Below are 89498 nucleotides of genomic sequence, written 5' to 3'. Positions count from 1 at the left end.
CCGTTGCCACACGATCATGAATTGCGTCGACGTGTGCCCGAAGGGGCTCAACCCGACCAAGGCGATCGGCAAGATCAAGGAATTGATGGTGCGCCGCGCTGTCTGAGATGGGCTAAGAGATGGTCGACAATTCAAGCATTACTGCGGACGACGGTCCGCATCAGTCCGACCCCCTTCGTCGCGCGCGTCTTCGCTGGCGTGCGCGGCGCGGCCTGCTGGAAAACGATCTGATCTTCGAGCGTTTTTTCAGCCGATATGAGCATGACCTCAGTGACGCCGACGTGTTCGCGTTGACCCGTCTGCTGGAGCTGAGCGACAACGAACTGATGGATTTGTTGCTGGCGCGCACCGAGCCCGAAGGCGAGCTTGCGACGCCCGATGTAATTCGTCTGCTAGGCATGCTGCGTACCGTGTGATTTCAGCAGGAATCCACGGAGTTCTGCACAATAAGCCGAAATAAACGAATTAAGGCCGCAAGAGGCCCACAGTACAGTTTGTGCCGCGCAGCTTCCGTCGTGCAAATTATCGAGAACCTGTATCCATACTTCGATTGAGGATGTGCTATGACCCCGTCAGATGTTAAAGCCACGCTATCGTTCAGCGACAACTCGCCGAGCGTCGAAATGCCGATCTACAAGGGCTCCATGGGCCCGGACGTGATCGACATTCGCAAGTTGTACGGTCAGACCGGCAAGTTCACGTATGACCCGGGCTTCATGTCGACGGCAGCGTGCAATTCCGCGATTACGTATATCGACGGCGACAAGGGCGAACTGCTCTATCGCGGATATCCGATCGAAGAACTGGCGGTGAACGCCGACTTCCTCGAAACCTGCTATCTGCTGCTGAAGGGCGAACTGCCGACCGCCGCGCAGAACCAGGAATTCGTGGATACGGTCACGCGCCACACGATGGTGCATGAGCAAATGCACTTCTTCTTCCGCGGTTTTCGTCGCGACGCGCACCCCATGGCCGTCCTCGTCGCCGCAGTCGGCGCGCTGTCGGCGTTCTATCACGACTCGCTGAATATCAACGACCCGCGTCATCGCGAAGTGTCGGCCATCCGCATGATCGCCAAGCTGCCGACGCTGGTGGCCATGGCGTACAAATTCAGCATCGGTCAACCGTTCGTTTATCCGAAGAACGATCTGTCGTATAGCGCGAACTTCATGTACATGATGTTCTCGAACCCGTGCGAAGAGTACAAAGTCAACGACGTGCTGGTGCGCGCGCTCGACCGTATCCTCATCCTGCACGCGGACCACGAGCAAAACGCGTCGACCTCGACGGTGCGTCTCGCGGGTTCGTCGGGCGCCAATCCGTTTGCGTGTATTGCAGCGGGTATCGCGTGTCTGTGGGGCCCGGCGCACGGCGGCGCGAACGAAGCCGCGCTGAACATGCTGGAAGAAATCGGCTCGGTCGACAACATCGCCGAGTTCATCAAGCAGGTGAAGGACAAGAACTCGGGCGTGAAGCTGATGGGCTTCGGCCACCGCGTCTACAAGAATTACGATCCCCGCGCGAAGCTCATGCGCGAAACCTGCCACGAAGTGCTGAACGAGCTCGGTCTGCATGACGACCCGCTCTTCAAGCTTGCGATGGAACTGGAAAAGATCGCGCTGGAAGACGAATACTTCGTGTCGCGCAAGCTGTACCCGAACGTAGACTTTTACTCGGGTATCGTTCAGCGCGCGCTGGGCATTCCGACGTCCATGTTCACGTGTATCTTCGCAATGGCCCGTACGGTTGGCTGGATCGCGCAGTGGAACGAGATGATCGCCGATCCGGAACAAAAGATTGGCCGTCCGCGTCAGTTGTTCATTGGCCAAACGCCGCGTGATGCGAAGGCGCTGGACAAGCGTTAAGCGCATATAGGTAAGGTTGGACGAAAGCCCCGGCGAGTGATTGCCGGGGCTTTTTGCTTTTGGCTCCTCGTCCGTCTTCCTATCCGGGTATCGCTGATCCAGGTACCGAACCCACCACCCAACCCACTGTTTTTAATGGATTTTTCCGTAGCCTAGTACTATCCACGCGCTCCTTGAGAGTGGCATAATCGACTCACAAGTCGTCAAACTGAAAACCCCGCAGTCACACTCCAAAGCGCTCACATGGCACAGACTCTCTACGACAAACTGTGGAACACACACGTGATCCACACGGAAGAGGACGGCACGTCGATCCTCTATATCGACCGTCACCTGCTGCACGAAGTGACGAGCCCGCAGGCCTTCGAAGGCTTGAAGCTGGCCGAGCGCCCGGTGTGGCGCATCAGCGCGAACCTGGCCGTGTCCGACCACAACGTGCCGACCACCGACCGTTCCCACGGCATTGCTGATCCCGTGTCGAAGCTGCAAGTCGATACGCTCGACTCCAATTGCGATAGCTTCGGCATCACTCAGTTCAAGATGAACGATCTGCGTCAGGGCATCGTGCACATCATCGGGCCGGAACAGGGCGCGACGCTGCCGGGCATGACCATCGTCTGCGGCGACTCGCACACCTCCACGCACGGCGCGTTCGGCGCGCTCGCGCACGGCATCGGCACCTCGGAAGTGGAGCACGTGCTCGCCACGCAAACGCTCTTGCAGAAGAAGAGCAAGAACCTGCTCATCAAGGTCGAAGGCCAATTGCCGCGCGGCTGCACCGCGAAGGACATCGTGCTCGCGATCATCGGCAAGATCGGCACGGCGGGCGGCACCGGTTACGCCATGGAATTCGGCGGCTCGACCATCCGCGCGCTCACCATGGAAGGCCGCATGACGGTCTGCAACATGGCGATCGAAGCGGGCGCGCGGGCCGGCATGGTGGCCGTCGACGACACCACGATCAACTATCTCAAGGATCGTCCGTACTCGCCGCAGGGCGTCGAGTGGAATCAGGCGGTCGAGTACTGGCGTCAGTTCAAGTCGGACCCAGACGCGCAGTTCGACCGCGTGGTCGAACTCAATGCGGCCGAAATCGTGCCGCAAGTCACGTGGGGCACGTCGCCGGAAATGGTCACGTCGGTCGATGGCCGCGTGCCCGATCCCGAGCGCGAAAAAGATCCGGTCAAGCGCGACGCCATGGAACGCGCGCTGCACTACATGGCGCTGCAACCGAACACGCCAATCGAGGCCATCAAGCCGGACAAAATCTTCATCGGCTCGTGCACGAATGCGCGTATTGAAGACCTGCGCGCCGCCGCGTATGTGGTGAAGACGCTCGGCCGCCGCGTGGCATCGAACATTCGTCTGGCGATGGTCGTGCCGGGCTCCGGTCTCGTGAAAGCGCAGGCTGAGCGGGAAGGGCTCGACAAGATTTTCACGAACGCGGGCTTCGAATGGCGCGAGCCGGGATGCTCCATGTGCCTTGCCATGAACGCGGACCGGCTCGATCCGGGCGAGCGCTGCGCATCGACGTCGAACCGCAATTTCGAAGGCCGTCAAGGCGCGGGCGGACGCACGCATCTGGTGAGCCCGGCAATGGCGGCCGCCGCTGCAATCGAAGGTCACTTCGTCGACGTTCGCAAGCTCGCCTGACTCGGTGCGATGAAGCGAAATCTACTCTCGCTCGTGGTTGCCGCCGGTTGTCTGCTCACACTGACACTCGCGGGCTGCAACACGATGCACGGTTTCGGCGAAGATTTGCAGCATCTGGGCAATTCGATCAGTAACGCGGCTAAGTAGGCGAGCCGCATTCATCCGGCGACGCGGCCAAGCATTGCCGGATCTGCAACAGACAAAGGGCTCAAGCGTCATGGAAAAATTCATTGTGCATAGCGGCCTCGTGGCGCCGCTGGATCGCGAAAACGTCGACACGGACGCGATCATTCCGAAGCAGTTCCTGAAGTCGATCAAGCGCACTGGCTTCGGTCCCAACGCGTTCGACGAATGGCGTTATCTCGATGTCGGCCAGCCGGGTCAGGACAACAGCAAGCGCCCGCTGAACCCGGATTTCGTGCTGAATCAGCAGCGTTACCAGGGCGCGTCGATTCTGCTCACGCGCAAGAACTTCGGCTGCGGCAGCTCGCGGGAGCACGCGCCGTGGGCGCTGGATCAATACGGCTTTCGCGCGATCATCGCGCCGAGCTTCGCGGACATTTTCTATAACAACTGCTTCAAGAACGGGCTGCTGCCGGTGGCGCTGACGGAGCAGCAAGTGGACAAGCTGTTCAACGAGACCAACGCGTTCGTGGGTTATACGCTGACCGTCGATCTCGAAGCGCAAGTCGTGCGTACGGGCGACGGCACCGAGTATTCTTTCGAAGTCCCGGGCTTTCGCAAGTACTGTCTGCTGAACGGCTTCGACGATATCGCGCTGACTCTGCGCCACGCGGACAAGATTCGTCAGTACGAGACGGAACGGCTGACGAAACAGCCGTGGCTGAACAATCGGCTGGTTGGATAAGAGCCTGTATTCGGCCTGCGCTCAGATGCAGGCGCGCTTTTAGTGACGTTGTTCGTGTCCGAGAAACCCGACACGACGGCGCGAACCAAACCGGGAAGCTCCGCAAGCGCGGAGCGCGTCCTGTGAATAAGGAATCGAGACATGAAGATTGCAGTCCTCCCCGGCGACGGGATCGGTCCGGAAATCACCGCCGAGGCGGTCAAGGTGCTGAACGCGCTTGGTGAGAAGTTCGAACTCGAAGAAGCGCCCGTTGGCGGCGCGGGTTACGAGGCGAAGGGCCATCCCCTGCCGGATGCGACGCTGCAACTCGCCAAGGACGCCGACGCGATCCTTTTCGGCGCCGTCGGCGACTGGAAGTATGACAAGCTCGAACGCGCGTTGCGCCCGGAGCAAGCCATTCTCGGTCTGCGCAAGCATCTGCAACTGTTCGCGAACTTCCGTCCGGCCATTTGCTATCCGCAATTGACGGGTGCTTCGTCGCTGAAGGCCGAGATTGTGTCGGGGCTCGATATCCTGATCGTGCGTGAACTGAACGGTGACATCTACTTTGGTCAGCCACGCGGCGTGCGTGCTGCGCCGGACGGCTTGTTCGAAGGCGCGCAGGAAGGCTTCGACACCATGCGTTACGCGGAACCGGAAGTGCGGCGCATTGCGCATGTCGCGTTTCAGGCTGCGCAAAAGCGTCAGAAGAAGTTGACGAGCGTGGACAAGGCGAACGTGCTCGAAACATCGCAATTCTGGCGCGACATCATGATCGATGTGTCCAAGGAATATCCGGACGTCGAGCTGTCGCACATGTATGTCGATAACGCGGCGATGCAGCTGGTCAAGGCGCCCAAGGCTTTCGACGTGGTCGTGACGGGCAACATGTTCGGCGACATTCTCTCCGACGAAGCCGCGATGCTCACCGGTTCCATCGGCATGTTGCCTTCGGCGTCGCTCGACAAGAACAACAAGGGCTTGTACGAGCCGTCGCATGGTTCGGCGCCGGATATCGCGGGCAAGGGCGTGGCCAATCCGCTTGCGACCATTCTCTCGGCCGCGATGATGCTGCGCTACTCGCTCGGCAAGACGGAGCAAGCCGACCGTATCGAAAGCGCGGTGAAGAAGGTGCTGGAGCAGGGCTATCGCACCGGCGATATCGCGACGCCCGACGGCCAAGTCGTCGGCACGAAGGAAATGGGCGACGCGGTGCTCAAGGCGCTCTAAAAAACTCGCGATCGGCTGTTGCGACAAATGCAGCCGATCGTGACGTTTATCCTATTTTTATCCGTTTTACGGCACGATTCGCGGCGATTCGGTTCGAGATTCACGAAATAGCCCGGTTATCGTGTAGACTGTTTTGTTATGGCGAAGAACTCTCAATTCTCTTTGGAATCCATCGGACGCGGCTCAAAAGTCAGCGCGACGGGTCTCGCCATCAGCACGCGCGGTCACGCCATCGTTGGCGTCGCCAAAACGCGCATTACGAAAACCTCCATCAAAGCGATCACGATTCGCTGATCGTCCCTCGTGTCCGAGCGTCTTCCCCGCGCGGCCACGCCGGGTAAGGATGCGGGGAAGCTACCACTGGAAGGGTGAGTCATGAACGTAGGTCTCGTTGGTTGGCGCGGCATGGTCGGCAGCGTCCTGATGCAGCGCATGCAGCAGGAAGGCGACTTCGACCTGATCGAACCGGTGTTTTTCAGCACCAGCAATGCGGGCGGCAACGCGCCGTCGTTCGCCAAGAACGAGACTAAGCTCAAAGACGCGACGAGCATCGACGACCTGAAGAAGTGCGACGCCATCATCACGTGTCAGGGCGGCGACTACACCAACGAGGTGTATCCGAAGCTGCGCGCGGCGGGCTGGAAAGGTTACTGGATCGACGCGGCCTCGGCGCTGCGCATGAAGGACGACGCGGTCATCATTCTCGATCCGGTCAACCTGGACGTCATCAAGGACTCGCTCGTCAAGGGCGGGCGCGATTTCATCGGCGGCAATTGCACGGTCAGCCTCATGCTGATGGCGCTCGGCGGCCTGTTCCGCGAAAACCTCGTCGAATGGACGACGGCCATGACGTATCAGGCCGCATCCGGCGCGGGTGCGCAGAACATGCGCGAACTGCTGCAGCAAATGGGTGTGCTTTACGGCGCGGCCAAGGAAGACCTGGCCGACCCGTCTTCCGCCATCCTCGATATCGACCGTCGCGTGCTGGCTGCAATGAAGGGCGAACGCATGCCCGTCGATAATTTCGGCGTGCCGCTCGCAGGCTCGCTGATCCCGTGGATCGACAAGGATCTCGGCGACGGCATGTCGAAGGAAGAGTGGAAGGGCGGCGCGGAAACCAACAAGATTCTCGGCAAGCCCGCAATGGGTCAGCCGGGCTCGGTTCCCGTGGATGGGCTTTGCGTGCGGATCGGCGCCATGCGCTGCCATTCGCAAGCGCTGACCATCAAGCTCGCGAAGGACGTGCCGCTCGACGAAGTGCACGGCATCCTGGCATCGGCGAACGACTGGGTGAAGGTCGTGCCGAACGAGCGCGAAGCATCCATCCGCGATCTGTCGCCTGCAGTCGTTACGGGCACGCTTACGGTGCCGGTTGGCCGTCTGCGCAAGCTCGCCATGGGCGGTGAATATCTGTCCGCGTTCACGGTCGGCGACCAGCTCTTGTGGGGTGCTGCCGAGCCGCTGCGCCGCATGCTGCGCATTCTGTTGGACAAGTAAAGTAAACTACGCGCTTATGAGCGCGGCTTGACGAGAAGCGTCGCGTTTATCGCGGCGCTTTTTCGTTTGTGCAGCCGGTTTTGTCATGGAACGTGTCCGCGTGACCGTTCGACGAAAAATCCACCCGCGCGCGTTTGTCATGGCAGTGTTTCGATTCAACCTTCGCCGTTCCCTGGAGTTTCAATGATTCATCGACCTGGCCGGTCTTTCAACACGCCATCGCGCGCGGCGTTCGCTGCGGCTGGCATTGTCGCGTCCGCGGTGCTCGCCGCGCATCCGGGCGCGGCTTTCGCGCAGGCGAGCGAGGTTGCAGCAGGCGCTACGCAGCAGTACGCGGTGAAGCCCGGTCAGTCGCTGAGCGATATCGCCGGCGAACTCACCGGTTCCAAGGAACGGGCCGTCAAGGAAAAGATGGCGCGCGCCCTGTTCGAAGCCAATCCGAACGCGTTCGCCGGGCACGACATCAACCGGTTGAAGCTCGGTTCGGTGTTGAACGTGCCGGCATCGGATGCGGGCGGAGCGTCCGCGCCAGTCTCGGCGCCCGCATCGACGCCAGCGCCGGTCCCGCAGGAAAACGCGACGGCGAGCGCATCCGCGACTGGCGTTGCACCGGCGTCGGCGACTCAAGACGTCGCGAGCGAACCCGCGCCGCCCGAGGCAGCCTCGAATCCCGCGCTTGTTGCGAGCGCGCCGAATGCCGTTGCGCCGGCGTCCGAGGCAAGTACCACAATGGCGCCCGCGAAGCCCGAGGTCGCCACTTCCGCTGCGGCGCCCGCGACCGGGTCGCCGCTTTCGGACCCCAGGATTTTCCTTGGTGGGCTGGTTGGGCTGAGTGTCATATTCGGCCAGTGGTATATCAGAAGGCGTAATCGCGCCAAACTCGAAGCGGCGAGAGCGGCAGCGGACCCGCGCGCGCCGCGAACCTTTTCCTCGATGGAAGAAGCGGAAGCAGACGCCGCCGCGCGTAACGAAAAGCTGCGTCAGCAACGCGAGCGCGAGCGTTTGGCTGCTATCGCCGTGGCGAGCGTAGATGGCAAGGCGGTTCAGCGCGACGATCAGTCGGAACTGAACGCGGTGGCGGCGAGCATCGAGGATTACGACGCGGCGCAAGTCTTCCCCACACCGTCCGATGACGACGCGGTCGCGCGCATGACGCCGCCGGCCAGGAATCCGGCGTCGCAAGCCGAGCCGTTCGTTCCCGCGACGCCCGCCGCTTTGCACGCGGAATTCGTGCCATCCGCGCGCGAAGAATCATCGAACGACGCCGACGCGCACGAAACGCATGCCCGTGAAATCGCTGCACGCCAGGCCGCCGCGCTCGAAGCGCGCAAATGGGAAGAACAGGAGCGCGAAGCCGCCGCGCGTCAGGCTGCGCATCAGGAAGCCGAGGAACGGGAGACGCGCGCACGTGAGCTCGCGGCCCGCGAGGCGCTCGCCCGCGATCTGTCCGCCCGCGAGACGCAATTGCGCGAAGCCGAAGCGCGCGATGCCGCCGAGCACGCGGAACAGGCCCGCGAGGCGGCGGCGCGCGAGATCATCGCTCGCGAAGCCGAACTGCGCGAAGCTCAGGCGCGTGCGGCCGCCGAGGAAGCGGCCGAGCAGCGCGCGGCAGAACAGCGCGAGATCGAGCACGCAGCGCTCGACGTGCCGCCCGAGCCGGAACTCGACGACGATCCATCGCCCGGTCATCGTTTCCCGATGCCTAAGTTTCCAAAAGAAGCAATTCAGGCGCTCGACTCGCTCGAACTCGGTTTGCCGCCGCGTCTCGAACTGACGCTGAACGCGCCTCATGATTTGGCGAGTTCGCCGCCGCAGGCGCTTGAAGCCGCGCCCCGTGAGTCCGCTGACGCGGCGCCGTTGCCGTTCATCCCGCAGCCGGTGGCCCACGCGCAGACGGCTCACGAGGACTTGCCGCCCGTGCCGCGAGGGGATTCCGTCGTCGCTCAGATCGAAGCCGGCACTGCAGGCGCCGCGGCGGTGGCCGGCCTCGGAGCCACCCAGTACGGCCCGCTGAGCCTCGACTTCGACCTGAATCTGCCGGCGAGCCAGACTGCACCGTTGCCGGCGCTGACGCCTTCGCAACTGGCGACAATCGCGCGAAACAAGCTCGAACTAGCGACCGAATACATCGAACTGGGCGATTTGTCGGGCGCGCGCACGTTGCTTCAGGAAGTGCTCGCCTCGAACGATTCAGCCACGCGTCCGCAAGCCGCCGCGTTGCTTTCGACGCTCGCGCCGCATTCTTGAAATGCGCATTGCATTAGGCGTTCAGTACGACGGCTCGGCGTTTTCCGGCTGGCAATCTCAGCCGCATGGCAACACGGTGCAGGACGAACTCGAGCGCGCGCTCGGGGAGTTCGCGCAGACTCGTTTGCAGACGGTCGTCGCCGGACGGACAGATACCGGGGTTCACGGCCTGGGCCAAGTCGTGCACTTCGACACGGAACTCGACCGTACCGAGTTTTCCTGGGTGCGCGGCACGAATGCGTTTTTGCCGGAAACGATCGCGGTGCAATGGGCGAAGCCGATGCCCGACGACTTCCACGCCCGCTTCAGCGCATTCGAACGCACTTACTATTACGTGCTGTACATCAATGCGGTCCGTTCACCCATGCTCGCGAAACGCGCTGGCTGGGTGCACACGCCACTGGATGTCGGCGCGATGCGTGAATCGGTGGCGTGTCTTATCGGCGAGCACGACTTTTCGTCGTTCCGCGCGGCGGATTGCCAGTCGAAAACGCCGGTCAAGCATGTGTATCGGATCGATGTACGCGAGCAGGGCAACTTCGTGCACTTCCGGTTTCGCGCCAATGCGTTTTTGCATCATATGGTACGCAATCTAATGGGATGCTTCGTTGCCATTGGCCGGGGAAAACATCCGGTTTCGTGGATGACCGACGTACTCGCCGCGCGCGACCGTCGTATCGCCGCGCCGACCTTCATGCCGGACGGCCTATATCTGGCGGAAGTCGGTTATCCGGCGCAATTCGCGGTGCCGCCTGCGCATATCGAAAGCATGCCGTGGAGCGCCGTCTGGGCGAACGAGAAATGAGCGAACGGGATCTTCATCGAACGAGAATCAAGCTGTGCGGACTTTCCCGCGCCGAAGACGTGCGCCACGCCGTGGCGCTCGGCGCGGACGCCGTGGGCTTCGTTTTCTATCCACCGAGTCCGCGTTCGGTGAGCGTCGCGCAAGCGGTCGAACTGGCTCGGCATGTGCCGCCCCTCGTGTCGGCAGTCGGTTTGTTCGTCAACGCGACGCCGGAATGGGTGAGAGAAGTCACGTCGAACGTTCCTCTGTCCATTTTGCAGTTTCACGGCGACGAGACACCCGAACAATGCGCCGAGTTGGCCGCAATTGCGGGTTTGCCCTATTGGCGCGCATTGCGAATCGGGCCTGATGCTGCAACGAGCGATTTGATAGAATCGTCTCTTAAATTTGCAGATGCTGGCGGCATTCTTCTCGACGCACTCGTCGAGGGCTTTGGCGGCGGCGGGAAGATATTCGATTGGTCACTTATCCCAACAGATCTAGGGCATCGGGCCGTTTTGAGTGGTGGGTTGAACACGCAAAACGTCAGTGAAGCCATCCGGCGCGTGCGCCCGTTCGCGGTCGATGTCTCAAGCGGCATCGAAACGCCGGGCGCCAAGGGCGTGAAAGATCCCGCCCGGATGGCGGCATTCGTGCGCGCGGTGCGCGAAGCGGATGCCAGCTGAATAAAAATGTGAATTCGCCGTAATGGCACTTCACCACCGAAGAGTGACGTAATGTACAATTTACCAGACGAAAGAGGCCATTTCGGCCAATATGGCGGCATTTTCGTGTCTGAAACGCTCATCCACGCACTTGATGAATTGCGCGTCGCGTATGAAGCCGCTCAGCAAGATCCCGAGTTCCAGGCGGAGTATCACTACGAACTGAAGCATTATGTGGGTCGCCCTTCCCCGATTTATCACGCAAAGCGCTGGAGCGAAATGCTTGGCGGCGCGCAGCTTTATTTGAAGCGCGAGGACCTAAATCACACCGGCGCGCACAAGGTCAACAATGTGATCGGCCAGGCGCTGCTTGCGCGCCAGATGGGCAAGAAGCGTGTGATCGCCGAGACGGGCGCAGGTCAGCACGGTGTTGCAACCGCCACCATTGCCGCCCGCTTTGGCATGGAATGCGTGGTGTACATGGGCGTCGAGGACGTGCGGCGTCAGGCTGCGAACGTGTATCGGATGAAGCTGCTGGGCGCGACGGTCGTGCCGGTCGAATCGGGCTCGAAGACGCTGAAAGACGCGCTCAACGAAGCCATGCGCGACTGGGTGACGAACGTCGAGAGCACGTTCTACATTATTGGCACGGTGGCGGGCCCGCATCCTTATCCAATGATGGTGCGCGACTTCCAGCGTGTGATCGGCGACGAATGCAAGGTGCAAATGCCCGAAATGGCCGGTCGTCAGCCGGACGCGGTGATAGCGTGCGTAGGCGGTGGATCGAACGCGATGGGCATCTTTTATCCCTATATCGATGACCAGGGCGTGCGTCTGATTGGCGTCGAGGCAGCCGGCGACGGAATGGACACCGGCCGTCACGCAGCCTCGCTCATGGGCGGTAGTCCCGGCGTTTTGCACGGCAATCGCACCTATCTTCTGCAGGACGACAACGGCCAGATCATCGAGACGCATTCGGTTTCGGCGGGTCTCGACTATCCAGGCGTCGGTCCCGAGCACGCATGGCTGAAGGACGCGGGACGGGCCGAGTATGTCGGCATCACGGATGAGGAAGCGCTCAAGGCCTTCCACGACTGCTGCCGCATCGAAGGCATCATCCCGGCGCTCGAATCGAGTCACGCGCTGGCGTATGGCGCGAAGCTTGCGAAGACGCTGCCGCGCGACAAGGTGCTGCTCGTCAACCTGTCGGGCCGGGGCGACAAGGACATGCACACGGTCGCCGAGCGATCGGGCATTCAGTTCTGAGCGGCCGGATGCGCACTGTCATCGACGAACCGTTGTCCGTCGGCGCGCTCACGGGCGCCGACATCGATATCCGCAATCGCGATTTCCTGGCCGATGCCGCGACCATTCCCGACGCGTCGATCGACTTGATCGTCGCGGACCCGCCCTATGGTTTGGGCAAGGACTACGGGAACGACTCGGACATGCGGTCCGGAGAAGCCTTCCTTGAATGGACGTACGGCTGGCTTGAACTGGCCTTGCCAAAGCTCAAGCGAAGCGGTTCGATGTACATCTTCTGCACCTGGCAGTATTCGCCAGAGCTGTTCGTGTTTCTCAAGCGCCGCCTGATGATGGTCAATGAGATCGTCTGGGACCGGCGTGTACCGAGCATGGGCGGAACGACGCGAAAATTCTCGTCGGTGCATGACAACATCGGCTATTTCGCGGTATCGAAGGACTATTACTTTGATCTCGATCCAGTGCGCATTCCTTACGACGCAGTGACGAAGAAGGCGCGCTCGCGCAAGATTTTCGAAGGCAGCAAGTGGCTGGAGATGGGCTACAACCCGAAAGACGTGTGGTCGGTGTCGCGTTTGCACCGGCAGCATGCGGAACGGGTCGATCATCCGACACAAAAGCCGCTGGAGATCATCGAACGGATGGTGCTTGCCAGTTGCCCGCCGGGCGGCCGCGTGCTTGATCCATTCATGGGCAGCGGCACCACGGGCGTTGCCTGCGCGCGTCACGGACGGCTCTTCACCGGATACGAGATAAACGCGGACTACTGTGCGATCGCTGAACAGCGCACGGCGCAGGGACGCGAGGATCGATTGCAGGTTTTGCGCGCACCTAGCGTCATTCTCGTACCGGAAGCTGCCCGATAGCGCCATTTTCGTCGCTGAAACGCGTCAGATGCCGAGACAACGACGTCTGACGCCCACGAATACGACTGCGAGAATTTCTCATGTCACGCATCAAAACTACATTTGCGGCACTCGCCGCCGAAGGCAAGAAGGGGCTGATTCCGTTCATTACGGCGGGCGACCCGAACCCTGAACAGACCGTCGAGTTCATGCACGCGCTGGCGAAGGGCGGCGCGGACGTCATCGAACTGGGCGTGCCGTTTTCGGACCCGATGGCCGACGGTCCCGTCATTCAGCGCTCGTCGGAACGCGCACTGGCGCGCGGCGTGACGCTCAAGCGCGTGCTTGCCGATGTCGCGCGTTTTCGCCAGACCAACGACAAAACGCCGGTCGTCCTGATGGGCTACGCCAATCCGATCGAACGCATGGGCGCGGACACTTTCGCGGCGGCAGCGAACGAAGCGGGCGTCGACGGCGTGCTGGTGGTCGATTACCCGCCCGAGGAAGCCGAGGAATTCGGCACGAAGATGCGCGCGGCCGGCATCGATCCCATCTTCCTGCTGGCGCCGACTTCGACCGACGAACGTATCGCGGCGGTCGGGAAGATTGCGAGCGGCTATGTCTATTACGTCTCGCTGAAAGGCGTGACCGGCGCGGCAAATCTGGACGTTTCCAGCATCGCGAGTAAAATCCCGGCCATCAAGTCGCATGTGCCGCTGCCGGTGGGCGTGGGTTTCGGCATCCGCGACGCGCAAACTGCCCGCGCGGTGGCTGAGATCGCGGATGCCGTGGTCATCGGCAGCCGGCTCGTGCAGTTGCTCGAAGAGGCGCCGCCGGATACTGCCGCGGCGTCGCTTACGACATTCATCGCGGAAATCAGAGCGGCGCTCGACGCCGCCAAGTAAAAACGCAGTCGCGGCCGCGCCGGATTCCCTCGGTGCGGCGCCGCGACCGTCTGAACACTGAAGGAAATTCGATGAGCTGGCTCGACAAATTGTTGCCGCCCAAGATCAAACAGACCGATCCCAAAAGCCGCAAGGGCATTCCCGAAGGCCTGTGGGTGAAGTGTCCGGCGTGCGAGGCGGTGCTGTACCGCAACGACGTGGAGGCGAATCTGCATGTGTGCCCGAAGTGCAGCCACCACATGCGAATCGGCGCGCGCGAGCGGCTCGATCGTCTGCTCGATCCGGAAGGCCGCTATGAAATCGGCCAGGAAGTCTTGCCGGTCGACGCCCTCAAGTTCAAGGACAGCCGCAAGTATCCGGACCGCCTGAAAGAGGCGATGGAAGACACCGACGAAACCGACGCCATGGTCGTCATGGGCGGCGCAATCCACACCATACCGTGCGTCGTGGCGTGCTTCGAGTTCTCGTTCATGGGCGGCTCGATGGGTTCGGTGGTCGGCGAACGTTTCGTGCGCGGCGCGCGCAATGCGCTCGAACAGAACGTACCGTTCATCTGCTTTACAGCTTCGGGCGGCGCGCGCATGCAGGAAAGCCTGCTTTCGCTCATGCAAATGGCCAAAACCACTGCGCTCCTCACCAAGCTGGCCGAGGCAAAGCTGCCGTTCATCTCGGTGCTGACCGACCCGACCATGGGCGGCGTGTCCGCGAGCTTCGCGTTTCTGGGCGATGTGGTGATTGCCGAGCCGAAAGCGCTCATCGGCTTCGCGGGTCCGCGCGTGATCGAGCAGACGGTGCGTGAAAAGCTGCCGGAAGGCTTCCAGCGCGCCGAGTTCCTGATGACGAAGGGCGCCGTCGACATGATCGTGGATCGCCGCAAGATGCGCGAGGAAATTGCCCAGTTGATGGCATTGATGACCCGACAGCCCGCCGACGCCGTCGCCTGACGGCTTCGAATGCAGCGCCGCGCCGCGCGTGAACCCGCGAGGTTCCGCGCGGCGCTTTTGTTTCCCGATCTCGAAAATGAACACTTTCCCCACTCTCGACGCCTGGCTCGCTCATCTCGAAGCGGCGCATCCGGTCGGTATCGACATGGGTCTCGCGCGCATCGGTCGCGTGAAGGAAGCGCTCGGGCTTTCCTTCGCCTGCCCGGTCATCACCGTCGGCGGCACGAATGGCAAGGGCTCGACGTGCGCGATCATCGAAACCATTTTGCTGCGCGCGGGTTATCGCGTGGGCTGTCACACGTCGCCGCATCTGCTTTCGTTCAACGAGCGGGCGCGCGTCGATGGCGTCGAGGCAAGTGACGCCGAGTTGCTGCAGCATTTCGAGGCCGTGGAAAAAGCGCGCGCGAGTCTCGCCGAGCCGGTCTCGCTGACTTATTTCGAATTCACGACGCTCGCGATCCTGCATCTCTTCGCCTCGCGCACACTAGACGCCGTGGTGCTCGAAGTCGGGCTCGGCGGGCGGCTGGACGCGGTCAATATCGTCGATACGGACTGCGCGGTGATCACGAGTATCGACATCGATCACACGGACTATCTCGGCGATACGCGCGAGAAAATCGGCTTCGAGAAGGCGGGCATTTTCCGCTCGGGCAAGCCCGCGATTTGCGGCGACCCGACGCCGCCGCAAAGCCTGATCGATCATGCCGAGGCGATCGGCGCGGATCTGTGGCTTGTGGGCCGCGATTTTCGCTACGAGGCGCAGCCGGGCAACGAGCGCCAGCAGTGGAGCTACATCGGACGCGCACAACGGCGTTCCGCGCTGGCTTACCCGGCGTTGAGGGGCGCGAATCAGCTCATCAATACGTCGGCCGCGCTGGCGGCGCTCGAAGCGCTGCGCGACCGTCTGGCCGTGTCTGCGCAGGATATCCGGCTGGGCCTGGCGAACGTCGAGTTGCCGGGGCGGTTCCAGGTGCTGCCGGGCAAACCGCAGATCATTTTGGATGTCGCGCACAATCCGCACGCCGCCGCCGTGCTCGGTCAGAATCTCGGCAACATGGGCTACTTTCCGTACACCTACGCGGTGTTCGGCGCAATGGGCGACAAAGACATCGAAGGCATCGTCAATCAGCTCAAGGGCGAGGTCGATCACTGGAACGTGAGCGCGTTGCCTACTCCGCGCGCCGCGTCGACCGACCGCCTGGCCAAGGTTTTGCGCGATGCCGGTGTCAACGAAGGCCCCGACAGCAGCGTTTCACAATTCGACACACCGGCCGAAGCATTTCGAGATGCGTTAAGTCGTGCGTCCGAAAATGATAGAATTTTGGTTTTCGGCAGTTTCTACACGGTTGCCGGCGTCATGGCATACCGGAAATCGCAGCATCACTGAGACGGTCGGCGGTCAGCCGCAAGGCAAACCCCCGCACCAAGCTTCTCGCACCAAGCCATACATGGGACTTTTCTCGTTCGGCAAGAAAGACGACTCCGGTCGCGACACATATTCCGACTCACCGCGCGGCACGCGTCATACCGTCCGCACGGAACGCCGCACGCGCCGCCCCGAGCGCACCGACGCCGACGCGATGATGCTCGACCCCACGCTGCCCGAAAAGCAGCGTGCCCGGCGCAGGCTGGTCGGCGCAATCGCGCTCGTGCTGGCCGCGGTCATCGTTCTGCCCATGGTGCTGGACTCGCGCCCGAAGCCCGTCACCGACGATATCTCCATCGATATTCCAAGCCGCCCCGCGCCGGCCGTGAAGCAATCGCGCGAAGCCACCGATGCCGACACGCAAGCCGGCGTCGCGCATGACGGCCCCGCGGCGACATCGAACGGCGTGGCGGCGGGCGTAGCGCAGCCCGACGCGCAAGCGCCGGCGCCAGTTCAGCAACAGGCGCAGGCCAAGCCGGAAGCAAAGTCCCCGGCACCCGCGAGCCAACCCGCAAAAACCCAGGCGGCCAAGCCGCAGCCGGTCGCGCCCGCCGAAGAAGCCAATACCGCCGCCAATGCACCGAGCTCGCCTTCGTCGCCGGCCGGCAGCCGCTTCGTGCTGCAAATCGGCACCTTTGACGACGAAACCGCCGCGCAAAACTGGGTCAACAAGTTGAAAGCGGCCGGTGTGCCCGCATATCTCGAACATCGCAAGCAAACGGACGGCTCCACGCGCGCTCTATTGCGCGCAGGACCGTTTGCGGATCGCACGGCGGCATCGGCGGCGCTTCAGAAGGTGCGGCAAGCCGGACTTGCCGGTGGCAAGCGGCCAGCGAACTGAGGCGAACCAGAAGCTCGATGTTCACCAGTTTCGACTATGCCGTGCTCGCCGTGATCGGTCTGTCAGCCTTGCGCGGCATGTGGCGCGGCTTTTTGGCCGAAGCGTTCGGTCTCGTCGGCTGGGTGGCGGCTATCTTGATTGCAGGGCGCTTCGTCAGCGTCGTCGTGCCGTACATACCGTCCACGTGGCCGGGCGGTGCACTGACGCAATGGCTCGTGGCGTTCCTGCTGGTGGTGGCGGCCGTGCTGCTTCTGTCGAGCGTGCTGTCCGCGCTCCTGACGCGCATCACCGAAGTCACCGGCCTGCGCGGTGTCGACCGCTCGCTGGGTTTGCTGTTCGGCCTCGCCAGAGGGGCTATATTGGTAGTCATCCTGGTCGCCCTGGCGGGCTTGACCGAACTGCCGCAGAAAGATTTTTGGCGCAATGCGCTGCTCGCGCCCATGGCCGAGCAAGGCGTGCGTGAACTGAAACCGCTGCTCCCCGCTACGCTTGCCGCGTATGTGCGTGTCGCCCCGGCCCCCGATGCCGGCGACGCGGCGCGAAACGTCGCACAATAGACGAACGGCTGGCTACATGAGGGACGCGATACGGCGCCCGCCTGCGAACAGGCGGTGTGGACCGGCACCGCCTATCGACCCCGTCGACCCCGTTTCGACTCTTTGAAGGACCATGCCATGTGCGGCATCGTAGGTGTAGTTTCGCAAAGTCCCGTCAATCAGCTGATCTATGACAGCTTGCTGCTTCTGCAGCATCGCGGCCAGGACGCAGCGGGCATCGCCACGGCGAACGGCAACAACTTCCACATGCACAAAGCCAATGGCATGGTGCGCGACGTGTTCCGCACGCGCAACATGCGCAGCCTGCCGGGTACGGTCGGCATTGGGCAAGTGCGTTATCCGACGGCGGGTTCCGCATCGAGCGAGGAAGAAGCGCAACCGTTCTACGTGAACGCGCCGTTCGGGATCATCCTCGCGCACAACGGCAATCTGACCAACTGGACGCAGTTGAAGGACGAGATGTTCCGCATCGATCGCCGGCACATCAACACGGCGTCGGACACGGAAGTCCTTCTCAACGTCTTCGCGCATGAACTGCAGCTTGCAAGTTCGGGCTTGCAACTCGACGCCGCCGCGCTCTGGAAGGCGGTTGCGGGCGTGCATCGGCGGGTGAAGGGTTCTTACGCGATCGTCTCGCTGATCGCGGGTTACGGGCTCGTCGCGTTCCGCGATCCGTTCGGCATTCGTCCGCTCGTGCTCGGCAAGCTGGAAACCGCGACGGGCGTGGAATGGATGGTGGCGTCGGAATCGGTAGCGGTGGAAGGCGTGGGCTTCGAGTTCGTGCGCGATGTCGAGCCGGGCGAAGCCATCTTCATCGACGCGGAAGGCAACCTCCACAGTCATCAATGCGCCGAAAAACCGACGCTCAACCCCTGCATCTTCGAACTCGTGTATCTTGCGCGTCCGGATTCGTGCCTCGATGGCGTGCCCGTCTACAACGCGCGTCTGCGCATGGGCGACTATCTTGCCGAGAAGATCAAGCGCGTGCTGCCGGACGTGCCTATCGACGTGGTCATGCCCATTCCCGATTCCTCGCGTCCCGCCGCCATGCAAGTGGCCGCGAAGCTCGGCGTGGAGTACCGCGAAGGCTTCTTCAAGAATCGCTACGTGGGCCGCACCTTCATCATGCCGGGCCAGGCGGTGCGTAAGAAGTCGGTGCGCCAGAAACTCAATGCCATGGCCATCGAGTTCAAAGGCAAGAACGTGCTGATCGTCGACGACTCAATCGTGCGCGGCACGACCTCGCATGAAATCGTGCAGATGGCGCGTGACGCCGGCGCAAACAAGGTGATCTTCGCGTCCGCCGCGCCGCCGGTTAAATTCCCTAACGTGTATGGCATCGACATGCCCACGCGCGGTGAACTCGTGGCGCACGGCCGCAGCGACGAAGAAGTCGCACGCATGATCGGCGCGGATTATCTCGTTTATCAGGACGTGGCCGACCTTAAAAGCGCGATCCGTGACATCAACCCTGAGTTGCAGGAGTTCGAGGCTTCGTGCTTCGACGGCAACTACATCACCGGCGACATCACGACCGAGTATCTCGACCGGATCGAATCGGCGCGTCTTGCGCCGCAATCGCAGTCGGATCGCGACAATGCAAGCGACGTGCAAGAGGGCGACGTCGCGCGCTCGCAATTGCATCTGCAACTGTCGGTGGAATGATTCGTTAGCTGGTTGAGGCATGAAGAAAGCCCGCCTGGTCGATGACCGGCGGGCTTTTTTACGTCTTCAATGCTGACGCGGGTCAGGCGCTCTCAGGCCATTGCGCCAGAGACCAGGCGCTATGCCGAAGCGCTTCGAGAACGCATGCGTGAACGCGCTTTGATCGGCGAAACCGACATCGAGCGCAATGTCCGACAACGCGGCGCGCGGATCGGCAAGCAACGCAAGCGCGGTATCGAGCCGCAAGCGATGCAGATAGCGATGCGGCGTCTCGCCAAACGCCTCGCTGAATAGCTGATGAAAGCGCCGCATGCCGAAGCCGCAGTGTGCGGCGAGATCGGCAATGCGCAGCGGCTCCGACAAATGCAGCCGCAGCCATCGGTCGATGCGCGCGAAGTCGAGGCCACGCGCTTCGGCCGCGACGGATGCGCCCGCGTCGGCCATCAACGCGCCGCACAGATGCGCGGCGGCTTGCCAGGCGAAGCGGCCATCGTGAATGCCTGCATTCAGCGCGATATCGGCGACGAGCTGCGTCATCGCGGAATCGAGATCGACGGTGCGCGCGCGTTCGAAAAAGCGCTCGGGCACCGCTACCGACGTCGCCGGAAGATCGAGCACCAGTTGGCGATTCACGCCCTCGGCCCAGTATTCATGCCGCGCGTGAGCCGGAATGATCCACGCGCGATGCCGGTCGATATGCGACTCGCGCCCGTCCACCGCCATGCCCATTGCGCCGTCGAAGCCGAGCACGATCTGATGGAAGTCGTGCTCGTCTGTCGCCTGCACCGCTTCATAGCGGCGCAGCGAAATGCCTGGACGATGGACTGGCGCGTTCATGGCGTCGACGCTCAGACGTCGAGCAGTTCCACTTCGAACACGAGCGTGGCGTTCGGCGGAATGACGCCGCCCGCGCCACGCGCGCCGTAGCCGAGTTGCGGCGGAATGGTGAGACGGCGCGTGCCGCCCACTTTCATGCCTTGCACGCCTTCGTCCCAGCCCTTGATGACCATGCCGCCACCCAGCACGAAGGCGAACGGGTCGTTGCGGTCCTTGCTTGAATCGAACTTCTGTCCGTCGGTCAGCCAGCCCGTGTAGTGCACGCTCACCGTCTTGCCCGCGACGGCTTCGGCGCCTTCGCCAACAGCGATGTCTTCGTATTTGAGGCCGGAATCGGTCGTGACTTGCGCCATGTTGTGCTCCCTGGTTGCCCGGCCATGCGCACGTTCGTCATGCCATGGTCCGGTGGTCGAAACCACCATTGTAGAACGTCGCAGGCAAGCGGGAGGGCAGTGCGCGCACTGCCCGAAGGGTCACCGAGGCGCTTTCAGGGATGACGTCCGCGCGGATTCATGCGGCTGCCGATAGCGGGACGCGGTCCCACGGGCGAGCCGACACGCGGACCCGAATGCGGTTTAGCGTTCGTACCGAAGTCGGTGCCGATAGGCGTCTGATCGATGACGACGGCGGCGTCGCGGTCATGCGACTGCTGCCTGGCCTGCTTGAGCGCGCGCACTCGCACGTAAGCCATCGCGACGAAAGTCCACGGTGCGAGATAGGCGAACTCGGGCACGGAGACCATCATCATCAGCCAAGTGCCCACGCAGCATTGACGCAGCGCCATGCCGCGCGCGTCCCAGTCGAGCTTGAACGCGGGATACAGCATGAGCGCGCTGATGCCGACGAGACCGACCACGCCCGTGTTCACGAGCAACGTGGAGAACAAATCGGTCGAGCGTATGTAGCCGAAGCCGATGCCGAACAACTGATTCATCGGCGTCGCGCCAAGCCACATCTGCACGGAATTCAGGACCAGCATCGAACGGTCCGAGCCCGATTCGTTCTTGCCTTCGAGCTTGTCCATCACCATCTGCTGGAACAGATCGGCGATATAGTCCTGCGCGAGATAGGCGATCACGCACACCACCGCGAGCGCGATCAACGCCTTGATCGGGTTGATGCCGAGCTTGCGCATGCGAATCAGCGCATAAACCGCATAGCCGATCAGCACCGTCGACGACGTACTCATGATGAGCGAAATGCCGATGACCCACACCGGCCAGCGTACGCGCGAGGTCGCGTTGAAATACACCCAGAAAGGGAAGATGGACATTGCGTACATGGAAGGCTCGCCGGTCAGCGCCTTCAGCCGCTGAATGGGGAAGCCCTTGATGTCGATCTGCTGGAACGAACTGCCGTTCACGGTGCCGTCCGAACGCACGATACCCTTGCCGAACTGATCGCCAAATGCACGGTTCGAGATGAAGTCGCCCGGCTGTCCAGTCGCGACGAAGTAGACCACTTCGTACATGCCGTAGAGCGCGAAGAGCGTCACGGCCACGAGAATCCACTGGTCCCATGTCGGCTTGTAGAAGTAGTAGACGTAGGATGCGTAGAGCACCACCGCCGCGACGTAGATCGACTGCGTGAACATGCTCTTGCGCAGGATGAACGTGACGAGGTCGGTGTCGTCGACCATCGCGACCTTGCTGAAGTCGGGATCGAAAGGCGCCATGACGTCCGCGAGCTGCGAGGTGCAGAACATCAAAAGCCATACGACCACGGCCGCGATCAGGAAGTGCATCCAGTTCTTGCGCGCCTTGCCGCCGAAGAGCAGCACGAGCGGCACCGAAAGAAAGCACATCAGATAGCCGATCGTCGTGCCCTGGATGCTCGGCATCACGAGGAACGACGTCACGGGCATCGCGAAGGCCCATATCTGGTAGAAGCGGTCTGTCAGCGCGAGTTTTTCTTTCATCGGTCGGGGGCTCTTCAACGCGCAACGCCGCGTGAGACACGCGGCGTTGCGTAATCGCTCTTTTAGTGGGCCAAGCTTAATTCACCGGCTTGAACGAACTGGTGTATGCCGCGGCATAGCCATAACTGCGACGGTTGCTGCGCCGGCGCGGAATTGCGTTGAAGACCGAACCCACGAGTCTCCCGCCCGCGCGCTGCACCTTCTTCACGGTCTCCTCGATCTCTTCCTCGGTCTGAATGCCCGAGCGCAACACCAGCACCGTGGAGCCTGCGTCGCTTGCGACGATCGCGGCATCCGTGACGGCGAGGAACGGCGGGGTATCGACGAGCACGAGGTCGAACTGGTCGCTCATGCGCGCGAGCATGTCGCGGAAACGCGGCATCATCAGCAATTCGGACGGATTCTGCGGATAGCCGCCGCACGACATGAACGACAGGCCGGGTACGCCGACGTAACGCAGCGCATCCGTGATGCCGATATCGCCCTTCAGCACTTCCGCGAGGCCGCCAGGGTTCGACTGCTTGAAGAACGACGCGATATGGCCACGGCGCATGTCGGCGTCGATCAGCAACACTTTCAGGCCGATTTCCGCGAGCAGCACGGCGAGGTTGGCCGCGACGAAGCTCTTGCCTGCCGACGGAATCGGGCCGGTCAACATGACGATGTTGTTCGGCGCATTGACGAGATCGCGATACAACTCGGTACGCACGGCGCGCAGCGCTTCGACAGCCGGATCGTGCGGGAAGCGCGAGGCAAGCACGCGAGCGTCTTCGTCGCGTTCGTCCACATGCGGCATGGTCATGGCATCGTGTTGCGCCTGGTCATAGTGCGGCAGGGCCTTGGGCGCGGCGCCGTTTTGCTGCGTGCCCGAGAAGCCGAGCGCGCGTCCGACCGGCGACACCGCGATCTCGTGATCGAGCACGAGTTGCTGGCGGCTGAACAGTACCTCGCCCAGCACCGGCACCGACAGACGGCGTTCGACGAACATCGGGTCGGTCACGCCGATCATGGCGTGACGGCGCAGGAAGATGAAGAACGTGCCGACGAAGAAGCCAAGACCCGTACCCGCGAGAATCACGAGCATCTTGTTCGGCTTCACCGGGCGATGCGGACGCAGCGCGTTGTCGAGAATATGCGCGCCGCCGCTCGTGCTCGCACGACGCACCGACAGTTCCTCGGCCTTGTTCATCATGCCGAGGTAAATGGTTTCGGCCACGCGTGCATCGCGCGTGAGTTCGGCGCTTTGACGCTCCGACGCCGGCATGCTGTCGAAGCGCGACTGGATCTGCTTGTTGGTCGCTTCGAATTGGGCGATCTGCTGATCCAGGTTCTTCACTTGCGGGCTGTCGGGCTGGAAGCGCTGCAAGGCCTGCGTGCGCTGGAGTTGCAGCATGGCGAGCTGTTGCATCGACGTGATGCTGCCTTGCAAATACGCTTGCGCCTCGTTGACCGGCTGCACCGACTGCGACTTCGAACGGAACGCGCTGAGATTGCCTTCGGCCGTCTTCAGGTCGGCTTCGAGACGCGGCAACTCGCCGCGAATGAACTCGAGCGTCTTGGTGTCGTTGGCCTGACGGCTCGCGACTGCCGCCGACATGTACGCCTGACCGAGCGCGTTCGCGACATTGGCCGTGAGTTCGGGGTCGTCCGCATTGAACGAAATCTGCACGATGCCCGTGTCTTTCGCTGACTCGGTCACCTTCATCGTCTTGAGCATGAGCGCGATGGCGTCGAGCGTGTTGTAGCGGATCACGTCGAAGTGCACGCCGGGATGGCCCACCACGCTGTCCACGAGCATCGACACGCCATTCGCGGCTGCCGGACGGCCAACGGTGCCACGCACGAGCACGTCGCCGTCTTCGTCGCGCAGTTCGTACTGGTTCTTGTCGAGCAGCACGAAATCGAGCTTCGAATCTTCGAGCGATGCAGGCACGTCGAGCCGGCCGATATTCAGTTCCTCGCCGCCCCAGCCATACGAATCGAGGCCGAGCCATGCGGGCGAAAGTTGACCGCGCTTGGCGAACAGGTCGGCGATCTGCCCGAGGACCGGCAGCGTACGCGGCTTCGCCTTGATGTCGAAGTGAAATTGCTTGACGACCGGTTCCAGCACGGAACGGCTTTGCATCACCGAGATCTCGGCGGGCGCGATCTGATTGACGGTCTGCGCCTGCTGCTGCATCTGCTGCTGATTCTGCGGCGTGATGCCGAGCGCGTTCGGATCTGGCGGATCGACGCGGATGATGACGTCGGCGGAGTAGATCGGCTTGGCGAGAAACGCATAAGCCGTGGCGAGCAAGGCCGCGCCCGCGATGAACAGCATCAGCATGCCGATATGGTCGCGAAGCAGTTTGAGCATATCGCTCGCGGTGAATTCACCGTCGTCCTTGCCTGAGCGCGAAGATCCGGAGTTGACATAGAGCGTGTTCAAAGGCGCCATCCTCAATTCGATAGTTAGAACGTAGTTGTCAGGGCGTTGGAAAAAACGAATGCCCCGGCGGCTAAAGCCGCGGTACGTCTCTTTGCTTTATTTAATCCGGCGGTATGGCCGGTGAGTCGCAGCAACATGAATGCTTGGGGCCTGCGGCGTCGGTCAGCGCGGGCCTTGACAGCCCCGGCGCATCTTGCAAACCCCTACGATACTTGCAGATAAATAGAAAAAAATTATCCTAAGGGGCATCTTCCGGCCCTGAGTTATCTGCGTCTGTTAAGTACCGAACGTTGTAATGCTCGAAAGGTCAGGCATGCCGCTTGCGCGATGGCGGATTTGGGCGATAATGCGCGGTTTGCCTGAGCCCGGGCACGCACTCACGGCATAGGGTTGGCTTTGATGAATTCGCGGACCACGTCGAAGCGTGGTTTTTTTGTTTTACCGTCGTCGTGAATCACGCCGTAGTTGCCGTCGCCACCAAAGCGCTGGTCGTCGTAAAGCTCGTAGAGCGTCACGTTCTGAATGCCATAGGTCTTCGCTATCGAGACGAAACCACCCAGCGCGTTCTTTCCCACGAGATATCCCGAAGGGTCCGGATGATCCGGACGTACACCGTATTCCGTGATCCAGATCGGCTTGCCGTAACTGTCGCGCAAACGCTCCAGCACGTTGGTCTTTTGCGATCCCGCTGACGTGATCGAACCCATATCGGAATACCAATGCCACACGGTGATGTCCCACTGCGGCACGGGATGCCCTTTGGTTCCGTCCGGCTGCGTGCCGGAAAAGAGCATGTCCGGGAAGGCGAAATGCAGCCAGCTGAATGACGTGAGCAGAATCTTGGCGTCAGGGTTGGATTCGCGAATGCCCTTGATGAGACCGAGGATCGAGCCGCGCGCCTTCATGTACATCGCGTTGTCGTAATCCGACGGATGTTCGCCGCTGCGGTCATCGCCGCGTATGGTCCAGTTGTCGTACTCGTTGCCCACCTGATAGTAGGTCACCACGCCCTTCAGAATGCGTCCGGAGAGCTTGCCGAGTTCGTGGCCGCGCGCGAAGGCTTCCGCTTCGTTGGCGCGCTTCTGCACTTCGAACGGTGTCACGAGAGCAAGCACGCCGATGCACTGCCTGGACGCCTGACGCGCGAAGTCCGCGACCATGTGCGCGCTTTCTTCGTTCGAGACGTCCTGGGCGTACATAGTGACGCCGAGTTCGCGAAGCTGCGAAATCTGCAAACCATAGTCGCTCGTGCGATACGCACCGCGATGTTCGATATGGCCAGCAATGCCGTAGAACACGCCGGCCGACTCATTGCCGCATTTCATCTTGGGTGCGGCGAATGATGGGGTGTCGGCATTGGCATCGGCCTTGGCGCCGCCGGTGCGGCTTGCGTGATACGCATCGGGACTGCCGCTGCGCGCGAAGAGCAGAACGGAGCCGCAAAGCATTGCGCCGAAGAAGGCGACTACGATCAGAATCGTTCGCTTCAATATCTGGACCTCGGGAAGGCGAAACTATTTGGCCAGCATGTCCGAATGCTCGCGCGTGGCGGGATTGGCCGCGCCGCGCGAGCTCGATGCGCTCGTCAGGATGCTTTGCGCTTGCGCGTCGAAAACTTCACGCGAGAAGCGGCGGCGGAAGTCGCGCGTGAGCGCGGCCATCGAGTAGGTGCTCGCCGAGAAGACGCGCTTTACGAAAGACGCGGAGTCGTCGACGGGAAACAGCAGCGCATCGGGCAGATAAGACTCGAGACCCGACACCCGTGACACGACAACTGGACGTTCCGCGAGCACCGCTTCGATCATCACGAGCGGCACGCCTTCATACGCTGAAGGCAACACGAGCGTGTCGCTTGCGACGATATACGGCAGCACGTCCTTCTGTGGCCCGACAATACGCACGCATGCGGCAAGCGCGGGACTCTTCTCGACGATTGCTTCGAGACGCTCCGCATCCGGTCCTTCGCCGACGATCAGCACCAGCGTTCGCGCGAACGCTTCCTTGTGACTTTCGATAGCCTGCATCAGGAAGTCCTGACGCTTCTGCTGGAAATTCAGTCTGCCGATATGCGCGATGATCGTGGTGCCGTCATCCGGCAGACCCAGCGATGCGCGTGCTTGCGAACGCGTGAGCGTTGAACGGCTGAAGCGGTCATCGACATAGTTTTCGAGGATCGTGGTCCGCGCACGCGGCGCAAGTGCGCGCAATTTGCCACGCAAGTGCTCGTTGAGCGTGACGAATTCATCTGGCATGCGATACAACACGCGCTTGATGAGCCACTTGATCTTCTCGGCGGCGCCCGCGTTTTCCGGCGCTTCGTCCACGAGAGGAAGATAGCTCACGGCGGTGACACGCGCCTGGCGCGCGGCGAAAAGACCTGCGAGACCGGAAGCGATGGTGCCTTGCGCGATCAGCAATTTTTCGAGTTCGAGACTACGCAGGATGGCGGCCGTGGAGCGCACCATGCGGACGAGTTCGATCATGTTTCCGCGCAGCGATTCGGCCGTATAGGTAAGACCGATGACCTTCACTTTCTTATGCTTGAGCGATAGTTCGCTTACATAACGAAAAAGCGGTTCATTAGCGGTCGGCACGAGAATGTTAAGCGTCTCGATACCTGTGCTTGCGACGAGCGCAAGCATCAGGCGCTTGAGCATTTCCTCGTGCCCGCCATTGATGCCCGAATCGCAGTAAATACCTAACTTCACCGGCCTTCCCCCAAAAACGCGTTCAACGCGATGGCTTGTCGATGAACTGCATGAGCATGCGCGCGCTTTCCGTCCAGCGATACTTCTCCGCGTGTGCAATGCCGCGCTGCTTGAGATCCTCGCTTAGTGCCGGCGAGTCGAGCAATTCGCGCAGCTTAGCCGAAATATCCTCGACGGAGTACGGATCACAATAGATTGATGCGTCGCCGCACGTCTCCGGCAGCGCCGCTGCGCGTCCGACAAGCGTCGGACAGCCATTGCGCATGGCTTCCAGCGGCGGAATGCCGAATCCTTCGTAAATCGAAGGATAAAGAAAGCAAGCTGCATCCTGATATAAAGCTTTGAGCTTTTCATCGCTCACGTAGCCCGCTTGCTTGATGTTAGGCGCACTCGAGAGATCATGCGCGCGGCCAAAAATAGTGGCGTTCTTCATGCCGACAATAACGAGGTCGATAGACGGATCGTTCAGTCGAATGAAGGCGTCGACAAGACGTTGAAAGTTCTTTGTCGGGTTCATGCTGCTCACTGCAAGCACGTACCGGTTCGGCGTGAGATCGAGATCCTTGATGACGGACCGGTCCGGCACGACGTGATCGAGATGGTCCGCTGCGAGCGGCACGACGCCGATACGTTTGGCATCCACACCGACATGATGCGCGAGGCGGTCGCGCGAGAACTCCGAATTCGTCATCACGCAACTCGACGTGCGCGCGAGAATCCAGAACATCACGCGATACCACATGCGGAACTTCCACGAGAAGTGCGCGGGCGTGTCGAACACCGCGGCATCGTGCATGTAGATGACCTGGTTCGCGCGAAAGATCGAACCCGAGTTACTCAGATTGACAATGCGCGAGCGGCCCGCAAAGAGTGGCAGGACGAATTGTTCCCACAGCACGCCTTTACCGAAGCCGAGCTTCACGGTTTCGACGCCGGCCACGGGTTCGAGCCCGTCTTGCGGCGGCACGGCAAGCGTCACATGCGAGCCTTGCGGCAGCTTGACGAGCGCGGCTACGAGCTCGCGCGCAACGCGTTGTACGCCGGTGGTCTTCTGACTCGTGAACCTGCCGTTGTAGACGAGCTTGTTCGGGGCAATAGATGTGTCCATGTCTCGGGCGGGTCAGTACTGTGATTCGGAAGTGGGTTCGTACGATTCGAATTCGTTCGATTCGACGGGCTCTTTCAAGTACCTGTCCGAACCGAATTCGTATACCGAGAGCCACTTGCGGAAGATGGCTTCCATCGAGAAGCGCCGGCTAGCCGTTCTTTTCGCGGTTTCGCCCATGCGCGCACGCAGGATAGGGTCGTCGCGCAACATGGCGATGTACTTCTGCATGTCTTCGTGCGTCGTGGCGACGAAGCCAGTCTGCCCGTGCAAGACGACATCGCGATTGCCGACCACGTCTGTCACGACAGCGGGAATGCCCGCGACCTGCGCTTCGATCAACGCGATCGGCATGCCTTCCCAGCGCGAGGTCTGCACATAGATGTCGAGGCCGGAGGTCAGGGCGAGCGCGCGTTCACGCGTGACCCAGCCGCTGCATACGACTGAATCGCTCGCAGTCTGACCGGGCAATTCATCGAGGTTTCCGCCGATCCACAAGAATTGCGTCGTGGAGTTGCGCAGATCGGTGGCGAGCTGCACGAAGGCTTCGTGATTCTTCTGGAACGACGCGCGTCCGCTCATGCCGACCACGACTTCACGGCCGTCTTTCTCAAGACGCGAAGGAATCTCCAGCACGTTGACGCCGTTCTCGATCATCTCCGTGTTGCGCGTGCGCATCTGCGTTTCTATCTCGTGCTGTTCGCTCTTGGAGCACGCGACGATGGTGCCGCCCATGCGTGCTGCAATGCGCTCGAAGCTGAGATAAGCAAACTGCTTTGCCGCCGATACATCGCGGCGCAGAAACGCAAGGCCATGCGGCGAATAGAACACGCGGGCACGCGGCGCGGCAATGCGCGCGGCGGCCCGTCCCAGCACACCCGCCTTGGACGAATGCAAATGCACGACCGACGGATTGCATTCCTTGAGCTTGCGCACCAGCTCCCACATGCTCGTCCAGTCTTTCTTCACACTGACTTCGCGAAACATGCTCACGTAGACGAGCTTCACGGCCGGATGAAAGAGGCTCGCGAAGTTGTTCGGCGTTTCGGGCCGGATGGAGTGGAGGATCGTGACGCCGACGCCTGCAGCCGCAGCACGGTTCGAGAGCTGAGTGAGCATGGAGAGGACTCCCCCTCCAAAGGCTTCGGTTATATGTACGATCTCTTTCATATAGAACTCTGCAATGAGCAAAAGCCGAGCGCCCGCGGCATTCGCAATTGAGAAGGCACGGCGGTCTTGTGTTTATAGGTGGAGTGGTGAGCTCCGCTTGCCAACGCGCCTCGCTGGGTCCGTTATCGGTTCCGTCGAAGGAGGCATCTATGACGGCCTGGAATGCAGTATCACTAATCGACCTAAGTTTTTCTGTTCGATTAATACATATGCAACCTAACCGGTGCGCCTCGATCTCTCAGAACCGGGCGGCAACGCACACGGACTTGCTGATTCCCCTGCTAATCGGCTTTGCAAAGCCCGCGTTAGCGAATCTGGCATAAGGAACATCAAAACTGCGAACTGGTCTAAAGAATTCTTAGGCCAGCGTCGACAGTTTGTTCACGCAGTTAAAGACGAATGCAAGCGAGCAAGGCAGCGGGTTAATCGACTTCCGATTCGGCCTTAAGCCAAGCATATTTCTGTTCGAGCGCTTGGTCGCAAAGTTGCACAAGGGCTTTGAGTTCCTTGAGCGGAATCGCGACGGACTGCATACGCAGCCTGTCTGCACGATCAGCGAGTTCTCGCACACGTTCGAGCGTCGGGTCGTTTGAGTTCATTCCGGTCCTCACCCTGCCTACCTGATGTTGTTACTAATACGATATCGGCTCAAACAATTGGCGTCCGTGCGTTTCGACACATACAAAAACGCAACTTTTGCAGTAACGGTGCGTCGTCGAACGGAAATGTGGGAGCGTGAATCGTCTGGACATTAGGTAGAAGTGGCTAACCGTGCACCGCATGACGGAGCCGTTTAAAGCTCGTCATGCCGATGCAATCGTGCCTTGTGCACGATTCACGCCTGGTCAGGAACCGGCGCTTTCCGGCATGGCGCGCCGGAGCAGGGGTACGCCCTGGAAGTGCAGGGTGCAGAACATCGCGGTGGCAATCGACGTCTCGACGATCAGCACGGTGGCTGCCGCGCCTTGCTCGCCGAAGAGTCTGGCAAGCACGGCGAGAAGACCGAAGTTCAGAACAGCCGAAGCGATGAGTACACGGCTGAATTGCGCCTTCATGCCGAGTGGAAGCATGGTCTGAACGCCGAAGAGATCGGAGAGGCCGGCCATCAACGGGACGAACGCCATCCAGCGCAGCACGTCGACGGTCGGCGCGAACTGGGGGCCATAAAGCAGTTTCACGGCAAGCGGCGCGCCGAAGAAAATGCATACGGAGATGAGCGAGACGATCGACCCTTGCAGCACGAACATCTTGCGCAGAAAGGCGAAGGCGTCATCGCGCGCATGATGCATGAGGAAGCTCACGCGCGGATAAGCGGCCGTCTTGAGCGGCTGAAGCATGTTCAACGCCGCGCGAATCAGCTTGTCGCCGGCCGCGAAGTAGCCGCCCGCCACGTTGCCCGCAATGAAGGTGAGCAAGACGATATTGCTCGATGCATAGATATCGACGAGCGACGTGGCCATGAACACGCTCCATCCTTCCTTGAGGCGCGTGAAGATGGTCGGCAGGGATACCGGCACGAAGTCGAGTTCGCGTCGAAAGTACAAATACGTGCAAATTGCGATGCCCGAGCATAACGGCACGAGCGTGTTGACGGCCATGGCGATATCGACATCGCCGCGATGACGCACGAAGAGATACATCGCCGGAATGCTCAAGGCGCGTCCGATGAATACGAATACGCTGATCATGCCGAGGTCTTCCACGCCCTGGAAATACCACGTGGGAATGAGCATGGAGCCAACCGCCATGCCGAAGCCCAATAGCAGCAAGTCGCGGTTTTCCGCAAGATACGGCACGATGAACGTCACCGCGAGCAGGATGATGAAGCCTGCAAGCGCAAGCACGCTTTGCGTGAGGATGGTTTCCCAGAAGACCTGCGAGCGCATGGCGCGGTCATCGCGATTGATCGAGACTCTTGGTGTCGCCGTCAACGAGAAACTGTAATTCGTAAGCGTGATGAAATAAGCGGAGAAAGCGAGTGCGAACGAAAGGCGTCCATATTCGCTGGGGCCGAGTACGCGCGCAAGCCACGGCAGCGTGAGAAGCGGCGCAAGGTATGTGGATACCTGCAACGTCATCAGAATGGTGAAGTTCTTTCGAAAAGATGCCATGTAACGATAGGTTCCGGCTTGAGCGCTGACGGATCGCGGTAACGCAGTTTGCGGCCTTGTCGCATGTTCGCCCGTTTAAAAGGGCATTGCATGACAACGCGTGTAACGAATCGTTTCGTCAGGCGCATGCGCCACTTCGAGCGCAGCAAGACCAATGGGGTTAGACACATCCTCGCCTTGGCCTCAGGGCAAAGGAGCGCAAGTATGAACGACATGAACCGCTCTCGAGCGGTAAGCCCACGCGAAGCGGTTCATGTTGTCGTGCCGGACGTATTTAACAATAAAAAAATTTATTCGTCAGTGGGTTTGCACACGCACACTGCCGGCTACTGCTTGACTATTGGGCGAGCATCGCGCTAGCAATCTCGCTCTCGCTGTTCACTGTCTGGTCCAGAAGCGTGTCGTGTCGCTCGATCACGAGCGGCGGCAAGCCGATGAACCGTCGCACGACGTTACGCGTGATCTGATCGACGACGACATGGCTCTGCGCGCTCGTATTCATGAGAACGCGCGCCCAGTCCGTGGTGCCGCCATTGAACACTTCGCCTCGTTCCGGCGAGCCATTCGCATCGGGCTTGAAGACGCCCATTGCGCCCGCGCCGCCGACATCCCAACCCGTGAGCTTGACGGTATCCGCAAGCGTCACGAAGCCATTCGCGACAGGCGGCACGCCATCCACTTCATAGCCTACGAGACGATCTTCCGCGCCGAACGTCTGACCTTCTCGCAAGCCGGTGCCTGCAAAGACCCAGTGATTTGCCTGACGCACCGTAAAACCGATCGCTTCGCGCTCGCGTCTGATCCATCCGCCGCGCAAGCGTTTCCATTCGCCGTATTTTCCGCCGCCGTAACCATAGCTCAGGCCGATGAGATTCGATTCATCGTGATCGGGCCATTTCTCGGCAAGCCGGTTCATGATCTTGAGATCGCCTTCGATAGGCGCATCGCCGAAATCGACCGGACGGAAGCACGTATTGCCGCTGAAGACCGCGAGGTTGCCGCCTTGCGCGATGAAGCCCGCCACGCGCTCGCGCATTTCCGTGGTCCAGTATTCGTGATGCCCCACGCTCAACATGCAGCGGTAGTTCGCGAGCTTGAGATCCGTGCCGCGATGCAGATCGTGGTCGGTGTAGAAGTCGCAAGCAATTCCTTCCGCCTTGAGCCAGCGAATGAACTTCGCATCCCAATGCGTGAATTGCTGACGCGGCGAGCGCGAATCATAGGGATCGTTCGGCTCGCCGAGCTGTGCGCCAAGACCGCCGCCTGGCCGACGAAGACTCACGCGTGTCGCGGGCTTCGTGCGATGAATCGGGTCGCCGTAGTAACAGCCGCCGCCGATGGAGTTGTATGCGTGATACGTGTTGATCGGCACGATATACGCGATATCGGCGGAAGGCTTGCGCGGCCGCGCGATGACGAGCGCCATGCTGTCGCTGTCGGGCGGTCCCGCGAAGATCGGCTTGTGCGTGGCGGCGCGTCGACCGAGCTCGGTCAGGGGCTCGCCCTTGCCGCCGACTTCATACGCGATCACCACATACGCGCCCGTTTTGAGCGACGCCGTGTTCGGCTTGATGGTGATGGTCGGCCAGCCCCAGTCTTCGTCGAAGCGCACGGGCGTCATGCGGCCCGGCGACTGGAACACGTACTTGCCGTGCTTGAGTTCCGCCGTAACGGCGCCGCCTGCCTGAACGGCCACGCCGCCCACGCTCGTCAGATTCTCGTCATGCCCTTGCCGATAGATGGCGATGGAAAACCGCGATCCCGGTTGCACGGCGATTTCGAACGGTTCGCCAGCGGTGAAGCCGGGCTTGATCGGATAGATCTGCATCAGTGCGCCTTTATACGCGGAGTCATCGGTTGCCTGCGGGCATTGCGCGCGGCGCGGCGGCGGGCGCGCGAAGTTCCATGCCCAGCACGCGTTTGATCAGGCGCTTGGCGAGAAACAGGCGGCGGTCCGCGGCAATCTTCTTGTGAAAACGCAATTCCTTCGATTCTTCGCCGCGCTGCGTCGCGAACACGCGATATCGCTCCGCCGTGGCTTCGATCGCGCGGATCGCATCGTCATAGGCGCGGGCATCCACGCGCGCGGCCTGGTGGCACGCATAGCCGAAAATCTTGTGGAACATGGCGAGCCAGAAGGCGTCGTATGGACCGCCATCGCAGCGTTGCAGCGTTTCTTCCGCGCAGATCGTGAGGCTCGTGACCGTATAGGTCGTGGCCTTGGTCGTAATGCTGCCCGCGCGGCGCCGGTAAGAATACAGTTCGTCGGCCAGACGATGCAGCGTGCGGGCACGCGCGTAGACGAGCGGAATGGCGGCGGCGTCTTCGTACACGCGGCCTGCCGGAAACTCGATGCCGTCCCACAATTCGCGCTTGTAGACACGCGCGGCCGGGAACACCTGATACACGTGTGCGAAGTCGAGCAGCGCGTCGAGATCGCACGTGCGCGAGCCGATGGTCGAGCGGTCGATCAGCTTCACGTTGTCGATCACCTTGCCGCCAGAATTGATGATGCCCACGTTGAACTCGATTATGTCCGCGGCTTGCGCGTCGAGGAGCGGCATGATCTTGGCGGTGAAATCCGCGGACCAGACATCGTCGGAATCGAGAAAGCCGATATAGGGCGATTTCGCTTCTGCAATCGCGCGATTGCGTGCGGCGGAAACACCACGGTTTTCCTGGTGAATCACGTGAATCTGCTTGCCATGCGCGCGCTTCTGCACTTCGAGAATGCGGGCGAGTGTCTGGTCGGTGGAACCATCGTCGATAACGATAAGTTCGATCTCGTCGGAGCGCGGCTGCGAAAGCGCGGATTCCAACGATGCGGCTATAAAGTGCTCGACGTTATAGGCGGGAATGATCACCGACAGCAAGGTTCTGGGGGTGTCGCTCTCGACGCGTGTCATAGGCTCGTGTCACCGGATTAAGTTTTAGTTGAAGCCACCGTGGCCGCGGCCGGCGTTCGAGGGCCGACAATAAAGGTCGACCAGCCGTCCATACGTAGTCTCCTGACAAATGCTATAGGCAGTTGTAAGCTTGGAATGTTCGCCGACGCACGCATGAAATTTCCGCTTCTTCGCAAACGATTTCCGTATCTTCAAGCGCGATTTCGTGCATCGCTCTGCAAAACCCGCTGAATCCTTGTCAGGCGTGGATAATCAGCTTAGAGCGAGTAAAAGACACGCGTGTTTCAATTGCTTCTCGCAAATGGCGGGTATAGCGGATGAGAGCGTTGGTTATCCGCGGATATCGGCCATTTGAATTGCACTGACTGTATATCGGCGCGGTTTCGCAATGGTTGAATCCGGGACGCATGACGCCCTCGTTTTCTTCGCACGTCCGTGCACGCCAATTGCTGGAATTGCCCCGTAGTTCGTGAGCAAACAGAGCCGTTCGTGCGGCAGGCGCTCACCTATAATGGCCTCTCGGAAGACCCGCAGGCTTGGCCTCGCGCGACGCGCTCCTGGTGACCGGAACGCCGCTCGCGACAGAACCTCAACACCGATCCACGCAAGGACCCAAAACCGTGACCACGTCATTTTCCAGTACGGTCGAGCCCGGAGACACTCAGTCCTTCGATACGGCCGTCGCCGGAAACGATGGCTTGCTGGTGCTCGATGCGGCCCAACGCTGCCTCAGTGCCGACGCCGTCTTCTCCCATCTCTTCGATGTCGATTCCACCGCGCTGCGCGGACGCGCACTCGCCGATCTCCCGCTGCCCGCTCCGTTGATCGCGTCGCTTTCGCTTGCAGCCGATGCCGCGCTCGCGGGCAACGGCGCCCGGCGCGCGCAGGTCAGCATCGAGGAGGACGATTCCACGCGAGTCTTCAACATACTTGCGCTGCCCGTCGCCGAATCCGTGACGCTGATCGTCTCGACCTGCGCGAACGCGGCGGGTGCTAGCGACAACGCAGCGCGCATCGCGCATCTGCGAGCCGAAGCCGCGCTGTTCATGCGCGATCACGTGCTCTCGGTCGTATCGCACGACTTGCGCGGTCCGCTCAACGCCATTCATAGCTGGGGCTATGTGCTCGAGCGCAAGGTCGATGCAAACGACCCCGCCGCCCAGCGCGCGCTCACGGGCATTCGCTCGGGCGTCGAACAGCAGGTCAAGCTGATCGAACAGTCGATCGATACGACGCGTGCCGAAACCAAAGCCGTCGCGCTTGCCGTCGCGCCTGCCGCCGCGCGCGCTCTTCTCGAGCGTGGCGTCGCGCTCGCACGCGAGGCTATCGGCGAGCGACGCGGCGTGAGCATCACGCTCGACTCGCCGCTCGTGGAAGAACAAGTGGAAGGCGACGCCGATCGGCTCACCAACGCGCTCTGGCTCATGGCGGCATTCGCCACCGAAGCAAGCGCGCGCGACACGACGGTGCAGGTATCGAGCAACATCGAAGGCAGCACGTGGCGCACCGACGTGCGCTTCACGGTTGCGGCGTCCGCATTGACCGATGCATCGGCCGCGCATGTACTCGAGGCATTCGCGCGCAGACAGGCGCTGGAGCCGCGCGAAGCCGGCCGCATTGCGTGGGGCCTTGCGCTTTGCAAGCGCATTTCGGAGGCGCATGGCGGCGCGTTCGAGCACACGGATATCGTGAATGGTGCAGCCGTCTCGGCCACCATGCGTATTCCGGTGGCGGGAATGTAATTGAGGGCGTAAATTGACTTTCGTTTGCCTGTCGCCCATATACTGACGCTTTCCACTTTCGAAGAGAGTTGCTTTGGCTCAGGTTGTCGCGCTGGTCGGCGCATTGTTGCTCGTTGCCCTGAATGGTTTTTTCGTCGGGGCGGAATTCGGGCTCGTCAAGTTACGGGCGACGCGCGTGCAGGCCATCGCGCGGACCAACGGCCTGCCGGGGCGTCTGCTCGCGAAGGTGCATAGCCAGCTGGACGCCTATTTGTCCGCGTGTCAGCTGGGCATCACGCTCGCGTCGCTCGGGCTTGGGTGGATAGGCGAACCCGCGTTCGCTTCGCTGCTGCATCCGCTGTTTGCGCTCATCGGCGTTCAGTCGGAAAAGCTCGTCGAGTCCGTCTCGCTCTTCTTTGCGTTCTCCGTCATCTCGTTTCTGCATATCGTGGTTGGCGAACTCGCGCCCAAGTCGTGGGCCATTCGCCGTCCCGAGCAAGTCGGCCTGTGGCTCGCCACGCCGCTCTATGGCTTTTACTGGGCCATGTACCCGTTCATCTGGGTGCTCAACTCGAGCGCGAATCTCGTGTTGCGGCTTTTCGGCATGTCGGCGGAACACGGTCACGACGCCCACTATTCCACCGACGAACTCAAGCTCATTCTGCGCGGGCGTCGTCTTGGCGGGGCGTCTTCGTATAACGCGGACGAGTGGAACACCATCGCGCATTCGCTCGACTTCAGCCGCATGACGGTGTCGGACCTGATGCGTCCCGCGCACGAACTCGTCGGCCTGCGCAACGACTTGCCCATGCGCGATAACTTGACCGTGATCTCGCGGCATCGCTTCAGCCGTTATCCCTTGTTCGCGGATGCTTCCGGCGAACGCGTGCTCGGCATGATCCATTTGAAGGATTTGTTCCTCGCGGGTGACGGCGAAGCGCGCGGCTTCAACTTCAGCTTTTCGAAGGATGCCGAAAAGATCGAAAAGCTCGCGCGCCATGTCCGTCCCGTGCAATACGTCGCGCCCAATCTGTCGGCGCTGGAACTGTTCCGGCGCTTTCGCAAGGGCGCGCCGCATTTCGCCATCGTGGGGCGCAAGGGCGCGAAGCCCATCGGCTTTATCACGCTCGACAATCTGCTGGGCGCACTCGTCGGTCAGATTCACGACGAATTCCGTCAGGGCGACGCCGACTGGTCGCGCATGGACGACGGCACTTTGATGGGCAAGGGCAGCTTGCCGGTGGTCTCATTGGAACGCGCGCTTGGCATCGATATCGACGAAGGCCGCGCGGAATCCGTCGGCGGGCTCGTCATCAATGCGCTCGGAGATCTGCCGCAGGAAGGGCAGCGCGTCGAGTTCGACGCCTTCGACATCGTCGTCAAGAAGATGAACGGGCCGCGTATCGTGCTGGTGCGGGTGTATCCGCGCGAGGAAGAGGTCGAGCACGCCGAGTAGTAGCGCAGGCAAGGACGGGGCGCGTGGTGAGAAACGCGCCCGCCTCATGTCTCACTAACTCATGCTTTGATCATGCGCAAGGCACGCCTTCTTCAACGAGCAAGGCCACGGGCATCGAAGCCAGCGCATCGCGCAGGAACAGTTTTTCGCCGTCCGCCTTCGGCGCATTCGGGCTCAGCCAGTCGAAGAGCGCACGGGAACGCAACGCTTCCGGAAGAATGACCGCCGTATCGCCCCAGCTTTCCGCCTTGACGAGCGGCACATCGCTGCCAGCAGGCAGCAATGGCGCGGCGAGCCGCGTGGCGATCACGATTGCGTAAGCGCTACCGGCATGGCGCGCGTAAGCGATCACGCGGTCAGCATGTTCGCCCTCGATGGCGAGCGGCACATACTCACCTTGAGCAAAGAGCGACTCGCAATGCTTGCGCAACGCAAGCGCACGCTGTACCACCGCCAACTTGATGCGCCCATCGCGCCAGTTGGCGAGTTGCTCCGAAGGCGGACCTTTCTGGTCCACTTCCGCAAGCCACTTGCGACGCAATTCGAAATCGACCGGGCGGCGATTGTCAGGGTCCACGAGACTGAAGTCCCAAAGCTCCGTGCCCTGATAAAGGTCCGGCACGCCCGGCGATGTCAGTCGCAACAACGTCTGCTGCAGACTGTCGATCACGCCCAGCGGCCCGAGCCGCGCCACGAAAGCCGACAATTCCTGCAAAAAGCCATTGCGCCGCTGCGGCGAGACGATATCGAAAAGGAACTCGCGGCAGGCATTTTCATACGCCTCGTCCGGCGCGAACCAGCTCGTGCGCAACTTGGCTTCGCGCAACGCCTTCAACTGCCATTGCGCGACGCGTTCGGCCAGCTCCTGGACGCCCGCTTCGTCATCCGGCGAGAGCGTGAGCGGCCAGCATCCGACGAGCGTCTGGTACAGCATCGCTTCGGCGCCGGGGCCGGGCGCCCAGTCGCCGCCGGCATCGGCACCACGACGCAACGGCGTGTTCAGCGTCGACCATTGCTTGAGCGTGGTCGCCCATTCTTCGGGAATCTCGCTCAATGCCGCGATGCGCGCGCGCACGTCTTCGCCGCGCTTGTGATCGTGCGTCGCGGTGCAAAGCATGGCGTGCGGGAACGCGGCGAAGCGTTCCTTGTTGCCCGCGTGGAAATCTTCGACGGACAAAGAAAACTCGCCGGGGTCCGCGCCCACTTCGTTACGCGAGATGAGCCTTCCATAGCGATAACACGCCGTGTCTTCGACCGCCTTTGCCGCAACCGGCGATGTGAGCTGCGAAAACAGCGTCTGCGCCGCGCGCCGCTGCGATCCGCTCGACGACTGCGCGTTTTGCCCAGCCGTCGCCTGACTCTGGTTCCGGTCGCGTCCACGTTCGGCGGCGCGCTCACGCGGGCGTTCCGCGCGCTCGGCCGGTGGCGTGCTGACCGGCGCTTCGTCGGGCAGCTTGCCGCCGAGCCACTGCGCCACCTGATCGAGCACGACATGATACGCACTCGAAAGCGATGCGCGCGCGGCATTCAGCGCTTGCGAGAAGTACTTCTCATCCTCGGCGCTGCGCACGCTGCTAACGGGATAGATGCGATACACCGGATACTGAATCACCAGTTCCGCGACCACGCGACGGATCGACGTGAACGTGAAGTCGCGCGTGTTGTGCGAGTCGCGTGCAATGCGATGCAGCGCGCGCGTCACGCGATCCAGTTCCGCCGATAAGTTTTCCGCGAGAATCTTGCGGCGCGCGGCGAGCGCTTCGTCGGCGAAGCTCGCGCTTCGGCCGGTGATATCGGCCCACAACGCGGCGAGCGGCTCGGCGCCTGCCGGGTCGTGCAGCAGCGCGCCGACATCGTTCATGAAGTCGTAGCCCGTGGTGCCATCCACTTGCCAGTCGCGGCGCAGCGGTTCGCCGCGCGCGAGAATCTTTTCGACGACGAAATACGTATGGCCGTTGCCATGCCGTAAAGCCTCGGGCCGTTGCGCGGACAACTCTTCGAGCCGCGCGCGCAGGCGTTGGCAGTACTCGCGCGGTTCGGCAAGACCATCGACGTGATCGATCCGCACGCCGTCGATCAAACCTTCGGTAAAGAGCCTGAAGATGAGCGCGTGCGATGCCTCGAACACTTCAGGCCGCTCGACGCGCACGCCGCCGAGCGTGCTCACGTCGAAGAAACGCCGCCAGTTCACTTCGTCGGCGGCCGTACGCCACCATGCGAGGCGATAATGCTGCCGTTCGAGCAGACGATGCAGCCGCTCGCGTCCAACCGGCGTGTCCGGCGAATGCGCGGCGAGAATCGCTTCGATCGCGGCCTTGCCGCCTTCCGTTTGAGCAATGGTCGCGAGCGCATTGCGCGCTTCGGCCGCGCGCGGCTGATCGGCAGGCTGCGTCGTCAAGCCGGAGAAACGGTGCGCGAGTTCCGGCGCTTCTTGCAGCACGACCGGGTAATCGACCGGACAGATCGGGAACACATGCGCGTAGTACTCCACCACGAAGCGTCCTTCATCCGGCCGATACACGAGCTTGATCTTGCCGCCCTGCAACTCGTCGCCATAGGAAGCGCCAAGAAACGGCGCGAGCACCTTGCCGCGCAATGCAGGATCGGGCGAATGCCAGTCCACGTCGAAGAAGCGCGCATGCGCCGCGTGACGTCCCCATTCGAGGATGTCCTGCCACCATGCGTTTTCCGAACCGCCCACGCCCATGTGATTCGGCACGACATCGACGATCAGTCCCATGTCGTGCGCGCGCAGCTTCTCGACGAAGCGCCGCAGGGCTTCCTCGCCGCCCAGCTCCGGATTGACCTTCGTGTAGTCGACGGTGTCGTAGCCGTGCGTGGAGCCGCTCGTCGCGGTCGTGATCGGCGACGCATACGCATGACTGACGCCGAGCGAAGCGAAATAATCCACTTGCGCCGCGGCGTCGTCGAAAGTGAAGTCCTTATGAAGCTGGAGCCTGAGCGTGGAACGCGGAACGGTCATGGTGAGTCGGCTGGTTTGGGTGAATCAACATTGTCGGATTGCGTCGAACGCTTGCGCGCGGCATCCACCGCGAGCAGTCGTTCGGAAAATGCGTCGTCGAGAAACAGTTCCTCGACAGGCGCGGCAAGACGGCGCCGCCAGTTCGGATGCTCGTCGATCGAGCCGGGCAGATTCGGCTGTTCAGCAAGCCCAAGCAGATCTTCGAGCGGATACGTGACGAGCGGCGCGGGCGTCGCGGCCACGAAAGCGAGCGCTTCATCCACGGGCGCTTCCTCGACCGGAGGCGCATCGACATCGGACGGAGCAATACCCGCTTCCTGGAAAGCGCGCCATAGTAAGCCACGATCGGCGCCGCGCTCTTCCTGCGCTACTTCCACCGCATCGCGGCCGTCTTCGCGCGCCGCCGTCTGGCCGATCTTCGAGCGCCACACGATATCCTCGCCGCGCCACCATCCGGTGACGGTCGGCAGATCGTGCGTGGTCGTGGTGGCGGTCACGCCGCTGTCCCACTCGCGCGGCGGCTTGAAGCCGGGGCCATCCACTTCGCGTTCGAACCACAGCACTCGTATGCCAAGCAAGCCGTGCTCCTGCAAGCGTTCGGTGAAGCCCGGCGGCACGGTTCCGAGGTCTTCGCCGACGACAATCGCGCGATGCCGCCACGATTCCAGCGCAATCAGCCGCAAGAGGTCTTCGAGCGGGTAGCGCAGATAGGCGCCGTCTTTCGCGCTTTCGCCTTCGGGCACGAGCCACAGCCGCCTCAGCCCGAGAATGTGATCGATACGAATGCCGCCCGCGCGCGCGAACGCGCAACGCAACATGTCGATGAACGCCGAGAAGCCTTGCGTGCGCATGGCGCGGGGCGAGAAGGTGGTGAGTCCCCACGACTGCCCGGCCTGATTGAAGAGATCGGGCGGCGCGCCGACCGACACGCCTGTCAGCATTTCGTCGCGATACGACCATGCATGACTGCCCGCGCTGTCGCATCCGACGGCAAGGTCCGCGACGAGTCCCACGGCCATTCCCGCGTCGCGCGCCGCGTGTTGCGCGTGCAGCAGGCCTTTCGATGCAAGCCATTGCGTGAAGAGAAAGAACTGGACTTCGTGGCGATTGGCTTCGGCGAATGCGGCGACCGCATCGCTGCGCGGATCGCGCAGTTCGTCTGGCCAGTTGCGCCAGTGGCCTTCGCCGTTTTCCGCAAGCTGCGCTGCCTGCAGCGCTTCGAAGCGTGCATGATCTTCGAGCGCGCGCCCGCCTTCCTCGACGAACGAAGCGAAGTCTTGCGCCAAAGGCGATGCGCTGTCGGCCGAGAACGTCTCGAAGAGCGCGCGCTGAATGGCCAGGCGTGCTTTCATGGCGCGCGGCCAGTCGATGAGCGGCAGCGCTTCGAGTTCGGCGAATTCATCCGCCACACCGGCTTGTTCGATCGCGGCGCGCGCGGCGGCCGCGCCGAACACGGCGGCGGGATCGACGTGCGCGATGTTCAGAAAGAGCCGCGACGAAGGCGAATAAGGACTGAACTTGTTCGGCTCGGCGCTGAACATGGCGTGCATCGGACTAATGGCGAGCGCATGAGCGCCGCGCTTCGCGCTCTGCGTCGCGAGCGTGGCCAGCGCCGTGAAGTCGCCGACGCCGCCATCGCCCAGACGGCGCAAACCATAGACTTGCGCGGCGACGCCCCAAAGCGGCGGCGCGGTTTCAGCGGCGGCTTGGTCGGTTGCGTCGTCGAGCGCGCGCCACGCATCGTCGATGGTGTAGCAGCGCGCGGGCGCTACCGCCAGCGTCGTGCGATGGTCGTTGATGACGAGCGTGTGATAGCCCGGCTCCGATATCGGCGAGAGCAATGCGGTCTCGCCTTTAGGCGCGGTAAAACGCCCGTCGATAACCTCGCCGCTTTCCAGTTCGATGCGATAGCGCACGCCCGACTTCGCCGCCGACACCGGCAGCGCAATGCCGCGATCCACTTCCGCCGTGATGAGCGGCGGCAACTTGCGGCCGCTCATTTCGGCATCGACGGCGGCCATGCTCTGCTTGATCTGCGAGGCGTTGCCACACGGCAGGCCGAGCTTTTCGAGCAGAATGCGCAGCGTCGTTTCCGGCACGCGCTGCATCGCCTTGTGCGCGTTCTGCCATTCGACTTCGAAGCCCGCGCGCGCGGCGAGCGTTTCGATGGGCGACATTTCGCCCGTGGTGCTTGCAGTGGCGCTCACGTGCGGGTTCCTTGTGCATGGGCAAAGCCGTTGACATCGCCGCTGAGCCACGCGATAAAGCTGCGTCCGCCGAGTTCGCCCGCGCTCGCGCCATCCTGCGCGCGTGCCGGCGTCTCGAAGATGACCTTGCCCTTCGGCGCTTCTTCAAGCGTGGCCGGCGCTTGCCCGAGATTGAGCGCGATGGTGAGCGTTTCGCCATCACCGAGCTTCCAGCTTGCGAGAACGGCCTTGTCGCCAAGCACTTGAGCGCCGAGCGACTTCGAGCCCTTCAGACGCGGCGCGATGAGTTTCGCACGCACGGCCAGCGCCGACTTGTAGAAGTGCAGCCAGTCGAGGCGGTCGAGTTCGTCCGCTTTGCCTTGGACGTTCGGCGACGACATCGCGAACGTGCGCTTGTCGTTCGGGTCGGGAATCTGCGCGCGGCGCTTTTCGTCGGTGAATGCGGAGAACTTCGCGAATTCCTTGCGGCGGCCTTCGCGCACGGCATCGGCGAGTTCGTCGTGATAGTCCGTGAAAAAGAGGAACGGCTGCTTCGAACCGTATTGCTCTTCCATGAACAGAAGCGGAATCTGCGGCGACAGCAGCAAAAGTCCGGTCGCCGCGTAGAGCGATGCGTCGTCGGTGAGCGAGCGCAGGCGTTCGCCCATCGCGCGGTTGCCGACCTGATCGTGATTCTGCAGGAACATCACGAACGCAGTGGGCGGAAGATGCGAACTCTTCTCGCCGCGTGGCTTGCCGTCGTGAATCGGCGATGGATCGCCCTGATACACGAAGCCTTCGCTCAAGACGCGTGCGAGCTTATCCGTGGGCTTGTCGACATACGCGCCGTAGTAGCTCTCGTCCTCGCCGGTCAGAAGCACGTGCAGCGTGTTGTGCGCGTCGTCGTTCCATTGCGCGTTGAAGTGCGACTCCAGCAGATTGGCCGTGTTGTGTTCGTTCTCGAGCACGAGGTGAACATGACGGCCCGTTTCCACGGAACTGCGCACGCGGTCCGCGAATTCGCGCAGCCATTCGTCGTCGTTGATGGCGTGCACGGCGTCCAGACGCAAGCCATCGAAGCGATATTCGTTGAGCCAGTACAGCGCGTTATCGAAGAAGAAGTCGCGCACTTGCGGACGCTCGAAATCGATCGCGGGACCCCAGGGCGTATCCACGCCTTCGCGGAAGAAGGTTTTCGCATATGCATGCAGATAGTTGCCGTCCGGGCCGAAGTGGTTATAGACCACGTCGAGGAACACCATGAGGCCGAGACCGTGCGCAATGTCGATGAGCTTCTTCAGTTCATCGGGGTGACCGTAGGCCGAATCCGGGGCGTAGGGCAGCACGCCGTCGTAACCCCAGTTGCGCGTGCCGGAGAAGTCGTTCAGCGGCATGAGTTCGATAGCCGTGACGCCGAGTTGCGCCAACTCGTCCAGACGCGCGATGACGCCCGCATAGCCGCCCATCGCGCCGACGTGCACTTCATACAGCACGGTTTCTTCCCACGGCCGGCCATGCCAGTCGGTATTGATCCAGCGATACGCGCGCGGATCGACCACGGCGCTCGGGCCGTTCACGTCTTCCGGCTGATAGCGCGATGCCGGGTCGGGCACCGCGAGATCGGCATCCAGACGATAGCGATACAGCGTGCCCGCGCCGCCATCGGCTTCGACTTCGAACCAGCCGTCACCGGCCGGCTGCATGTCGATGAGCGCGGGCGCGGCATCGCCATCGCGCTGCAACTCCAGTTGCACGCGGTCGCGCGACGGCGCCCAGAAACGGTAACGCGTGCGCGGTGCTTCGCGCGCCGCGCCGGTCAGATGCGCGCCGAAGGGAAGGCAATGCGCGTGGTGATGCTTGTGCGGATCAATCGGACGTTCGGACATGATTTCGAGCCTGGTGTACTGCGGGATATGCCACTTTTCTGTGCGCCGCGCGAGCCGTGGTGAATCGCCTCATTGAGCCGAATCGATGCCCGGCGGTCGATTTGCCGGAAGGGTGCCCGGATCGGGAGGCAGCGCGGTCAGAAGACGCGGACCCTGATGTGCGCCCGCCATCCAGACCGCCTGCCAGTCGGCGTCGCCGGTCGGTTGCGCGAGCAGCACGACGATACTGTGCGCCGCGACCTCCAGTTCGCTGCCGACGAGCGGCCGCTGGATGGCGTCGGGCTCAGCGCTATCCAGGAGCACGTTCCATTCCAAGTGAGGCGGAGGCGGCGTGAAGACGAGGTTCTGCCCCGAGCCATTGATGAGGAGCAGGATCACGTCGATCTCGCCGTCGAGTCCCGGCCCCGCCCGGCGCAAGGTCAGCGCGCGGCCCTCAGGGTCCTGCCATGCCTCAATGGCGAGCGCGACGCCGCGTTCGTCGAACCAGCTCACATCGTAAAGACCGGGCAGCACTTCGCGGTCGCCGTAGAGAAAGCGCGTTTCCCGCAGAACCGGGTACTTTTTGCGCAGCGCGGCGACGCTTGCGACGAACTCCGTCATCTCGCGGCCTTCGGGACTATGCGCCGCGGCCCAGTCGGTCCAGGAAATGTCGTTGTCCTGGCAATAAGCGTTGTTGTTGCCGTTCTGCGTACGCAGGAATTCGTCGCCGCCCAGCAGCATCGGCGTGCCGAGCGACAGAAGCGTGGTCGCGATCATCGAGCGCGCGAGGCGATTGCGAACGGTGCGGATCGCGGGATCGTCGCTCGGGCCTTCCACGCCCCAGTTCGCGCTGCAGTTTTCATTGTGCCCGTCGCGGTTTCCCTCCTGATTCATCTCGTTGTGCTTTTCCGAATAGGCGGTAACGTCGGCGAGCGTGAAGCCATCGTGCGATGCCACGAAATTCACCGATGCCCATGGCTTCCGGAAACGCCGGTTGAAAAGCTCGGCCGAGCCGGTGAGCCGCGCGGCGAGGTCGGGGCGCATGCCCGAATCGCCGCGCCAGAAGCGCCGCACGCCGTCGCGGTACTTGTCGTTCCACTCCGCGAAACCGGGCGGATGATTGCCGACCTGGTAGCCGTCCGGCCCAATGTCCCACGGCTCGGAAATGAGCTTTCGCGTCGAGAGAATCGGGTCCTGGCGAATGGCGTCGAAGAAGCCCGAGCCGGGATCGAAACCGTGCCCTTCGCGGCCCAGCGTCACGCCGAGATCGAAACGGAAGCCGTCGATATTGAACGCCGTGCACCAGTAGCGCAGCGAGTCCATGACCATTTGCAGGACACGCGGATGCGACAGGTTCACGGTATTGCCGCAACCGGTTTCGTTGATGTAATGCCGCTCGTCGCCGGGAATCAGACGGTAGTAGCTTGCATTGTCGAGCCCGCGCCATGACACCGTGGGCCCCAGTTCGCTGCCTTCGCAGGTGTGGTTGTAGACCACGTCGAGAATCACTTCGATGCCCGCCGCATGCAGTTGCCGCACGGCGATACGCATCTCGTTCAGCCGATGCGTCGAAAGATACGAAGGCTCGGGCGCGAAGAACGCCGCCGTGTTGTAGCCCCAGTAGTTTTTGAGACCGCGTTCGACGAGAAAGCGGTCGTTGAGAAACGCGTGCACGGGCAGGAATTCGACGGCGGTGATGCCGAGCTTTTGCAGATGCTCGATGAACCACGGCGACGAGAGCGCGGCGAATGAACCGCGTTCGTGCTGACGGATATCGTCGCGCAGCATCGAGGCGCCGCGCACGTGCGTTTCATAGATGATGGTTTCGCCCCACGGCGTGTTCGGGCGATTGTCGCGCGACCAGTCGAAGGCGTCGTCGGTGACGATGCATTTGGGCATTGCCGGAGCGGAGTCGCGGCGATCCATCGACATGTCGAGGCGATTGGAATGCACGCGATAGCCGAAGAGCGCGTCGGACCATCGCCACGGGCCGACGAGTTTCTTCGCGTAGGGATCGAGCAACAGCTTGTGCGGATTGAAGCGATGACCATGTTGCGGCTGATAGGGGCCATGAGCGCGAAAGCCGTACACCGTGCCCGGATGCGCGCCGGGCAGATAGCCGTGCCACACTTCGTCGGTGCATTCCGGCAGATCGAAGCGCATCAGTTCCTTGCGGCCCGTGCTGTCGAAGAGACACACCTCGATGCGGTGCGCATTCGATGAGAACACCGCGAAGTTGACGCCCAAGCCGTCCCAGTTTGCTCCCAGCGGGTAGGATGCGCCGGGGAGAAGTTTTTCGGGGAGTGCGTTTGCCATTTGGTCGGGGTTTTTGCCCTTGCCGGGCTGGTGGGTTCTGGTTCTCTGAAGGGTTGTTTCTTGCCCGTGCTGATGAGTCGTTGAAATTGAGCCGTTAGCTTGCAGCGTTCTCAGTAGCCGCCGGGGAGACGGTTACCGAACAAAAACGCAAGCCAGCGGCTCGACTTTCCCGAACGCTCAAGAAAAAAGAAACCGCCAGCAAGGCCCCATAAACGCCTAGGCGGAAGAAGACACGAACAAACCAGCGCGCCTCCTTCCGCAACGCCCGGAAAGAACCCTCAATCGGCCCGCAAAACAATGGTAGCCAAAGGTGGCAACGTCAACGCGGCTGACTGCTCCTTTCCGTGCGAAGGGTAATCATCCGCATGAATGACCCCGCCATTGCCCATATTGGACCCGCCATAAATCCCGGCGTCGGAATTGAGCACCTCGCTCCATCGCCCGCCACGCGGCAAGCCGATGCGATACCCCTGGCGCGGCACGGGCGTCATATTGCAGACGACCACGAGTTCGCGCCCTTCGGCATCCGTCCGCCGATAAGCAAACACGCTATTGCCGCTGTCGTCGCCGACGATCCACTCGAAGCCGCGCGGATCGCAATCCAGCTTATGCAACGCCGCTTCGCCGACATACAGCAGGTTCAAATCGCGCACGAGCTTCTGCACGCCGCCGTGATAGGGATCGTCGAGCAAGTGCCAATGCGGCGTCGCGTCGTGGTTGAACTCGGCAAACTGCCCGAACTCGCCGCCCATGAACAGCAGCTTCTTGCCCGGGTGCGTCCACATGAAGCCGAAGTAAGCGCGCAAATTCGCGAACTTCTGCCATAAATCGCCCGGCATCTTGCCGATGAGCGACCCCTTGCCATGCACCACTTCATCGTGCGAAAGAGGCAGCACGAAGCGCTCGGAATACGCATAGACCATCCCGAACGTATAGAGGTGATGGTGATACTGCCGATACACCGGATCTTCCTCCATGTAGTGCAGGGAGTCGTGCATCCAGCCCATGTTCCACTTGAAGTCGAACCCGAGACCGCCGCTCTCGACGCTCGCCGTCACGCCCGGCCAAGCCGTCGATTCCTCGGCGATCGTGATCGCGCCCGGCGTGTGCGGGATATACCGCACTTCATGGTTCAGACGCTTCAAGAACTGGATCGATTCGAGATTCTCGCGCCCGCCGTACATGTTCGGCACCCATTCGCCCGCCTTGCGCGAATAGTCGCGATACAGCATCGACGCCACGGCATCGACCCGCAAGCCATCGACGTGATAGCGCTTCAACCACGCAAGCCCCGACGCGAGCAGGAACGCGCTCACCTCGTTGCGGCCGAGGTTGTAGATCATCGTGTTCCAGTCTTGGTGATAGCCCTCGCGCGGATCGGCGTGCTCGTAAAGCGGCGTGCCGTCGAACTGCACGAGGCCGTGCGCGTCGTTCGGAAAATGCGCCGGCACCCAGTCGATGATCACGCCCAGCCCCGCCTCGTGCGCGCGATTCACGAACTCCGCGAACTGCTCCGGCGTGCCGAAGCGCGCGGACGGCGCAAACTGGCCAAGCGGCTGATAACCCCACGATCCGCCGAACGGATGCTCGGCAATCGGCATGAATTCGAGGTGCGTGAAGCCCATGCCCTTCGCGTACGGAATCAGGCGCTCGGCAAGCTCGTGCCAGTTCATGCCGCGATTCGCATCTTCGGGTACGCGCAGCCACGACTCGGCGTGCGCTTCGTAAATGGTGATCGGCGATTGCGCCGTCTGACGGCTCCCGCGAGTCTCCATCCATTCAGCGTCGGTCCATGCGTAATGGTCGATGGCATCCGCGTCCGCCACCACCGATGCCGTCGATGGCGGCTTCTCGCTCTGCATCGCGCACGGGTCGGCTTTCAGCGGCAGCGTATGGCCGTCGCGCGTGACGATCTCGTACTTGTAGCGCGTGCCCGCGCCGATGCCCGGCACGAACAGTTCCCACACACCCGCGTTGTGACGCAGGCGCATTGGATGACGGCGGCCGTCCCACGTGTTGAAGTCACCGACCACCGAGACACGCCGCGCATTCGGCGCCCAGACCGCGAAGCGCGCGCCCGCCACGCCGCCATGCGTGACCGGACGCGAGCCCATGCATTCGAGCACCGCGTAAGGGTCGGCGGCCGAAAGGCGGTTGAGCCAGTCATCGGAGAGAACGGGGCCGAAGGAATACGTATCGTGCGTTTCCTGCGGCGTGCCATGCCAGTCGATTTGCAGACGATACGCCGCCGGCCGCTCCACGAAGCCCGCGAACAGACCTGAATCGTGAATGCGCGCGAGATGGCCGAGCACTTCGCCGCTCGCGGGATCGACGACATTTGCGCCCGCCGCGTTCGGCAGGAACACACGCACCACATGCCCGAGGTCGGTCTGATGCATGCCGAGGACCGAGAACGAATCGGGATGGCGCGCCTCGACGATGGCGTCGATGTCGAGCGGACTGAGGCCGTGCGCCGGGTTTCGGGTATCCGCTCCTGGATCGCTACGATTATTCATGGTGGGTTCCATCCGGATTGTCCTTGGTGGCGTTGAACACGGGTCGCGTGCCGGGCGCGGGCGGAACGCCCGTGTCGCCAAGCAGGCGGCTCGCGAGCGACGCGAGGCCCCGCAACGGAAGGCCGATCCAGGTCGGCCGGTTCGCTGCTTCGTAGCGGATTTCGTAGGCGGCCTTTTCGATCAGGAAGAGATCGAGCAGGGCCGGGAAGACGCTTTCGCCGGCGATCGGCTCGGGCGATTCCGCAATTGCTGCCACGTACTCGCGCAAGAAGCTTTCCTCGGCGAACGCACGCAGGCGCTCGAACAGCGCGCGCTTGCGGTCGGCGGTTTGCGCGGGCGCATTTTCCGTCGTCGGTTGCGCGGCGGCGCTCGCATACGAAAGCGAGCGCAAGAGACCGGCGACATCGCGCAGCGGGCTCGTCTTGTTGCGGCGTTCCTCGAGCGGACGCGCGGGCTCGCCTTCGAAGTCGATGAGATACGCATCGCCCTGAGCCATCAGCACCTGACCCAGATGGAAGTCACCGTGAATGCGGATGCACAACGCATCGGCATTGTCCGAGACGAGCTTCTTCACTGCATCCACCAGCATGTCACGGCGATCGAGCAGACTCTGCGCGAGGAAGCGGTCGTGCTCGCTGAAATCGCCGATCTTCTGCGCGAGGATGTCGAGCGCCGTTTCCAGCAGTTGCAACGTGCCTTTCAGCCAGCCCTGAACGTCTTCCGGCGTGGCGCGGCGCGGTGCGAACGCTTCGTCGTCGGTTGGCGAGGCAAGCGCCACATGCAGTTCGCCGAGCCGCTTGCCGATGATGCCCGCAATGTTGCCGTAGCCGATAAAGCCTTGCTCCTGCGCGTCGCGCTCGGGCGTGTGCTCTTCGGAGTCGAACGTGACCGCGAGTTCATCCACCGTGCGGCGCAGATAGTCGAGCGCATAGTTCCACGCATCGCCCTGATTGTCGATGAAGCCTTGCAGAATGACGAGCGTGTGCGGCACGCCTTGCGGATCGACACGCACCACTTCGCCATACAGCGGGCCGGTGTTCGCGTAGCCGAGCTTGGTCAGATAACGGCTCATCTCCGCTTCCGGGTGAATGCCGCCAACCACGCGCCGCACCAGTTTCAGCACCACTGTGTCGCCGATCACGAGCGAGCTATTGCTCTGCTCGGCGGCGAGCCAGCGGATTTCCGGCGGCTCGACCGGATTGAAGTCGAGTGCATCGAGCCTTTCGGTCGGAATGAAGCGGATCTCGCTTTTCTGCACCGTCGGCACGACCGCGCGTTCCTTCAGTTTGCGCAATATGCCGTAGGTGAAGTTCGGCACAGCGAAGGCATCGGTGATATGTCCGATCACGCGATTCCGCCGCGCTCGCGCCAGCGCGAGTTGCATATAAAGCGGCGAGGTCGTTTCCGTGCCCCACGCAATGGAAAGCGGCAGCACGTAGCGCTCGGTGTGATCGCCGACATCGGCTTCGATTTCCGTGAACGCAAAGCCCGCGCCTTCGATCGTCGTGAGCGCGGCGAGACGAACCGCATGCAGCTTCTGATCCTTCGACGCAAACCAGCGGCGCTTGCTCAAATACGAAGGCAGCACTTCCGATTCGAGCAGACGCACATTTTCCGGCGTCGGACCGGTTTGACCGGCGCGAATCACCATCGTGACGAATTCGGGCAGTTGCTCCGAAGGCGCTTGCGACCAGGCCGGACGCATGTTGCCCGGGCAAAGCTGGAACCACAGGAAGCCGTAGGGCGGGAAAGTCAGCAGATACGTCAACTGACCGATGGCCGGGAACGGCGAGTCCGCCGTCATTTCCAGCGGCACGGAGCCGGCGAATTCCGACAGATCCAGTTCCACCGCTTGCGGCGCGCGCGACAGATTGGCCACACAGAGAATCGGCGGCTCGCCTTCGAGCTCGCGCAAATACGCCAGGATCTTGCGATTATTCGGCCGCAGAAAGCGGATCGTGCCGCGGCCGAACGCGTGCTTCGAGCGGCGCACGGCCAGCATCTTGCGCGTCCAGTTCAAAAGCGAATGCGGATCGCGGCTTTGCGATTCCACGTTCACCGCGTCGTAGCCATACAGCGAACCCATCACCGGCGGCAGCACGAGTTGTTCTGGGTCGGCGCGCGAGAATCCGCCGTTGCGGTCGGACGACCATTGCATCGGCGTACGTACGCCATCGCGGTCGCCGAGGTGGATGTTGTCGCCCATGCCGAGTTCGTCGCCGTAATAGATCACGGGCGTGCCCGGCATCGACAGCAGCAGCGAATTGATCAGCTCGATACGGCGGCGGTCGCGCTCCATCAGCGGCGCGAGCCGGCGTCGAATGCCGAGGTTCAGACGCGCGCGGCGGTCGCTTGCATAAGTGTTCCACAAGTAGTCGCGCTCGGAGTCCGTGACCATTTCGAGCGTGAGTTCGTCGTGGTTGCGCAGAAAGATCGCCCACTGATTCGTCACGCCCAGGTCCGGCGTCTGCCGCATGATGTCGGTGATCGGGAAGCGGTCTTCGCTCGCAATCGACATGTAGATGCGCGGCATCAGCGGGAAGTGGAACGCCATGTGGCATTCGTCTTCATCGCCGAAGTATTCCTTCACGTCTTCCGGCCACTGGTTCGCTTCCGCGAGCAGCATGCGGTTCGGGTACTCCGCGTCGATGGTCGCGCGAATCTTCTTCAGGATCTGGTGCGTCTCGGGCAGATTCTCGTTGTTCGTGCCCTCGCGTTCGACGAGATACGGCACCGCGTCCAGCCGCAACCCGTCGATGCCCATGTCCAACCAGAAGCGCATCACGCTCAGCACTTCCTTGATGACCGCCGGGTTGTCGAAGTTCAGATCGGGCTGGTGCGAATAGAAGCGGTGCCAGTAGTACTGACCCGCGACCGGATCGTGCGTCCAGTTGGACGGCTCCGAGTCGATGAAGATGATGCGCGTCTCTTCGTACTTCTTGTCCGTATCGGACCAGACGTAGTAGTTGCGATGGTTCGATCCCGGCTTCGCACGACGCGCGCGCTGAAACCAAGGATGCTGGTCCGAAGTGTGATTGATGACGAGTTCGGTGATCACGCGAATGCCGCGCGCGTGCGCTTCCTGAATGAAGCGGCGGACATCGCCGAGCGTGCCGTAGTCCGGATGCACGTTGCGATAGTCGGCGATGTCATAGCCATCGTCGCGGCGTGGCGACGGATAGAACGGCAGCAGCCAGATCGCATCGACGCCAAGTTCCGCGATGTAATCGAGCTTCGCGAGCAGGCCGGGAAAATCGCCGATGCCGTCGTTGTTCGCATCGAAGAACGACTTGATGTGAACCTGATAAATGATCGCGTCCTTGTACCAGAGCGGATCGTCGCTGACTTGCGAAGTCTTGTTGCGCTTCACCCTTGTATCCACGGTTTGCTCCATGCGCTTTGCGGGCTTGCTGCCGCCCTTGTTTTTGGTTCGCGGCGTCTCGTAGGTCGCCGGATGAGTGCATCTTTATTCGTTCGGTTGCGGCTTGGGCAGTCCCCAGGTCGGCGAAATGCGCCAGATCGCGAACGGCAGCGAATGCGGATTGAGCCGCACATGCTGGCGCCGTCCGCGCCATTCGAACCGATCGCCCGTGACTTGATCCTCCACGGCGATCGCATCCCATTCGTTGACGCCCCAGCGTTCGAGCGTCTGCCACGGCAGTTCGATATCCGCGCCCTGTTCGTTGAACGGATCGAGGTTGATCGCGACGAGCACCACGTTGTCGCGCGACTCGTTCGCCTTTTCGAAGAACAGGATCTTGTCGTTATGCGCGGGCAGGAAGTTCACGCCGAGATGCGTCTGCAACGCTGGATTCGCGCGGCGGATGCGATTGAGCGCCGTCACTTCGGTGACGATATTGCCGGGCCGGTTCCAGTCCCACGCGCGCAGCTGATACTTCTCGGAGTCGAGATATTCCTCGCTGTTCGGCAGCGCGGCTGCCTCGCACAGTTCGAAGCCGCTATACACGCCCCAGAGCCCGGAGAGCGTTGCCGCCAGCGCCGCGCGGATCACGAAGCCCGGACGTCCCGAGCTCTGCAAGAAGCGTGGGTTGATGTCCGGCGTGTTGACGAAGAAATTCGGCCGGAAAAATTCCTTTGCATCGGTCTGCGTGAGATCGTGCATGTACTCGATGAAATCGCGCTTCGACTCGCGCCACGTGAAGTACGTGTACGACTGCGAGAAGCCGAGCTTCGCCAGACGGTTCATCACGCGCGGACGCGTGAAGGCTTCGGCGAGGAAGATCACGTCGGGGTGACGCGCACGCACGTCGCCGATCACCCATTCCCAGAATGGGAACGGCTTGGTATGCGGGTTATCGATCCGGAAAATGCGCACGCCCGCCGCAATCCAGTGCAGGAACACGTCGCGCAGCCCAAGCCAAAGATCGGGCTTGGCGTCCTGCGCATAAAAGTCCGGATTCACGATGTCCTGATACTTCTTAGGCGGATTCTCCGCATAACGCAGCGTGCCGTCCGGACGCCATGCGAACCACGTCGGATGCTCCTTCAGCCACGGGTGATCCGGCGAGCATTGCACGGCGAAGTCGAGCGCGATCTCGAGGCCGTGTTCATGCGCGGCGTCGAGCATGCGCTTGAAGTCGTCGAGATTGCCCAGTTCCGGATGCACCGCCGTGTGTCCGCCTTCCTTGCCGCCGATAGCGTAAGGGCTGCCGACATCGCCCGGCTCGGCCGTCAGCGAATTGTTCTTGCCCTTGCGGTTGGCAATGCCGATAGGATGAATCGGCGGAAAATAGAGCACGTCGAAACCCATCTCGCGGATGCGCGGCATCTTGCCGATCACGTCGATGAACGTGCCGTGACGATTCACGTCGTCGCTCATCGAACGCGGGAAGATCTCGTACCAACTTGCGAAGCGGGCCGCCGCGCGCTCCGAGTCGATGCGATACACCACCGGGTCGCGCGACAGAAACGGCCGGTGGCGCGCCGCCGCGATGGCCTTGGCGGTTGCGGGCGCGAGCGCAAGTTCGAGCTTGCGCGCGGCATCGGCCTTGGCGAACTCCTTGACGATCTTCTCCAGCGGCGCGCTATCCGACTCCTCGACCGTCTTCACTTCGGCGAGGATCAGCGCGAACAGATGCCGCACTTCCTCTAGTTCGAGTTCGACGGTTTGCCCGGCCTTCAGCTTCTTCGACATGTGGTCGGTGAGCGAGGCGAAATCGTCGCGCCATGCCATCACGACGAATTCGTGACGGCCCACGCGTTCGAGCGGAATGCGCGTGGTCCACAAGTCGTTGCCGAGCGGAAGCACGGCGGTCATCGGCGCTTCGTGCCATTCGGTTTCGTCGGCGGCACGCCATTGCACGGCGGCGGCGATCTTGTCGTGACCTTCGGCGAAGATCGCGGCCTGAATCTGCACGGCTTCGCCCACGATACGCTTTGCCGGAAAGCGCCCGTTATCGACCGAAGGCGTGACGCTTTCGATAGACACCCGCGGCGCGGAGATCGCTTCGGCCACCGACTTTTTATCGGCGCTCTTCGCGCCTCGCTTGACCTGCGGCTGCGCGAGCAGGATGAAAGGCTCGGCTTCGGCGCGGAACAAGCGTACATCGCCCGCTTTCAGGGTGAACGGCAAGAGACGTTCGGGCTTCGCCTTGGCGTCGTCGAGCGGCGCGAAACGCGTGTAATTGCCCGGCACCGATTCGAGCAGATGCAGGGTATCGACATGCACCGGCGCGACGAGATCGGGATTGAAGATCGCGAGAATCGCCGAATCGCTGCGGCGCAAGTCCGCGCTGTCGGAGCGAATCAACGCGGCGTAGGGCGTGCCCGCGCCGGTCAGCGCGCGCAATTCGCCGACGCTTTCGAGCGTGCCGGTATCGCGCTGCAATGCGTTCGCGCGCTTGACCTGACTCGACAGGTCGAAGCGCGCTTCGCTTTTCGCGCGCTGATATTCCGCCGCGACGCCGTATTGCGGCGACATCGGCAAGGGCACACCGTATTCGAAGCCCATCGGCACGAGCAGACCGGTACCGAGCGCGGTTGCGGTAAAGAGCGAGCGGTTATAGGCGCGTTCGACGAGCGCGGTATCGCTGGTATCGCTCAATTCGCTGATGAGACGCGCGCCGTACGGCTCTTCCGGAAACGTGATCGGCGATGCAATGCGCGCGAGCGCCGCATGTTCGTCCGTGAGCCACGCGCTGCGATAGTCCCACCAGCGCGTGGAGGCGAAGACCGCGTCGAAGCCGGCGTCGCTCAGTCCATGCAGATCGTGACGCGTGAGGCCGACCGTCCATGCGAGCCAACGGGTTTGCGGATGTTTCTCGCGCACTGCCGCGCCCAGACGCCGCCACACGTGCGCGGGCACCGCATGCGGCGAGTCGAAGCGAAAGCCGCCAACGCCCGCGTCCGCGAGCAGACACAATTCCTTCGCCCACCACTCGGTCAGATGATGCGCCGCCTCGCCATCGCCGAACCTTGCCTGCGCGACATCGCGCTGACTGGGCGCGCGACGCGGATCGAGCCGCGCATCCGCGCTCTCGAACGGCTCGAACCAATGCTTGTTGTCCTGATAAAGACCGCCTTCGGCACTGACGCGGTCGATCACGATATCGACGAGCAAGGTCAGCTTGTGCTTCGTGGCGATATCGGCGAGCTGGCGCAGACCCTCCGCCGCGCTCGCGTCGGATTCAAAAACAGCGTGAAGTTGATGATGATCGGCAACTGCCTCGCGATGCCCGTTGCTTCCGGGCGCGAACGGCGAGCCGATCAGGACGTGATCGAAGCCCAGCGCCGCTGCGTGCTCGAACTGAGCTGGCCAGTTCGGCAAGGGGCCGACGAGAAGGGGATCGATGAAGTAGATACGAGGCGCATACGCATGATGAGCTTGATGGTTTTCCATCGTTCGTCTTTTCCAGAGTCGTCCTGCGGTGGCGGGGATGCGGGCTTTGAATCGCGATCACGCTCACGGGCCAAACTGGCAACGCGTCGGTCCATATATCACGACGCGTGTCGTTTGTGCACGCGTCACGGGCCAAGACGTATCGACACATGGATAACACAGTACCGCCGGTATCGACACTGGCCCGCGTCGCGTATCGCGAGGCACCGGCGCGAGAGTGCATCTCGCCGGTGGGCGCCACGGCCCCCCAAGAGTTTCCTTCGGGGCTTCGCATGGGGGGTTGGAGCACGTAGCGTGCCGCGCCCCGAATGCCATTGCGTCTGACGTGACGACGCTGCCGTGCAATAGCTTCGAGGCTTGGGCTCAGGCAGTGCGCGCGACGAGGCGCTCGGCTGTCTCGAGAATGGCCGGATGCGCGGCTTGCGAAGCGGCATCGGCAATACGGCGGGTACGCAAGGCGGTCTTGCTCGGCTTGAGGCCGCTGAGATCGACATAGAGTGCAACCATCTTCGCCACGGCTTCGCGCCAGCCGAAGTCGCACGACATGGCGTTGCGCTGAAGTTCGCGCCAGGTCTGCGGGCGCATGTAGGCGTCGATGGCGCGGCTCGCGGCCTGCACGACATCGTCCGCGGATTCGCCTTCGAAGAGGAAGCCCGTCGGCGCCGCCGACGTTTCCTCGATGGCGATCGGCGTGTCGTATGTGCCGTCGCGCAGATAGACGGTTTCGCGCACGGCGGCTTCGGCGGCGTCGACGATGGTATCCGCCAGACCGCCCACGCGCGACGCGACGGGCAGAGTGCCATAGCGCATCGCGTAAAGTTGCGTGAGGCCGCAAGGCTCGAAGCGGCTGCCATGCAGGAGAATGTCCGCGCCCGCGTGCAGTGCATGCGCGCGCCGCTCGTCATAGCCGATCCGCACGCCCACGCGATCGGGAAACTCTTGCGCAAGCCGCCTGAAACCTTTCTCGATGTGCGATTCGCCCTTGCCGATCACCGCGAGTTGCAGACGCGGATGCTTTTCGAGCAGACGCGGCAGTGCGTCGAGCACGACATCGGCGAGCTTTTGACCGGTCATGCGGCTGCCGATTGCCATCAGCGGCGCGAACGGATCAACCGGCAGGCCGAACATGCGCTGCAAGGTCCGCTTGCAAGCGTGCTTGCCGCGCATATCGTCGAAGGAATAGTTGCGCTCGATCAGCGGATCGCTAGCCGGATTCCACGTCTCTTCGTCGATGCCGTTCACCACGCCCGACAGCTTGTCCTTACAGCTTTGCAGCACGCCTTCCATCAGATGGCCGAAGCGCGGCGTCAGAATTTCGCGCGCGTAGGTTTCGCTGACGGTCGTCACTTTGTCGCTATGGACGATGCCGGCTTTCATCAAACTGAGCGCGCCATAGAACTCGATGCTTTGCGGATCGGTCAACGCATTTGCCAGCCACTTTTGCGGCACGCCGAGCGACGCACCAAGCGAGAGCGCGTAATTGCCCTGGAATGCCAGATTGTGGATCGTGAATACGCTTTTCGCGTGCACGCCCGCATCTTTCATCAAGAGCGGCGTGAGGCCAGTGTGCCAGTCGTGCGCATGGACGATATCGGGCTTTTTCACGCCCTTGATACCCTGCGCGATACGCACGGCGGCGGCCGAAAGCGTCGCGAAGCGTACGGCGTTGTCAGGATAATCGCGGCCTTGCGCGTCCTGATACAGACCCGTGCGGGCATAGAGCGCGTCGCAGCGCAGCATCAGAACCGGCACGCCGGTGTCGGGCATGCGGCCACGTATGAGCGTCGCGTCGCCACCAGGCAAGCCTGTGAGCACCGCGACGCGGACGAGATCGGTCGCCTGGGCGATAGCGTTGGGATATGCGGGCAGGAGAATGGTGGCATCGACGCCGGCTTCACGCAGCGCGGCGGCGTAAGCGCTGACCATGTCGCCGAGACCGCCGGTTTTGGCGAGTGGCACGGCCTCGGAGGCGACCAGCAGAACGTTCAAGGGCAAAGTGGGCTCCAGTGCGGAAGTCGCGTGGCGATGGCCTCGCGCTCTTCGATGCCAGAGCGGGATACCGGGCCGCGCATTCGCGGTGCTGATCAGGGTTTCTATCTAATTCACTGGCGCAGTGCAGCAATCGCCGTGCCATGCGCGCACGAAACGTGTGCGTATCGCCACGATCATTTCCGCCTTTGTCGCGAATGAGCAGACTTAAAGGTGCCCGAAGCCCTGGATTTCGAGCCGTGTAAAAGTGACAGCGCCGCGCGCCGCGTTTTTACATGCGGCGTACGGTCAGCTTATTTGGAAGGTGTGACAGTCGCGTTGCGCGGATGCGTTCAGCCGCCGACCATGCTCGCCGCGATATTGACCGAAAGGCCGAGCACCGCGAGATTGAAGAAGAACGAAAGCACCGATTGCGCGAGCGCCGTCTTGCGCGCGCTCTTCGAGCAGACGACGACATCGGAAGTCTGCGATGCCACCGCAATGGTGAAGGAGAAGTACAGCAAGTCCCAGTAGTCCGGCTTCAGATGCCGGTCGGGAAATCGGAGCGCGGGTTCGCCTTCGGTCGAGCGATAGTAGTGGCGTGCATAGTGCAGCGTGAACATCGTCGGGATGAGAAACCACGCGCCGAGCATGGTCGCGCCCGTCAGCAAATACTTCGGCAGCCCGTGCGAGCCCATGCTTTTCGCCGCCGATAATTCCACGACGATGGCGACCAGACTCGCCAGCGCCGCGACGCTCACGATCATCAGCACGGCGGCCGCGTTTTCATCTTCGCGCTCGGCGAGTTGCTGCACGTTACTCTGGTCCGCGGTCGCCATCTGTATCCAGATGAGCAGCAGATAAAGCCACACGGCCGTGTCCCAGCCAATCAGGACGCGCACGGTCGGCGTGACGTCGAGGGGAATCAGCGCGCTGACCGATATGCCGACCAGAAGGCCGATCAGGGCGCGCGGGCGGTTGCGCAAAACGGTTGGGAGAATGATCATTGTCTTTTTGCGTTGGCGTGAGCGCGGGCGACTTTCGCAGCGATTATTGCCGATGCGCCTTTCAGCCAGCCTTGAGTGACGCAGATTCCGGGAACCGGTATTCCAACCGTCATTTGCGTGATGAAAGCGACCCACGCCGCACACGCCCCGTTTAACTGACGCTAAGATTGCTCGAATGAATGGTCCTACTTTACCTGCCGTTTGCCGGCACCCAGCCAACGAGACTGGCCGCGATTTCGTGGTCGGCGACCTGCACGGCTGCGTGGACGCGCTGCGCTATCTCCTGCGCGAGATAGGCTTCGACGGCGCCCGCGACCGGCTGTTCTCGGTCGGCGATCTGATCGATCGCGGCACGGATTCGCTCGCCGCCATCGACCTGATCGACAAGCCGTGGTTCTATCCGGTGATGGGCAATCACGAGGAATCGCTGATCGCGGTCGCGACCGGCACCATGCGCCGCGAGGCGTGGTATGCCATTGGCGGGGCGTGGGCGCAGACGCTCGGGCACGATCAGCTCGAAGCGCTCGCGATTCGTTTGGCGAGGCTGCCGCTCGTGCGAATAGTCGGCAGCGGCGCGCGGCGCTTCAACGTGCTGCACGCGGAATTTTTCGGCAGCGACGCCGATCTCGACACCGCCGATTTCTCCGACCAGGCGCGTACCGACATGCTTTGGGGCCGCGGCCTGGCGCTCGGTAGCGTGGACCCGGCGCGCCAGCGCGGACTCTCGCCCACGTACTGCGGACACACGCCGCAGCGCGTGGTCAAGCAAGTCGGCGCGCAGATCTTTATCGATACCGGCGCGTTCGCATCGGAAGGGCGGTTGACCATCGTCCAGCCGGGCACCGATGAACGCTGGTCGGTCAAAGAGCGCTGGGCCGCCTCCGAAGGCGCGCGGGAGCTGGCGCTGCCCTGATCGCGCACGTGCCCGAGGCACGCACGTTGCTCGATAGCCTGCCATCAACATGAGCAGACAAGCGAGGCAGACGTGGCGCGGATTGCGAAAAGTAATGAAGCAGGCGGCGGCGCGAGCGTCGCCGAAGTGCTTACGGGCAGCGGCGCGCAAGGCTGTCCCGAAGATCTGCCGCCCGGACTTCGGTATGTGGACGATTCGCGTCGCGGCTACACGCGCGAATGGATCGACGGCAAATTCGCCTTCTTCAACACGCAGGGAAAGCGTATCGACGATGAAGCGGAAATCCGCCGCATCAACGCACTGGCCATTCCGCCCGCTTACATCGATGTCTGGATCTGTCCGGACGCGCACGGCCACTTGCAAGCCACCGGCCGCGATGCGCGCGGTCGCAAGCAATATCGCTATCACCCGCAATGGCGCGAAACGCGCGATGCCACCAAATACGAGCGCATGCTCGCGTTCAGCGCGGTGCTGCCTAAGCTGCGCGCCCGCGTCACGCGCGATCTTGCCCTCGACGGCATGCCGCGCGACAAGGTGCTCGCGACGGTGGTGCGCTTGCTCGATACGACGCTCGTGCGCGTTGGCAGCGAGGAATATGCGCGGGAAAACCAGTCGTATGGACTGACAACGCTGCTCAAGCGCCATTTGAAGGTGTCGTCGGGGACGCTGCGCTTCCGGTTTCGCGGCAAGAGCGGGATCGAGCACGACGTTTCCGTCAGCGATGCGCGCGTGGCCAAGATCGTGAAGCGCTGCATGGATTTGCCGGGGCAAGACCTTTTCCAATATCTCGATGCCGATGGCGAGCGCCACGCGGTGAGTTCATCCGATATCAATGATTATCTGCGCGAGATCACCGGCGCGGATTTCACGGCGAAGGACTATCGCACGTGGGCCGGCAGCGTGTTCGCGCTCGCGGCGCTGCGGCGGCTGCAATGGGAAACGGTGACGGAGGCGCGCAAGCACATCGTCGGGACCATCAAGGAAGTGTCGCAACTGCTGCGCAATACGCCGGCGGTGTGCCGTAAGTGCTATGTGCATCCGGCGGTGATCGAGGCGTTCGAAGCGGGCGAACTGGCGGAATCGATGCCGGCATCGCGTCGCCATGGCCTCAAGACCGACGAAGCTGCGCTTGCCATCTTCCTCGAAAAAGATGCGAAGCGTCGCGCCCGCGAAGCCGCGCGCAAAAACCGCAAGGGTACCGTTCCGAACGATGCGCGGCTGACCAACCTTCTCGCCGAATCGAGCAAAAAGGCGCGTGCCGGCGGTTTGAAGGCGAGCGGCAAGAGTGCGGCGGCGCAAGCGGTATCTACCGTGGCGCGCAAGACTCGGCCGAAAGCGGCGCGGCCGGCCGCGAAGAAGCTCGCGCGTACGCGGTCGCCGGCCGCCGTGGCGATGAGTTGATTCGCTAGCCCACTTGATTCAACTCGAACACATAGTCGACTGTCTCGCCGTTCCAGTTGTATTCCAGGTACGCCGCGTGATGACAGTCGCGCAGCATCGTGGTGTGCAGCGCGGCGAGACATTCGCCCTGCGTATCCCGCACGGACGGATACGCAATGCCCGGCACGCCCGCCGCCCGGATAGCGCGTCCGAGCGCCTTGCCGGGCGCATAGTCGTCGGGATCGAGGATGCGCGCGTCGAGTCCCGCTTCCGCGATGCGATTTCCACGCAGATCGACCACTTCGCCATGCGCGATCACCGTGTACAGGCGCATCTGCTGACGAAGCGGCGCTTCCTTGGTTGCTGCGAGAAATAGCCCCGAGTGATAGCGCGTCTCCGCGATAGCCGTTTGCCGTTCGCGTCCGCAATAGAACACGCCGTAGCTGCCGTCGGAAAAACGGCTGCCATTTGGGTTCAGATGCGTGAACGCGGCCATGATCGGCCCGCAGCCCGGCCCGAAGCAGCGCTCGTCGGGCGGAACGAGATCGAGATCGCCGACTTCGGTACGCAGGCGGTCGTTGGTCATCGCTTCCAGCGCGTAGAGCGCTTCGAAGTCTTCCGGACGCGCGACGCGATCGAACAGATTGACGGCGGGAAACCGCGTGGGAATTACCCGATATGCCGGCGACCAGTCCAGTTGGCCGTGCGGCCAGCGTGTGCGCCAGTCCGCGGCTTGAATCACATCCTTGTTTTCGATCACGCCCATCCGCCTCGCATTGCATCCAGATACTGCCGAACCGCCAGAAGGTCGCTGATATTGCCCGCCAGCATGCGAGCAAGCGCAGGTCTGCCGCCGAACGGCGGCGCGGTATTGGGGCGTTTGATCCAGGTATCGGCGGCGGCCGGCTCAGGAAGCAGAATCTGCAGCGCCTTGTAGATGCCGAGAATCAGCGAAAGGCGTTCGAGTGTGTCGCGCGTGAGCCGCGCCGAGTCGGGCGCATTCTTCCATTTGAAGAAGGTCGAGCGGCCCGGCGAGCCGAGCAAAACGATCTGCTCTTCGATGGATAGCGACCAGTCCCGCGCGATGTTCAAAAAAGCGCGCAGACCGGCAGCGGATAGCTCGCCCAAGCCGGGAGCCAGACGCGGCGGCGGAAGCCCACTCTCCGGCGAGGCGATGCGTGCAGCAGATGGCATTATCTTTGAGTCTCTAAAGGAACTTGAGACTCATAATAGTCCATTTATGGATTAGTACAAGGCGCTTTTAGTCTTCGTCCGATGGACCGTAGCACCGGCCGGGCACGTGCGACCGTAGTGTTTCAGCCAATTCGGAGGCGGTGCAGTCGGCCGGAACCACCCGTCGCTGCACGCGCGGATCGCTTTTCAGCGACCATTCGATCGTCCGATACGCCGTTCCCCACGGCGGTTCGACCGGCTCCGACAGGCGGCATTCCTGAAGCTTGAGCGCGGACTGCTTGCGCATCGTCGATGCAATGTTGGCAAATAACTGACGCGCGGCGGTATTGGCGGGCATGGCACATTCCTCATCTGATCGGCTCGTCGCCTAACGGTTGAAGGCGGCGCTGGGTCGGGCGCGATTGGAGTTTGTGCGTCAAAAATTAAGCGCGGCTTAACGCGAATGCTTGTCGACATGCACGCGGCGAAATGCCGCCTTCAAACGTGAGAAACGGCGGTCGCGCGGCGGTCAAGCGATGTTTGGCATTTTTGCCACGCCGTGTGCGGAGTGTTTTGCATCCCGCCGCGTTACTGTATATTCGTACAGCTTGTCCGCAACAAGGAGTTTGCCGATGAACCCACGCAACGAGTCGCTCGAAGCCGCCGCGCTCGAACGTTTCATGCGCGCGACACGCGCCGTCAACGCGGCTTTCGACGCCACGCGCGTCGAACCGGACGACCAACAAGACGGCCAGTTCGCCGCCCGCGCGCTCGACCGACTGGACGCCGCGCTGCTGGAACTGGACACTTCCGAGCGGTCGCTCGACGCCATCCTCTCGCGCAGAGCGGATCACTAATTCACGGAGCGGACCTCTTGAAGCTCGCATTGCTTACCATCGCTGTCTTGCTCGGTTCATCCACGGCTATTGCTGCCGAGCGTTACACGGAAGTCTGGAATCCGCCCGAGGTCCAGACCACGAAGTCCAAAAACAAGGCGCGTGTGCCGACGCAGAACACCGCGCAGAGCACGGCGAAGAAGAAACGCAAAGGCGCCACGGCCGTCAAGCAGGTGGCGGATAAAGGCACGGTCGAATCGGCGGGCGCTGCGGCGGTACCAAGCAGGCCGTCGGCGTCATCGTCATCGCGCAAGCCGGCAGAACCGGTGATTCCGCGCAAGATCGAACCAAACGGACAGGTCATGCGGGTTTGAAGCGCGGGTTTGAGTCGCGGGTTTAAATCGATTCGCTACAAAACAAAAGGGGCGCGCAACATTGGTTGAGCGCCCCTTTTGTTTTGCGGTCTGTCTCGAACGTTGTTTGCAAACCGTTCAGGCGGTTATATGCGACCCATGAGCAACAGCACGATGACCACGATCAGCACGATGCCCAAGATACCGCTCGGCCCGTAACCCCAGCTACGGCTATGCGGCCACGACGGGATTGCGCCCACCAGCAGCAAGATCAGGATAATCAGCAGTATGGTTCCGATCGTCATTTTGTCTTCTCCTTATCGAAAGATCGCCTTGAACCGGCCCCGCCATGGTCTCCCACGCAGCGACACGTCGAGTGGCGGCTTTCGGCCGCCAGCCGGTCGGGTTGCGATCGACGAGTGGTGTTTAGCAATAGCTGTGCCGCAGCGGCTCAGGCTTATGGATAAAGGCTAGACGCGCAATCGAACGGTTGCGCGGTTAAAGCGGATTGTCGAAAAGGGAGTCGATGCAGATGGGGGTGGGCAAAACTTGCACGGCGCGGATCGGACTCTGCGCCGTGCAATTGCGTAGGATGCGGAAGGGATGCGAAACGGATGCGAAAACAAACGCTTAGAAGATACCGCGAAAGGCCCAGAAAAGTCCGCCCGCGAGGATGATCGACACCGGCAAGGTCAGCACCCAAGCCAGCGCGAGACTACGCACGGTGCGCCATTGAAGACCGGAGCCGTTCGCGGCCATCGTGCCCGCGACGCCCGACGACAGCACGTGTGTCGTGCTCACCGGCAAGCCGTAAACGTCGGCGGCGCCGATGGTCAGCATCGCGACCAGTTCCGCCGAAGCGCCTTGTCCATATGTCAGATGCGTCTTGCCGATACGCTCGCCCACCGTCACCACGATGCGCTTCCAGCCGACCATCGTGCCAAGCCCGAGCGCGACGGCCACCGCTACCTTCACCCAGGTCGGGATGAACTTGGTGGCGTGATCGATCTGCGCCTTGTAGTTGGCGAGCACGGCGGAATCGTCCTTCGTGAAGGCCGGCGCTTTTTGTTTTTCCATCAGACGCAGCGCTTCCGATGCCACGTACATGTCGTTACGCACGTTGCGCACCGTTCCCTGCGGCAAATTTGCGATGGTTTCGCTCGGACGCACTTTCGCATCGATGGAATCGATCAGATTTTTCAGCGACGGAACCGTGTCTGGCGCAAGCGTCTTCGTCTGCACGTAATGCTCGACGGCGCCGCGTGAATCCGTGGCGGCAGGCTTGCCATCGGCGTAACGCTGCAGCACTTCGGATGCGTTGTGGCTAACCGAGAGGAAGGTCTGCGTTTCCTCAGCCGTGACGGCCTTGTTGAGCGCGTAGGCGGTCGGCACCGTGCCGATCAGAATCAGCATGATGAGGCCCATGCCTTTCTGGCCGTCGTTGGAGCCGTGCGCGAACGAAACGCCCGTGCAAGTGAGAATCAGCAGGCAGCGAATCCAGAAGGGCGGCGGCGTGTTCTTTTCCGGTTCCTTGTAGAGCGCGGGCACGCGCACGACCAGTTTCATCACGTAGAGCAAAAAGCCCGCGGCGATAAAGCCGACCAGCGGCGAAAGCAGCAGCGACTTGCCGACCGAGGTCGCTTGCGCCCAATCGACGCCGGACGTTCCGTTCGCGCCGTGCAGCATCTGGTTCATCAGCCCGACGCCGATCACGGAGCCGATCAGCGTATGCGAACTGGAAGACGGCAAGCCGAGCGCCCACGTGCCGAGGTTCCAGATGATCGCCGCGATCAGGAGCGCAAAGACCATCGCGAAGCCCTGCGAGCTCCCCACGCCGATGATCAATTCCACCGGCAGCAGTTGCAGGATACCGAAGGCCACCGCGCCGCTCGAGACCAGCACGCCGACGAAGTTCCACGCGCCGGACCAGACGACAGCCAGATTCGGCGTCAGCGAGTGCGTGTAGATGACGGTGGCGACGGCGTTCGCGGTATCGTGAAAGCCATTGACGAACTCAAAGCCGAGCGCGATCAAAAGCGCAATGCCAAGCAAGATGTACGGAAACGCTGACGATTCGCGCACGGGCGAGAGGTCTTCGAAAAGATGCGTGACGCAATAAACGGCGCCTGCCGCGATGGCGATCAGAAAGAGCAGCAGGGCGAGCCGTTGCCCGGTGGTGCGGCCCTGACGGCCAGTAGAAAGAGCAAAGTCGTTCATGTCGCGTCCTTGGCTTGAGCGGGGCTTGCGCGAATCGGTGAAAGCGCAATGCGCCATGTTTCACTCGCCGTGTGTCGATTTCGTGACTGCGAGAATGATTGGCATTCGTATGAATTGAAACGGCTTTCTGACCTATCGGCCGTGGCCGTGTATGCGCGCCGATATAATGCGCAACGCGATGCGGGAGGCAATCGATGAACGAAACAGCACCCTCCGCCACGGCCGATTCATTGGCAGTTGGTGGCGCTGTCTGGCTGCAAAGCGGCGACGCGACTCTTGGCGGCGCGGCGCGTATTGCGCTGCTCGCGGCGATTCGCGATAACGGATCGATCACGGCGGCGGCAAAGGCCGTCGGCATGAGCTACAAGGCGGCCTGGGATGCGGTCGACACCATGAACAATCTCGCTGGCGAGCCACTCGTGATTACCGCGAGCGGTGGGCGGGGCGGAGGCGGAACCACATTGACATCGGCGGCGCGGCGTCTCATCGACACCTACCAAGCGGTTGAACGCGAACATCGCAAGTTTCTTCAACAAGCGGGCATGGCTATGGAAGGCTTCGCCCGCGACTGGCAACTCATAGGGAGACTAGGAATGAAAACGAGTGCACGCAATCAACTGGCGGGGAAAGTCACCAAAGTCACGCGCGGTGCGGTGAACGACGAAATCGAACTGGGCTTGCCGGGTGGACAGACGATCGTTGCCGTGGTTACGCACGAAAGCACCGAATCGCTCGGTCTCAAGGAAGGCAGCGAAGCGTTCGCGCTCATCAAGGCGTCGTGGGTCATGCTGATGGAAGACGCGCCCGCGAAGATTTCGGCACGCAATCAGTTGCGTGGCACGGTGGCGAGTGTGACGAAGGGCGCCGTGAACGCCGAAGTGACATTGACGCTGGACGACGCAACCACGGTGACCGCGATCATCACGAACCGCAGCGCCGATACACTTGGCCTCGCAGAAGGTCAGAAAGCCGTTGCAGTGATCAAGGCTTCCAGCGTGATCATTGGTGTGAGCGACTGAGGCTTACAGAGAGTGCGGCTGCTCAGGCGGCCGCTCAAGCAACCGCGAACGGCACCGCCAGCGCCTCGGTCCGACGCGCTGGAATTCGATAATTTTGCACTTTCCAGCGCGCCCGGATATACGGCCGCTCGTGGCCGGACAGTTCCAGCGCGATCTGCGTGATCCACTGCTGAGTAGGCACCGGCACGCCATGCAACGCGATCACGACCGCAGCCAGGCTCGCCGCGACCGGTCCCGGTGATAGCGTTTTCGCCGCTTGCGCCCGCCACGCGATGCACGCGAAAGCAACGGCCACCACTGCGCCAAGCAAACCTCCCGCGACCACTTCCGAGATCGAATGCGCGTTCAGCACGACACGCGACACGCCCACCATTACGCCAATAACAAGTCCCAGCACGATCGCTGTGACGCGCAACGACGCGCGCATCGACAACGCGGCGACGAATAGCGCAACCGGCAGTACAGCCGTCGACATCAACGCATGACCGCTGATGCCGGTGAAATCCAGATCGCGCACGCCGATTCCCCAACCGATAAACGCGATCTTGCTCAACGCCACGAGTCCGCTGGCAACACCGAGCAACCCGAGCCACGCGCACGCGTATTTCCATCGGTAGCCGACGGCGAGCCACGCCGCAATCACGACCGCCAACGGCGCCATGACGCCGACGCTGCCGAAAGCGGTAACGAAAAACCAGGTTGAGGCTGATGGAACAAGGTTCATTGCAGAGCTTGGGAATAGAGGTTGCTGCAGTGCGACATGAAGCGTGCATCTCGCACCGGCTGTCACGACTGCGTGGAGAAGACCTTGGAGTATACCTGCTGGGACAATCCCTAATTATGCGACTCGGCCGAAAAGATGATGTCAGTTACGTCGTGTAACTTCGGTTAAAAATTCTCTTTCGCCTTGATTGCCCTGCAATTCGTCCCGATAAATGAGTTTTCGAGTCGTTCGAAACCGTCTTTTTGATGTTATTGTGCGATGCACAACTGGGCACGTCTTGTCATCATCAAAACAGAGTGCCTTCTGATTCGCTTATTTGTAGAGGACCCAGCCAAATGTCGAAAAGCCTTACCAAGCTCTGGTTGCGTGGCTTGAGACGCCTGGTCGCCAGTCAAGTCGAACCCTTGCGTGTGCCGAAGTCGCGTCCCTCAACAAAGCCAGCCCGACCGAAAAGCGTCAAGACAAAACTCAAGTCGGGTGCTGCTACCAGGGCAGCCACTGTGCGCAGTGGCTCAGGCGTTGGTGCGCAGCCGACGGCGCGGGAGTCGCGAGTTCGTCCGCGCGCGTCCGCTTGGGCTTTGGGAAAGTGGATGCGTTCCTATCATTCCGCGCCGCCGACGGGTGGACGCTTCGTCAACCATGTTTCGTACGCGCTGTACACGCCGCCGCAAGCCGAACTCGAACGCGCGCCGCTCGTCGTCATGTTGCATGGCTGTCAGCAGAATGCCGATGATTTTGCGCAAGGAACGCGCCTCAATCTTCTCGCCGACAAGTTTGGTTTCGCCGTGCTGTATCCCGAACAGTCTAAGCATGATCATGCGCATCGTTGCTGGCGCTGGTACGACGCGTCCGGCAATGGAGGCGGCGGCGAGGCGGCGTCGATCGTATCGCTGGTCAAGGCGGTCGTCGCCGAGCATGGTTTCGACGCCGAGCGCGTCTATCTCGCCGGCATGTCGGCGGGTGCTGGCATGTCCGCCTTGTTAGCGGTGCGATATCCGCAACTGTTCGCCGCTGTCGGCTTGCACTCTGGGGTAGTGTTCGGCGAGGCCAGTTCGGCAATCGGCGCGATGGATGTCATGCGTCGCGGCAGTCGCAACGACCCCGTCACGCTCGTCGATGCTGCCGTCGACACGCGCGAATATCCCGGAATGCCGGCGATCATCGTTCACGGCGAACTGGATTCAGTCGTGTCGCCGTCCAACGCCGAACAATTGACGCAACAATTTTTGCGTCTCAACGGTTTCGTCGATGCCGCCGGTGCTCCGCGCGCAGGCGAATTGCGTGAAGAGAAGCAAGCGGACGGCGTCGTGCGCGACTACTTCAAGAATGGCCGACGCGTCGTCAAGAGCGTGGTCGTTCGCGGGTTGGGCCACGCGTGGGCGGGCGGCGACGATACCGTGGCTTTCCATTCAGCCAAGGGTCCGGACTCGTCAGCCGTGATGTGGGAGTTCTTCAAACATCAACGCCGTTCCAGCGAGTCCGCGCACGCGGCTTTCGTTGCTTAGAGCAGTCCGTACGACAATTTCAGGTGTTGCAAATAAGTCTTTAGTATCAGGAATCTAGCCGATAAGACTTGCGTCGGATCAGGGATTACCCTATAGTTACATCCATAGGTAGTTACCCCAGTATCCAAGCGAGGCCCACCATGTTCCTGCTCAGCCGCATTTTCCTGTTTCTGACGAAGTCCGCCGACCAACGTGATCGCGAACGCGACGACGCTTATTTGGCCGAAGCCACAGACATTTACGATCTCGAATATCGCATGAAGCGCCTGGATCAGCGTGCTGGCACGCGTCATCCGACGTGGATGGCGAACTAAGCAGTATGCTTTCAGAGCGTTAATAAAAAAGCCGCAGGAATTGTCCAGCGGCTTTTTTCATTTGCAACGCCCAAGAAAATGCCGGTTTCGCGAGCCGGCATTTTCTTTTGTCCGACTCGCTCAGACGAGCTTCACGCGCACATCGACGTTATTGCGCGTCGCGTTCGAATACGGGCAAACCTTGTGAGCCGCATCGACGAGCGCTTGTGCTTCCGCTCGGTCAAGTCCCGGCAGCGCGATGCGCAATTCGATATCCAGCGCAAAGCCGCCCGCATCGTTGGGGCCGACGCCCACGTCGGCGGTGACGGTCGTATCCGCCGGAACCGTACGCTTTTGCTGGCCGGCGACGAATTTCATCGCGGAAAGAAAGCACGCCGAGTAGCCCGCCGCGAACAATTGTTCCGGATTCGTTCCTTCCGCGCCCGTGCCGCCCAAGGCCTTCGGTGCGCTCAACTTCACGTTCAGTTGTTCGTCGGATGACACCGCGCGTCCGTCGCGTCCACCGGTGCTCGTCGCGGTTGCCTTGTACAGGATGCTCATCGCTTTTCTCCTTGAATTCGTCGCCGTGTTCGGCGCGGAAGGGTTGGACTTGACTGTCGGGTCATCGTTGCGTCGACCACGGATAGAAATATATCGCGATAATCATTAGCGTGCAAATTAAATTTTGGTCAAGATGCGATTAGGGAATGGCTATCAGCGTTCTAGATACTCGTTGAGCGATGCGCGCAGCCTGACGAGATCGCTGCGCAGGCGCACTAATTCGTCCACATCCGATCCAGCCGCGCAAAAAATCTCAGGCGGAATGGCCCGAGCCGATTGCCGCAGCGACCGGCCTTGCGCCGTCAAGCGCACGTGCACCTGCCGTTCATCCTCGACGCCGCGCATGCGCTCAACGTACCCCTGCGCCTCCAGGCGCTTGAGCAGCGGCGTGAGCGTGGCGGAATCGAGCGACAGGCGCGCGGCGATTTCCTTCACGGTGAGATTGTCGCTTTCCCACAGCACCAGCATCGCCAGATACTGCGGATAGGTGAGGCCGAGTTTGTCGAGCATCGGCTTGTAGGTTTTCGTCATCGCGAGCGATGTCGAATAGAGCGCGAAGCAGATTTGCTGATCGAGTTCGAGCGGGAAGTCGTCGGGCGAGGTCATGGCGAGGCGCCGCAAAAGGCCGTATCGGCCAATGACGTTAGTGTACGGAAAACGCTTCGCGCGCGAGGATTCGGGGCATCAGATGCCCGGTGTGTCCGATGCATTAGGCATATCCGGCGTGTCCGGCGACTGCACGCCGAAGCAGCCGCGATAGGTCGCATAGAACGAGCAGTAAAGCGCGGTCGTGACGAGAATCGACGCGGGCATGAGCACCGCCAACGCCATCTCCTGACTCACGCCGAGCGCCTGCATCAGCGCGGTCAGGCCGAACGATACGGCAAGCGCCACGGCAATCCACAACACGCCGTAAAGCACGAAGGCGCCGCGATTGCGCCAGCACGACACGAGGCTGAAGAACAGCGCCTTCGCGGGCGTCACGTCGTGCCATGCAACGAGAATGGGCGCGAACCAGAACAGCATGGCCACTGGAATATAGCAGGCCATCGCCACCAGCACGGCGAGCGGGCTGAAGCTCGCGGCCACGGTTTCGGGGTCGCCGGCGGGGCCGTCGCCCATCATCAGGCCGAGCAGCGTGCCGCCGTCGACCAGTGCCGATGCCGCGAAGATCACCGCCATCGCCACGACGTAGATCGCGCCGAGCGCGAGCAGACGGCGCGCGACCACGGTGCCGTAGGAGCGGAAGCCATCGACGAGAACGGTCGGCCAAACGGGCTTGCCCGCGATGGTGTCGCGGCAGGCGGCCATGAAACCCACCGCGATGCCCGGAATGAACAGCAACGGCAGCAACGGTCCAATGAGCGGCACGCGCGAAATCAGCGTCATCACGAACAGATAAGCGAAGAACACGGTGAGGAACGCAAACGGATTGCGGCGGAACAGCCAGATGCCCTGGCGGAACCATACATAGCCGGTCTTGGCGGGAACTTCGATCAGTCGCATGAGCAGAGTGGAAGGTTACTGATTGAGGCTGGCAGCGGCTTTGACGCGCTCGCGCAGAATGCGTTCGAAATGGCCGGGATCGTGCGGTTTCAACATCTGCGCTTCGCGCGGACGGTAAAAATCGTACAGGCGCGAGACCCAGAAGCGCATGGCGCCGGCGCGCAGCATGTCGTTCCAGTGGCGTTCCTCGGCGGGCGTGAAGGGGCGCACGGTTTGATAAGCGCGCAACATCGCGTCGACACGCGCGGGGTCGAGCGCGCCGCTTTCGATATCGACGCACCAGTCGTTCACGGTCACGGCGACGTCGAAGAGCCACTTGTCGACGCCCGCGAAGTAGAAGTCGAAGAACCCGCCGAGCCGTGCGTGATCGCGGCCCGGCGCGAACAGCACATTGTCGCGAAACAGATCGCAGTGGCACGGCCCGTCCGGCAGCGCGGCGTAGTCCGCCGACGTGAAAAACGCGGCCTGATGCACAAGCTCGGATTCGATCAGTTCGCGCTGCGGCGCGCTCAGGAAGTCAACGATGGCCGGCAAGTTCTCCTGCCACCACGCGAGGCTGCGCAAGTTCGGCTGATGCCGCGGAAAATCGCGCCCGGCGAGATGCATGCGCGCGAGCATCTGACCGACTTCGATGCAATGCGCGGGCGTTGGCTTGAGTTCCGGCGCGCCTTCGAGTTTCGTGACGATGGCAGCGGGCTTGCCGTGCAGCATGCCGAAGAGCGAGCCGTCGCTGCGCGGCATGGGATCGGGAACCGGCACGCGATGCGCCGCCAGATGGCGCATCAGATCGAGATAGAACGGCAGTTGCGTCGCCGTGAGATTCTCGAAAATCGTGAGCACGTATTCGCCGCGCGTGGTCGTGAGAAAAAAGTTGCTGTTCTCGATGCCCGACTGGATGCCGCGCAATTCGACGACATCGCCGAGATCGTAGTGTTGCAGCCAGTCGCCGAGTTCGGCGTCAGAGACGGGGGTGAATACGGCCATGCAGAAACTTGGGTCAGGTTGAGAAGCCCGTGGCGGGCCGGTGAACGGCGCAGTCGCGTGAGCACTGCGTGGAGACGCCCGCTCAGACGAGCGGGCGCAAACAACCCGTGGATCAGTAGCGCACGCTTACCGATGGCAGGCGCGTGCTTGCCTTGCCGTTATCGCGGACTTGCGGCGAGGTGTCGTAAGGCGAACTCATCTGATAGCGCGTGCCGAAGTTCGAATGCACGTTGATCTCGACGGGCTTGCCCTTGTCGCGATACTCGGTGATCTCGGTGCCGTTGGTGCTGAGTTCGTGGAAGCTCGGCATGCGCGGCGGCGAAATTTCGACCTTCGAACTCGCGTTCGCGGGCGGGCGGTTGATAGCCTTCAGATCAGGCAGGCCCGCGGCTTCTTCCTGCGACATTTGTGGCTGTGCGCCCGCCTGCTCGGCCTGGAGGGTTTGCGCCGTGGCGCCTACACTTGCGACGGCAAGGACGGCCGCGGCGGCGGCGAAATAGAGCGGCTTCATGTCAGTTCTCCAGGCGATGGCCGGATTCTAGCAAAACGCGAACCCCATGCCGGCGCAACGCCTTATTTTGCGCTGCTTCGCGGATTTCGGCCGGAACGTTAAAAAAGCTGTTGCGCGCCGTGTTCGCACGCACTTGCGCGGCGCGGGGGCTTCATGGTTCTTGCATGCTTCCGTGTTAATGTCGATGACTACGAGGGCATCAGACACGCATACAAGATCATGACAAACGACCGGACTCAGACCACTCAGGGAACGCCTGCAAACGACTTCCCGACCGAATCATTCGACGACCCCGCAGCCGCCGTCTCGCGGGTCTCCGCCATCTACGAAGCCAACACCGCTTTCCTGCGCGACGAGTTCGCGCGGTATCGGCGCAACGAGCAGTTCACGCATCGCGTGCGCGCGTGCTATCCGTTCGTGCGCGTGCGTACCGAGCTCAACACGCAGATCGACTCGCGGCGCTCGTATGGTTTCGTCGCCGGGCCCGGCATCTTCGAGACTACGCTCACGCGTCCGGATCTCTTCGGCGATTATTATCGCGAGCAGTTGCGGCTCTTGACGAAGAACCATCATGTGGGCATTGAAGTGGGCGTGTCGGCGCAACCCATTCCTATTCACTTCGCGTTCGCCGAAGGCATCCATCTCGAAGGCGATCTCGACCGTGATCGCCTGCTCGCCATGCGCAATGTCTTCGATACCCCGGACCTCGCGCTGCTCGACGACCGCATCGTGAACGGCACGTATGAGCCCGCCGCGGGCGAGCCTCATCCGCTTGCGCTCTTCACGGCGGCGCGGGTGGATTTTTCGCTGCATCGGCTGCGGCACTACACGGCGACTTCCCCCACGCATTTTCAGAACTACGTGCTTTATACGAACTACCAGTTCTATATCGACGAGTTCGTGAAGCTCGGCCGCACGCTGATGTCGCGCGCGGATGACGAGGAAACGCGCGCGTATCGCAGCGAGTATTCGTCGTTCGTCGAACCGGGCGATGTCGTCACCTACAACGCCAATCTCGGCGAGCAACCGGAGGAAGGCGCGCCAATCGCGCGTCTGCCGCAGATGCCCGCGTATCACCTGAAGCGCGCGGATGGCAGCGGCATCACGATGGTGAACATCGGCGTGGGGCCGTCGAACGCAAAGACCATTACGGATCACATCGCGGTGCTGCGTCCGCACGCGTGGGTTATGCTCGGGCATTGCGCGGGCTTGCGGAACACACAGCGTCTGGGCGATTACGTGCTGGCGCACGGCTATGTGCGCGAGGATCACGTACTGGATGACGACCTGCCGCTGTGGGTGCCGATTCCCGCGCTGGCGGAAGTGCAGGTCGCGCTCGAGAAGGCCGTTGCGCAGGTGACACAACTCGAAGGCGTGGAACTGAAGCGCGTGATGCGCACGGGCACCGTCGCGAGTGTGGACAACCGGAATTGGGAATTGCGCGATCATCGCGAGCCGGTGCAGCGGCTGTCGCAAAGCCGCGCGATCGCGCTCGATATGGAAAGCGCGACCATCGCCGCGAACGGCTTCCGGTTCCGCGTGCCTTATGGGACGTTGCTATGCGTGTCGGACAAACCGCTGCATGGCGAACTCAAGCTGCCGGGCATGGCCGATCAATTTTATCGTGCGCAAGTGGATCAGCATTTGCAGATTGGCGTGAAGGCAATGGAACTGCTGCGCATGAATGGCCTGTCGCGGTTGCACAGCCGGAAGTTGCGCAGCTTTGCGGAGGTGGCGTTTCAGTGAGACGTCGAAACGCGAAGAAGCGAAGCGGGCGGTCTTCTTCAAGGCGGCTCGTGCGTGGCTGAAGATTGCGATGCGCCATGCAGCGGCTCGACAGCGAACACCTATGCGGGAGCCGGCAAACTCCAGTATTCGATTCGGAAGACTACGCTTTATGGGCGTGTGTCAGAGAGATGCTGCTCGTGAATGAGGCGAGAGAGGGGAAAGGGCGAGAGGGAAGATAGCGATTCCGCTCGCCCGACAGCCTTCGAATCACAAATAAAACATCCGGTCCTCATCCGACTTACCTTCCGCCGGTTGCTCTGCCGCGCCTTCGCGATCTTCATAGAAGCGCAGCACCGCATCGAGCACTTGATCGGGGTCGTCGATCACTTGCATGAGTCCAAGATCTTTTTCGCCGATGACGCCATTGGTCAACAGCGTGTTCTTGAACCAGTCGAGCAAGCCGGCCCAAAATTCGGCGCCCACCAGCACGATAGGCACGTGGCGCGACTTCTTGGTCTGAATGAGCGTGAGCACTTCGGCCAGTTCGTCAAGCGTGCCGAAGCCGCCCGGCATCACGACGACCGCATCCGAATTCTTGACGAACGTGACCTTGCGCGTGAAGAAGTGACGGAAGCGCAGCGAGATGTCCTGCCATTGATTGCCCGACTGCTCGTGCGGCAATTCGATGTTGAGACCCACCGACGGCGACTTGCCCGCATGCGCGCCTTTATTGGCTGCTTCCATGATGCCGGGACCGCCGCCGGAGATCACGGCGAAGCCTGCATCGGAGAATTTTTGCGCGATTTCAATGGTCCGCTGATAGTACGGCGACTCGGGTTTAAGACGCGCGGAACCATAGATGCTGATGGCAGGACGGATCTCCGAGAGGTACTCGGTAGCCTCGATAAACTCTGCCATAATCGTGAACATCTGCCACGATGCGCGAGCCTTTTTGGCCGTCGCGCGCTCTTGATCTGCGAGCGATCGCAGACTCGGAATCACTTTTCTCTTGTTCATAATGCCTGAAGAACGAAGTCTTGAAGGTAAGACCCTGCTATTGGTCGACGGTTCTAGCTACTTGTACCGGGCTTACCATGCCATGCCTGACCTGCGCGGCCCCGACGGCGGGCCGACCGGCGCACTGTATGGAATGATCAACATGCTGCGACGCCTTAGGCGTGAAACCAATGCAGAGTATAGCGCGTGCGTCTTCGACGCCAAAGGCAAGACGTTTCGCGACGACTGGTACGCCGACTACAAGGCCAACCGGCCTTCCATGCCCGAAGACCTTTCGAAGCAGATCGAGCCTATTCACGTCGCCGTGCGTGCGCTCGGCTGGCCGCTCGTGATGATCGAAGGCGTCGAAGCCGACGACGTCATCGGCACGCTCGCGGTTCAGGCCGAAAAGCGCGGCATGAAAGTGATCGTCTCGACGGGCGACAAGGATCTGGCTCAACTCGTGACGGATCATGTCACCCTCATCAATACGATGACCAACGAAACGCTCGATCGCGCCGGCGTCATCGCCAAGTTCGGCGTACCGCCGGAACGTATCGTCGATTATCTTTCGCTCATCGGCGATACGGTCGATAACGTGCCGGGCGTCGAAAAGTGCGGTCCCAAGACTGCGCTCAAGTGGCTCACGCAATACGACTCCCTTGATGGCATCGTAGAACATGCGGGCGAGATCAAAGGTGCGGTAGGAGACAATCTGCGCAAGGCTCTGGACTTCCTGCCCATGGCTCGCAAGCTCGTTACCGTACACACGGAATGCGACCTGGCGTCGCAGATCGCGTCGATCGACGAAACGCTCGAAAGCCGTCCCGAGTCGCGCGACGAATTGCGCGACGTGTTCCTGCGTCACGGCTTCAAGACTTGGCTGCGTGAAGTCGAAATCGCGGATGCCGTCGAAGGCCCGACCGACACGCCGCCCGCCGAAGTCACGGAGATCGTCCACCACTACGAGACGGTACAGACGTGGGAACAGTTCGGCGCGTGGCTCGAACGCATCGATGCCGCCGAGATCACTTCGTTCGATACCGAAACCACCGCGCTCGACCCGATGACCGCGCAGATCGTCGGCTTGTCCATCTCGGTCGAACCGGGTCATGCCGCATATGTTCCGCTCGCGCATCGCGGGCCGGACGCACCCGTGCAACTGCCGCGCGATGAAGTGCTCGCGAAGCTCAAGCCGTGGCTCGAAGACGAATCGAAGAAGAAGGTCGGCCAGCATCTGAAATACGATGAGCAGGTGCTCGCCAATTACGGCATCGTCATGCGCGGCGTCGAGCATGACACGTTGTTGCAGTCGTACGTGCTGGAGTCGCATCGGCCGCATGACATGGACAACCTCGCGCTGCGGCACTTGGGCGTGAAGACCATCAAATACGAGGACGTCGCGGGCAAGGGCGCGTCGCAAATCGGTTTCGACGAAGTCGCGCTCGACAAAGCCGCCGAGTATGCCGCCGAAGATGCGGACATCACCTTGCGTCTGCATCAGGCGCTTTACCCGCAAGTCGTGCAGGAAGAGGGCTTGTTGAAGGTATATCGCGAGATCGAATTGCCGACTTCGCGCGTGTTGCGCAAGATGGAGCGCAACGGCGTGCTGATCGATCGCGCGAAGCTCGACACGCAGAGCAACGAGATCGCCAAACGGCTGATCGACTTGCAAACGGAAGCCTATGAACTGGCGGGCGGCGAATTCAATCTCGGGTCGCCCAAGCAGATCGGACAGATCTTCTTCGAGAAACTCGAACTGCCGGTGGTGAAGAAGACGCCGAGCGGCGCGCCTTCCACCGACGAAGAAGTGCTGCAAAAACTCGCCGAGGATTATCCGCTGCCGAAGGTGCTGCTCGAACATCGCGGGCTGTCGAAGCTCAAGTCCACTTATACGGACAAGCTGCCGCGCATGGTGAATGCATCGACGGGACGCGTGCATACGAACTATGCGCAGGCTGTCGCGGTGACAGGGCGCTTGTCGTCGAACGAGCCGAACTTGCAGAACATCCCGGTGCGAACGGGCGAAGGCCGGCGCATCCGCGAGGCGTTCATCGCGCCGCCGGATTGCAAGATCGTATCGGCGGATTACTCGCAGATCGAGCTGCGCATCATGGCGCATATCTCGGGTGACGAATCGTTGTTGCGCGCGTTCAAGGAAGGCGAGGACGTGCACCGCGCGACCGCGTCGGAAGTGTTCGGCGTGACGCCGATCGAAGTGTCGAACGACCAGCGGCGTATCGCCAAGGGGATCAATTTCGGCTTGATCTATGGCATGAGTTCGTTCGGGCTCGCGTCGAATCTCGGCATCACGCGCGACGCGGCGAAGCTTTATATCGACCGCTATTTCGCGCGTTATCCGGGCGTTGCCGACTACATGGAGCGCACACGCGTGACCGCGAAGATGAACGGCTACGTGGAGACCGTGTTCGGCCGGCGTCTGTGGCTGCCGGAGATCAACGGCGGCAGTGGTCCGCGTCGTCAGGCGGCCGAACGCGCGGCCATCAACGCGCCCATGCAGGGAACGGCCGCTGATCTCATCAAGTTGTCGATGATCGCGGTGCAGGACTGGATCGAGGCTACGAATATCCACGCGAAGATGATCATGCAGGTACACGATGAGCTCGTGCTCGAAGTTCCCGAAGAGGAACTGCCCGAAGTCAGGAAGCGCTTACCCGAATTGATGTGTGGCGTCGCCAAGCTGAACGTGCCGCTCGTGGCTGAGGTGGGCGTCGGCAATAACTGGGAAGAAGCACACTGAGCAAAAAGAGCGCGCTGAATGCCGGACATGCGAGGCCGGCCATTGCAAGTGCGCCGCGCGTTCAAGCAGAATGGTTTTTGGAAGGTGAGACATCGGGCCGACACGTCGTCGAACGTACGTGCGGTCCGAGGCTCGGTAAGTTGATTACTCCGCGTGCGGAGAAAAATTCGGGAGAGCTTTATGCATCGATTCATCATCGTCGGCGGAGGGGCCGGCGGTCTCGAATTGGCGACTCGTCTCGGCGACCGTTTCGGTACGACGGACAGTAAAACGGCACCGCGTGCGCAAGTCACGCTCGTGGACCGTAATCCCACGCATATCTGGAAGCCGCTTCTGCATGAAGTGGCCGCAGGCAGCATGGACCCGTTCACGCAGGAACTCGAATACGCCGCGCAGGCCATGTGGCACGGCTTCGAGTTTCAGCAGGGCGAGTTGATCGCGCTGGACCGCGCGACAAAACGCATTACCATCAGCGCGTTGCGCGACGACGAAGCGGGCGAGGTCTTGCCGCAGCGCGAGCTGGAATACGACACGCTCGTCATTGCCATCGGCAGCACGACGCATTTCTTCGGCGTCGAAGGCGCGCAGCAACATTCCATCGCGCTCGATACAGTTGGCCAGGCCGAGCTCTTTCGCAAGCGGCTCATCGCGGCATGCATGCGCGCCGAGCACTTTGCGCCGGAACCGGTGGCGGCGGGCATCGACGATTCCGAAGGGCCGCCTGTGCCGCTCGGTTCGCCGAACGCGCCGCGCATTCAGGTGGCGATCGTCGGCGCGGGTGCGACGGGTGTGGAATTGTCGGCGGAACTGCGCAACACGGCGCACGTGCTTTCCGCGTACGGTTTGCACAAGCTGGATCCGAAGCACGACATCGGTATCGTGCTGATCGAAGCGGGGCCGCGCATTCTGCCCGCGCTGCGCGACACCGTATCGACCGCGACGGCCGAGCTATTGACGAAGCTGGGCGTGTCCTTGATGACGGGCGAAACCGTCGCGGAAGTCTCGCGCGATTCCATTCGCACGGCGAGCGGCAAGACCATTCGCGTGGACCTCACGGTGTGGGCGGCGGGCATCAAGGCGCCGGCCATTCTCTCGCAGCTCGACGGCTTGCCGACCAATCGTCTCGGCCAGCTCATCGTGCGTCGAACGCTGCAAACGGAAGCCGACGACAACATATTCGCCCTGGGCGATTGCGCCGCGTGTCCGTGGCCCGGCAACGAGCGCGGTGTGCCGCCGCGCGCGCAGGCGGCGCATCAGCAGGCGAGCTTTCTCTTGAAGGCTTTCGAGCGCCGCATGAACGGTAAATCGCTGCCGGAATATACGTATCGCGATTTCGGTTCGCTCGTGTCGCTCGGTCGCTATAGCGCGGTCGGCAGCCTGATGGGCGGGCTCATCGGCGGCAACATGATGATCGAAGGCCTCTTCGCGCGCTTCATGTACATGTCGCTGTATCGGCTGCATATCGCCGCGCTCCACGGCTACGCGCGCATGGTGCTCGACACCATCGCGCACTGGCTGCGCCGGTCCACCGCGCCGCGCGTCAAGCTGCACTGAGCTGCATCGACGCTGCAAAGCTGTTTAGAATGAGCGGCGCGCCTTGTGATATGTCGGCGCGTTCGCTTGGGAGTCGTACAGCGCCGCGCGTCGTGGAGCCTTGAACACGCTCGCGCGGTTCCAGAATCCATGCCGCCGGCCGCGCGAATCGACGCCTGCCGGCGCTTGCTGCGGGAGCTTTGCATGCTTACCCCTGAAGTCGACAGCCTCATTCCACACGTTCCGTTCGACCGTCGCAACTTCATCAAGGCAGCTTTCGGCACAGGCTTCGCAGCGTGCGTGCTGCCCGTGTCGGCACAAACCATTCATACCGATGACGCGGGTCTCGAAGCCGGCGCCGTGGGCGTGCGCGGCGCGGATGGCGTGCTCGTGCCGGCGTATCGCGCGCAGCCGAAGGGCAAGACGCATCTGCCGGTCGTCATCGTGATCCACGAGATTTTCGGGGTGCACGAGCATATCGCCGATGTCTGCCGGCGCTTCGCCAAGCAAGGCTATCTTGCCATCGCGCCGGATCTCTACACGCGTCAGGGCGATGCCTCGGCGTACAAGTCCATGCAGCTTCTCAACGAGCAGCTCGTCTCGAAGGTGCCTGACTCGCAAGTGATCTCGGACATCGACGAAACCGTCAAATGGGCGGGCGAGCACGGCGGCGATCTGAAGCGGCTAGGCATCACCGGGTTCTGCTGGGGCGGGCGCATTACGTGGCTTTATGCGGAGCACAATCCGCACGTGAAGGCGGCGGTTGCATGGTACGGGCGCGTCACGGGGAACAAGACGGCGAACACGCCGAGCAACCCGATCGACAACGCGGCCGAGCTCAATCTGCCTGTGCTCGGGCTATACGGCCGGCAGGATCAGAGCATTCCGCAGGACACGCTCGAACAGATGAAGCAGGCCGTGGCGAATGGCCAGCCGAAGGCGCGGGAGTCGCAGATCGTCGTGTATGACGACGCGCCGCACGCGTTCTTCGCGGATTATCGGCCGAGCTATCGCAAGGAAGACGCGGAGGATGGCTGGAAGCGCGCGCTCGCGTGGTTCCGCGAGCACGGCGTCAAGTGACGGCGCTTTACGCGCTTCAAGGCTTCGCACCGGTCGCAACGGGCCTGCCCGGATCGGCGCTCCATTCGCTCCACGATCCCGGATACAACGCCGCGCCGTGCAGACCGGCAATCTCCATGGCGAGCGCGTTATGACATGCCGTCACGCCCGAGCCGCATTGCAGCACGATGCGGTCGGTGGGCGTGGCGCCGATCAGCGAGCCGAACGCATCGCGTAATTCGTGCGCGGTCTTGAAGCGGCCTTCCGGCGTCAAATTGTCCTTGAAGAAGCGATTCAGCGCGCCGGGAATGTGACCGCCGACGGGATCGAGCGTCTCGTTCTCGCCGCGATACCGGTCCGCGGCGCGCGCATCAATCAGCAGATGGTCGCGCGTGCCGATGCTGCGTTCGATCGCCGGAGCATCGATGGTGACGGCAAGCGGCGCGGCGGCCTTGAACGTGCCGTCTGTCTTTTGCGGCGCGGCGGTATCGAGTGGCTGACCTGCTGCCTCCCACGCGGGCAAACCGCCGTCGATCAGCGCGACGGAATCGTGACCGAGCCAACGCAGGAGCCACCACAAACGTGACGCGTACATGCCGCCTTGCGCGTCGTAGGCGACGACTTGCTGGCCTTCGTTTAGCCCGAAGCTCGCGAGTTTTTCGACGAGCGCGCCGCGTTCGGGCAACGGATGACGTCCGTTCGACCCCGTCTTGACGCCGGACAAGTCGCGGTCGAGATGAAGATAGTGCGCGCCCGGAATATGACCTTGGGCATAAGCCGCTGCGCCGGATTCAGGCGCGGCGAGGTCGAATCGGCAATCGAACACGAGCACGCTGCCGGGCGCGGCGGCGCGCCGTTCGGCAAGATTCGTCGCCGAGATGAGCGTGGTGTAGTGGGTGTGCGGCATGACGGCTCCTGTGTCGGACAGAGTGTGCGCTTCGGCGCGCGACCCCGATCCCTTGCAAAGCGTCCGCGCCCGGTCGTGTCAATCGCCGCGCGCGTGAAGTGGGATACAGCTAGTCTAAACAAAAAGGCGGACTCGAAAGCCCGCCTTTTCATGATTCCCGCGCGATAGCCGAACGGCGTTCAGATGGCCCCGAGCTGATGCCGCAGAAACTCGTGGAAATGCTGCATGCCGGATTCCATCGGACTCTGATACGGCCCGACCTGATTCTCGCCACGCGACATGAGCGCGCGCCGGCCGGCGTCCATGCGTTCGGCGATTTCATCGTCCTCACGCGCGGTTTCCATATAGGCCGCACGTTCCGCCTCGATGAACTCGCGCTCGAAAAGCGCAATCTCCTCGGGATAGTAGAACTCGACGATGTTGGTCGTCTTCTGCGTGCCCTGCGGGATCAGCCACGAGACCACCAGCACGTGCGGATACCACTCGATCATGAGACCGGGGTAATACACCATCCAGATGGCGCCGAATTCGGGCGGCGTACCGTTACGGAAGCGCAGGACTTCGTCGTGCCACTTGCGATACGTCGGGCTGCCCGGCTTCTCCAGATTTTTGTGCACGCCGACGGTCTGGACGCTGTACCAGTCGCCGAATTCCCACTCGAGGTTGTCGCACGACACGAAGCTGCCGAGTCCCGGATGGAACGGCGCGACGTGATAGTCCTCCAGATAAACCTCGATGAAGGACTTCCAGTTGTAGTTGCACTCGTGCACTTCGACGTGATCGAACATATAGCCCGAAAAGTCGAAATGACGCGCCGTGCCGAGTTTCGCGAGATCGGCCGCGACATTGCGACCCGCGGCCTCGAAGAGAAGGCCTTGCCAGTTTTGCAGCGGCGTGGCGCCGAGATTCAAGCAGGGCTTGTCGGCGAAATGCGGCGCGCCGAGCAACTGGCCGTTCAGATCGTACGTCCAGCGATGCAGCGGGCAGACGATGTTGTCCGCGCTGCCGCGACCGTTCAGCATGATTGCCTGGCGATGGCGGCACACGTTCGACAGCAATTCGATATTCGACTGCTGATTGCGCACGAGCACGCGCCCTTCGCCCTCGCCAGGAAGCGCGAAATAGTTTCCCGCTTCGGGAACCATGAGTTCGTGCCCGACGTAGCGTGGACCAAGCTTGAAAAGTGTTTCGATTTCGCGCGTAAGAAGCGCTTCGTCAAAGTAAGCCGTGACTGGCAACTGACTGTGAATGGCATTCAGTTGCAATGCATTGCTCAGATTGGACATTCCCACTCCCGTTAAGACGTGAAAGCAGTGAACAACCCAACCATCGAAGATTCGATTTAGGGAGCCCGCGATTATACCGAAATCCGCCACACTCGGGCGTATAAGGTCTTGATTTGGGTATAAATTGTTGCAGGAGTTCCGTTCAAAGCCGGCGCGAGGGCGTCGCGTCCCTACGCCGGGCGGCTGTGGCGCAAGCTCAAGGATTAGCCGTCTCCACGCTTTGCGACGGACGTGTTTCGGGTCGAAAAACTGGCTTTTGCCGTAGAATGTGCGACTTGGTTCCAAAATACATTTGCACATCCACGATTCATGGCGAAGACCGCTGTCCCCGATACACGCGAAGAAACCGGTGCAGGCGCGCTTGCCAACGACGCCGCGCCGCTTCCGGAAAACTACGAAACAGCGCTCGCGGAACTCGAATCACTCGTCGGCCGCATGGAAGCGGGCGCGCTGAGTCTCGAGGAGTCGCTCGCGGCATACCGGCGCGGCGCCGCGCTTGTGGGCTTTTGCCAACAACAGCTCGAAAAAGTCGAGCAGCAGGTGCGCGTGCTCGATGGCGAGACGCTCAAGCCGCTGCCCGCCGAGGTACAGCGCGCGACCCAGGGTGCAGGAGCCACCAACGACCGAGGGGACGACGACCTATGAGCTTCGAACAATGGATGCGTGCCACGCTCGATCGCGTCGAGACCGCGCTGGAGCACTATCTGCCGGGCACGGACATCGCGCCGGCGCGTCTGCACGAAGCCATGCGGTACGCGGTGCTGGGCGGCGGCAAGCGTGTGCGGCCGCTTCTCGTGCACGCTGCGGGCGAACTGACCCACGCGAGCGCGCCGGCCGTCGAAGCGGCAAGCGCGGCGCTCGAAATGATTCACGTCTATTCGCTCGTGCATGACGATATGCCCGCAATGGACGACGACGCGTTGCGTCGCGGCAAGCCCACGGTACACGTGCAATATGACGAAGCGACGGCACTGCTCGTCGGCGACGCGTTGCAGTCGCAGGCGTTCGTCGCGCTGACATCCGAGGGCAATGGTCTGAGCGATACCCAGCAGGCCGCGCTCGTGCGCGAACTGGCTCTCGCAAGCGGCTCGCTCGGCATGGCGGGCGGTCAGGCCATCGATCTCGAAAGCGTCGGGCGCAAGCTGTCGCGGCCGGAGCTCGAAACCATGCATCGCAAGAAGACGGGAGCGTTGCTGCGCGCCTCGGTGCGCATGGGTGCGCTCGCGGGCGAACGTCCGGACGCCAAGGCGCTTGCGGCGCTCGATCAATACGCCGCCGCGGTCGGCCTCGCGTTTCAGGTGGTGGACGATATCCTCGATGTCACGGCGGACTCCGCCACGCTTGGCAAGACCGCGGGCAAGGATGCGCAGCACGACAAGCCCACGTATGTTTCGGTCATCGGGCTGGATGCGTCGCGCGAACTCGCCGCGCAACTCGGCCGCGATGCGCACGCTGCAATAGAGCCGTTCGGCGCGCGCGGTCAGCGCCTGGCCGAACTTGCCAACCTGGTTGTGAACCGGGTGCACTGAACGTTGAATGCGTGACGAACCCCACGGCGCAATGACCGCGTTGAACGAATCACGCCAGTTTTCCTAAAATGGGACGACGATGTACGACTTGCTGAAAACCATCGACGATCCGGCCGACCTTCGCGCCCTTGATCGACGCCAACTGCAGCCGCTTGCCGACGAACTGCGGGCCTACGTGCTCGACAGCGTGTCGCAGACGGGCGGCCATCTCTCGTCCAATCTCGGCACGGTAGAGCTGACGATCGCGCTGCATTACGTATTCGATACGCCGAATGACCGTATCGTCTGGGACGTAGGCCATCAGACGTATCCGCACAAGATCCTGACAGGCCGGCGCGACCAGATGCACTCGTTGCGTCAGTTGAACGGCATCTCGGGCTTCCCGCGCCGCAGCGAGTCGGAGTACGACACGTTCGGCACGGCGCATTCGAGCACGTCGATATCGGCGGCGCTCGGCATGGCGATCGCCAACAAGCTGCAGGGCGACAACCGCTATTCCATCGCCGTGATCGGCGACGGCGCGATGACCGCGGGCATGGCCTTCGAGGCAATGAACAACGCCGGCGTCGCCGACGACGTGCCCTTGCTCGTGATCCTCAACGACAACGACATGTCGATCTCGCCGCCCGTGGGCGCGTTGAATCGTCATCTCGCCCGTCTGATGTCGGGCCGCTTCTACGCCGCCGCGCGCGCCGGTGTCGAACGCGTGCTGCGCGTCGCGCCGCCCATGCTCGATCTCGCCCGCAAGCTCGAAGAGCACGCGAAGGGCATGATCGTGCCAGCTACGCTCTTCGAAGAGTTCGGCTTCAACTACATTGGGCCAATCGACGGTCACGATCTCGATTCGCTCATTCCGACGCTGCAGAACATCAAGGAACTGCGTGGTCCGCAATTCCTGCACGTCGTGACCAAGAAAGGCCAAGGCTACAAGCTCGCCGAAGCCGATCCGGTGCTCTATCACGGTCCCGGCAAATTCAATCCGGCCGAAGGCATCAAGCCATCGACGGCGCCCTCGAAGAAAACCTACACGCAGGTGTTCGGCGAATGGCTGTGCGACGCTGCCGCGCAAGACTCGCGCGTGGTTGCCATCACGCCTGCCATGCGCGAAGGCTCGGGCATGGTCGAATTTGAAAAGCGCTTCCCGGATCGTTATTACGATGTCGGCATCGCCGAGCAACATGCGGTGACGTTTGCGGGCGGCTTGGCTGCAGACGGCATGAAGCCCGTCGTCGCCATCTACTCGACTTTCCTGCAGCGCGCGTACGACCAGCTGATCCACGACGTCGCGCTGCAGAATCTGCCAGTGGTGTTCGCCATCGACCGCGCGGGTCTCGTCGGCGCGGACGGTGCAACGCACGCGGGCAATTACGACCTCGCGTTCCTGCGCTGCATCCCGAACATGACGGTGATGGCCGCATCCGACGAAAACGAATGCCGTCAGATGCTCTACACCGCGCTTCAGCAACCGAACCCGACAGCCGTGCGGTATCCGCGTGGCGCGGGCACGGGCGTGGCAACCGTCAAACAAATGACCGCCATTCCGCTTGGCAAGGGCGAGGTGCGCCGCGAGTCGTCGCAGAAACTCGGCTCGGGCAAGCGCATCGCCGTTCTCGCGTTCGGCACCATGGTCGCGCCGTCGCTCGTTGCCGCCGAAGAGTTGGATCTGACGGTGGCCAACATGCGCTTCGTGAAGCCTGTCGACGCCGACTTGCTGCGCGAACTCGCCGCCACTCACGACGCGCTCGTGACCATCGAGGAAGGTGCGATCATGGGCGGTGCGGGTTCGGCATGCGTCGAAGCGCTGCTGGCCAGTTCGGTCGTGAAGCCCGTGCTTCAGCTTGGCTTGCCGGACGTCTTCATCGATCACGGCGATCCCGCGAAGCTGCTTGCAAGCGTCGGTCTGGACGGTGCGGGTATCGCGAAGTCTATTCGCGAGCGCTTTCTCAACGCGGTCGTGAGCGCCCAGCCGGGCAAGCTGGAAAAGCGCGTTGCCTGACGTTTCAGCCTGACGCGGCGCGCTCGGGGCGCGCCGTGCTTTGCACTTAGTCTCTACACGGCGCGGGCCGCAATCCGCGCCGTTTTCGCTTACGAGTTATGAAGCGCGCTTTCAGGAAAGACCGCGCGAGCCCAAGGACAAGAATCAATGAACCAGATGAATCCCGCCTTCGTGATGCCCGACGTTCAAAGCACGCCTGATACGCGTCAGATCGCCATTGCGCGTGTCGGCGTGAAGGGAGTGCGGCATCCGTTGTCGGTGCGGTCGGCAAACGGCGTGCAGCCGAGCGTTGGCGTATGGAACCTCGATGTGCATCTGCCCGCCGAGCAAAAGGGCACGCATATGTCGCGTTTCGTCGCGCTGCTCGAGGAGAATCGCGAGCCGCTCGATCAAACTTCCCTGCGTGCGCTGCTCGTCTCGATGCTCACGAAACTGGAGGCGCATTCCGGCCGTATCGAAGTGAGTCTGCCTTACTTCGTCATGAAGACCGCGCCGGTGTCGGGCGTGCAGAGTCTCCTGGATTACGACGTGAGCTTTATCGCCGAAACGCGCGACGGCGAAACGCGCATGACCATGAAAGTGCTCGTCCCCGTTACGAGCCTTTGTCCTTGCTCGAAGAAGATTTCGCAATACGGCGCGCACAATCAGCGCTCGCACGTGACCATCACGGCGGAGTTGGCGGGCGAAGTCGCGGTGGAAGAACTGGTGCGAATCGCCGAGGAAGAGGCGTCGTGTGAATTGTGGGGCTTGCTCAAGCGGCCCGACGAGAAGTTCGTGACCGAGCGTGCGTATGAAAATCCGAAGTTCGTCGAGGACCTCGTGCGCGACGTGGCCACGCGGCTGAATGCCGATACGCGCATCGTCGCTTATGTGCTCGAAGCCGAAAACTTCGAGTCGATCCACAATCACAGCGCGTATGCGGTGATCGAGCGCGACAAGCGCCTCGGTTGAGCGAAGGCTCAAGCCGCCACGGTTTGAGTCGATGCGTGCATCTCGCGCACCGAATCCATCACGAGTGACGCGAGCCGGTCGACCACGGGCGATCCCGCGCCCGCTCCGCGATGCAGCGCGAGCGGAATCGACGGCAGCGGCGGCAAGCCGCTCTCATCGCATTCGAGGGCGCGCACCGTGGTTGGCACGCCATAGGCCGTGCGCACCGTCACGCCGAGACCTGCGGCGGCGGCCGCCCACAATCCCGACAGACTGGGACTCGTGAACGCGATGCGCCACTTGATGCCCGCGCGATCCAGCGCTGCGGCCGCCGCGCTGTGAAAGAGACACGGGCGGTCGAACGCGATCAACGGTAGCGGCTCGTCCAGATCGAACTGCCACGGTACTGTCGATGACACGATCCAGCGCATCGGCGGCGCGGCGATCGGTTGAGGGAGGCTGGTCGCGTTGCCAACGTCGGTTGCGCTGCCTGCGCCCCAGACGAGCGCGAGATCGAGCTGACCCGCCTCGATGCGCTCCAGCAATTCGGTGTTGCGCGCCACCCGCGCTTCGATCCGCACTTTCGGATGCGCCCGCGCAAAGCGGCCCAGCACTTCCGGCAGCAAAACTTCGCCAAAGTCTTCCTGCAGACCGAGCCGTATCCAGCCTTCGAGATCGACGCCGCGCACCGCGACCGCCGCTTCATCGTTCAATTCGACGAGACGGCGCGCATAGGCGAGCATCACCGCGCCCGCGTCGGTGAGCGCGAGCCCACGGCCCGATTTACGAAAAAGCGGCGTGCCCGCCTGCTCTTCCAGCTTGCGGATCTGCGCGCTGACGGCGGAAGTCGAGCGACCGACGCGGTCCGCGGCCTTGGCGAAACTTCCCAAGTCCATGCCCGCGACGAAGCTGCGAAGGACCGCGAGGTCGAACGTGGTTTGAGTCATGGCAACAATCCTGTTTTATCGAACGATCGATGCAAAACTTTGCTATTTTCAGGATGATCGTATGCCGTCACACTGGGTTTAGTCAAATTGAGAACAGGGTGGCGACATGGCAACTCCTTTAACCTTGAACGCAGCGTCGCGTTCGAGCGCGCATCGATGGAAAGTGCTCGGCGTGGGCGTGGCCGCCAACGCGAGTTTTTCGGCGGCAATCGGCGGCATTCCGACGACGGCCGTCTGGATGCGCAGCGGCTATCACTTCGGCAACGGCGAAGTCGGACTCGTGCTCGGCGCGCTCGGGCTGGGGCTTGCGGTATCGGAACTTCCTTGGGGATTGCTCACCGACCGCTGGGGCGACCGGCCCGTCTTGCTGACGGGACTGTTCGCGACGGCTGCCGTGCTGCTCGGCATGAGCGTCTTCGCGGTGCCGTCGGGCTTCGGCGCGGCGCCCGCGCTCGGCTGGCTCGTTTTCGCGATGTTCCTGCTCGGCACGCTCGCCGCAATGTGCGCGATCTCGGGCGCATTCACCTGGCGCTGGCTGCATGAGCCCCCGGAAAGGC

At 62.1% G+C, this 89498-nt stretch carries 71 protein-coding genes and 1 pseudogene; 37 read left to right on the top strand and 35 right to left on the bottom strand.

Annotation, left to right across the window (positions count from 1 at the left end):
- The 19 genes and pseudogenes from sdhB to purF all read left to right on the top strand — a co-directional run.
- Positions 1 to 106, top strand: a pseudogene (gene sdhB / locus QCE79_RS29905) (succinate dehydrogenase iron-sulfur subunit); the annotation flags it as partial.
- A gap of 13 nt (positions 107 to 119) precedes the next feature.
- Positions 120 to 416 (top strand): succinate dehydrogenase assembly factor 2, encoded by a 297-nt coding sequence (locus tag QCE79_RS29900; protein ID WP_309850115.1) that lies wholly within the window; start codon positions 120 to 122, stop codon positions 414 to 416.
- A 147-nt stretch (positions 417 to 563) separates the two neighbouring features.
- Positions 564 to 1865, top strand: coding sequence for a citrate synthase (gene gltA / locus QCE79_RS29895; protein WP_309850110.1), 1302 nt, complete (start codon positions 564 to 566; stop codon positions 1863 to 1865).
- Between the two features lie 243 nt (positions 1866 to 2108).
- Positions 2109 to 3518 carry a 3-isopropylmalate dehydratase large subunit gene (leuC, locus tag QCE79_RS29890; RefSeq protein ID WP_244829113.1) on the top strand — a complete coding sequence of 470 codons (1410 nt, stop codon included), beginning with the start codon at positions 2109 to 2111 and terminating at the stop codon, positions 3516 to 3518.
- A 9-nt stretch (positions 3519 to 3527) separates the two neighbouring features.
- Positions 3528 to 3665: an entericidin A/B family lipoprotein gene (locus QCE79_RS29885; RefSeq protein ID WP_250466478.1), complete on the top strand. Its 138-nt coding sequence runs from the start codon at positions 3528 to 3530 to the stop codon at positions 3663 to 3665.
- A gap of 70 nt (positions 3666 to 3735) precedes the next feature.
- Positions 3736 to 4386: a 3-isopropylmalate dehydratase small subunit gene (leuD, locus tag QCE79_RS29880; RefSeq protein ID WP_244829115.1), complete on the top strand. Its 651-nt coding sequence runs from the start codon at positions 3736 to 3738 to the stop codon at positions 4384 to 4386.
- 141 nt (positions 4387 to 4527) lie between these two features.
- Complete coding sequence (gene leuB / locus QCE79_RS29875; RefSeq protein WP_309850106.1) at positions 4528 to 5595, top strand: 3-isopropylmalate dehydrogenase; 1068 nt, start codon at positions 4528 to 4530, stop codon at positions 5593 to 5595.
- 375 nt (positions 5596 to 5970) lie between these two features.
- Positions 5971 to 7092, top strand: coding sequence for an aspartate-semialdehyde dehydrogenase (asd, locus tag QCE79_RS29870; RefSeq protein WP_309850104.1), 1122 nt, complete (start codon positions 5971 to 5973; stop codon positions 7090 to 7092).
- 183 nt (positions 7093 to 7275) lie between these two features.
- The gene (locus QCE79_RS29865) at positions 7276 to 9339 is read left to right on the top strand and encodes a FimV/HubP family polar landmark protein (RefSeq protein ID WP_309850101.1); all 2064 of its coding nucleotides are present in this window, start codon (positions 7276 to 7278) and stop codon (positions 9337 to 9339) included.
- A gap of 1 nt (position 9340) precedes the next feature.
- The gene (gene truA, locus QCE79_RS29860; RefSeq protein WP_250466481.1) at positions 9341 to 10144 is read left to right on the top strand and encodes a tRNA pseudouridine(38-40) synthase TruA; all 804 of its coding nucleotides are present in this window, start codon (positions 9341 to 9343) and stop codon (positions 10142 to 10144) included.
- Positions 10141 to 10809, top strand: coding sequence for a phosphoribosylanthranilate isomerase (locus QCE79_RS29855; protein WP_309850098.1), 669 nt, complete (start codon positions 10141 to 10143; stop codon positions 10807 to 10809). The genes truA and QCE79_RS29855 overlap by 4 nt, the downstream gene beginning before the upstream one ends.
- A 51-nt stretch (positions 10810 to 10860) precedes the next feature.
- Entirely contained in the window at positions 10861 to 12054 is a 1194-nt protein-coding gene (gene trpB / locus QCE79_RS29850) for a tryptophan synthase subunit beta (protein ID WP_250509820.1), read from the top strand.
- 8 nt (positions 12055 to 12062) lie between these two features.
- Positions 12063 to 12917 carry a site-specific DNA-methyltransferase gene (locus QCE79_RS29845; protein ID WP_309850097.1) on the top strand — a complete coding sequence of 285 codons (855 nt, stop codon included), beginning with the start codon at positions 12063 to 12065 and terminating at the stop codon, positions 12915 to 12917.
- Positions 12918 to 12997: 80 nt separating this feature from the next.
- Positions 12998 to 13801, top strand: a complete 804-nt coding sequence (gene trpA / locus QCE79_RS29840) for a tryptophan synthase subunit alpha (RefSeq protein ID WP_309850094.1) — start codon at positions 12998 to 13000, stop codon at positions 13799 to 13801.
- A gap of 71 nt (positions 13802 to 13872) precedes the next feature.
- On the top strand, positions 13873 to 14745 hold the full coding sequence (gene accD / locus QCE79_RS29835; RefSeq protein ID WP_244829127.1) for an acetyl-CoA carboxylase, carboxyltransferase subunit beta: 873 nt from the start codon (positions 13873 to 13875) through the stop codon (positions 14743 to 14745).
- Between the two features lie 76 nt (positions 14746 to 14821).
- The gene (gene folC / locus QCE79_RS29830) at positions 14822 to 16132 is read left to right on the top strand and encodes a bifunctional tetrahydrofolate synthase/dihydrofolate synthase (RefSeq protein ID WP_244829128.1); all 1311 of its coding nucleotides are present in this window, start codon (positions 14822 to 14824) and stop codon (positions 16130 to 16132) included.
- Positions 16133 to 16193: 61 nt separating this feature from the next.
- The gene (locus QCE79_RS29825) at positions 16194 to 17012 is read left to right on the top strand and encodes an SPOR domain-containing protein (RefSeq protein ID WP_309850090.1); all 819 of its coding nucleotides are present in this window, start codon (positions 16194 to 16196) and stop codon (positions 17010 to 17012) included.
- 17 nt (positions 17013 to 17029) lie between these two features.
- On the top strand, positions 17030 to 17569 hold the full coding sequence (locus QCE79_RS29820) for a CvpA family protein (RefSeq protein WP_244829130.1): 540 nt from the start codon (positions 17030 to 17032) through the stop codon (positions 17567 to 17569).
- A 117-nt stretch (positions 17570 to 17686) separates the two neighbouring features.
- Positions 17687 to 19234 (top strand): amidophosphoribosyltransferase, encoded by a 1548-nt coding sequence (gene purF, locus QCE79_RS29815; protein WP_244829131.1) that lies wholly within the window; start codon positions 17687 to 17689, stop codon positions 19232 to 19234.
- A 66-nt stretch (positions 19235 to 19300) separates the two neighbouring features.
- Here purF and QCE79_RS29810 read toward each other — a convergent pair whose 3' ends face one another.
- The 11 genes from QCE79_RS29810 to QCE79_RS29760 form a co-directional block, all read right to left on the bottom strand.
- On the bottom strand, positions 19301 to 20071 hold the full coding sequence (locus QCE79_RS29810) for an AraC family transcriptional regulator (RefSeq protein WP_309850086.1): 771 nt from the start codon (positions 20069 to 20071) through the stop codon (positions 19301 to 19303).
- An 11-nt stretch (positions 20072 to 20082) separates the two neighbouring features.
- On the bottom strand, positions 20083 to 20424 hold the full coding sequence (locus QCE79_RS29805) for an FKBP-type peptidyl-prolyl cis-trans isomerase (RefSeq protein ID WP_244829133.1): 342 nt from the start codon (positions 20422 to 20424) through the stop codon (positions 20083 to 20085).
- Positions 20425 to 20558: 134 nt separating this feature from the next.
- Positions 20559 to 21989 carry a hypothetical protein gene (locus tag QCE79_RS29800; protein WP_244829134.1) on the bottom strand — a complete coding sequence of 477 codons (1431 nt, stop codon included), beginning with the start codon at positions 21987 to 21989 and terminating at the stop codon, positions 20559 to 20561.
- Between the two features lie 76 nt (positions 21990 to 22065).
- A complete protein-coding gene (locus tag QCE79_RS29795) occupies positions 22066 to 24426 on the bottom strand; it encodes a polysaccharide biosynthesis tyrosine autokinase (RefSeq protein WP_250466488.1) in 2361 nt (786 codons plus the stop codon).
- Positions 24427 to 24794: 368 nt separating this feature from the next.
- A complete protein-coding gene (locus tag QCE79_RS29790) occupies positions 24795 to 25907 on the bottom strand; it encodes a glycosyl hydrolase (protein WP_309850079.1) in 1113 nt (370 codons plus the stop codon).
- A gap of 24 nt (positions 25908 to 25931) precedes the next feature.
- Positions 25932 to 27125 carry a glycosyltransferase gene (locus tag QCE79_RS29785; RefSeq protein ID WP_250493113.1) on the bottom strand — a complete coding sequence of 398 codons (1194 nt, stop codon included), beginning with the start codon at positions 27123 to 27125 and terminating at the stop codon, positions 25932 to 25934.
- A 22-nt stretch (positions 27126 to 27147) separates the two neighbouring features.
- Positions 27148 to 28233, bottom strand: a complete 1086-nt coding sequence (locus tag QCE79_RS29780; RefSeq protein WP_244829138.1) for a glycosyltransferase family 1 protein — start codon at positions 28231 to 28233, stop codon at positions 27148 to 27150.
- 12 nt (positions 28234 to 28245) lie between these two features.
- On the bottom strand, positions 28246 to 29400 hold the full coding sequence (locus QCE79_RS29775) for a glycosyltransferase (RefSeq protein WP_244829139.1): 1155 nt from the start codon (positions 29398 to 29400) through the stop codon (positions 28246 to 28248).
- Between the two features lie 845 nt (positions 29401 to 30245).
- Positions 30246 to 31511 carry a flippase gene (locus QCE79_RS29770; RefSeq protein ID WP_244829141.1) on the bottom strand — a complete coding sequence of 422 codons (1266 nt, stop codon included), beginning with the start codon at positions 31509 to 31511 and terminating at the stop codon, positions 30246 to 30248.
- A 337-nt stretch (positions 31512 to 31848) separates the two neighbouring features.
- A complete protein-coding gene (locus QCE79_RS29765) occupies positions 31849 to 33339 on the bottom strand; it encodes a N,N-dimethylformamidase beta subunit family domain-containing protein (protein ID WP_309850071.1) in 1491 nt (496 codons plus the stop codon).
- Between the two features lie 22 nt (positions 33340 to 33361).
- Positions 33362 to 34417, bottom strand: coding sequence for a glycosyltransferase family 2 protein (locus tag QCE79_RS29760; protein WP_244829143.1), 1056 nt, complete (start codon positions 34415 to 34417; stop codon positions 33362 to 33364).
- Positions 34418 to 35037: 620 nt separating this feature from the next.
- Here QCE79_RS29760 and QCE79_RS29755 point away from each other — a divergent pair.
- Together QCE79_RS29755 and QCE79_RS29750 are read left to right on the top strand one after the other, a co-directional pair.
- Positions 35038 to 36159, top strand: coding sequence for a histidine kinase dimerization/phospho-acceptor domain-containing protein (locus QCE79_RS29755; protein ID WP_309850068.1), 1122 nt, complete (start codon positions 35038 to 35040; stop codon positions 36157 to 36159).
- A 73-nt stretch (positions 36160 to 36232) separates the two neighbouring features.
- A complete protein-coding gene (locus tag QCE79_RS29750) occupies positions 36233 to 37594 on the top strand; it encodes a hemolysin family protein (protein WP_250509831.1) in 1362 nt (453 codons plus the stop codon).
- A gap of 70 nt (positions 37595 to 37664) precedes the next feature.
- On the opposite strand, the gene treY is transcribed toward QCE79_RS29750, so the two are convergent.
- The 9 genes from treY to QCE79_RS29705 all read right to left on the bottom strand — a co-directional run bounded on the left by treY (position 37665) and on the right by QCE79_RS29705 (position 59294).
- Positions 37665 to 40577, bottom strand: a complete 2913-nt coding sequence (gene treY, locus QCE79_RS29745) for a malto-oligosyltrehalose synthase (protein ID WP_309850064.1) — start codon at positions 40575 to 40577, stop codon at positions 37665 to 37667.
- Positions 40574 to 42754 carry a 4-alpha-glucanotransferase gene (gene malQ / locus QCE79_RS29740; RefSeq protein ID WP_309850661.1) on the bottom strand — a complete coding sequence of 727 codons (2181 nt, stop codon included), beginning with the start codon at positions 42752 to 42754 and terminating at the stop codon, positions 40574 to 40576. The genes treY and malQ overlap by 4 nt, the downstream gene beginning before the upstream one ends.
- 26 nt (positions 42755 to 42780) lie before the next feature.
- The gene (treZ, locus tag QCE79_RS29735) at positions 42781 to 44649 is read right to left on the bottom strand and encodes a malto-oligosyltrehalose trehalohydrolase (RefSeq protein ID WP_309850061.1); all 1869 of its coding nucleotides are present in this window, start codon (positions 44647 to 44649) and stop codon (positions 42781 to 42783) included.
- 69 nt (positions 44650 to 44718) lie between these two features.
- Entirely contained in the window at positions 44719 to 46944 is a 2226-nt protein-coding gene (gene glgX, locus QCE79_RS29730; protein WP_309850058.1) for a glycogen debranching protein GlgX, read from the bottom strand.
- A 278-nt stretch (positions 46945 to 47222) separates the two neighbouring features.
- Positions 47223 to 49460: a 1,4-alpha-glucan branching protein GlgB gene (glgB, locus tag QCE79_RS29725; RefSeq protein WP_309850055.1), complete on the bottom strand. Its 2238-nt coding sequence runs from the start codon at positions 49458 to 49460 to the stop codon at positions 47223 to 47225.
- Positions 49453 to 52854: a maltose alpha-D-glucosyltransferase gene (treS, locus tag QCE79_RS29720; protein WP_250493120.1), complete on the bottom strand. Its 3402-nt coding sequence runs from the start codon at positions 52852 to 52854 to the stop codon at positions 49453 to 49455. The genes glgB and treS overlap by 8 nt, the downstream gene beginning before the upstream one ends.
- Positions 52855 to 52926: 72 nt before the next feature.
- Complete coding sequence (locus tag QCE79_RS29715) at positions 52927 to 56319, bottom strand: maltotransferase domain-containing protein (protein WP_250526547.1); 3393 nt, start codon at positions 56317 to 56319, stop codon at positions 52927 to 52929.
- Between the two features lie 363 nt (positions 56320 to 56682).
- The gene (gene glgA, locus QCE79_RS29710) at positions 56683 to 58314 is read right to left on the bottom strand and encodes a glycogen synthase GlgA (RefSeq protein ID WP_250509835.1); all 1632 of its coding nucleotides are present in this window, start codon (positions 58312 to 58314) and stop codon (positions 56683 to 56685) included.
- A gap of 326 nt (positions 58315 to 58640) precedes the next feature.
- Complete coding sequence (locus tag QCE79_RS29705) at positions 58641 to 59294, bottom strand: DUF1345 domain-containing protein (RefSeq protein ID WP_244829153.1); 654 nt, start codon at positions 59292 to 59294, stop codon at positions 58641 to 58643.
- Positions 59295 to 59469: 175 nt separating this feature from the next.
- On the opposite strand from QCE79_RS29705, the gene QCE79_RS29700 reads away from it, so the two are divergent.
- Together QCE79_RS29700 and QCE79_RS29695 are read left to right on the top strand one after the other, a co-directional pair.
- Positions 59470 to 60207, top strand: coding sequence for a metallophosphoesterase (locus QCE79_RS29700; protein ID WP_250466501.1), 738 nt, complete (start codon positions 59470 to 59472; stop codon positions 60205 to 60207).
- Positions 60208 to 60279: 72 nt separating this feature from the next.
- On the top strand, positions 60280 to 61608 hold the full coding sequence (locus tag QCE79_RS29695; protein ID WP_250466502.1) for a DNA topoisomerase IB: 1329 nt from the start codon (positions 60280 to 60282) through the stop codon (positions 61606 to 61608).
- Between the two features lie 4 nt (positions 61609 to 61612).
- Here the strand turns inward: QCE79_RS29695 and QCE79_RS29690 are convergent, their stop codons facing one another.
- The 3 genes from QCE79_RS29690 to QCE79_RS29680 all read right to left on the bottom strand — a co-directional run bounded on the left by QCE79_RS29690 (position 61613) and on the right by QCE79_RS29680 (position 63118).
- Positions 61613 to 62344: an RES family NAD+ phosphorylase gene (locus QCE79_RS29690; protein ID WP_370652224.1), complete on the bottom strand. Its 732-nt coding sequence runs from the start codon at positions 62342 to 62344 to the stop codon at positions 61613 to 61615.
- Positions 62344 to 62781: an MbcA/ParS/Xre antitoxin family protein gene (locus tag QCE79_RS29685; protein WP_250466503.1), complete on the bottom strand. Its 438-nt coding sequence runs from the start codon at positions 62779 to 62781 to the stop codon at positions 62344 to 62346. Before QCE79_RS29685 ends, QCE79_RS29690 begins: the two co-directional genes overlap by 1 nt.
- Positions 62782 to 62848: 67 nt before the next feature.
- Positions 62849 to 63118, bottom strand: a complete 270-nt coding sequence (locus QCE79_RS29680; RefSeq protein WP_309850047.1) for a DUF2866 domain-containing protein — start codon at positions 63116 to 63118, stop codon at positions 62849 to 62851.
- Between the two features lie 274 nt (positions 63119 to 63392).
- Here QCE79_RS29680 and QCE79_RS29675 point away from each other — a divergent pair, with 274 nt between their 5' ends.
- Both QCE79_RS29675 and QCE79_RS29670 read left to right on the top strand, forming a co-directional pair.
- A complete protein-coding gene (locus QCE79_RS29675; protein WP_250466504.1) occupies positions 63393 to 63617 on the top strand; it encodes a hypothetical protein in 225 nt (74 codons plus the stop codon).
- 17 nt (positions 63618 to 63634) lie between these two features.
- Positions 63635 to 63970: a hypothetical protein gene (locus QCE79_RS29670; RefSeq protein WP_250466505.1), complete on the top strand. Its 336-nt coding sequence runs from the start codon at positions 63635 to 63637 to the stop codon at positions 63968 to 63970.
- 125 nt (positions 63971 to 64095) lie between these two features.
- On the opposite strand, the gene QCE79_RS29665 is transcribed toward QCE79_RS29670, so the two are convergent.
- Together QCE79_RS29665 and QCE79_RS29660 are read right to left on the bottom strand one after the other, a co-directional pair.
- Positions 64096 to 64254 carry a DUF3309 family protein gene (locus QCE79_RS29665; protein WP_244829161.1) on the bottom strand — a complete coding sequence of 53 codons (159 nt, stop codon included), beginning with the start codon at positions 64252 to 64254 and terminating at the stop codon, positions 64096 to 64098.
- Positions 64255 to 64579: 325 nt separating this feature from the next.
- A complete protein-coding gene (locus tag QCE79_RS29660) occupies positions 64580 to 66166 on the bottom strand; it encodes an inorganic phosphate transporter (RefSeq protein WP_309850044.1) in 1587 nt (528 codons plus the stop codon).
- Between the two features lie 194 nt (positions 66167 to 66360).
- Between QCE79_RS29660 and QCE79_RS29655 the strand changes: the two genes are divergently transcribed.
- Entirely contained in the window at positions 66361 to 67185 is an 825-nt protein-coding gene (locus tag QCE79_RS29655; RefSeq protein WP_309850041.1) for a TOBE domain-containing protein, read from the top strand.
- A 34-nt stretch (positions 67186 to 67219) separates the two neighbouring features.
- Here QCE79_RS29655 and QCE79_RS29650 read toward each other — a convergent pair whose 3' ends face one another.
- Positions 67220 to 67909, bottom strand: coding sequence for a phosphatase PAP2 family protein (locus tag QCE79_RS29650; protein ID WP_309850038.1), 690 nt, complete (start codon positions 67907 to 67909; stop codon positions 67220 to 67222).
- Positions 67910 to 68244: 335 nt separating this feature from the next.
- Here QCE79_RS29650 and QCE79_RS29645 point away from each other — a divergent pair, with 335 nt between their 5' ends.
- Both QCE79_RS29645 and QCE79_RS29640 read left to right on the top strand, forming a co-directional pair.
- Positions 68245 to 69414, top strand: a complete 1170-nt coding sequence (locus QCE79_RS29645; protein ID WP_309850656.1) for a PHB depolymerase family esterase — start codon at positions 68245 to 68247, stop codon at positions 69412 to 69414.
- 140 nt (positions 69415 to 69554) lie between these two features.
- Entirely contained in the window at positions 69555 to 69728 is a 174-nt protein-coding gene (locus tag QCE79_RS29640) for a DUF3563 family protein (protein ID WP_244829166.1), read from the top strand.
- 120 nt (positions 69729 to 69848) lie between these two features.
- Here the strand turns inward: QCE79_RS29640 and QCE79_RS29635 are convergent, their stop codons facing one another.
- The 5 genes from QCE79_RS29635 to QCE79_RS29615 all read right to left on the bottom strand — a co-directional run bounded on the left by QCE79_RS29635 (position 69849) and on the right by QCE79_RS29615 (position 73269).
- The gene (locus QCE79_RS29635; RefSeq protein WP_244829167.1) at positions 69849 to 70268 is read right to left on the bottom strand and encodes an organic hydroperoxide resistance protein; all 420 of its coding nucleotides are present in this window, start codon (positions 70266 to 70268) and stop codon (positions 69849 to 69851) included.
- Positions 70269 to 70421: 153 nt separating this feature from the next.
- Positions 70422 to 70874, bottom strand: coding sequence for a MarR family winged helix-turn-helix transcriptional regulator (locus QCE79_RS29630; protein WP_244829168.1), 453 nt, complete (start codon positions 70872 to 70874; stop codon positions 70422 to 70424).
- Positions 70875 to 70952: 78 nt separating this feature from the next.
- Positions 70953 to 71774: a BPSS1780 family membrane protein gene (locus QCE79_RS29625; RefSeq protein WP_244829169.1), complete on the bottom strand. Its 822-nt coding sequence runs from the start codon at positions 71772 to 71774 to the stop codon at positions 70953 to 70955.
- Positions 71775 to 71789: 15 nt separating this feature from the next.
- On the bottom strand, positions 71790 to 72758 hold the full coding sequence (locus tag QCE79_RS29620) for a homoserine kinase (RefSeq protein WP_309850032.1): 969 nt from the start codon (positions 72756 to 72758) through the stop codon (positions 71790 to 71792).
- Between the two features lie 112 nt (positions 72759 to 72870).
- Positions 72871 to 73269, bottom strand: coding sequence for a hypothetical protein (locus QCE79_RS29615; protein ID WP_250466513.1), 399 nt, complete (start codon positions 73267 to 73269; stop codon positions 72871 to 72873).
- Positions 73270 to 73488: 219 nt separating this feature from the next.
- Between QCE79_RS29615 and QCE79_RS29610 the strand changes: the two genes are divergently transcribed.
- Positions 73489 to 75015, top strand: coding sequence for an AMP nucleosidase (locus QCE79_RS29610; protein WP_309850030.1), 1527 nt, complete (start codon positions 73489 to 73491; stop codon positions 75013 to 75015).
- 249 nt (positions 75016 to 75264) lie between these two features.
- Here the strand turns inward: QCE79_RS29610 and QCE79_RS29605 are convergent, their stop codons facing one another.
- Positions 75265 to 76014, bottom strand: a complete 750-nt coding sequence (locus QCE79_RS29605) for a TIGR00730 family Rossman fold protein (protein WP_244829174.1) — start codon at positions 76012 to 76014, stop codon at positions 75265 to 75267.
- A gap of 1 nt (position 76015) precedes the next feature.
- Here QCE79_RS29605 and polA point away from each other — a divergent pair, with 1 nt between their 5' ends.
- The 3 genes from polA (at position 76016) to QCE79_RS29590 (ending at position 81367) form a co-directional block, all read left to right on the top strand.
- Positions 76016 to 78754, top strand: a complete 2739-nt coding sequence (gene polA, locus QCE79_RS29600) for a DNA polymerase I (RefSeq protein ID WP_309850654.1) — start codon at positions 76016 to 76018, stop codon at positions 78752 to 78754.
- Between the two features lie 180 nt (positions 78755 to 78934).
- Entirely contained in the window at positions 78935 to 80308 is a 1374-nt protein-coding gene (locus QCE79_RS29595; RefSeq protein ID WP_309850026.1) for an NAD(P)/FAD-dependent oxidoreductase, read from the top strand.
- 183 nt (positions 80309 to 80491) lie between these two features.
- On the top strand, positions 80492 to 81367 hold the full coding sequence (locus QCE79_RS29590) for a dienelactone hydrolase family protein (RefSeq protein ID WP_309850024.1): 876 nt from the start codon (positions 80492 to 80494) through the stop codon (positions 81365 to 81367).
- 16 nt (positions 81368 to 81383) lie between these two features.
- On the opposite strand, the gene QCE79_RS29585 is transcribed toward QCE79_RS29590, so the two are convergent.
- Positions 81384 to 82253 carry a sulfurtransferase gene (locus QCE79_RS29585; RefSeq protein WP_309850022.1) on the bottom strand — a complete coding sequence of 290 codons (870 nt, stop codon included), beginning with the start codon at positions 82251 to 82253 and terminating at the stop codon, positions 81384 to 81386.
- Positions 82254 to 82432: 179 nt separating this feature from the next.
- Entirely contained in the window at positions 82433 to 83539 is a 1107-nt protein-coding gene (locus tag QCE79_RS29580; RefSeq protein WP_244829179.1) for an aromatic ring-hydroxylating dioxygenase subunit alpha, read from the bottom strand.
- 309 nt (positions 83540 to 83848) lie between these two features.
- Between QCE79_RS29580 and QCE79_RS29575 the strand changes: the two genes are divergently transcribed.
- The 4 genes from QCE79_RS29575 (at position 83849) to folE2 (ending at position 88015) form a co-directional block, all read left to right on the top strand.
- Positions 83849 to 84184 carry an exodeoxyribonuclease VII small subunit gene (locus tag QCE79_RS29575; RefSeq protein ID WP_250526557.1) on the top strand — a complete coding sequence of 112 codons (336 nt, stop codon included), beginning with the start codon at positions 83849 to 83851 and terminating at the stop codon, positions 84182 to 84184.
- Positions 84181 to 85068, top strand: a complete 888-nt coding sequence (locus QCE79_RS29570) for a farnesyl diphosphate synthase (protein WP_309850019.1) — start codon at positions 84181 to 84183, stop codon at positions 85066 to 85068. Before QCE79_RS29575 ends, QCE79_RS29570 begins: the two co-directional genes overlap by 4 nt.
- A 79-nt stretch (positions 85069 to 85147) precedes the next feature.
- The gene (gene dxs / locus QCE79_RS29565) at positions 85148 to 87064 is read left to right on the top strand and encodes a 1-deoxy-D-xylulose-5-phosphate synthase (RefSeq protein ID WP_244829182.1); all 1917 of its coding nucleotides are present in this window, start codon (positions 85148 to 85150) and stop codon (positions 87062 to 87064) included.
- A gap of 147 nt (positions 87065 to 87211) precedes the next feature.
- The gene (folE2, locus tag QCE79_RS29560) at positions 87212 to 88015 is read left to right on the top strand and encodes a GTP cyclohydrolase FolE2 (RefSeq protein ID WP_250509845.1); all 804 of its coding nucleotides are present in this window, start codon (positions 87212 to 87214) and stop codon (positions 88013 to 88015) included.
- Positions 88016 to 88023: 8 nt separating this feature from the next.
- On the opposite strand, the gene QCE79_RS29555 is transcribed toward folE2, so the two are convergent.
- The gene (locus QCE79_RS29555; RefSeq protein ID WP_309850013.1) at positions 88024 to 88941 is read right to left on the bottom strand and encodes a LysR substrate-binding domain-containing protein; all 918 of its coding nucleotides are present in this window, start codon (positions 88939 to 88941) and stop codon (positions 88024 to 88026) included.
- Between the two features lie 106 nt (positions 88942 to 89047).
- Here QCE79_RS29555 and QCE79_RS29550 point away from each other — a divergent pair.
- Positions 89048 to 89498 (top strand): MFS transporter (locus tag QCE79_RS29550; RefSeq protein WP_309850011.1); only part of this gene is annotated, 451 nt, incomplete at its 3' end.

Source organism: Caballeronia sp. LZ003 (assembly GCF_031451465.1).
Lineage (GTDB): Bacteria > Pseudomonadota > Gammaproteobacteria > Burkholderiales > Burkholderiaceae > Caballeronia.
This window is presented reverse-complemented; position numbering and strand designations above follow the sequence as displayed.

Excerpts from the sequence above, each read along its gene's own strand:
- QCE79_RS29580 (WP_244829179.1), bottom strand. The coding sequence starts at position 83,539 with ATGTCCAATCTGAGCAATGCATTGCAACTGAATGCCATTCACAGTCAG.
- QCE79_RS29820 (WP_244829130.1), top strand. The coding sequence starts at position 17,030 with ATGTTCACCAGTTTCGACTATGCCGTGCTCGCCGTGATCGGTCTGTCA.
- QCE79_RS29635 (WP_244829167.1), bottom strand. The coding sequence starts at position 70,268 with ATGAGCATCCTGTACAAGGCAACCGCGACGAGCACCGGTGGACGCGAC.
- gltA (WP_309850110.1), top strand. The coding sequence starts at position 564 with ATGACCCCGTCAGATGTTAAAGCCACGCTATCGTTCAGCGACAACTCG.
- glgB (WP_309850055.1), bottom strand. The coding sequence starts at position 49,460 with ATGAATAATCGTAGCGATCCAGGAGCGGATACCCGAAACCCGGCGCAC.
- QCE79_RS29810 (WP_309850086.1), bottom strand. The coding sequence starts at position 20,071 with ATGAACGCGCCAGTCCATCGTCCAGGCATTTCGCTGCGCCGCTATGAA.
- QCE79_RS29705 (WP_244829153.1), bottom strand. The coding sequence starts at position 59,294 with ATGATCATTCTCCCAACCGTTTTGCGCAACCGCCCGCGCGCCCTGATC.
- QCE79_RS29900 (WP_309850115.1), top strand. The coding sequence starts at position 120 with ATGGTCGACAATTCAAGCATTACTGCGGACGACGGTCCGCATCAGTCC.
- asd (WP_309850104.1), top strand. The coding sequence starts at position 5,971 with ATGAACGTAGGTCTCGTTGGTTGGCGCGGCATGGTCGGCAGCGTCCTG.
- glgX (WP_309850058.1), bottom strand. The coding sequence starts at position 46,944 with ATGGCAAACGCACTCCCCGAAAAACTTCTCCCCGGCGCATCCTACCCG.
- QCE79_RS29570 (WP_309850019.1), top strand. The coding sequence starts at position 84,181 with ATGAGCTTCGAACAATGGATGCGTGCCACGCTCGATCGCGTCGAGACC.
- QCE79_RS29765 (WP_309850071.1), bottom strand. The coding sequence starts at position 33,339 with ATGCAGATCTATCCGATCAAGCCCGGCTTCACCGCTGGCGAACCGTTC.
- leuB (WP_309850106.1), top strand. The coding sequence starts at position 4,528 with ATGAAGATTGCAGTCCTCCCCGGCGACGGGATCGGTCCGGAAATCACC.
- QCE79_RS29800 (WP_244829134.1), bottom strand. The coding sequence starts at position 21,989 with ATGAAAGAAAAACTCGCGCTGACAGACCGCTTCTACCAGATATGGGCC.
- QCE79_RS29770 (WP_244829141.1), bottom strand. The coding sequence starts at position 31,511 with ATGGCATCTTTTCGAAAGAACTTCACCATTCTGATGACGTTGCAGGTA.
- treZ (WP_309850061.1), bottom strand. The coding sequence starts at position 44,649 with ATGTCCGAACGTCCGATTGATCCGCACAAGCATCACCACGCGCATTGC.
- QCE79_RS29680 (WP_309850047.1), bottom strand. The coding sequence starts at position 63,118 with ATGCCCGCCAATACCGCCGCGCGTCAGTTATTTGCCAACATTGCATCG.
- QCE79_RS29620 (WP_309850032.1), bottom strand. The coding sequence starts at position 72,758 with ATGGCCGTATTCACCCCCGTCTCTGACGCCGAACTCGGCGACTGGCTG.
- QCE79_RS29715 (WP_250526547.1), bottom strand. The coding sequence starts at position 56,319 with ATGGAAAACCATCAAGCTCATCATGCGTATGCGCCTCGTATCTACTTC.
- QCE79_RS29605 (WP_244829174.1), bottom strand. The coding sequence starts at position 76,014 with ATGAACAAGAGAAAAGTGATTCCGAGTCTGCGATCGCTCGCAGATCAA.
- QCE79_RS29865 (WP_309850101.1), top strand. The coding sequence starts at position 7,276 with ATGATTCATCGACCTGGCCGGTCTTTCAACACGCCATCGCGCGCGGCG.
- QCE79_RS29630 (WP_244829168.1), bottom strand. The coding sequence starts at position 70,874 with ATGACCTCGCCCGACGACTTCCCGCTCGAACTCGATCAGCAAATCTGC.
- folC (WP_244829128.1), top strand. The coding sequence starts at position 14,822 with ATGAACACTTTCCCCACTCTCGACGCCTGGCTCGCTCATCTCGAAGCG.
- QCE79_RS29825 (WP_309850090.1), top strand. The coding sequence starts at position 16,194 with ATGGGACTTTTCTCGTTCGGCAAGAAAGACGACTCCGGTCGCGACACA.
- folE2 (WP_250509845.1), top strand. The coding sequence starts at position 87,212 with ATGAACCAGATGAATCCCGCCTTCGTGATGCCCGACGTTCAAAGCACG.
- QCE79_RS29775 (WP_244829139.1), bottom strand. The coding sequence starts at position 29,400 with ATGAAAGAGATCGTACATATAACCGAAGCCTTTGGAGGGGGAGTCCTC.
- QCE79_RS29660 (WP_309850044.1), bottom strand. The coding sequence starts at position 66,166 with ATGAACGACTTTGCTCTTTCTACTGGCCGTCAGGGCCGCACCACCGGG.
- QCE79_RS29640 (WP_244829166.1), top strand. The coding sequence starts at position 69,555 with ATGTTCCTGCTCAGCCGCATTTTCCTGTTTCTGACGAAGTCCGCCGAC.
- QCE79_RS29665 (WP_244829161.1), bottom strand. The coding sequence starts at position 64,254 with ATGACGATCGGAACCATACTGCTGATTATCCTGATCTTGCTGCTGGTG.
- QCE79_RS29595 (WP_309850026.1), top strand. The coding sequence starts at position 78,935 with ATGCATCGATTCATCATCGTCGGCGGAGGGGCCGGCGGTCTCGAATTG.
- QCE79_RS29845 (WP_309850097.1), top strand. The coding sequence starts at position 12,063 with ATGCGCACTGTCATCGACGAACCGTTGTCCGTCGGCGCGCTCACGGGC.
- malQ (WP_309850661.1), bottom strand. The coding sequence starts at position 42,754 with ATGTCGCCCATCGAAACGCTCGCCGCGCGCGCGGGCTTCGAAGTCGAA.
- QCE79_RS29655 (WP_309850041.1), top strand. The coding sequence starts at position 66,361 with ATGAACGAAACAGCACCCTCCGCCACGGCCGATTCATTGGCAGTTGGT.
- treY (WP_309850064.1), bottom strand. The coding sequence starts at position 40,577 with ATGACCGTTCCGCGTTCCACGCTCAGGCTCCAGCTTCATAAGGACTTC.
- QCE79_RS29590 (WP_309850024.1), top strand. The coding sequence starts at position 80,492 with ATGCTTACCCCTGAAGTCGACAGCCTCATTCCACACGTTCCGTTCGAC.
- truA (WP_250466481.1), top strand. The coding sequence starts at position 9,341 with ATGCGCATTGCATTAGGCGTTCAGTACGACGGCTCGGCGTTTTCCGGC.
- QCE79_RS29575 (WP_250526557.1), top strand. The coding sequence starts at position 83,849 with ATGGCGAAGACCGCTGTCCCCGATACACGCGAAGAAACCGGTGCAGGC.
- QCE79_RS29625 (WP_244829169.1), bottom strand. The coding sequence starts at position 71,774 with ATGCGACTGATCGAAGTTCCCGCCAAGACCGGCTATGTATGGTTCCGC.
- trpB (WP_250509820.1), top strand. The coding sequence starts at position 10,861 with ATGTACAATTTACCAGACGAAAGAGGCCATTTCGGCCAATATGGCGGC.
- QCE79_RS29555 (WP_309850013.1), bottom strand. The coding sequence starts at position 88,941 with ATGACTCAAACCACGTTCGACCTCGCGGTCCTTCGCAGCTTCGTCGCG.
- QCE79_RS29675 (WP_250466504.1), top strand. The coding sequence starts at position 63,393 with ATGAACCCACGCAACGAGTCGCTCGAAGCCGCCGCGCTCGAACGTTTC.
- QCE79_RS29650 (WP_309850038.1), bottom strand. The coding sequence starts at position 67,909 with ATGAACCTTGTTCCATCAGCCTCAACCTGGTTTTTCGTTACCGCTTTC.
- polA (WP_309850654.1), top strand. The coding sequence starts at position 76,016 with ATGCCTGAAGAACGAAGTCTTGAAGGTAAGACCCTGCTATTGGTCGAC.
- QCE79_RS29645 (WP_309850656.1), top strand. The coding sequence starts at position 68,245 with ATGTCGAAAAGCCTTACCAAGCTCTGGTTGCGTGGCTTGAGACGCCTG.
- QCE79_RS29760 (WP_244829143.1), bottom strand. The coding sequence starts at position 34,417 with ATGACACGCGTCGAGAGCGACACCCCCAGAACCTTGCTGTCGGTGATC.
- leuD (WP_244829115.1), top strand. The coding sequence starts at position 3,736 with ATGGAAAAATTCATTGTGCATAGCGGCCTCGTGGCGCCGCTGGATCGC.
- QCE79_RS29780 (WP_244829138.1), bottom strand. The coding sequence starts at position 28,233 with ATGGACACATCTATTGCCCCGAACAAGCTCGTCTACAACGGCAGGTTC.
- QCE79_RS29610 (WP_309850030.1), top strand. The coding sequence starts at position 73,489 with ATGACAAACGACCGGACTCAGACCACTCAGGGAACGCCTGCAAACGAC.
- QCE79_RS29615 (WP_250466513.1), bottom strand. The coding sequence starts at position 73,269 with ATGAAGCCGCTCTATTTCGCCGCCGCCGCGGCCGTCCTTGCCGTCGCA.
- leuC (WP_244829113.1), top strand. The coding sequence starts at position 2,109 with ATGGCACAGACTCTCTACGACAAACTGTGGAACACACACGTGATCCAC.
- QCE79_RS29885 (WP_250466478.1), top strand. The coding sequence starts at position 3,528 with ATGAAGCGAAATCTACTCTCGCTCGTGGTTGCCGCCGGTTGTCTGCTC.
- QCE79_RS29585 (WP_309850022.1), bottom strand. The coding sequence starts at position 82,253 with ATGCCGCACACCCACTACACCACGCTCATCTCGGCGACGAATCTTGCC.
- treS (WP_250493120.1), bottom strand. The coding sequence starts at position 52,854 with ATGGAGCAAACCGTGGATACAAGGGTGAAGCGCAACAAGACTTCGCAA.
- QCE79_RS29700 (WP_250466501.1), top strand. The coding sequence starts at position 59,470 with ATGAATGGTCCTACTTTACCTGCCGTTTGCCGGCACCCAGCCAACGAG.
- accD (WP_244829127.1), top strand. The coding sequence starts at position 13,873 with ATGAGCTGGCTCGACAAATTGTTGCCGCCCAAGATCAAACAGACCGAT.
- purF (WP_244829131.1), top strand. The coding sequence starts at position 17,687 with ATGTGCGGCATCGTAGGTGTAGTTTCGCAAAGTCCCGTCAATCAGCTG.
- QCE79_RS29685 (WP_250466503.1), bottom strand. The coding sequence starts at position 62,781 with ATGCCATCTGCTGCACGCATCGCCTCGCCGGAGAGTGGGCTTCCGCCG.
- QCE79_RS29855 (WP_309850098.1), top strand. The coding sequence starts at position 10,141 with ATGAGCGAACGGGATCTTCATCGAACGAGAATCAAGCTGTGCGGACTT.
- trpA (WP_309850094.1), top strand. The coding sequence starts at position 12,998 with ATGTCACGCATCAAAACTACATTTGCGGCACTCGCCGCCGAAGGCAAG.
- QCE79_RS29795 (WP_250466488.1), bottom strand. The coding sequence starts at position 24,426 with ATGGCGCCTTTGAACACGCTCTATGTCAACTCCGGATCTTCGCGCTCA.
- dxs (WP_244829182.1), top strand. The coding sequence starts at position 85,148 with ATGTACGACTTGCTGAAAACCATCGACGATCCGGCCGACCTTCGCGCC.
- QCE79_RS29805 (WP_244829133.1), bottom strand. The coding sequence starts at position 20,424 with ATGGCGCAAGTCACGACCGATTCCGGCCTCAAATACGAAGACATCGCT.